This window comes from Marinoscillum sp. (assembly GCF_965229915.1).
Taxonomy (GTDB): domain Bacteria; phylum Bacteroidota; class Bacteroidia; order Cytophagales; family Cyclobacteriaceae; genus Marinoscillum.
In genome coordinates, this window is the sequence record NZ_CBDDJZ010000001.1 from 4713946 (window position 1) to 4829288 (window position 115343).

Consider the following 115343-nt stretch of genomic DNA (forward strand, 5'->3'; position numbering starts at 1 on the left):
CAAGAGGTTCTTGGGGCGACATGATCACGTTGCGCCTGGCTGCTACAGATATGCGCGGAACGTTGGATAAAATAGAAGGACTGTGGGATCGCTTCAATCCGAACCAACCTATCCGTACAGACTTCCTGGATCAGCGTTTTGAGGTGATGTATGAAGACGTGCAGCGGACACGAACCATCTTTTTGGTCTTTGCGGTGTTTGGCGTCATCGTGGCCTGCCTTGGTTTGTTTGGCTTGTCCGTTTATACCGTAGCTCTTCGCAACAAAGAAATGACCATTCGTAAGGTTTTGGGTGCCTCGGTGCAGTCCATCCTGCGTCTGTTGACTATCGATTACCTGAAGTTGGTAGTACTTTCCATGGTCATTGCCGTACCTGTAGCGTGGTACTTTGCCGATGAGTGGCTGGCAGGTTTTAGCTACCGCATCGAGACTTTTTGGGACACGTTTATTTATGGAGGTATCCTGCTGGTGGTAATTGCTCTGGGTGTGGTGAGCTTTCAGTCACTGAAAGCGGCCTTTAGCAATCCGTCTACGGGGTTGAGGAATGAATAGGAATGTTCATCCGCGTTTGCAACGCGGATGTTTAAAGCTTCAAGTTTCAAACTTCTCATCTTGCATTGTATTGCTGTGCTTTACTAGTCCTCGTTACAAACGAGGACTAGATCGAGTTCAATTTAAATCTAAAATGGTCTGTTTGATTCCTTCGATAACATCGGGTCGATTGCCAAAACCATTGTGGATACCACCTTCAATGGTAATGAGACGATCTTCAGCTTTGAAATGCTTCTGGAGTTTGAGGGAGGAACCGTAATAGATCAATCGATCAGCTGTGCCGTGAAAAATCGTGACAGGAACGGAGGTGTTCTGGATATGTGATGCATTGTCGAGATTGTATTTGAGCAATAAATCCGTGGGTAAATACTTCAATAGCCTGACCTGCTGCGAAAAAGTCAAATTCTTTGCCAGGTCTTTGATATTGTAATATGGTGAAATCAATAGGAGTTGCCGAGGATCCTTATTGGCTGCTACATAGCTGGCCAATCCCGAGCCCAGAGAAACACCAATCAAAACAATATCCTTTTCCTCATACCCTAACTCCAACAGCTGTTGATATCCAGCCATGGCGTCCAGATACATTTCTTCGTCATTGGCGTAAGCACCTTCACTTTTGCCATATCCTCTAATGTCCATGACGAAATAGTCAAAACCCAAACTGTCGTAGACAGCAGCTGCTTCATTTTGATTGGCAATGTTTCCTCCCGCTCCCTTAAAAGTAAAAACCACGCCTGATGAAGGTTGAATGGAGGATTTAAACAGGAGCGAACTAAGTGTGACATCTTCAGCAACCTTTAGGTTTATTTCTTGATAATCTGTAGCAAAATCATAAGTGTAGTCAGCATCGAGTTTGACTGGATTCATGAAAATAAATGACTCTTGATGGTTGTAAAACCAAATGCTAGCACCGATATAGCCTAAAAGCAACGTGATAACAAGGAAGGAGAATATGCGCATGATCCATTTTTTCATAATATGCTGATCTGGATGAAGATCAGAAAGTAGTAAATCCATTCCTGTCAGTCAAGGAAGTGCTGCTGAAAGAACATTTACTTCACCTACTTGCCGTCTTTGGTGTTATCACCAAAGACTTCTGCTAGACAAGATGCTTGTTTGAAATTATATAAAGACTCATCCGCGTTGGCAACGCGGATGTTTTTTACCGGTGTTCACTATTTGGCTAAATAAAACGGTTTTATGCCATCGAAAACTAGAGCGGGTTTTTCTATCTTGAAACAAAAGGACCTACTATGAACCTAATCAAGTATTTCACGATCATTCTGGTTATCGCTGTTTTTGTTAGCTGTGGAAAAAACTCAGACTCTTCGGTGGGGGTCAACAATACGATCAGCATCGATTTAGTAGATTCGAAAAGCAAGGATCAACTTGGGCTTAACATTATTGATTTAAAACCCATCCGTATGGATTCGGCCTTCAAAGGATTCTCGCAAAGGCTTCGGGTCAAGAAAATTGATGGATGGTATTTTGTCTTTGACCTGGAGTTTCAACAGCTATACTGCATCGACTCAGCTGGGAATTTTAAATATGACGTTGGTGGTCTGGGAAGCGGTCCAAATGAGCTCTCGGGAGTCCTTGATTTTACCTATTTAGATGGTCAGATTTCATTCTTGATCCAGGCAGGAGATCGGACGAAGATTGCTCAGTTTGATACGTTGGGTAATGAAATGTTTAGAGCCGAAATCGATTATCCTGTTAGTGCCTTTGAGCAGTTTGGGCACAATGAGTACCTTCTTTACACTGGCTGGAGCAACAAGGCTACGCCATATCGACTACACAAGTGGGACATTCAAACAGGAGAAGATACGCTCATTTTCCCGCACGATCATTCTGAGGAGAAAATGCCCATGGAGGCTTATTCCTTGATGAAAAATGACAAGGGAATTTTGTTTTTTGATCCGCTAACTCCTTTTGTCCACCAGATCAATTCTGGTTTAAGTATTAGTCCTTCGATTACTTTCGATTTGGGGAAATACCGATTGGATGATGACTATTGGGATTTGTCAGTAGATGAGGCTATTGAAGCATTGTTTGGTAATGGCTTTTATTCATGCACTTATTTTGTCCGCTCGGAAAACTACCTGGCAATGTTAGGCACATTCGTAGATGAAGGTGGAAGTGAACAGGAAAGAACCCTTTCTATCTACAATTATAAGAGCAATACCATTGCAACACGAGTGCTACAACCTGGTACACTCGATGAGTTGGCTTTGAATGTGTTCAGTGTGGAGGATAAGCAAATGATTTCTCTTGGAGACGGCTATGTTCTGAGACAGGTGGATGAAGGTGCGGATCTATTGGAGAGGTATAAGGTATCCGGTGATGATTATTATTTGGTTTATGCAGAAGTTGGGATGTAAGTCTATAGGTTGGACCATGATGCTATGCCTCTATTTCACAATCAGCATGTCCGGTTGTTCGGAGTCCCGAAAAGTCTATTTACCAAGAGATTTGGAGCTTTTAACTGTAAGTGATAGTACTTATACTACAGATCCGTTTGCTTGCTCCTGTAAAGTGGTCGCTTATTTTAAAGTGACTAAATACGACTTGTATATCAGTAAGTACATTCCTTACATGAAACAGTATCCAAACGTCTCGTTCATCTTCTATCTATCCGGAGATGGAAAAGAACAGATGCAAGAGATAATGCAAACTACTGAGTTTAAACATCCTGTGTTTTTGGATCCTGAAAAGTCTTATATCAAAGTCAATAAGCGCCTACAGCAACCACCTGGACAGTCTGAACTGGCGTTTATTGGATATGTCATCTCAGATAAGTTCATAGAGGTGACTAATCCTAACATGAATGATTTTAGCAAGTTGATCAAGCGGTGTGCCGATTGAATGAACTTCTCCAATGCTCTTTACCAAAGAGGATGAACTAGGTGGTTTTAATCGTCGGACCACTGGGAGTGGTCTGACGACTATATTGAATGACCTACTCCAGATTCACCTTTTCATACTTCGGGTATTTGACCTCATAGCTCAGCTGCAGCCCTTTTTGCTGCTGCGGTTGCAGCATAAGCTCCCAGGTTACTTCACCTGTTTTCTCATTTAATGATCCACCGGAAAGCTGCTCGGGTGAGACAGATATTTCGCTGATGGCTGCTACCGGTATCTGATCGAATAGCGTCAACTTGATCTGCTGAGATTTCTTGTTTCGGGCAATGATCTTAAATCCACGACTTTCGATTTTGTTGCCACCGATGGTTCTTCGTTTAGAGTATTCATCGACTTTTTCCCGACCAATGACAATGCTTTTGTCTCTTCCCAGGGAGATGTTGAGCGTATCATCCAGAGATCTGGCATCCAGAATGGAACGACCGACATAGGTATCTTCAAAGTACAGATTGGCTTCACCTTCCAGCAAATTGTACTGATCCCAGTTGATGATGCGGGCGATGAGGAAGGCATCTTTGTCTAGTTTCGGTACGGCATAGTATTCATACACGGTTTCTATTTCGTAGCTGTTGAGGTCGACGGATAGTTTATCACCGTTCGACTTGATGGAGTAGGGCTCATCCACCTCAAACTCCACGGTGGTTTGATTTTCTATCGTTCTGGTGGTAATGATGTCTGCCTCACGTTTGAGACTACTGGTACCACGAATGGTGATACCGGAAGTTCTACCCTGGAGGGCATTGGCACTTGCGTAACCTGTGACCACCACTTCCTGTAACTGTTGAACATCAGGTTCCAATCTTGTATTGATCGTTGTGGAGGTGATTGGCAATTCTTTGGAGGCATAGCCAATGAAAGAGACGCTTAGGTGTGTGGCACCATTTGGCAAGGTAAGGGAGTAGTACCCATCCAGGTCGGTAACTGTCCCAACGGTGGTTCCTTTGACAATCACGTTCACACCTGGCAATGGTTCGCCTGTTTCATCCAGTATCCTTCCGGACACGTTGCGCACGGCACTAGATAATGTTCCATAAGTAGTACGATTGAGAATGGTATTGCGCGCATAGTTTAAGTACCAGGTTTCCAGTTCGGGCGCCACACCACTTTGGTTGGGATTGCCGTTGGATAGTTTAAGTCTTGCATTCTCCCAGTTAACTCCGGTGTTTTGATATACGTCGGCTTTGTAGGTGAGCTCCAGTGGTTTTTCTACGGTGGACACTCGCACATCGTATTTTGGAAACCAACCCGTATTGGCTACCAGGTAAGTGATCTGAAACGTTCCCAATGTTCGAGCAGGAGCATCTATCCGCACATCAATTTCACCAGTAGGTAGGTCTTCTTTTCCCTGCACAGCCGCTATTTCCTTTTCGATTTGGTCTTTCTGCTGATGGAGTTCCCGGATCTGCCGATTGACTTTAATTTCTTCCGCTTTGATGGCGGTAAGCTCCTGATCATAAAAGACAATGGCTTGCTTGATTTGTGTAAGCGATGCGCCGGCCGTTTCTCCACCGAGGTTTTTGTTTTCATCCAGCAGACTCTGCTTCTCCGCGAGGACCTGAAGCCTGGAGCTGGCGGTGGATAGCTGGTATTCCAGTGATTCAATTTCGTCCAGAAGGCTGTCAATTTTTACATCCTTTTTCAGTTTGCTCAGGTAGTTGAGTTGGTGGTTGACGGAGAGAACGGTGAAGTCTCCCGTTGCTTTTACCTGGATGCTCTTTTCATCAATATAAGGAGAGAGCGATTTGATCTTGAGAAGTGATTTACCAGGAGGAATGTTGAGCGTTCCGGTGCGAGTGATGAGTCCACCCTCTACATAGACAGTAACTTCTGTGATGGATGTTTTCAGTTCACGTTCGGTGAAGGGCTGGGGAAATGCCTGTTGAGCCAGGAAAAGGGTTAGTAGAGTTAGGAATTTCATATGCTTTTTTAGTAGAGATGCGAGGCACCGTGAAATTCCATAAATGGGAATGAGAATTTTTTTGGAAAGTATCTTATCTCTCATCCGCGTTTGCAACGCGGATGTTTAAACTTCAAGTTTTCAATTGGTTAATCGGCATTGTAAATGCTGTGCTTTACTAGTCCTCGTTACAAACGAGGACTAGAGGAGGGAAAAGCGAGGTTTTCACTTATTCATTTGCTTCTTCTGGCTAAGAGTTTTCTTAAAAATCTCACCCAAAAATTCCATTTGGTTATTTTTTGAGGTTTTTGGAAGATGTTTTCTAATTTATCAAATCCGTCTTCTACTAACGCATTGTGAAGAGAGCGAATACCCAAAAGCCACAGGAGGGTTCCTTTTCCAGTAGTCTGCATGTCAATGGTATGCTTTATTTCAGTAGTCGTTTTTGTCAACGTCTGGATTTCGAACTTGTGAATTCCATGGAATCCATTAGGTTTTGAAAACCTAAATTGAATGATTTCTTGCGGATCGTATAGTTCTACTTCATACTTGATGGGCCCATGTCCCCCTTGGGCGCCTACTTTAATTCCTTGTTTAAATAGCATGGGTGGCCATTTTTCTATTGGCCAAATTCGATCGTTCTCAGTAGAAAGTGTTGCTAAAACATTGGCAACCTTGTTTTTTGGTTGACTGACTATTCTTTTATGGATGTTTAGAACTTTCATATTTCATATAGCCCGAAGATTATAGCCTTAAGTGATCATCGGTAAGCCGCTGATAATAAAAGTAGCGAATCTAACACCCACTACAGCAGCATTTACTTCATATTTTGTTGTTCTTGTAACCAACTGATATATGCTTGTTTCTTATACTCCAACCAGTCTTACCGATAGTTGGAGTTGTCAATTATCCATTGAAATCTGGAAAATGGCCGAAGAGAAAGATAACCGGATAAAAACGTTTTTGTGACTGATAATCACTGGGTAGAAAATAAGAGGCACCAAGGTGTTAGGTCGTCGGGCCATCTAGTGCGGTCTGACGCCTACTCCAAAAAACCCGATGACACACTCAGTTCCATCACCTCACTGGTCACCGGATGCTGAAACTTCAGGTAAGCGGCATGAAGGTACAGCCGCTTATCTCGTTTACCATATAGATCATCTCCTACAATAGGGGTACCCAAACCAGAAGCGTGTGCTGCATGGACTCTCAGCTGGTGCGTCCGTCCCGTGATGGGGTAGAAGTGAACCAGTGTTTGGCCATTCACTTCTTTGATTTTATGCCATTTGGTAATGGCCTTCTTCCCATGTTCACAGCAGACGAGCTGCTGTGGACGGTTGTCCAGATCTACGCGTAGCGGTAGGTTGATCTCTCCTGAATCTTTGTCCAGTAAGCCATCCAGTACCGCCTCGTAGCGTTTGGTGACAGAGCGTTTGAGGAACTGTGCCTGAAGCTGCTGGTGTACGTTTTTGGTTTTGGCTACCAGTAGCAACCCAGAGGTAGACATGTCCAGTCTATGGACTAGTAATGGCCCGGTTGCTCCAGGGTAGCGCGCTTCCATCCGCGTATACACCGAGTCGAATACATTTTTACCTGGGATGCTTAGGAATTCCGCGGGCTTGTTGACGACTAGCAAGTGCTCGTCTTCATATACGACTGGCAGGTCTCCGATTTGTGTAGGGTTGCTGAGCATAGGGTTTTTCTCCACATCCAATCCTTGAAGCATGTGCCCAAGAATAGGCTCGCACTTACTCCGGCAAGCCGGATAGAACTGGCCATGGGTCCGTACCTCCGATTGGGGTGAAGCTCCCCACCAAAACTCGCCCATCGCGATGGGAGTGAGCTCGTGCTGATAGGCAAAGTGTAGCAACCTGGGAGCAGCGCATTCTCCCGCACCCGCCGGAGGGATGGGCAGCTCCTTCTCACTAAAAATTGACAGTAGGCTTCGCGATTCTCCTCTGGCATCCAGAAAGCTATAATCGCTGAACAAACGCTCTTGTAACCGGGCTGATTTTTGCTTTCGTTTTTCTTTGAGTTGTTTGATTGTGTCAGTGAGCTTTTTCACCTGATCTTCTGCAGCTTGAAGGTGATGCTTCCAGTACTTTTTGCAGTCTTTGAGTGTGAGTTGCTCCCGCATGCTTGCCTCAGACAGTTCTTTATCGAGTTTAGCAAATTCCTCTTCGGTCAGGTTGGCTTGTGCTTCTTGTCGTTTTTGTTTGCGCTGGGCTTTGCCCGATTTGATTTCGTCTTTAAGCTTTGCAATGTCTACGTCAGATTGTTTTTTTTGACTTGCCAGGAAGGTTCTAGCTTCTTTTAGTTGATCCGAGTTTTCGAGTTGCTCGATTTGTCGATTTAGGGTATTCAGTTCGTTTTCTCCTGCTATGAAATAGCCCTGAGCATCTAGCAGGTCGAATACTGGTGGAACAAACCCTTGGTGATGGTTGCTATCGGCAATTTTGCCAGAAAAGGCCGCCAAAAACCCCAAATGACCTTGATGGTCTTTGATTACCAGCACACCAAACATCTTACCAACAGCTGTGGATTCATCATTCCCATCCAGGCCGAAATTGTGACCGAAATCTCTTTTAGAAAGTTCTCGTTGCAGTTGCTCTGCGGCCATTTGGACCAACAGATGCGGCTCATAATAGAAAGGGAAGGTAAACTGCTCCGGCAACTCAATCTCCTCCACAGAGGCTTCAAACCGATGGATGTAGGGTTTCGGGTCCATTTATCCTGGCAAAGTTGGGGAATAAGTTGAATGTTTGAGGTTTTATGTTCTGAGTTTTGGGTTTTAAGTCATGGTTTGAAGTTTTAGGTTCTAGATTCTAAGTTTACTTCAACACCACCTTCTCCCCATTATTCGCACTGCGGATAGCTGCATCGAGGATTTCCATCACCACCATGTTGTTTTCTAGTGCGGAAAGATCCGTTGGCCGGACTGCTACATCACCACGAACCACAGCAGCAAAGTAGGAGAACGGATCATCAAGTGGAGCAGAGCGTTCTTCTAGCTCATAAGCCTCTTCATTGAAACCATCGTATCCTTCGCTGATCCGAACTCGAAGATCGTGTCTGTTATCCGCATAGACCACTCCAGTGAGACCGTAGATTTCCATGTCTTTCCGACCAATGGGCCAGTTCCACGAACCATGGATCACCACCACAGATTGCGCATATTCTAGCAGAATAATGGCTTCATCATCTACTTCTGGATTGTTCTCTGGTTGCAGCTGGGTAGTAATGGCGGTCACACTTTTTGGACGTTTGCCATCCATGAGCCAGGTAGCCAGATTGGCTCCATAGCAGCCAAAATCAATGACAGCTCCACCTCCATTTTCTTTAGGGTCTGTGAGCCAGTCCAGGAATTCACTATTGATCCCGATCTTCTTAGGTCCCTTGTGTCCATCGCGAACTACGATCTTCCGTATATCGCCAATGGTGTTTTCCTTCTTCACCAATTTATAGGCCTTGTGATTGGTCGGATACCAGGTGGTCTCATAGTTGGTCAGCAGATGGATGTTGTGCCTGTTCGCCAAATCAGCCATTTTACGTGCATGCTCCAGGTTAACGGCAAGTGGCTTTTCCACCATCACATGGATTCCCAAAGGGGCACACTTTTCCACCACAGCCAGATGTTCATAGATAGTTCCAAACGCTGTGACTGCTTCGGGTTTTTTGGCTTGAATTAGCTCCTCCATGCTGTCAAAGACCAGATCCATGGAGTAGCCTTGTTGGTCTGCATAGCGCTGTGCTAGTTCCTTGTTGGTCTCTACTATTCCCACGATTTCAATGTCTCCGCGTTCCTCACTGCCAAAGATCCAGTGCACGTGCGTGTGGGTCAATCCGATTACGCCGACTCGGAGGGGTTGGTGCTTAGCAAACACGTTCGTGGACAAGAAGAGCATCAAAAAGAGGTAACTATGGATTCTGTAGACTTTCATGGTGTATGGCTTCACGATTTCATGTGAAAGTTAGGTTAAAACCAATTTATTTGGAATTAAGGTAGGCTCTATTCAATACCCTCGTTTCAAATCCACTTCGTGCTTTAACGGCTCGCTTTTTTGTAGCCGGTTCCAGTTGTCTACAATCAGGTCGATAGCTCTGCCAGGATCGGTGATGGCCGCTATGTGTGGTGTGATGATCACCTCCGGCATGCGCCAAAAGGGGTGGTCCTGTGGTAGTGGTTCTTCACGAAAGACATCTAATAATGCACCAGAAAGGTGTTTTTCTTCTATAAGGCTGACCAAATCATTATCCACCAGATGGTGTCCACGACCTACATTGATCACAAAGGCACCTGGATTCAGTTGAGCCATCAGGTCTCGGTTGATCAGGTCTGTGGTCTCTGGTGTGAGCGGAAGCACACTCACCAGGATATCAGTGCCCTGAAGTGCTTCAGATAATCCCTCTTTACCGAAATAGGTGGCTACACCCTCCAGTTCCTTTTTAGATCTGGACCAGCCATTTACCCGTGTACCTAACTTCGCCAGTTGGGTAGCAATGTGTCCACCAATTGCCCCTAATCCTAGTATCGTTACGGTAGTATCACTCAGCCGTTTATAAGACTCAGGTTTCCATAGCTTGTTTACTGGTGGCTTGAGGTTCCTCAAATGTCCCAAAATTCCCCCCAGCACGTATTCGAAAATGTCGTGCGACAGGTGCTCGTCCACGAAGCGACAAAGACGCACACCACTGCCAAGCTGCTGGGTGTTGGTGATGTGATTAATTCCGGCACCAATGGATTGAATGAGCTGCAGGTTGGGCAATTGCTCCAACGAATGAGCTGGAGGTCTCCAACAGGCAGCCATTTGCACGGCTTCAGGGTGAGTGATTTCTGGATGAATTTCGATCGGAGTATCCGGTAGCCTTTTTGTTAGTGCTGCCGCCCAGCTATCAGAATCTTTTCCCTCGAAGAATATCGCGATACTCATACCTCAAAGTTGGTTGATCAGCGGACTACTACCAACTCTTTGGCCGTTCTTTACAGAAACTTCATTTGGAGAGACGCACCTTTTGGGATATCTACTTTATACAAGTTGCCTTCAGGTTTAGTTGACAAATGACGGTCGTTGATGTAAAGGTCGATTGTCTTTACTCCATCTGGCTTATGTACGATAAAAGTTCCACCACTTGCGGCCATGAGGGATGCTGAAGTAATCTGACCGTCAGACCACTTGGCTGAGACTACACCATTTCCACGCACTTTCAGTCCGTCAAATGATCCATTTTTGTAGGCTTCCGGTAAGGCAGGAAGGAACTCGATGTACCCTGCATGACTTTGCACTAACATTTCGGCAATGCCAGCCGTAATCCCAAAATTTCCATCAATCTGAAATGGAGGATGTGAATCGAACAAGTTGTCGTACATGGATTTGGCAAGCAACAAACGGATATGTTCTTTCGCCATTTCTGCATTTCCCAGCCGTGCACTCAGGTTGATCAACCATGCTCGACTCCAACCGGTACCTGCACCACCATTGGCTAGTCGATAATCGAGCGTTCTCTGAACGGCTTCAAAGAGCTCTGGGTGATCGGTTTTGTTGATGGCCGTACCAGGATGAAACTCATACAAGTGTGACATGTGGCGATGGCCGGGTTCGTTTTCTTCGTAAGGACGATCCCACTCGAGGATCCGGCCATCTTCACCTAGCACAAATCCCGGGCGTAGCTGAGGTAGCTGTTGCTCAATCGATTCTTTCAGTTCGTTATCAACCTCTAGCCATTCACAAGCAGCGAGGTAATTGGTAAACAACTCGTGAATGATCTGCTGATCCATGGCACTGCCCATGCAGGTGGCAGCTTGTCCACCGTCGGCCATCAGGAAGATGTTTTCTGGAGAAGTAGATGGAGCTGATACAAGGTACCCATCTCGTGGATCTTCGATCAGCCAGTCTGAATAGAATTGGGCCACCTCATGCATGGCCGGAAAGGCTCGCTTTTGCAAGAAGCTAGTATCCTGAGTGAACACTACATGCTGCCAGTAGTGCTGCATGAGCCAGCCTCCACCACCAACCGAGCAGCCCCAATAGGCTGTCGGAGCCCGGAGCCACGTAGGTGCCCAAAGATCCGTGGCGTGGGGTATGAAAGAGCCCCGCATCCCAAAGTTGGTCGAAGCGGTTTCATGACCATTGTCCACCAACCGGTCGATGTAGTCGAAAAGTGGCTGGTTGAGCTCATCGAGATTGGTCAGATTCGCCAGCCAGTAGTTCATCTGCAAGTTGATGTTGAGGTGGTAGTCACCATTCCAGGGAGCAGTAATGTGTGGATTCCATAGTCCCTGCAAATTGGCCGGGTTGGTTCCAGGTCTGGATGAAGCAATGAGTAGGTAGCGACCGTAATGGAATAGTGTTTGTTCCAACCCGACATCAGTAGCACCTTCCTTCACCAAAGCCAGACGCTTATCTGTAGGTAGTGAATCCGGAGACTGATGTACAATGTCCAATTGTACCCTGTTGAATAAAGATTGATGATCCTCAATATGTTCTGTGAGCAGTTCTGAGGTGTTTTTCTTTTTAATATTTTCCAGTTGTTGCCGGTTCATCGCTTCAAAGTCCTCGTGATAGTAATCACTATTGGTGACCAGCAGGATGCGAGCTTTGTGGACATTGTCCAGTTGCAGTTGTCCAGTTGCACTGCTGACTGTTCCGTCTTCTGCCTGGATCTGCACCACTGTTTCGAATTTTACACCTTCAGTGATGGGAAAAGGTTTGGACTGAAAGGCACCTCCATATTGTGTCACTTCACCCTGCATGGCAATAGTCTGATCATTAATAGTAATGGTTTGAACTGTGGGATGTTCTTCGTCCTCAGGTCTGGTGAGCTGTAGGGTTCCTGAGAGGCCATTGGGTGCTTCACTGATGATTTCCATCACGATCACTTCATCCAGATGGGATGCAAAGATTTTCTCAGTTACCTGATGGCCATTCGTTTGGTAGGATACCATAGCGATGGCAGATGCAAGATCAAGTTCGCGACGGTAATTGGTGATGTTTTCATGGTTCCAGTTGATGGTTAGATCGCCAAGTGTTTGATGCGAACGACCTACGGATTTGTTCGAAAACTTGTCGACAAACATGGAGTCAGCTTCCTGATTCTTGCCTGCTATCAAGAGTTCCCTGATTTTTTGTAAATCGTTGGGTCTTCCTTCTGGGTCTGTCCATTCGTCTGGGTCACCTGGCCACATAGAATCATCATTGAGTTGGAGATGTTCTGTTTGTGGATCTCCATAGATCATTGCACCAATTCGTCCATTGCCAACCGGCAGGGCTTCTTCCCAGATTTTTGCGGGTTGTTTGAACCAGAGCTTCTGGTTTATCAATTTTTGATCGGTGGAACTGACGCAGGATGCCAGGCATGTGATAACTATACTAAAGACAACTAAGTAGCGTGGTATTCGGATCATGTGTTGGGTTTTACTTCTTTCAAATATCGCCATTTATCCAGATCATTTGGGTAAACTATTCTTTTATAAGGGTCAAAAAATGTACTCGAAGTGTAATGGTTATAGTTGATCAAAAAAGGGCACTTTCCGCATTTCAGTATTGTTATCATGTTAAGTGTCGTTATGACCGATCAAGACAATGGTCGGTAGTTTATTGTAAGTCGTTTCGGACATTCTACTCACGTAAAATGCCTCTTTTTCCAGATAGCAAATGAAATCACGTCATGAAAGTCAATTTAAAAAACTACATGGAGGAAAGGGAGAAAAACCTCCATAAGCCAACCATTTCCGGACCTGTGTTGACCATCTCCAGGAGTTATGGATGTGACGAGCATCCCCTGGTAAACTCGCTGATCCTGCATCTCAATCAACTGCGAGATCATGGATTAAAAAAGCACACCTGGAGTTATATCAATCAGGAAGTCATAGAAGAAACAGCCAAGGCGCTCCATATGCAGCCATACGATGTAGAGGCACGTGTAATGGCCCATACTGAGAAGACCAACGACTGGCTCTCAGGTTTTAATTCCCGTAAAACCGTATCTGATAGCATCATTTTAGAAACCATCAAAGACATCATGGTCACTTTTGCGCGGAAGGGTAATGTAATCTTTGTAGGTCGGGGAGGTATGAATGTGCTTCGATCCATCCCTAATAGTCTCCATGTAAAAGTGAGTGCACCACGAGATTACAGAGTAGGGCAGGTAGTAAATCAGATGAAAATGAATCCGAGAGATGCCGAAGACATGATCAGGAGTATCGATAAGCAACGCAAAAACTGGAGGAACATCTAATGGAAAGATCCATGGATGAAAGCGATTTTGATCTGATTCTGAATATGGAGCGACTGAGTGTTCATGAAATGGTGGATCTCATCGTTCACTTCATGCGCCGCAAAGAATGGATTGGTTAGAGTTGGTCCAGGGTATTTCTTGAAATGGTCTTTTGCTTCTTGAATGCAGATGGAGTCATTCCTGTTTCTTTTTTGAACTGAGACGAAAGGTGAGCTACACTGCTATAGTCGAGCTGGTGGGCAATCTGTGATAGGTTGAGTTCGTCATAGTGCAGCAGTTCTTTTACCTTTTCAATTTTCTGAGAGGTGATGAATTTCTCGATGGTGACGCCCTCCACAGAGGAGAAGAGTCGGCTGAGTGAACCATACTCCTGGTGAATTTTCTCTGACAGGTAGGTTGAGAAGTTTACTTTGAGAGGTTCTTTCGAGTAATGCACCTGCTCAATGATTGCCGATTTGATTTGGGCTATAATTGCTGATTTGCCTCGATTGAGCAGTTCAAATCCTTGAGCCTCCAGGGTACTCTGAATTTTTTCAAGTTGCAGCTCATCAGGCATGGTGGTCACCTGCACCTCACCTAGTGATATGCGTTCGGGGGCAATGCCTGCCTGGTGGAAGGTTTCAGTCACGGCAGCAATGCATCGCGGACATACCATGTTTTTGATGTAGATCGTCTCCGCCATATTTCATCAACTCATTTGATAGGGTTTTGGTGCTAAGATAAGGAGGAAATCGAGTTGCAGAGGCTTTTGGAGTTGGTACTTCATAGATGGATTAGGTCTTCTGACACATATGAGGACCTATTTGTGTGCAAATCCAATACCTGATTGAGTTTGATCATCTTCCCTAAAAACCTATCTTGGAGCTGCAATTGATTTTTTCCAACAATGATGAAACACACCCTTCTATTTTTTGCCCTGGTTCTGGTAGGGCTATTTTGTGCCGCCCAGGAATATGTCGTCACTTCACCTGATGAACAGCTTGTCGTCCGGATCAACCTCTCAGAAAAGATCACCTGGTCAGTGTCGCTTGCTGAAGAGCAAGTGATTCCTCAAGCGGAGATAGGGGTGGATGGATCTCACAAAAGCATTGGAGCCAATGCACGATTACAAAGTGAGAGTCGAGAGACCTCCAAAGGCTACGTAGAGGTAGCCGTTCCACACAAAAATGCTCGAATAGCAGAAGAATATAATCAACTTACCCTGGAGTTTAAAGGAGGCTATTCCTTGCAGTTTCGGGTATTTGACGATGGTCTGGGGTATCGGTTCATTGATCAATCCAAGAAGGAAAGGCAGGTAGTAAATGAAGTGATGAAATTGGCGTTTCCTGCAGGAACTACCTCGAAATTTCCCGAAGAGGAGTCGATGTATTCTCACAACGAACGACTCTACCTGAATGAATCATTGGAAAATATTTCAGAAGATCGGTTTTGTAGTTTGCCCGTGTTATTTCAGACCAATGGTACCAGTGTATTGTTCACAGAAACAGCGCTTCACGATTATCCGGGCATGTTTCTGCAAGGAGGAGAGGGCACGATCATGGAAGCTGTCTATCCGAAATATGTGTTAGAAGCTATTCCAGATCCGCAGGGACCTGACCGCAACCAAAAACTTGTTCAACAAGCCGAATACATCGCACAGCTATCCGGACCTAAGGCATTACCCTGGCGAGTGTTTATCATTTCTAAAGATGACCGTGATTTGATAGCCAGTAATCTGACTTACTTGCTATCCGAACCCACCGTCATTTCCACTGACTGGATCAAACCGGGCAAGGTCGCCTGGGACTGGTACAATGCCAACAACCTCTATGGATTAGATTTCAAGTCAGGATTGAACACCGAGACCTACAAGTACTACATTGATTTTGCGGCTCAAAATGGGATTGAATATGTGATATTAGATGAGGGATGGACCAAAAGCACTACAGAGATACTGGACTTCAATCCTGAGATGGATGTGGCTGAGCTTATCGAGTATGGTAAGGGCAAAGGAGTGGAAATCATCTTATGGGTGCTTTGGAAACCACTGGATGATAACCTGGATGAGATTCTGGAAACTTATAAGAGCTGGGGAGCAGCTGGTATCAAGGTGGACTTCATGCAGCGTAATGATCAGTACATGGTGAGCTCCTATGAGCGTATCGCCAAAAAGGCAGCAGATTTGGAGCTGTTAGTGGATTTTCATGGAGCATTTAAGCCTTCTGGCCTCCGCAGAAAGTATCCGAACGTGATCAACTATGAAGGAGTAAAAGGAAGTGAGAATAATAAGTGGAGTGCCGACATCACCCCAGAACATAATGTGACTATTCCTTTTATCCGAATGGTGGCTGGACCGATGGACTACACGCCCGGAGCAATGGTCAACAAACACGAGATCAATTATAGCATCAGTTTTGAGCGGCCGATGAGTCTGGGAACCCGAGCGCATCAGGTGGCAATGTATGTAGTCTATGAAGCACCGCTGCAGATGCTGTGTGAGTCGCCCTCACGGTATTACGAAGAGCAGGAAACAGTCGATTTCATCACCCAAATCCCGACGGTGTGGGATGAAACAAAGGTGCTGGAGGGAAAGGTTGGTGATTACCTGGCTGTAGCACGCAGAAAAGGAGATGTCTGGTACATAGGAGCTATGACGGATTGGACCCAGCGTTCACTCGAAGTGGATTTAAGGTTCCTTTCTTCAGGAAGTTACACGGCTAATATTTTTAAGGACGGCATCAATGCAGATCGCTTTGCTGAGGATTATGCCATTGAACAAATTTCTGTCACTTCTGAAACAAAACTAGTGATCGATCTGGCCTCCGGAGGAGGATGGTCAGCAATCATTTCGCAGCAATAACCCTTCTTGACTATGTCTTTCCTGATTATCCTGGTTTGTATTTTGATTTTGGTTCTGCTCATCACCTGGGCCAAACTTAATCCCTTCTTAGCATTCGTAGTTGTTTCCATTTTGACGGGGGTTCTACTGGGCGTCCCACTCAGTGAAGTCACCGGTATTGTCGAAAAAGGAATCGGTGGAATGCTGGGAGGCCTGGTCATTGTGATCGTGTTGGGAGCCATGCTAGGGAAACTGGTTGCAGAAACTGGTGCTGCTCAGAAGATCACCAATGTGCTGATGAACACTTTTGGCGAGAAGCGTATCCAGTGGGCGCTGATGACCACTGGTTTTGTGGTGGGCATCCCGCTCTTTTATAATGTTGGGTTTGTGCTGTTGGTACCCTTGATTTTTTCGGTAGCTTATCAGTTTAAAATGAAGGCCGTTTTCATTGGGATACCTATGCTGGCAGCTTTGTCGGTTACTCATGGGTTTCTTCCACCGCACCCATCTCCAACAGCACTTGTGGGTCAGCTTTCGGCTGATATGGGCCTTACTCTGATCTATGGATTCTGTCTGGCAGTACCGGCTATTATTCTGGCAGGACCGATATTTACTCGATCCATTAAAAATATGGACTCCAAGCCGCTCAAAACCTTTGTTGCCGATTCGAAAGATGAATCCCAGCTGCCGGGAGGCTTCAATAGCTTCTTTTCGGCCTTGCTTCCAGTGGTCTTGCTTGCAGGTGCTGCCATTCTTCAGCTCTACTGGCAGCCATCAGGAACCATCGGAGAGGTGGTTGGCTTTGTGGGAAATCCATCTGTGGTGATGATCGTGGCTTTGGGTTATGCTACTTACTCCATTGGCCTGAAACAAGGCTATGACATGAAAGCAGTCATGGGTTTTTATACCGATGCAATCAAGGATATTTCCCCAATACTGTTGATTGTGGCTGGTGCTGGAGCTCTGAAGCAAGTATTTATTGCCAGTGGAGTGAGCACTGAACTGGTAGCAGGCTTGCAGGATTCCTCCATTCATCCGTTGGTGCTGGGCTGGCTGATTGCCGGAATCATTCGTGTAGCAATTGGGTCAGCGACTGTGGCGGGGTTAACCGCTGCTGGGATATTGGCTCCTGTGATGGGTCAGATTGGTGCCGATCCCAATTTGATGGTGCTATCAGTTGGAGCTGGAAGTTTACTTTTCTCACATGTGAATGACTCGGGATTTTGGATGTACAAAGAGTATTTCAATCTGAGCATTAAAGACACGATTAAAAGCTGGTCTGTGATGGAAACGATTGTCTCAGTGGTGGGGTTGGTCGGTGTATTGATTTTGGATTGGTTGATTTAAAACAGGGGAAGTCGATCTCAACTTCCCCATGCTTCACTTCTGTGTTCGCCTATTATTTTTTACAAGTTTTAATACCAAATGGTGTGTAAAGTGGGCAGAAACTGACCAGGCTGGTCAACACGAAAATTCCAGCAAGGACTAGTAGGATGATCCCTAGTGTACCTGTTATGGTGTTGGTAAAGTAGAGGCCAGCAACTACTGCGGCGATGATTATCCGAATCACCTTGTCCGCAGTTCCCATATTCTTTTTCATGATCTTCACAGTTTGTTTAAAGTCCTATAAAGGTAGCATTAGAGAGGTTCCCGTTGTGTGACTTTTGTTACAGAGTAGCTCAATCATTTTAGTCCGTTATTTAAGACAATCGATGCCTATTGCTTTTGGCGTTGTACTGTATTCTTGTAGAGAACAACTACCCTAAACCATGAGAATCTTCCTGTCAATTATTGCTCTATGCTGTTCAGTTCTGAGCTTACCTGCTCAGAGCGTTTCTCCCTTTATAGTGGTGGATCAGTTTGGCTACTTACCATCAGCTACTAAGATTGCCGTTATTCGAAATCCCATGCAGGGTTATGACGCTGATTTGGAATTTAATCCAGGATCAACCTATCAGGTCTTGGACGCTTCCACCAACGAGGTGGTCTACTCCGCGGCACCTGTCCAGTGGAATGGCGGCCAGATGGACAATTCATCGGGAGATCAGGTGTGGTTATTTGACTTTACGGAAGTGGCTACCGTGGGGAGCTATTACGTTCTCGATGAGTCCTCAGATGAACACTCGGCGGAGTTTATGATTTCCAGATCGGTCTATAATGAAGTGCTCAAACATGCAGTTCGCACATTCTTCTATCAGCGAGCTGGCTATGCCAAATCAGCTGAATATGCCGGAGAAGAGTGGGCTGATGGAGCCAGCCATCTTGGTCCTAATCAGGATGCCGAATGTCGTCGGTTTGACGCTAAAAATGATCCCAGCAGCGCTAGAGACCTGTCTGGTGGGTGGTATGATGCCGGAGATTACAACAAATACACCAACTGGACTGCCAACTATGTAGTCGATATGCTTCTGTCTTACATTGAAAGACCAGACGCCTGGGGCGATGATTATGGTCTGCCAGACTCAGGAAACGGTATTCCTGATTTGATAGATGAAGTGAAATGGGGGATTGCACACTTAAAACGGATGCAAGAAGAAGATGGTAGTGTGCTCAGTATCGTAGGATTGGCTCATGCAAGCCCACCATCCAAGGCTTCAGAGCCAAGTTTTTATGGGCCAGCTTCTACCTCAGCCACACTTAATACAGCGGCGGCTTTTGCCCTTGCAGCAAAAGTGTTTGGTCAGCTGAATATGGCTGAGGATGCTAATGAGCTGAGTACACGAGCACTTGATGCCTGGGAGTGGGCAGAAAGTAACCCGAATGTACTGTTTAGAAATAACGATAGCGAATATGGTTCTCAGGGTCTTGGAGCAGGGCAGCAAGAGGAAAGTGATTACCAAAGATCCATGTCCAAATTGGAAGCAGCTATTTATTTGTTTGATCTCACAGGGGAGAAGGACTTTCAGCAATATGTGGATGCACACTACCAGGATTGTCATCTCATTGCCTGGAACTATGCCTATCCTTTCGAGTCTTTCAATCAGGATATGCTGCTGTATTACGCCAACAGTTCCGAGGCATCCAGTTCCGTGTCAGAGCACATTTTAGAAGTGTATTCCAATCAAATACTCACGGGCAGCGATAACCTGCCAGCAATCAAACAAGTCCGGGATCCTTATGGGGCTTTCATTAAAGATTACACCTGGGGCAGTAACTCCATCAAATATCGTCAGGCCAATATGTTCATGAGTATGGCTGCTTACCATGAAGCCTCGCAGGAGGAATTGACTCAGGCGGCATCTGGATATATTCATTACCTTCATGGCGTTAACCCGTTTAATCTGGTCTATTTGTCCAATATGTACCGATTTGGTGCAGTGCACTCTGTCAATGAATTTTACCATTCCTGGTTTGCTGATGGAAGTACCAAATGGGATCGGGTAGGTGAGTCCATTTACGGCCCGGCACCAGGTTTTTTGGTGGGTGGACCCAATCCGAGTTATACTCTCGATAGCTGCTGTCCGGAAGGGTGTGGATCCTCTGCCAATAACTCCGTTTGTACATCGGAGGAGTTAGATCCACCTATGAACCAACCAGCTCAGAAGTCTTACAAGGATTTTAATACCAGTTGGCCGCTGAACTCCTGGTCAGTTACGGAAAACAGCAACAGCTATCAGCTAGCCTACACTCGGCTGTTATCCAAATTTGTCGATCTAAACTACGACTGCATGGGAGTGGAAGATGGCGATGCAGTGATAGATGCTTGTGGAAACTGTGCCGGAGGTACATCGGGTCTTACTCCAGTCAGTAACTCCTCAGACTGCCGGAGTACTTTAGGAATCGATGAGGGAACAGGAGTACTATACCCTAATCCAGCTAATGACCGACTGAATGTTCGCATGGACAATGGAGTTGTAGAAAAGGTCCTGTTCTACCACTTGTCTGGAGAGCTGGTGAAAAGCTATGAGCCAGTAGGTGATGAGATTGATTTGAAACCGCTACCGGCGGGCGTTTACCTGATTTCCATTATTTCTAAAAACCAAAAGATCTCCAGGAAGCTAGTCAAACAGTAAAGTTATCCAAACAGGTTTCTGGTGAAGACCATTTTGATACGCTGCTGGAAAGCGTCAATTACTTTGAAAATTTCCTTCAGGGTAACCACTTCAATCTTGGTGAGCGATTTTGGATTCACATAGTTGTGGGGTTCGTCATGATCATGGATGATCTGAGTGGATTGGTACCGGAGCCTCATTCCCATGAGGTAATAGTAGGATTGCATCAACTCATGAAAATCTGACTCACTAAAAACCTTTAGATCACGCAAAGCCTGAAGACGTTCTCCTGTATTGGTAGCGAGAATTTTGTTTTTGAGTGCATAGACTCGCACGAGATCTACTATTGGTGTCATGGCTCTTTTGATATTGAATACCTGCTGATCCCCTTTGGATATGGTGCGAATCCCTCTGAAGAAAGTGAGCGGTGGCTCGTACTGAAGTGCATTGCTGGTGAGTAATGAGAAAAAGTACTCACTTGGCTGATCCATTTTCTTCATGATGTGACTTTGGAGTTCCTGGACCAGATTCTCCTCGCCGAAGATGTATCTGCAGTCAAAAAACGTAGAGAAGTTCATCGCTGCTTCATGGTCTGGATTCGAGATCCATTCGTCATAGTTGCGCTTCCAGTGGGAGAGCGAGTGCGTCCATTTGGGGTTTTTGGCCATGAGTCCTCCCGTGCAGAAAGAGAAGCCGATGAAGTTGAGTCGTTCGGAAACCAGATCGGCAAAGTGCAAGAAGTATTTTCTTGTTTTCTCCCGAAATTCATTGGCCTTGTCTTCGTAAATAATCGCATTGTCCTGATCGGTTTTCAGGGTTTGCTCCTTGCGGCCTTCACTGCCCAGCGACATGAAGACGAATTTAGCTGGAGGCTCACCAATTTCCTTGATCACACCTTCTATCACCTTTTGAGCGATGGTGTCAGAGATGTTGGTGATCACCTGATTAACAATTTCTGATTTTACACCACGTGTCAAAAGTTGGTAAACGACTTCTGGCACTTGAGTCCATTTGCTTCGAAGCTCATCAATAGTCAAGGCGAGTCGTACGGACTGGATAAAAACGAACGGCGATTGTGCCTGATCAGAGAGAAGTTTGGTTCTGGACACCACACCAATATCCTGGCCGTTTTCTTGTACAATGACGTAGCGGATCATGTGATCAAACATCATGAGCACTGCTTCATAGATGTGCGCTTCTTGATCAATGCGAAAGATTGGTCCTTCCATGATGTCATGCACAGGTGTAGCTGAGTGCATCTGACCACCGATGATCTTATTGCGCATGATGATGTCAGTAACGTACCCGACCAACACCCCCTGGTTTTCTACGAAAAGGCAGCTCAGCTTGTGCTGCTCCATGATGCGTGCCGCATCATGGCAGGGGGTGTGACCAGCGCAGCTAATGATCGGTCTGGGACTGACGGTATTGAGTTTACGAACAAAATACCGATCAAAAGTCAGCGTCTCAAAATCGATGGAGGGATTGGACACCAGACCCTGGTACTGGTCATTGAGCATCTCCTTACCAAATGCTGACAGAAAATGCTGATAGAAGTCTTCATGATCTTTGCATAGCTGGCGGAATAGTTCCGGCGGTATGCGGTAGACTACTGTGTTTTTTTCTACCTCCACTGTTAGGAGGGATTTGCCTTTATTGAGAAGCGTTGAGAATGCCCCATAAGTAAGGCCAGCCGTGACCTTTTGCTTGGACCTCTTCTGGTTGTCAGAGGTAAGGATATAGGCTTCATAGGCACCCTGATAGACAATGTCAAGACCTTCTACGGTCGTTTTGTTTTGCTGGTAGAGCTGATCACGCTGCCCATAGTGGATCTCTCTTATCTGAGATTCCAGAGATTCCAATTGTCCTTCGGGAAGTTGATCGAAGGGCACAGTATTTTTTAGAAATGCTAGCTTTTCACTCATAACCAGAGGGTGATTAGTCCAATTAAAATGAAAACAAGTACGGGCAGACCACAACCAGCCTTTGGTTTTGGTTGCTCTATCCTAAAAAATAATTTTTGTGACCTGATTCGATGGGTGGTTAGTTCGTCTTTACGCAAAAGCTCGAAAAAACACCTGGCAGTTGCCTGTGCATCGCTGCTGGCATTATGCGTGTCAGTCAATTGTTCACCAAACAAGCTCTGGTAGAGTTCTTCCAGTTTCGGATAGGACTGATTCGGAAATCTGGTGTATTCTGAAGTCGCTCGCATGGTACAAAAATGCTGGTATTTCGGCACGATGTTCTTCAATCCTGATCGGATAAATGCCACCTGAACCATCTTGCTATCAAACTCCACAAAATGACCAACGATCAGTGGTTTGTAATGCCGGAGATCACTGGCTAGCAGCTTCATGACCGATCGGCGATCCTTACCTCGGGCTTTCAGGCTTTCTCTGGTGATTCCGTGAATTTTGAATGAGGAGGATTCGATGTAAATCTCCTCTTCAAAGATGAAATGGTTCTCTTGCTTCACGAGCTCTCCATCGGCAGTGTATACCAGCCAGGCCAGTTGCAAGACGAATGGCCAGTTCTCCAGTTCTCGAACAGGCGCATTCAAAGAATCAGGAATTCCAGAGGTTTCCGTGTCGAGAAAGAGGAGATGTTTGTTCATCGTAGTTAAGTTAACGCAAGTAATACACAATTGCATAGGAATAAACCATCACAGTAGACTGCAATGCAATATTCAGCTACTAGATAGTCTGGATGTTCAATCCGGCTAGTCTTCACTGCGTCTAGTCATTTAATAAAGACAAATGGATGATTCTGTAAAGTTCATCTTAGTTTAGCGAAATGAAGAGTGTGGAAGTGACAGTAGGAGGGCTGATCTTTGATTCCAAAGATCGAATCCTTTTGTGTAAATCGGCAAAGTGGAATAATCAATGGGTTATTCCGGGAGGTCATGTGGAATATGGAGAGACTTTGGAAAACGCATTAGTTCGAGAGATAAAAGAAGAAACGGGTTTGAGTGTGAGTGATTTGAGACTTGCTAGTATGCAGGAAAGTATCGAAGAGGAGAGTTTTCATCAACCAAGACACATGTTGTATGTGGATTTTTTCTGTAAGACAGCTTCGAATAACGTCATACTCAACAATGAAGCAGATGAGTTTGCCTGGGTGTCTTTGGATCAAGTAATGGATTATGACCTTGGAGGCTTTCTTCCGCAATTGTTTGATCAACTGGTCAATAAAAAGACTCAGCATGAATACCCGATTTATTACGGATATTCACACTAAGTACTTGGTATGATTACCATTCGGTATGAAAAATTCCTTCCCGATCCACTCGCTCATAAGTGTGTGACCCAAAGTGATCACGCTGAGCTTGAATCAGGTTTAACGGTAGTCTGCCCGATCTAAATGAGTCGAAATAGCTCAACGCTGAAGACAATCCAGCCACTGGAATCCCACTACCTACAGCAAACTGTACGACGATTCTGGCATCACCTTCGATGGTTTTAAGTGTCTTCACAAAATCCTCGTCAAGCATCAGGTTGTGCAAATCCGGATTTCGATCATAGGCTTTGCGAATATCTTCCAAAAGAGCCGCTCGAATGATGCAGCCACCTCTCCAGATTTTAGCGATGGTCTCCAGGTTCAGATTGTATTGGTATTCTTTATCGGCAGCAGCCAACTGCGACATTCCCTGAGCATAGGTGACAATAAAGGCAAAGTATAGGGCATTTTCGAGTGTTTTGGCGTCTGGTTTGTCCTGTCCAATGGACGGAGTATGATATACTCTGTCAGCCTCCACCCGATAGTCCTTCATGGAGGAAATCTCCCGCATGGTCACGGCTGAGTCAATGGTAGGTACTGGAATGCCAAGATCCATGGCGTTTTGTGACGTCCATTTTCCGGTTCCTTTTTGCTTGGCTTTGTCCAGGATAACGTCTACCAGGTCTTTGCCAGTGAGGTCGTCTTTTTTCTTGAAAATCTCTGAGGTAATCTCCACGAGGAAGGATTGCAACACCCCTTTGTTCCACCCAGTGAATAGATCAGCGAGTTTTTGGTTGCTGTAACCATTGCCTGTTTTGGCTACATCATAGATCTCAGAGATAAGTTGCATTAAACCATATTCAATGCCATTATGGACCATTTTCACGTAGTTTCCTGCAGAGCCACGTCCCATGTAAGCCACACAAGGCTCACCATTCACTTTGGCGGAAGCGGCTTCAAAAATGGTACGCACATGATCATAGGCAGATTCACTACCACCAGGCATGATGCTCGGTCCTCTTCGGGCGCCTTTTGCGCCTCCTGATACTCCGGCGCCAAAGAAGTTCATTCCCTTTTCTTCCAGATAAGCAATGCGTCGCTCAGTATCTTCAAAGAATGAATTGCCTCCATCTATGATGATATCGCCTTTGTCCAGGTGTGGTAGCAACGTTTCAATCACCGCATCTACAGGCTTACCGGCAGGCACCAGCAGCATGATCTTACGAGGGGTTTTCAGTGCACCAACAAAAGTGGCTGCATCGGTGGTGCCGTTTACTTTTACCTGGGAACCTTCCTCTTTCAGGGCAGCAACTTTGTCTTCGTCTGTATCCAGACCCATGGACGAAAATCCATGGTCTGCCACATTCAAAATGAAATTTCTTCCCATTACTCCTAAACCTACTAGACCAAAGTCGTGTTGTTCTGCCATTATGATATAATTTTAGCTTTAAATTAATGAGACCTGATAAGTTGGGGTAATGGTCAGGTCCTTTTGGCTACGTTGTTTCGAGGCATGAAATTAATGCTTCCAATTCGATAATTGAAGTAATGATAAAAAATGATAATCAGATTCTGGTAATATTTGGTGCTTCTGGAGACCTCACGGCCCGTAAGCTTATTCCAGCAATCTACAATTTGTTCAAGAAAGACTACCTACCAAAAAAGTATGCGATAGTAGGTGTAGGACGTACTCCTTATGATGACGAGGAGTTTCGGGATAAGGCCGTACTGAACAATCCGCATATCAAACGTGAAGAAGGTAAGTCTGTGGAGGATTTTGCTAAGTTGGTACACTACCACGCATTGGATACTTCCAAAAAAGAGGACTATCCAGGGCTGTCTGATCGCTTGCATTCCATTGATGACGAGTTTGGCACCAATTGTAACGTGATTTTTTACTTATCTGTGCCGCCAAGCTTGTACGGAGTTATTCCAAAGCATCTGGCATTTGCCGGACTCAATAAAGAAAAAACAGGTTGGACCCGATTGATTATTGAGAAGCCTTTTGGGTATGATCTCCAATCTGCTAAGGAGCTCAACAAGACCTTGCTGGAAGACTACCGTGAAGACCAGATCTATAGAATCGATCACTACCTGGGTAAGGAGACGGTACAGAACTTATTGGTGACCCGATTCTCCAATAGTATTTTCGAACCACTTTGGAACCGTAATTACATCCATCGGGTGGAGATCACGTCTGCTGAGTCAGTAGGAGTGGAGAAGCGTGGTGGCTACTATGATGGCTCTGGTGCACTGAGAGATATGGTCCAGAATCACTTGCTGCAGTTGATTGGGCTAGTAGCAATGGAGCCGCCTGTAAAGTCAGATGCCGACAGCATTCGCAATGAAAAGCTGAAGGTGTTTCAGTCATTAAGGCCCATGACTACCGAAGATGTGAAGCAAAATGTGATCCGCGGACAGTACCTGTCCAGTAAGATCAAAGGTGAAGAAGTGAAAGGTTACCGTGAAGAGGAAGGTGTAAACCCTGAATCCAGGACAGAGACTTTTGTGGCTCTTAAGTTTTTCATTGACAACTGGAGATGGTCTGGTGTTCCTTTTTACATTCGATCGGGCAAAAAACTGCCGACCCGAGTATCCGAGGTAGTTATCCATTTCAAACCGAATCATCACCGGATATTCAGCCAAAGCCAGAAGGTGAACTCTCAGAACATGCTGGTGATGCGGATTCAGCCAGATGAAGGGATCCTGCTGAAATTTGGCATGAAAGTACCTGGACAAGGTTTTGAGGTTAAGAATGTAAACATGGACTTTTTGTATTCTGATCTCACTGATGCTTATGTGCCAGATGCCTATGAGCGATTGATCCTTGATTGCATGCAGGGCGATGCTACGCTGTATGCGCGTGGAGATAGTGTTGAGTCGGCATGGGAGTTTATCGATCCTATACTGAAAGCCTGGAAGGATGATCACTCCATTCCGATCTATGGATATCCGGCTGGGACCTGGGGTCCAGAAAACGTGGACGAATTGATAGAGGGCGAACATATGATGTGGCGCTATCCGTGTAAAAATCTTGCTGAAGACGGAATTTTCTGTGAACTATGACCAAAGAAGAATTCAAAATATTTGATACACCACAGCGGACAGCTGAGGCATTTGGAGATTATTTAATGGATCAGGCTGCAGGGAAGTCGTCCTTTCATGTGGTGCTCTCTGGTGGATCAACTCCTAAGATTTTGTTTGATTACCTGGCACAAAAGTATGCACAGAGTGATCTGTGGAAAAACATCCATTTCTACTGGGGTGATGAGCGCTGTGTGCCACCTACAGATGATCAGAGCAATTATAAAATGACCAAAGAGCGGTTGTTTGATCATGTGGATATTCCTGCGGCTAATATTCACCGGATTTTGGGAGAAGAAGACCCTCAGGAGGAAGCTAAGCGCTACGAGCAAGAAATCACAAATCATGTTCCTGTGATGAATGATCAACCTATTTTTGATTTGATCATTCTGGGAATGGGAGAAGACGGGCACACGGCTTCAATCTTCCCGCATCAGCTGGAGTTGTTGGATGATGAGCGCATCTGTGCGGTAGCAAAACATCCGGAGTCTGGTCAGCTCCGAGTCACCCTTAATGGACCAGCCATCAATGCGGCCAGCGAGGTTGTCTTTCTGGTGACTGGTGCTGGTAAAAAAGCAAAAATCAACGAAATCTATCATCAATCGGGAGATTGGAAATCTTATCCTGCAGCACATATCAGACCTGTTGGTCGATTATTTTGGTATGTTGATGCTGCTGCTGTGGAAGGAATCATTTGATTTTAGGTACCTTTCGCCCTCATCAACTTGCAATTAGGTATGACCACCAGGTGGTGGTCTTTGACTGTCCTAAAAATATTCTTCATGAGATATTTAGGTTACATATTCCTATTGCTCTTGTCCTTCAATGGATACAGTCAGTCATCTATCATCGATGACTTACGCGATCAGCTCAAAGGCCCTTTGAGTGATAGTGCTCAGGTAATGGCAAAAACTCAACTGGCACGAGAGTTAATTTACATTGACAATTCGGAAGCCTACCTTCTCGCACAAGAAGCTATCAGTCTAGCCAATGAAAAAGGACTGGAGCTGGAGGGAGCATATGCCCTGCGCATACTTGGTGCGGTCATGCGTGAGTATGGATTTTATCTGAAAGGATCCGAAATCCTACTGGACGCAAAAGCTATTTTCGAGCAGTACGGAGATGAGTTGGGAGTGGCCAACTGCTACCTGTCGTTGGCAAATTTCTACAATTACCTGTCCGATCATGACCTGGCAGTCACCACAGAGTTAAAGGCTATACAGATCTTTGAAAAATTACAAGCATCGGAGCGCTTGGGGGTGATCTACAATAATATTGGCCGGTCTTACAATGATCTGGGTAAATACGACTCAGCGGCATTTTACACTAGAGCTTCGATAGCTGTAAATGAATCCTTAAATAACCAGCCGTTGCTGCAGAGCAACTACCGGAACCTTGGCTTGATTTACATCAAAACCAGAAAATTTGACTCTGCTAAAGAGTCTTTTGACAAAGTCATCAAATTGCATAATGAGCTCGGCAACTATTCCAATAAATGGGCTGCGGCAGAAGCTTATCTTGGACTCGCTAAAGTTTACATGCAGCAAAATGGAAGTAGGGAGCAGGTAGAAAGTAATATCAACACTGCGCGTGATCTGTGTGTGACTCACGGATACCTGGATATACTTAAAAATGTGATCCAGACATCTTTCGAGTATAACCAGTCCATCAATAACTATGAGAACATTGACTTGTTGTGGAAAACCTATCAGAACTTAACCGATTCACTGCTTCAGGTAGAGCGTGAAAACAAAAGATACATAGTGGATTGGTATGAGGAGCGAATTCAGCAAGAATCGGAGATTGCCGATTTTACCTTGAAGCTCGGGCGTCAGAAGGTTCAGATTGTTGCATTGATTGTGTTGGTACTTTTGATTGGAATCTCTCTTGCGTTGTTTGTTTTCACTAATCGCAGAGTCAGAAAAGTCAATAGACTTTTGAGTCATCAGAAAAAGGAACTAGAGAAGCTAAACCAAACCAAAAGCAAGTTATTCTCTATAGTCGCTCACGATTTTATCAGTCCACTTTCCAACGTCTACTCCTTTTCCAGACTGCTGGCTGAGGAACGCCAGATGGACGAATCAGATAAAAAGTTGATCATCAAAGAACTGAACCAATCGGTAGAGAGCACTATCAGTCTGACCAAAAACCTGCTGACCTGGGCTCGAAACCAGCTGGAAGGCGAAGTGCATAATCCCATTCAGGTGGAAGTTTGCAAACTGTTACAAACGGTGCTGAAGTCAATACAAAGTCAAGCATCGGCCAAACAAGTGAAAGTAGAGATCCAGTGCCCTGGTGAACTGGAAATCTATGCCGACCCTGCACAACTGGAGGTAGTATTTAGAAATCTGATATCCAATGCGATCAAATTCAGCCACCCTGAGCAATCCATCAATATTCAGGTAACCACCGCAGAAGGCAGAGTGAAAATCCTGTTTGAAGATAAGGGTATTGGCATGAGCGATGAGGTACAAAGTCAACTCTTCCAGATCAATGAGTATTCGGATGTACGTGGTACCGCAGGAGAGAAGGGCACAGGACTTGGACTGATCATCTGTAGGGAGTTTGTAGAGAAGAACAATGGGGACATTTTGGTCAATAGCCACGAAGGCAAAGGAACTGCCATTCAGCTGTCATTCCCATCCAAATAGCTCCGAATATCCTTGATTTGATCCCCTCACAAGATTTCATCAGTTGACCAACTGGCGCATCTGTTTTTATACTGAATTAAACCAAACTAAAACTGATGAAAAAGAAATTATTTTTTGCAGCCATTGCCACAATGGTATGTTGGAGTATGTATGCACAGCTTCAGAGTTTGCCTCCTAGTGGTGCCAATCAACAAAGTGTTGTCAAACAGCACATTGGTGGTGTTGCCTGGGTAAAGATAAGTTACGGTAGTCCAGATGTAGCAGGTAGAGAGGGTCAGATATGGGGTCAGCTAGTACCTTACGGCAAGGCCAACCTTGGTTTTGGAGCCAGCACAGATGAGAATCCATCCCCATGGCGTGCGGGCGCCAATGAGAACACTGTTTTTGAGACTTCTCATGATATGCTGGTCCAGGGAGAGCTTTTACCGGCAGGTCGCTATGGTTTTTTTGTAGAGCCAAAGGAATCTGGGGATTGGGATATAATCTTCAGTAGTGAAGCCGATGCCTGGGGTAGTTTTTTCTACCAGCCGGAAGATGAGGTATTGCGAGTCCAGGCAACTCCTCAGGACCTGAATGAATCAGTAGAATATCTGACTTATGACTTTACCAATCGCAAGGACGATCAGACTACTGTCAACCTGGAATGGGAAAAGAAGAGATTGCCATTTACCGTGATGGTAAAAGATGCCAACGCACAAACGCTGAGTGCTTTACGAAGTGAGCTAAAGGATTCACCTGGTTTTACTTATACCAACTGGGTAGCTGCTGCGACCTGGGCATCAGGTGCCGGGTATCACGATGAGGCGATCAACTGGGCGGAAAATGCCATTTCCTTGCCGTTCATTGGTCAGCGAGATTTCTCTACGTTATCTACCAAAGCAATGGTGCTTCGCAATGCAGGGAAGGCGGAGGAAGCCAATAGCATCATGGATGAGGCGATCAACATGCCAGGAGCACCAGCATTTCAAGTTCATGCCTACGGGCGACAGCTCATTGCAGCCGGACAAAGTAAAAAGGCGCTTGAGGTTTTTCAGATCAATCACAAGAACAATGACGGTGCCTGGCCGACCAATTATGGACTTGCCAGGGGGTACTCCGCAGTAGGAGATTACAAAAAAGCTATCAAGTATTTGGAAATAGCTCTTACTAAAGTACCGGCAAACGATACCATGAATCCACCAATCATCCGGGCCAACCTGGACAAACTGAAAAAAGGCGAAGACATCAACTAAAGGTTTAAAGCCCCTGGAACTATTCAGGGGTTTTCTTTTTCAGAATATCTTTGTGGCAATCATGCAGCTTGACCAATGCCTGTATCAATCATCAGTCATCAGGATAAACAAATAATCCTGATAGACTACAAACCCTGTAAGAACAAAGAGGAAATGATCGCCACAGCGCGGGAAGCAGCCTCACTCTTTAAGCAGCAACCGGGCAAGGTACTGGCGGTGAGTGATTTCACTGGCACTTATGGAAGTGAGGAGTATATGAATGAAGTCAAAAAATTGAGTGTAGAAGTCTTCAGAGCCAAAACTGAAAAAGCCGCCGCTATTGGAATCACTGGTATCAAAAAAGTCTTGCTCAAAAGCTTCAATGCCTTTTCAGTTAACAAACTCAAGCCATTCGATACAATGGAAGACGCTTTGGATTACCTGGTCAGCTAGTCTACCTTATCAAATATTCTTTGGCCGTTTCTTCGTCATCAAAAGGTCGCATGGCCCCACCTAGTATTCTGTTATAGCCAAGTAAGAGCACCTTCTTTGCGCCCGTAATTCCCACAATAGCCGCTTTGGTTGGTATATGCTTGGTGTCTTTGCCAAGCTGCCGGATGTAGTTGGTAAATCTAGTTGTAGCAAACGCATCCGATATATTGATCAATCGCAAATGCGCCTTGTTTTCTGATAGTAGCAACTCTTTGAGCGTGGTTGCGGTATGGAGCATCTGGTCCTCGCTCTCTCCGCGATAGTCTACATAAATGATCTCTTTTCCTTTGTAAACAATTTTTTTTACTGACATAGTTAATGACTGGTGAATGATGGAGTTGTATGTAAAAATCGTCCGAAACTAATGACATTCTATTAGAAATTCAACAACTAATTAGCCCAAAAAAGTAATGCAAGCTCTTAGAATCTAACATCGATTAATGCATTATGCCAAGATTAATTTTGGTTATATTCATCTGGTGAGATTAGGTGTTCAGCGGGGTATTTAGTATATTCATCTATTAATCAGCCACTTATGTCTAAAAATGAACTCTACACCGCTAATAGCCACACTTTTACTGATATGTTCCACAGCTTTTGGTCAGACTACACGGTTTGTCAGTACTACCGGTACTGACACTGGAGACTGCTCGGATTCGGGTTCTCCCTGCCAAACGATCAACTTTGCCATTGCACAAGCCACTGATGGTGATGTAGTAAAACTTGGTGCGGGCACATATGCCAGCGCTACCGTTGACAAACGTATTACTCTTCGAGGGAAAGGGTATCAGACCTCCGTTTCCGGCTTGTCTATTTCCGCACCTCTATCGGGCTCGTCCTATGTTTATGTACGTGATTTGACAGTGTCAGGAGGTAGTGTCGGGATTGCCATAGCGACTTCATTCGTTCACCTGGATAGTTTGGATGTTTCAGGTCACAGTAGTCGCAATATCAACGTGGATGCATCAGGAAGTATCTCGGATTTGATCATTGAGAAATGTAAGCTCAACAATGGAGGTACGGGACTGTGGATAGATGAAACAACTTCTCTCGATGGGCTCACAATGACAGGAACTGAGCTGAACGGCAATGAATTTGGCTTCTATAGCCAGCTGGGTAACAGCACGTCCAATACGATGTTAGAGAATGTGGTTATTCGGAATTGCACTTTTAATCACAATGACCGAAAGGGGATTTACTGTGAAAAACTATCGGATGCAGTGATGGAAAATATCTCGGTCATAGGCAGTGGAGTAGACCCCACATATGCGTTCAACAATGGCATAGATATCAATCTCAAATGGCAAGCCTACAGCAATATTGAAATCCGCAATTCCAGGGTACTGGGGTGTGGTGATTTAGGTCCAAATAACTCGGGCACTAGTCCAGAAAACAGGCGCTCCACGGCTATTGCCATAAAAGCCAGAACGGATGCTGGATCTTACAACAGCGACCCTGCTTCTTTGTCTAATGTGACTTTGGATGGAGTAATCATTGATGGATTGGCTACAGATTTGAGATTTGGTGAGATGGGCAAACTGGACAACACTGGTATCGATATGTCCACTGTCACTGTAACAAATTGCTCGTTGGCAAGTGATGACATAGCAGGATTACTCAATGAAGAAATCACGAATACTTTGACCGTTAGTCATAATTATTGGGGAGGAGGTACACCCAGTCCTGGAACTGACTTATTCACTATAACTGGTTCCAACATCGCTCAATCAAATGAGTTGGCTAATCTAATTGTCGATGAGTCTAACAATGCCTACGCTGATTTTGCCAGTGCCTTAGCTGGTGTAGCGGCTTCTGGTACCATCAAAAACATTCCTCAAGGCTTGATAACTGGGACCACTACCATCAATAAGAACGTGACACTAAGTGTGCCAGGAGCTGGACTGCTGGACAGTACCAATAGCCTGGTCTCTTTTGCCGACTTAATGGTCTCAGGAGGTGTGCTCACACTGATGGGAGATGTGGAGGTTACGGGCACACTCACACTCGAGGATGATGTCATATTAGGAGATTATACTGGGTCTGCTGGGTCAGTCATTGTAAATAGTGGCGGCTCCATTCAGGATGGAGTGGCTATGGCGGCTGATGGCACCACAGTCACAGTAGCCAGCGGGACTTTTTCAGAAAATAGCATTTACATAGACAGATCCATCAGCCTGAATGGTGCCAATGCAGGGACCGCCGCAAGTGGCTCGCGTAGTGCCGAAACGATCATCGAACCTTCCAGCAGTAGTAATGGGTTGTTTCTGGATACGGACAATGTAGCCATTGATGGATTTGAGCTTGGTCAGAGTAATCTACTCACTGGGGTTGTCTCAGATGGATTTACCGATATTACAATCACCAATTCCATCATCAATACTGACTCCATTGGGATCTATATCAATGATGCGACCACAGGTGCCATCACGATTTCACAGAATCAGATTAACACTAGTGGTTTTGTGGGTCCCAGTCTTTCAGGTCTTACTTCGGGGATTTCATTAAGCGGGCTGACTTCTTCAGTAGACGTGGATGTTAATGACAATGCCGTCGATGGCGGCACCTATGGGCTATTGGTTTTCGATTGTGCGAGTTCCGCTCCGCTGAGCGTATCCAATCTGGAGGTGACCAATTTGATACAAGGGGTTTTGGTTTCAGCTACCAATGGTACATATGAGCAGCCTAACTCACTGACCATAGATGGACTCAATGCCACTGCTTTTGATGAACCAGGAGGAGGAATTACCAACATTCCTCAAACAGGGGTCTACATATACACCAATGGCAGTGCCACCCTCTCAGATGTTCAAGACGTAACCATTACTAACTCTGCCATCAGCGGTACCGGTAGTACCACTTCGGACTATGCAGGGATCATTTGTGGAGACTTTTCGGGAGTTCTTGGTGGCACCATTCAGGATATTACTATATCAGGAACTACCGTGGAGAACAACCTGAACAGAGGTATCTATGTAAGAGGACGAAATACAACGGCAAGCCTGAGTGATGTCACATTCACTGAAAATGGTGCTGATCCCACGGGCTCTGGTGGTAACCCAGGATTTCACTTGGTGGTAAGAAATGACGCGGTAGTGGATGTGACCAATAGCGTGTTTACTAATCCAACTAGTCAGACCTCCGATCAGTTTGATGGATTGAGTTTACAGACAGGTAGTACCTTGACTATTACCAATTCACGATTCAACCAGAATGGAAATGGTTCTCTGGCAACAACATCTGGGATTGATCTCTCAGGGAACTACCTTGGGTCGACAGATGAAGCTGATCTTAGTACCTGGATCAATGCGGGATGTGATTACACTCCATATCTTGGTAGTGGCACTGATTCAGATCCCGGAACAGATGGTTTTCAGGGAGATTTTGGTAATCTCTATGTGACCAACCTGGGGAGTCAAACTGGATCTACTGAGCGAGTGCAGGAGGCCCATGATCTGGCTGATATAAGTGGAACTGTCAGTCTCAACCTGGATGACTTTTCAGAATCATTGACTGTAAGTAAAAATCTCACACTGTCGCCACTGTCCAACTCCTCCGATACAGTTTCACTGGATAATTTGACCATGAACGGTTCTTCTATTAGTCTGACCTTGGATGCAAACCTTAGGATCTCGTCCTCAATCACCTTTACAGATGGTACTATTGATGTGACTAACGGAGCTTTGATTCTGGCTCCAGCGGTGCCTGATCCAGTGGAGAGTAGCAGTTCCAGACTCATGGGAAGCATGGTACTGGAACCTAGAACTATTGGTACTGGATCACTGGATATACTTGGAGTATCCATAAGTGTTGGGGGTGATGATATGGGTATGATCAGCATTTCCAGAGAGACTGGTCCAGGTGCCGTAGTTACGAGCGGAGTGAACAATTCCATTGCTGTGCAATGGCAGATAGATGTCGATACAGAACCGGCCGCTGGCAGAGATGTGGGGTTCACCTGGTTGTCAGATTTTGATAATGGACTGGACGTGTCCAATCTGCAGCTGTTCAAGAATAGTGGCTCTGGCTGGTTAGATATAGATGATCCACAGGATGTTTCTAGCAGTGATCCCAGGGTATTTGCTCCTATTACCACCACCACCTTCTCCTCATGGACGATGGCTGAGGGAGGAACCGTTTTGCCAATTGAGCTATTGTATTTTAAAGCTAAGAAAACAGCGGGAATCGTAGCGTTGGAATGGGCTACTGCCAGTGAAAGAAATACTTCCCATTTCGAACTGGAGCGCAAGCTTGATGGTGGAGAATTTGTGTCGATTGCGGAGGTAGAAGCAGTTGGAGAGTCGAAAACCAAGCAAGTATACACTTGTCAAGACCGATACAGTTTTTTGGATGATGAAGCCTTTTATCGATTAAAAAGCGTGGACTTTGATGGCTTTACTGAGATTTTTGATGCTATTCGTGTGGGGGACTTCATATCGTCTCAGGTCGTGAAGCTCTATCCTAACCCAACCTCAGACTATGTTGTGGTGCGCCAGAGATCTTATGATCAGTATGCCGTGATTTCAATGGCTGGAAAGCAGGTAATTGGAGGGGTGTTAAATGAAGAACGAATTGACCTTAGAAGCTTACCAGCAGGAAATTACATCATTCGACTGTCAGGAAAAGACGTTGGTGACTTTACTACCGTATTGGTCAAAGAGTAGCGTAAAGATCATCGAAGCTATCTACACTGTGGAAAGTTACTCCTAGAGTCTCCAATAGGTTTTTGACGTCAGGTTTTGCATTGCCTACACTTACGTAGTGCATGTCTAGTGTGTCTTGTTCCAGAAAATCCCTGAAATACTTTTTGCGTTCGATAAGGAGCCAGCGAAGAAACGTCTCATGCGCTCCATATCCGAAACCCACGATGATTATGGGCAGTTCAAACCAGATATCCAGCCATGTGTCAGATACTTGTCTACGGTTTTGGTTTCGCCTGAGGTGTTGATAACGAACTTTGGATATGCTGCGGGCTCGCTCCACACTACCCATGTAATCAGTTAGCCCCAGACGAATGCTGTCCTTGTAGCGCACATCTCCGTGGATCTTCCAGATACCAAAGCCACTGGTTGGGTGGTTCAGTTTGTTCGTTGCATAATAAGATTTCCATGGATAAAACCTGGTAAAACCTTTGGTAGAGGTATGATGTAGCTGGGCGTGTATGGAATCCTCAAAAGCCGTATCAAAGTTAGTTGTCAACACAGGAGAATCAGTTTCCCTTGCGAGCTGCATCAAGGCCCGATGCGTGGATAGGTCAGAAGATTTTTTTAGTGCGAGTTGTTTAACAATCCTTGGTTTGATGGCCAGGTGATCTTTGGCAGTGAGCTCTACCAGGTCATACACTTCGGTATAGGACAAACCTTTCAGGGCAAATGCTACATTCTTGTCACCGGCAGCTCTCAGCAGATTGGTCCATGAGGGCATGATCTGGCTGTAGAGATTTGGTCCATTTCCAATTAAGAAAGCAGCCTTTCTATACTTGCTTCTGAGTGCTGATAGGATTTTCATTAAGGCTAAAATTAAGAATACCTGTCAGTTATCCTTTTTCAGTTGAAAGATTATTTGTGAAGAATCATTGAGTATGGGTCTTTTAGGATAGAAGAACCTGGGAGGATTTTGAAGGGTTCTAAGGGATTTGATGAGACCCTTTGATGGATTGCTAGAGAGTATGCTGACTCCCTGTGGTCCCTGGATAAACTGGTAGTAGTTATCGGTGCTATTCATGGTAGTGACGTACCCTGATAAGTACATTACAGTCGACAGCTTGGTATTACGAATGGTTGTTTGTTCCTCTTGGGTGGGTTGAACATTATTTTTGATCAATTCTTCTTTAAATCGCTCTTCTGATGGGATTGAGCCAATCTGTACTTCGTTCAGATAGTGAGTAGCAGGAGTTAAGTACACGATGAGCGTATCATTTTGTACTTCACTTGATGTGATTTTAGTAGTGTAATAATTGACATGGGTGGTGATTAACGTGTCATATGAACCAAGCAGCATTTTGAATCTACCTTCCATGGTGGTGATAGTGCCTCTTTGCTTCGTGTACACATGTGCGAACGGGATGGGTTCATGGGTTGTAGCATCCAACAGTTGCCCGATCACCGTTTTAGGATCTTGCGGGAAAGAAGTACTGCAGATGACTACCCACATGAATAGAAAATGTGCAAGCATGATCAAACCTAGTGAAGTGGAGACTAGAACTACTGTTGATTCATTCTTTTTAACGTTTTGATGGCTCGTTTGGCATTTTTTAACCTGGTTGAGTTTCAATAAACAGAATAAAAAAGCGCTACACGAGCGCTTTTTCATTCACATAATGGAGTTGGAAATGGATCATCTGAACACCATTTTCATAATCTACTCGATGGCACTGTGTCAACTCCAAACCTTCACAGCATCCGTCAAACAAATGAATTCCAGTTCCCAAAAGAATGGGGTTTTGTTTCAAGATGAGCTCGTCTATCAGGTGATTCCTCATAAGAAACCTGGCCAGTTGACCTCCACCACATAAATAGATAGGAGATCCTATTTCGTTTTTGAGATCCTGCACGGTATTTAGCAACTCATGAGTCCGCACCACTTTTACCTGCTCGTGACAATCATCAAAATGAAGTGTGTCAGAGACAATGTAATGTTTCATGTGAGGGTAAGCCGGCTGACCAGGCTTTAACCCAAATTGATAACCGTATTCATAGGTGTTTCTTCCCATGATGGTGGTGTCATAGTCCTTGAGTTGGTTGAGATAGTCAGTGACATGCTCACCAGAGTTCAAAAAACCGTCAGTACTTCCATTAGGATGAGCTATGAAGCCGTCGAGTGAGGTGGCTACATGATATATGATTGATCGCATTGATTCGATAGTTAAATGAAAAAATAGATAGGAGGGACAAACCCTGATTGGAGGTGTCTAATACACTCATGATTTCGAGAAGTTAGATTTAATAAATAGTAAGAAGTATCAGGATCAATAAGACCCTGCACCATTCAGTTGCCTGAAGAAAGTGAAGCTAATCTGGAGTAGAGCACTCCGTTCCGAATGTGGATTAAAGAATCATTTGGTAAATATAATAATTCTTGTTGATTGATCATTTCTTCTCATTTTCAGCTATTCTAAACTTCACAATCCTCTGGATAAGCGCTTTAGGCAGAGGTTCGCTAAGTGGAAACTGAACACTGCCTTTGGCGCCTTTGTAAGCAGACAACTCCTTAGCAAATACCTGAATACCTGATGGGGCAGGATAGAAGCCAATGTGATTTTTGAAGCCACCGTAGTGTACCAGATTTTTACCCTTGAGTTTGAATGTAGGAATCCCGTAATTGATGACTTCATCGCAATCCGGTGCTACCTCCTTGATGATCTGATGTATTTCTAGCAGTTTTTCCTGAACTGGTGGTTCAAAACCCTTGATGTATTCGTCGATCGTTTTCATGAGCTTCATTTCATTTGATTAAATTAATCAAAGTTATTTATCCGAAAGGTGCGATGCTGTCCGTAAAAACGACGTTCTGAAGAGGTGAATACGACAAACGACTTTCATAAGTGGATCTAGAGCAAGCAATCAAACTCATACAATTTAAGACCGTAAACCCAATACAGCATTGGGCTGACCTGGGATGTGGTGCGGGTACTTTTACCTATGCGCTGGCTACCTTGCTTCGACCTGGGAGTACGATTTACGCAGTAGATCGTGAGATCCACCTCATGACCAATCCATATGATGAGGTGACTATCTCATTTATTGAAATGGATTTTGTCAATAATCTACATCGATTGCCAGATCTACATGGAATACTAATGGCCAATTCTTTGCATTTCGTTGAAAGTAAAAAGTCCTTCTTGCAGTCGGTAAAAAAGAAGTTGGTACTAGGTGACCCACGTTTACTGGTAGTGGAATATGAGACGAATCAGTCAAATCCCTGGGTACCATATCCCATCAGGTTTAAAGAGCTGAAGGCACTAATGACCGAAATAGGCGCAAAAGAGGTGCATCGTATAGGTGAAGTACCTTCCAGATACCATGGTACGATGTATGCTGCTATGGTTCGGTTTTAACTCACCAGTTCGATCCGTATTCCTACACCGAGCATTTTTTCACCATTGACCCACAAGGCTTTGCACGAGATGTCGGTCTGATTGACTATGGCGGGCTTTACTTTTTCTGCCAGTTCAGCTTTCAAAAAACCAATCTGCCGTCTGTTTTTGGACAATACTTTGATGGCATTTTCGTCAAACTCATTTTCTGGGTCCAGTTCCAGGTACAATGGGTCATCTTCCTGCACCTCCTGAGCGATGATGTCTTGTCGCAGGGTACCATCAGCATTGGCGTGCGAAACACCTACTACTTTGGACTCGTAGACAAATGCTGACGGTATGCGAATGATTTTAGCCATTTTCGTCTTTTTTCAGCTTGAGATGAAGAGGTGAGATCTCATCTCCCCAGTAGATGGTTCTGTGTGGGAAAGGGATCTCAATGCCACTTTGATCGAATGCAATCTTCAGCCTTTTGTTAAACTCACGACCAACCACCCATTGCTGGATAGGGTAGGTTTTGATACGTGCTTTGATGACCACCGCACTATCACCAAACTTGTCGAGCCCGAAGATCTCAATGGGTTCCAGTATTTTCTCCTCAAACTCTTCATCGGCTTGCAGCTTACTTCCTACATCTTTGATGATTTCGATCACACGATCTACATTTTCTTTGTAGGCCACCCCAATGTCAAATACCATAGCGGACCAGTCTTTGGTCATATTAGCCAGAGTGTTGATTTTGCCGGTTTGGAAAGTGTGTACTACTCCGGACAGGTCCCGCAAAGTGACCGTTCTTAAGTTGATGCCTTCTACCAACCCGCCAGTACCGTTGATCTGTACCACATCACCTGTTCGTATGCGGTTTTCTAGCAAGAGAAAGAACCCTGATATACCATCTCGTACCAACTCCTGCGCACCAAAGCCTACCGCCAGACCGACTATACCTGCACCGGCTAGAATTGGTGCTATGTCCATACCCAATTGCTTGAGGAAAATCAGTATAAATACCGCCCATAGGGCAATGATGATTGTTCCCCTGGTGATGTTGATTAAAGTGGTTGCTCTTTTCTCTTTCTCTACCTGGTTCTCCTCGTCGCTGTGTACTGAAGCGATGATCACTTTTCTCAATCTGCGCAAGATCACTTTCATCAACCAAAGTGCCATAAAAAAGGTCAGGATGATCAATAGTAATCCAGGTACTGTTTCTATGGCCCAGTTGGTAGCTTTACTAAACAGTGTAGCGTAGAAATCCTCGTTGAATAATTCTTTCATAAGTACAAGTTAACTGACGATTTGATTAGTAATTATATAAAATCTTGAAAGGATGGTTTGAAGATTCATGTGCGTACACTGGATTTAGTTTAGGTTTTTCATAAATTTAGAATGAGTTAAATCCATATTTTATGAAAAAGACATTTTTTACTGGTTGTATTGTTGTGATACTATTTTTTGCCTCTAATGAGGCCTTGGCTCAACGCGAGGGACCCGAAAAGACTCGGGTGCTGCTGGTGGATGATTCCACTCAGGTGCTTTCATATCCAATGGACGTAATGGGTATCATTACGAACAAATGTTTGGGTTGTCATTCTCCCAATGCACGAGGAGATAAGTCTAAAGAGGCTTTGCAGTGGGTACTACTGCAGAATATGACCGGAGCTGATCTGGTGGCTAAGCTGGATGAGGTAGTGGAAGTGCTGGAAGAGGGAGAGATGCCCCCGGCTAAAATGATCGAGAAGTATCCTCAGATGAAGCTTAGTGAGGCAGAAGTTGCCTTGCTGAAAGAATGGGCTGAGAGTTCACTAAATTCGGCGATGGGTGAATAAGATAGTGACAATAATCGTGGGGGTACTGGTGCTGGTTCTGATCATTCTACAAGTGATGGGGCCTTCCAGGCCGGAAGTGCTGGAGGACACTCCTGATGACCTGCTGCTCACGGAGGAGATTCCAGATCAGATTGCGTTCACACTAAAGACAGCATGCTATGACTGTCACTCCATGAAAACGAAGTATCCCTGGTATGGTTATGTAGCTCCTATTTCCTGGTTTTTGATTGATCACATAGCCGAGGGGCGAGAAGAGCTGAACTTCTCCTACTGGCGGCAACTGACTAAACGTGAAAAATTACGTGCGCTAAAGGACATACAGGAAGAGGTAGAGGAAGGTGAGATGCCATTAGAGTCCTATGTAGTCGTGCATTCCGAAGCAGAACTAACAGACGATCAGCGCAAGGAGTTGGTAGCCTGGGCCAAAGGACTGGCCAACGAGGTATTGAAATAAAAAAGGAGGCGCTGACCTCCTTTTTTATTAATTCTCTTCCGGATCGTAATTGGGTGTGATCATGATGTGCGCTCGATGTGTACCCGGATCCATGATCCAAGGTGCTCCGGGCACTGGTGGTGCTTTGGGCAAACCGGTCGATTCGGGAGTGGCATATGGGATATAAACCACAAACCTGAGTTTTGTGTTGATCGGTTCATTAGTAGCATCCAGATCCCCTGAGAGCACATACAGCGTCGCCTTATCGGGCATTGGTAGTGTGCCATCACTTACTTCCTTTTCTCTTTGATCGAAAACTTCCTTAAATCCTAATCCAGCAGCTTTTAGCTCTCTGCCACGTTTCATGAATGGCTCCAGAGATTGGTGATATGCCGCTACACTAAAGCTTCCTTTGGTTGGGTCATCTGCCAGGCAAATCATGTCATTGGTGCCCTCTCGTAACACAGTGAGGTCGCCATTGGTGTCATACCCCAGGACTTTTGCACCATCTCGCAGGTCTTCTGCTAATGGTAATACGGCTGTTCTGATTTGCCATTCTGCACTTGGAATCTGAGCAGTAAGGTTGTTACTCAAACCAACAGCAATTAGTAGTGTAAGGATAATTCTCATAACGTTTTGGGCTTTTATCAATACTTAAATGTACTAAATGCCAGAAGGAATACAGGTACGAGCCTATTTTTTGCGAAAGCTTACGATAGCAAAGGCAATCCAAAATGCATAAAATAGTTTGTTTAAAAGTGTAAGGAATAGGTAAATAATCTTGCCAGAGTTACTGGTAGGTATCAGGATGCTATCACCAATTACTATGGTCCATGAACAAGTCATCAAACTATCCCAGAAGTTTGTGAGAAACACCTGAGTACTCATTGATTCAGCCATTGAAAGTGCAATGGCTGAAATGAGTATTAATAGCACCCACAGCAGTACCGCGTTCAACCAGAGTGGGAGGTTTTTGTTGGCTATGATCATCAATTAAAGATAGCGCATTTTATCTTATTTAAGTCCAAACAGTAACCTCACGTATTTGATCCTTCTGATGAGTTCATAGCTCAAAAAACAGCCTGCAAATGTGATTAATGTGAGCAGTACCAGTTGGAGCTCTGGCGCAATGGTAGTTTTGAACAACACCACTGACCCAAGACACAAAAAGATCATATGCAGGATGTAAATAGGGTAGGCTCCTTTACTCAAATAGTCAAGGACCTTTCCGGGCTTATCCAGGTAAAGTCGACCAAAAGAAAGTATGGAGAAGATCCATAGATTCGATTCGAGAGACATGAGTGGTCCTGGAGACTTGAGCTGGTAAGTAGTCAGTCTGAATACATACAGGCTAATCGCACCAATCAGAAAGAGGAATCTCCATTTGGTGAGCCTTTTCCAGAAAGGTTCGCCTGCCACAATGAAGAAATACCCAAATAGGAATGCTACCATACCAATGAAGAAGCCATGCCAGGTCTGGGCGTATAGTTCAAATATGGCTGGTTTTACCAGCAGGACTTCTCCGATCATAGCCAGGATGGTAACCAATAGACCCCATTCTGAGCTGAAAACCTTTTTTAATCCTTTTGAAAATTGGTTGTCCTGTGTCGACCAATACATAATCGGCCAAAGCAAGAGCACATAGGCGAAGATGTTGCCAAGAAACCATAGATGCCCTGCATGAGGTACATAGCTAAGTGGCAAGTCATAGTAGTATTGGAAAAAGTACAGGTGGATAGGGACAATTGCGATCATGCCAAATAGAAACGGCAATAGTATTCGTTTACCTCGTTCCAGCAGTAGTGCTTTGATCGTACGTTTTCTCAGTGCAAAGGCTACTCCCATACCAGACACGAAAAACAGGAATGGTATTCTCCAGATATTTAGTAGCGTCATGGCAGGCCAGATTCCCTGGAGGGGTTCATCACTCTGGATGAACCCGATCATCATACCCCATGGCTGAAAAGCAATTCCTATGTGGTATATCAGCAACAATCCGATTGCAATTACACGGAGCCAGTCTATGTCATATCTTCTTTCCATGATCTTACTGTAGTAAAGCGGCTACTTCAGGTCTCTTAGCTTCTATTTGTGCCAGATCCATTGAGAATCCCATAGGGCTGAGTTGTTTTTCCATCATCACATAGATGCCTTTCACATCTTCAAACGGACCTTGTATTGAGGCCAAAGGAGTCGCTCCATATTTATTGGTGATGGTCTTGTCAGCTCCATTGGCCAGCAGCAACTGGACGATCTCCTTTTCACAGAAGAAAGCAGCAGTGTGGAGAGCGGTTGATCCTTCATTATTTTTGAAGTTGACCTGCACACCTGCGTCCAGAAGAGCTTTGACGATATCTTCATTTCCAAATAATGAGGCTGTGATTAGCGGACTCGAACCACCAAATGGATCGGGTTCGTTAAGGTTAGAACCAGCGGCTATGTGCTGTTTTACTACTTCGAGATTTCCAGCTATTACCGCACCATGAATGTCTTGCTGTGGTTTCTGTGATTCGCTGGAGTTACTGGCACTCGGCTGACTGTTACAGCTGGTAAGAGTCCAGGTGAGAGTGGCTAATAGTACTGTTAATACACTGTTTTTAAATAATTGAGTTTTCATCAGTTTTAAAATTTTGGTTTTACTTTGTTTTAGTTGATACAAAGTTGAAAAACCCTGTTTAGGTGCAGTTAACAGCTATGCGGCGAAAAGCATCAAGTTTCAATCAGCATTATCAATTATGACTAATGAGTATAAATTATGACGCAAAAGCGTACATTTGATCAGAATTGAGCCTGAAGTTTACATGGAAAGTGAGTTTTTAAATCGTGTGAAAAAGACCACATTGGAGCATCTCTCCGATGAGCAATTTGGGGTATCTGAGTTGGCAGACGAGGTGGGGATGAGCCGATCAAATCTACTCCGCAAGATCAAGTCCGAAACGTCACTTTCCGCTAGTCAGTTTATTCGCAATATTCGCTTAGAGGAGTCTCGAGAATTTTTACAAAAAGGCGATCTGAACATTTCAGAGATTGCAAGGAAAGTGGGCTTTGGGAGTACTTCTTATTACATCAAGTGTTTTAGAGAAGCCTACGGTCATTCACCCGGATCTGCTCCCAATCAGGAACCGGTTGAGAAGTCCTCATCCAATTCTTTCCGATCCTGGATCCTGGTAGGTGTCGTCATTGTAGTGATAGGAGCCAGTTTGGTGCTGTGGCTGACTTCTCGGACAGCTGAACCATCCAGGCCTGCTGAGAAGAGCATAGCCGTGTTACCTTTTAAAAACGACAGTCCTGATTCTTCCAATATTTACCTGATCAATGGACTGATGGAAAACACGCTGAATAATCTGCAGAAGATCAAGAATCTTAGGGTGGTTAGTCGTACCTCAGTAGAGCCCTATAGAAACACAGCCAAAACTGTCCCAGAGATAGCACAGGAACTGCCAGTTAATTACCTGGTAGAAGGGAGTGGTCAAAAAGTAGGTAAACAGATTCAGCTGAACATTCAGCTAATCGAAACAGCCACTGATAAGCGGATCTGGTCACAGCAATACAACCGGGAGGTAGAGGATATTTTTCAGTTGCAACAGGAAGTAGCCAACAGCATCGTTTCGGAAATAAAAGTGATGATCACGCCGGAGGAACAGTTGAGAATAGAAGCGATACCTACTAAGAATCTGGAGGCGTATGACTTGTTCCTGAAAGGACGAGAAGAGATCAGTGTGCAAAGCACCGAGGGATTGGTACAGGGGATTTCTTACTTCAAACAGGCTGTGGAGTTGGATGAGGAGTTTGGTGTAGCTTACGCATATCTGGCTGTGTGTTATTACTACATGGACTACTTCAAAAAAGACAAAGAATATACTGATCAGATAAGTGATTTTTCGGATAAGGCTCTGCTTTATGCTTCAGAGTCACCTACCAGCATGATCGCGCGGGGTTTGTATAACATGCATTTGGAGCAGTATGACGAAGCAGAGAAGTATTTTTTAAAGGCTTATGAATTTGCACCGGGCTCTGCTGATATAGTCAATCGGCTGTCGGATTTCTACACGAGTTATCGTCCTAATACGGAAAAGTACCTGGAGTTTGCTCTTCGGGGCCTTAGACTCTCCACAAACACATCCGATTCGGTTACTACTAGCTATCTATACCTGCACCTTAGCAATGCACTGATCCAAACGGGATTTGTAGATGAAGCACTCAATGCCATCAATCAAAGTTTGGATTACTTTCCTGAGAATCCATATGCCTATTTAAGAGCTTACATCCTCTACGTTAAAAATCAGGACCTGATTCAAACACAGAACATACTGATCCATGAGTTTGAAAAGGATACTACAAGACTGGATATCCTGCAGGAAATAGGTAAGATCTACTATTATGATCATCAGTTTGATAAGGCGTATGAGGTTTATCATAGATTTGTCAATTTGCGACAAACATTAGGTCTCGATGTTTATCATTACGAGCATCTGAAAATTGGAGATTCCTTTATCAGAAATGGGCGTAAAGAGGAAGGACTAGCTCTGATCAAGAGCTTCAAAGAATACGCAGAGCAAGATAAGTCCAGGTACAAAGACGGAAATCTAGCCGCGTATTATGCTTACCACCAGCAACTTGATAGTTCACGCTTCTACATGGAGCGTTTCTCCAGTGTAGATAACTTTCCCTATTGGGTGCTGTTGTTCATTGAGAAAGATCCGGTCATGGCTCCAATAGTGAACAAAGTCTGGTTCCAACAAGTATTGCTCACCATGAAGAATCGGTTCTGGAAAAATCATGATCGAATAAAGAAGCAGCTCGAAAGGGAAAACCTACTCTAACACGTTTTCTATTCGCTATCTCTATTACTTCACGTTCGTTGTGAACAACATCTCACTTGACTGGTTTAAGTCATACAACCAGTGGCAAAATGTCATCTACCTTCAGCTAGATTAACACCGTTTATTCGGCTAAATTATATGAGCGAAGGTTGCGCTCACTTTGATAAGAATAACTTATTGACTGATAAATGCAATAAATTAATATTATTCTAAACTTGTAATAAACAACTTAAACTTGATCAAAAAATGGGAGATAATTCAAATCACAATGGTTCCGGCGACATTACTAAGTGTCCCTTCCTCAGTGGTCCACTAAAAGTGTCAGCAGGGCAAGGAACAACTAACCTGGACTGGTGGCCAAACATGTTAAAATTGGATATCCTGCGTCAGCATTCCAATCTGGCCAATCCAATGGATGAAGATTTCGATTATGCAGAAGAGTTTAAGTCATTGGATCTTGAAGCTGTCAAAAAGGACCTTCATGAGTTGATGACTGATTCTAAAGATTGGTGGCCTGCAGATTATGGTCACTATGGTCCATTTTTTATTAGAATGGCTTGGCATGCTGCAGGTACGTATCGTATGACTGATGGCCGTGGTGGTGGAGGTACAGGTGCTCAGCGCTTCCCCCCACTCAACAGTTGGCCTGATAACGCTAATCTGGACAAAGCAAGATTGCTGCTGTGGCCAATCAAACAAAAGTATGGGCGAAAATTGTCCTGGGCGGATCTATATATTCTGACAGGTAATGTGGCACTAGAATCCATGGGTTTCAAAACTTTTGGATTTGGTGGAGGTCGAGAGGACATCTATGAGTCAGAAAAAGATATTTATTGGGGCTCTGAAAATGAAATGCTTGGCGTAAACCGGTACACTGGTGAAAGAGAACTTGAAAATCCTCTTGCGGCATCACATATGGGACTTATCTACGTGAATCCGGAAGGTCCTGATGCCAATCCAGATCCAGCGGCTGCCGCTCACGATATTCGGGAGACATTTGGCCGAATGGCAATGAACGATTATGAGACTGTGGCGCTGATCGCTGGAGGTCACACTTTCGGTAAGACACACGGTGCGGTGAATGATGGTGAATACCTGGAAGCCGAGCCAGCGGGAGCACCTATCGAACAAATGGGTCTTGGCTGGAAAAGTAAGTACAAATCGGGTAAAGCTGGTGACACTTCTACTTCCGGTCTGGAAGGTGGATGGACGAGAACTCCCGCCAAATGGAGTCACGATTACCTGGAGTTCCTATTCAAATATGAGTGGGAGAAATACAAGGGACCAGGAGGTAAATGGCAGTGGAAAGCTGTGAATGCAGAAGAAGTAGTGCCTGATGCTCACGATCCAAATAAGAAGCATTTGCCATTTATGTTGACTACCGATATTTCCTTAAAGGTAGATCCGGCCTATGAGAAAATCTCAAGACATTTCCTCCAAAATCCGGATGAGTTTGCTGATGCATTTGCTAAGGCGTGGTTTAAGCTTACTCACAGGGATATGGGACCCAAAGCTAGATATCTGGGGCCTGAAGTGCCAAAAGATGACCTGCTATGGCAGGACCCAATCCCAGAAGTATCGCACCCGTTAGTTGATGATAAGGATATTGACAGCCTAAAATCCAAAATATTGGGTTCAGGTTTATCTGTTTCCGAATTGATAGCTACGGCTTGGGCTTCTGCTTCTACGTTTAGAGGGTCAGACATGCGTGGTGGTGCAAATGGTGCCAGAGTACGTTTAGAGCCTCAGGTAAACTGGGAAGTCAATAATCCTAAGCAACTGGGCAAAGTACTGGATCAATATGTGGCTATCCAGAAAGAATTCAATAGTGCCGGTGTAGGAGGAAAGCAAGTTTCTCTTGCAGACCTGATTGTTCTTGGTGGAGTGGCAGCAGTAGAGAAGGCTGCCAAAGATGCAGGGGTGAATATTAAAGTACCTTTCACACCTGGTAGAGCAGATGCAACTCAAGAGCAGACCGATGTAGCGTCATTTGAAGTAATGGAGCCGGCAGCTGACGGTTTCCGAAACTATAAGAACGACAAGCACATGGCGAAAGCTGAAGATCTGCTAGTGGACAAAGCACAATTGCTAACGCTCACAGCTCCTGAAATGGCTGTGTTAGTGGGAGGTATGCGTGTGCTCGAAGCAAACTGGGATGGTTCGAAACATGGTGTGCTCACCAAGAGTCCAGGAAAATTAACGAATGATTTCTTTGTGAATCTTTTGGATTATAACACTGAGTGGAAGGCGACATCCGATAATGCTGAGACGTTTGTAGGCAATGATCGAAGCACAGGTTCTACTAAATGGACCGCTACTCGTGCCGACTTGATCTTTGGTCACAATGCAGAGCTACGAGCTATCTCCGAAGTGTATGGCGGAGGCGATGCGCAGGAGAAATTCGTGAAAGATTTCGTGAAAGCATGGACTAAAGTGATGAACCTGGATCGGTTTGATCTGAAATAAGCGAGAATAGATTGTACCATAGTTTAAAGGTGACTTCATGAGGAGTCACCTTTTTTGTTATATTTTCTCTAGAAGAACAGGTTCATTGAATTGTGTGATGATCTGATTGAAATAGTACTTTATACGTGAGTACTCATTGGAGTTGTAAATCGCCTTCTTAAAGTTGTATGTTCCTTCTATTAGGAGCGTGTTACCATCTAAAGAGTATCGAAGGTTAATTTTTGCCAAGTCATTATCGATTTCTAATGGTTTAGGTATCTCAGAAACTCTATATCCATTAGGGATTTCCAGCTTGGTGTTGAATTGATCTTCCCATGGGTAGATGAAATCGACTGGATAGTTTCTTTTGTCTTTGGTTAATGAGTTTTTTGATATTGGTAAATTCAGAAATGGTTTGAAAATGATGCTTTCACCTAATTTTTCCGTTTCATATTCACTTGTTAAAAAGATCGAATACGGGCGAATATGATCATCATAATTCATAGTCCTTGATCTATTGACTTTACCCACGCGATCATCGTAAAAATCACTGATCGACTTTTCATCATCCTCAAAGTTGTTTTTTAGTCTTAATGATTGGTATTCCGTTGCTTGAATGGATAGCTGGACCAATAGGTCTTTAGTAATCGTGTCTACTGACAAGACCAGCGACTTGATCTCAGTAGATGATATGTTATTTTCCAATGAAATCCACTGTGGGCTTTCTGAATCCTTTACCATCAGTCCTTTTTCATTAAAACATCGCAGTGGCAGACGGTTGTAAGGTAGCATGTTTTCTGTGGCATCTGCCAATAACTGAAAATCACTATCTATCATAGCGATCACGTAATTGGTGTAATGATCAAATGGATAATCGTTGGCTATTTTCCCATGATTTCTTGTGCTCAAGATCACAGGATATGATCGAATACCTGCTTCTTCAAGCATGCCAAGAAGAAAAAGGTTTATGTCTGCTGCATTGCCTTTTTTATTCTTATAGAAATCCTTTGGTGACTGAGAAGCGTATTTAGAATTGAAACCATCCCATTCAAAATTATTCTTTACATAATCAATGATCAGCTTGGTGTTTTCCATTGGAGATTGACCAAGAGTGAGTTCCTCACTTAATATTTTCTTGGCAATGCGCGAGCTTCCTTTTTGATACTTACCAAAGCTCTCGTGTTTAATCAGTGATTCATTCAATGCTGGCCATGTAGAAATGATTTCGCGAGTTCCTCCTCTTGGGCTATGAAATTTAGACAGCTGAAAATCCATTTTGATGATATAATCATTGACAGATGTAATGAAGGATTCATCCTCAAAGGCAGGAACGTCTTTCATCACGTAGGTGTGGATATAATCTTGAAACTCAAACCCACCGGTATTTTGTCCATAAGCCCCAGAACTAGGCGTGCCCCAGGTTCTGTTCTTCTTTGAAATCTCTGAGTGCTGATAGTCGAATCTACTGATACCTTGAACTGAAAAAATGTACTCATAAAACGGAATCATACTTACCTGATATTCACTATAAATAGTTGGTATTCGATTCTGAAATGTCCAGTCCGGAAGGTTGAAGTGGAATGGGGTTTCTAGTTCATATTGCACTTCAAGAACAGAGCCATTTTGCACATCTGGAAAGACAAATTTCTTTCTGAACCAATTTTTACTGATTTGCTCCTCATAGATCATGGATGGGTCCACGACCTTTCGATGTATACGGCCGTTTTCTAAAGTATAAGTATAGGCGTCTATTGATTTGATTGTTTCTGTTCTTCCATAACCATCTACATAAAAAGGGATTTCGAATTCAGAATACTCACTAGCCGATTTGTCAAATATCTTGATACGCTTGTGCCTTCTAAATCTGATGTCGTATCCATTTTCTGTATCAAAAAAAATCGATTCTCCCTTATCATATAAGATAACGGCTTTGGCCTCAGGGTCTTTTTCGTAGGATTCCATAGTCATTTCCTCCATGGAAATATTTCCAAATACCAACTGGGTAGTCTGAGCTAATGCTGAGGGTAAGATGCTGAATAAGTAGAGACCGATTAGATAAATTCTCATTGAATAATGTATGCTATAGTTTTTTGAAAATTAATTACCTGATTAATGAAGGAGTGGAATGAGTGATAGTCTTTGATGTCAATTTCACCCGAATGAATCAGGAAATGTTCTTTGGTGGTATAAGAATTACCATTTTGCTCTACAGAAAATGAATACCTCCCGAAATCACTCTCAATCAGTGTCTCATCTGGTAGCTGGATTCGGTCAAAGCTAGTTGGATCCAATTCATACTTGCTCTCATTTATCCTATTGATGGGATAGCTAAACTGAACATTGAGCGTTCGTTTTTCTGGCCCTTCAAAATCAGGAATACTTACACGAATGGGGTTGATAACACGCATTTTACCAATATTTCTGGCCGTGTAAGAGGTTGTTCCAGATAGTTGTAATTTTAACTTTACACTGTCTCTGTGGAAATCTCTCAAGGTCCATTCAGCTGCTTTTAATTCTTTTAGATGACTTTCTACTTTAAGTTTTTCCAGCAGCTCTTCTTGTTTGATATTGGCCAGATAGTATCTAAAGTCTTCCATTTTATCACCCTGCCATTGAAAATCCACTGAGACACGAAATGAACGATCATCCATCTCCTCAAAAACATATTTATTGAATTCGAGGACATCTTCTGGATTAAGCTCTGGTGTTTTAAAAAGTTGACTTTTAGCACCATTCACAACCAGAGCTTGTCTGTTTTGAGTGAAGGTGCCTAGGTACCCAAAGGGTAGTGTGTTTGACGTATTTTCCAGCCAGATTGTGTCGTTTTCAAGAGGTATTTGCAATATTACATGATTGAATTGTTGGCTTGGATGAGATGTGATGATTGATTCAATACTTTTGCCAGCACGAATGTCTACATAATTGGAAGAGATACCCGCACTTTTGAGGAGAGCTTTCATATATGTGGTGAGGGCTTTACAGTCCCCATATTTGTTTTTGCATACATAAGAAGCAGGGTAACTTTGAAGTCCACCTACATCAATTGCCACGTTCACATAAGATGTTTCGTCCTGGAGGTGGTGATAAAGTGTTCTAATGATTTCTCTTTCATCCTCCATGCCACTGATCAGCTCGACAATCCTGTTCGATTCATATAAGGTGAGTTCATCTAACCCGCTATTTAGCTCTTCTACCCATTGACCATATGACGCCCAGCTATTAGACACTCCAGACACACCATAGATAAAGCTGTTTGGTACGATGGAAACGAGTGGGATCAGTTCTCTAAGTTGAGGTGAATAGATCTCTGTGGGTGGGGTAGAATAGTTTTGGTAAGACCAGGAAAATGACTTTGTATCCTCTGTTAATGACTCAGATCTCTTAAACCTTTCCGAGTTCTGATGAATGTTTATTTCATAGTCCTTTGGTGTGGTTAATTTCAGACTACTTTGAAGAGTGGTGACATTCGTTCTAACCAAAGGAGTCCACCAACAAGCATATACAAATTCAGTCTCTTCTAGGGTATAAGAGTAGGCAATTTGGTAAGGATAGGAATTCCAATACAGATCAAATTCACTAATCAGATCATCCTGGTAAAAGGTACTGTAGGATAGGTTGCTTCTGGTTTCAATTTCCTTCTTTTTAATTTTTCTAACTACGTTACCGGAGGCATCGATAATCTGCGCATAATGGATATCTAGTTTTTGATTTGGGCTGTGAGCTATTTCTACCTCTGAAAGCCAATTAGATTCTTTACTATTGATTTGAATCAAGTAGGTAACCTCTGTTGTTTTTTGTCCCTTTTCATCTATGATGACATGCGTATCGTAATTCAGTATCTGACCGAAAGATGGTAAGCCAACAAGGTTACCGATCATTAGAAGCAGTGCTAGTCGAATGTTAATCATTAAATCTATACTTGGAGGTTTTGGCGGCCTCATTCGGGCTAAAAGTAACTAAAAATTGTATATCACGATTCTATTTTTACAATTTGCTCTGGTTGGAGAAGTTTTGACCTATATTACCTCCATTACTACGTAAATTCAAAAATGACCAGTATAGGTTTACTTCCTCAACCAGTCGTTTTTAGAAAGCTCCTCACTCTTTTGCCCGCCAACAAACTCAAATGAGATGGACTTGAGGCCGTCATTATTGTTTGCAGGAATTAGGACATTGAAGTGGAGATGCTCAATATCTGTTTGACCGGTTTTGCCTGACAGTCCTATGGGTTGCCCGCGATTCACATAATCTCCTACGTTGACAAAGCTTCCGTCTTTGGTCAGATGTACAAACTGAGTAAATAAACCAGAATTGGGATCGTAAACTGTAAGGTAATTTCCAAAAGGTTTCCATTGATCTCCTTTGCCTCCGTACTCATACGCCTCAACAACACCGACTATAAAACCACTGGTAGCAGCACAAATCGTGTCATTTGTTTTGAGATTAAAATCAACGGCATACCGGGACCAACTTGAATTGTGAGTATAGTTGGAGTTGTTTCCCTGGATCACACGATATTCCTTTCCTTCAGTAAAGGGCAGGTCCACTGGAATGGGATTGGTTGCTTTTTTGAGACTCCCAAGACGAGAAGCAAATTGAATTTCACTCCGAACAGGGCTTGTTGTCTGGAAGTGTAGAAGCGTATCTGATACTCCTTCTAGCTCTACAGGATTGATTTTGTTGAATACGGCCTGTAGGTCCTTATCAGGTGTTTGTATCCATACCCTTAGAGGGCATTGGAGAGGATTGCCAAGCTCAATGGACAGGTGATCGTTATCCACCGCATAAGCATGCTGGTAGGTATACTGAGCATGATGCTTAGTGGGAAGCTGTACGGACTGGCAACCAACTAAAGTGACAAGAAATAACTGACAAATCAGGGATTTCATTGCTACTCATCTACTCCAGCTATAACATGGTCCACTTCTTTCATGAGTTTATCCAGAGCAGCCAGATATTGCTCCTGACTAAGATCCTCCTGGTTGGATAAGTTATCTATTTCATCAACCAGCTGTGATTCTATTGCCTGCTGAATGGAGTCCTCGGTTCTATCGGAGTTGTGGAGCATGAGCGCATTTTTAATGTGCAGTTGCGCATATTTTAGTGCGGAGCGGGATTCATCCAGCTTGTCTGAAGTGGAGTATTTTTGGGCTACTTCCAGCTCAGCACGGGCCAGGTTGCTCAAGGCATACTCAAATGCTTTCAAGAGCTCTGCAGAAGGTATGGAGTCACGAATAATTCGCTTATGCACAGCCTCCAGTTTTTGGATGGTTTGCTCCAATCGCTCGAAGCTTTTATCATCCACATCGGTTTCCAGTTTCCAAATGGCCTGAATGGCTTGCTCTATGCTATTAGCACTCTTATCATGACGCTGCTCGTCCTCATAGTCTTTTGCTTCCAGTAAATAGTCATCTGGTTTGGCAGCAGGACTATTGATGGTGGGATGTTGCTCCACACTAAGATCTTCCTGATGCCAGAAATATAACATGCTATAAAAACCACCAATGGCTAGAATGATGATGATGTATCTCTTTTTCATGTAGGGGCAATTTACGTCAAAAATCAACTTTTATGGTAAGGTTAAATGCCTTATTTGAGCACATGCTATGCTATATGAGTCTAACCAGTTTTTCGGAGTAAAATGTTCACTTTATTCGCCTATTACCCCTAGGTGAGTATTTTTAAAGTGGTCAGGATATTTTAGTCCATATCCGAATATTCTGTCCATACTCGCATGTCCGAAAAGGATGATGCCTATCAAGGCCACCCAGTCATTACCGATCCAATATCCCAAAAGAAGTACAATTACTGCCAGCCCTTTATGATGAAAAAGGTTATAGGTCAGCGCACCGATCCTGGCGCCAAAGGCATATCCGATCATGCCGATATCAGGCAAAAGGATAAATGCTGGAAAATACCACCAGGCAAAATCTAAACGGGTAAATAGATATATCGATAGCCCAAATAACGCGAGCTCTTCCAGTTTGAGAGTTGTTTTCATAATCTAAGGGTACCTTATCTTCGTGAAGATACAACAACATAGCAATCTGCAAGAATTGTTGCTTATCTCTTGATTATCTTGATTCTCGTTGATTCCTTTTGATTGGTCATAATTAAAAGGTATTGACCGCTTTTTAAGTTTTCTATATTGATAGAATAGTTTGAGTCTACTTTGAGCTCATGCATTACTCCCTGCATATCAACTATTCGAAGCCTGTAATCTTTAATGGAATGATTGAACAAAAGTCTATCTGAAGTAGGATTTGGGTATAGCACGTAACTACCGATTTCGCTTACTCCTAAAACTTCAAGAATCTCAAATTCAAAATTAGCCGTAACAGGTAGATAGAACTGGTTTCCTTCTTGAGTAGCCGATATTACCACAGTGCCACTACCTATTATGCTTGCAGTTGTTCCATTCAGCTCAATTGGACCACTAATGAGTTCCAAAGCCACCGCCTCTCCTGATGTTGCCGTAATAAGTATTTCGAAGGACCCTGTTTCATAAGGGATGTCTGATTGATTTTCAAAGCTTAGAATCTGTTCTTCCTTATTAATGAAGAGTGAGTAGGTTCTCTCAAATGGGAAGTAATACTTATTACCCGCTTGAGAAGCTTGAATGACTACTTCACCCGTACCAGTAATAGTGAAAACATTATTATCTAAAATAACGGGTCCACTGATCAGACTAATTTCAACAGGTAAATCCGAGTTGGAAGTTAAAGAGACGGTAAATGATTCATCACTCACTAAGTAATCTTGTATACCAGTAGTAGATATTTCTTGAGAGTCAAGCAGAACAAATTCAGTAGATGCGAAATCTGATGTTAGATAATTGATGATTTGGTTATTTGGTGCATCGGTATTGTACTCAAATACTGAAAGGTAATAATCAGTAAGTGTATTTAATCCTGAGATATTGAACTCCGAGCCATCTCCTTGGTAAACTACATAGTTGTTGTTGCCCAAATCAGAGCCGATTCCGAAATTCGCGTTGGAGGCATAAAACGTTCCATCAACAGGATAGGCATCTACTTCAGATTCTGCTTTGATGATCACAATTCTGCCTGAGTTTTCGAGTTCATTCATCGTGATGGTCATCACATCATCTTCCTGTGAAATATCCAGTATTTCAGTTGTAGAAGAAGATGGCTCCACGACGGTATTATTTCGCACGATGTGAATAAACTCACCGCTCATACTGATTCTAATAAAGTCTGTCAGTTCATCCGAATCAATGTCTTGAGCAATAACATGATTTTGACCATATGGCTCCAAACCAGGATAAGACAATTCTAACCCTTCCTCTTTATTGAGGATAAAACTACTGACCAGATTGTCGAATTCATTTAGAAATAGGTCAATATCCCCGTCATTGTCAAAATCATTACTGATGATATCGACGATTTTGTAATTTCCATTAACGGAAAATGTTTCTGACGGAGAGAATCCTTCTGATATGCTATTTCTACGAAAGATCTTTACCTCAAAAATGAAATTGGTTTCGTTTAAAGTAGCAACTATCAACTCTTTAACTCCATCACTATCCAGATCAATGACTTCCAAAGAGGTGGCAAATTGATCGTCCTCGAGGACCACTGATTCTGGAGAGTTGAATCCACCGGCTTGGTTATTCAAAAAAATCTTCACTTCAGGCGCATTGTAAATAGAGACAATTAGATCGTCCCAGTCATCTCCGTTGATGTCTTGAATCTGGATGTCTTCAATGATGGAGTTGAATACTAAATTAGGATTTATGACTGTTGAATAATACTCATCATAGTTGTCGTCATTCCTTAAAAAGGCTATGTTGTAATCAAAGGCTGTTATTATCTCAAGAGTCCCATCTTTGTTAAAATCATTGAAATAGACATGTTGGTCGCTGGTGAGGTACTTATAAGGAGACGGGGGATTAAACGAGCGATCTTGTAGATTCAAATGCTTCTCAGATCCAACAAAACTTCCACTGGCTGATTTGTAAGTTGATATTATATCTACATAACCATCATTGTTTATGTCAAGCAGGTACCCAGAATTGGTGAATTCATGAGATTCATATACTTCATACTCAGAATCAAATCCATCTCTATTGCCATAAAACACATAAATGCCACCATTCACACTAAAGATGACTAAATCCTTGAACCCGTCATTATCCAAATCTCCAAGTTGACAGCTATTATTGGATGCAGGAACCGGTCTTAATCCGACTGTAGTGTAAACTTCGTTACTAGAGATTTGAGGGTAAAGCGGGAGAAAAACAATTTGATTCAAATTTAAACCCATACCAATTATATCTGGAATGCCGTCGCTATTGAAATCCGCAAAGCGAGGGTTTTCAAATTTTGGTATTTCAAAACTGATTTCCTCGGGCTCTTGAAAAGTACCATCACCATTACTGGTCAATAGTTCTAGGCTCGATTGTTTACAGCTTATTAGGATGTCTTTTCGACCATCGCTATTATAGTCATAAGGAACTATCGCGTACATATTGTATGAATTGTAGGTGTGGGTTAACTCATATATTTCACCCTGATCCACATGAACTTCTAGGGAGTTCTCAGGACTGTAAAGGACGAGATCCTGAATCCCATCCATATTGAAATCAGCTACTCCAAAAGTGGTGTTGCCTGCAGGTACTGATTTGTCAAGAGAAAAGGTGAAATCCAAATTTTTAAGAAGGTGTATTCTTGAATTGTTGAGGTCTAAGAAGACAATATCTTCATCCTGGTCTCCCTCAATGTCTACAATTTGAAAATCAAAGACACTTCCGATTTCATCAATGCCTTCCGTGAGATTCGTGCTAGAGCTAAAGCTTCCATCACCATTTCCCTGTACAAAATATATTTCGAACGAATCATTAAAAACAATATCAATGTCACCGTCACCATCGAGATCATTTAGGTGAACATAACGCGAATTAATCTCTGATAGCGTCCTTGAATGTTCTATGCCATCTGAAGTCCCTTCAAAGATCAAAATCTCACTATTGGTATTGATTACAAAGTCTGACTGTTCATCATTGTTGAGATCCATGGTATTAGAAAAACCAATGAGGCGTTGCTCGTGAGAATAAACAAGAAGCTCCTCTCCAAATCCATTATTCGTTCTGAGTAAAACGTATAGCTCGTTGTTCTGCAGATGCAGCAGGTCGTTGATGCCGTCTTTGTTATAGTCGTAACTGAGCGCGTAATCACTAAAATAGTTGTTTTGAGAATCTCCTGTGTAAAATGGATCTTCTTGGTTGAACGAAAGCTGCGCTGTGGTGATCAGTGCAGTACATGTTGAGATGAGTAGAAATAGTGCTTTTTTCATTATGAGCGTTAGGTGTTAAAGCAGCTAATATATCTCCGTTTTGTTATTTCAATACTTTTTATTGACAGAAATTTCTCAACATTTTTTTCTGCTTTAATTGGTAGAATATGAGCATCCAACTGTTTAGATAATCTCAGTAATATTAGGTTCTAATAAACCGCATCGTTTTGTCCTTTTATTTCATTTTGTAAGGAATTGACTAAAACACTTTGGGATCGTAATACATGTTTTTTGTTAGCAAATTGATTCTTAGGTGGATATTAGAATACTCACGTTTTTTTTGTAGAAACTCATCTCCTTTTCCAATGAAAATCGCTGTAAACCAAGTCTTCAATGAAAGTGAAATAGCTGCAAATTAGACAATTGCTAGATGCTTAGAGAGTTATTCGCTTACACCAGTGTTAATGAACTGACTGTTTTTTGATTCTCTGGCTAAAAAATCCTTCTCATGCTTTCGAAGTTCCAGTACTTCCAGTTTCATCTCCAGAAAGTGTTTTTGTAGATTCTCGTATGTGAGGATTTTGATGATTGTGAAATAGGTCCAAATCCCGAAGATTAGTGATAACCCGTATGGAATCAGGAATTTACCTGTTAGTCCTCTGAAAATACTCATAATGTCTTGCTGATAGGATGCTAAGTTTATGAGATGTAGTCGTATTCAAAGGCCATCCAATGTTATGATTGAATTAAATTAGATGAATTGATGACATTCGTCGGTTAAGAAAAAATTTGATTGAGATGGTGTTGTAAATGGTCAAAGTAATCCTCTGCGAGGTATTGGTAGGTGTACTTTTCACCATCAATGATCACTGGTTTATCACTGTGCTGGTCAAGTGACTGATCCAGTACATTGAGCAGCGAAAGATTCAGTGCATACCAGAGTTGGAGGGTTTCTTCCCATGATTGATTTTGATAGCCACGCACCGCCACCCACATCTCCTGGTCATACTTCTCTATGACGTAAGGTTCACTTGATTGCTGGAGATGCATGAATCGATAGTAATTATTAATGCAGGAATCACACAGATGACCTAGGATCTCCTTTTTACTCCATTTGTTGCTATTCAGTTTGAGGCTGACTTTCGATTCATCCAGCTTTTTCAGGTGATCATAAGCGTCATTAACCAGGGTGAAATATGCAATCATAAGAGGTCAGTTAGCGTAAATACCCCACACGAAGAAGGGTAGGAAAAGTTACAACTTTTGAGCCTTGCCAGTAGTGTAATAGCTTGGATTTTAAATCAGCTAGTCTACTAATTTTTTCTTCTTTGGACATTTTGCGAAAAGCAGACCAGGTCTGGAGGTACGCCATGCAGTGCTCAATAGACCATTCCGTACGGTATGAGAAAGCCGGTGTTGATAGTTCCTCGAAAGGAAAAGGAATGGACTGATAGTCGAGATCAATGTGTTTGCGCTCTGGTTCCCAAAAAGGCCCGAGTTGTGTATAAAACCGATCTATTGCTTCATCAATGAAGGGCTCAACTCTCAACAGCCCATAACCGGTAAGTACCACCAGGCCGCTTCGCTTTAAGACTCGCCGTACCTCATTATAGTAGGTGTCAAAATCAAACCAGTGCGCGGCTTGTGCTGCGATAACCATGTGGAAGGATTGATTCGGAAAATTGGTGTGTTCTGCACGCTGTTTGGTGTAGTGCACATTGGCATAGGTAGGAGCCATGTCCAATTGTGGCTGACTGATATCAGTAGCATGTATGAAATGGAAGTGAGGAGCAAGGAGCCGAGTCATTTGGCCACTGCCAGCGCCACATTCCCAGATGATAGCCGACTCTGGAACCAGCGTCCGGATATAGTTTATCAAATCAGTAGGATAAGACGGACGAAAGCTTGCATAATCTGAGGAGTCTTCTGAAAACAGGTCTTTCATTTGGCTTGTCTTCTCATGAAAAATAGCGTTCTATCTTCTGTTTGCTGCCATTCGTGATACACCTCAAATCCATAACGCTCGTAAACACGTCTATTTTTTTGGACGGAGGTTTCCAGATAAATCGGTAATTTCTTTTTTTCAGATAAGTCGAAAATTGCTTGTTTCAGCTCAAAAGCAGATCGTTTCTGTCTGCCAGCTTCTGAAGCACCGAAAAACCAGAAATACAGAAACGAGCCATCTTGCGGGCGGTACTTTTTGATGTATTGTTCTCGTTTCATAACCGAGGCTACATTCCTTAATCCTACGCAGTAGATCACTAAAAGTGCCTGATTCCAAAGATCCCTGAGACCTTCTTTTTTCAATCCATAAAAATAGCAGATGGCTACAGCCTTTCGGTCAGTTGATAGCCATACTCCCTCACGGACGATCGCTGTATCAAATGCGTATCGAGCAAGGGCTCGCAGACTTCCTGGTTTTCGTGGGTTGATCACTGAGACGACACTTGGGTTATCAGCAAATGACTCTTCGATGATCTTGACAACATGTGCCCGGTCTTCACGTTGTGCTAGGTGAACCATGTATGAAAATTGCTTCGTTTTCCGAATATATCCAACCATGGCTGGATGATATGTGTCTAACGTAGCAAATACTCAATACAGATTTCTATGATACGAATTCTTGCCTTAGTGCTTCTGTCATTTATGGGATGTGAGAAAGATTCTACTACCCCTTGCGTGGAAGCCCCTTTTGAAGCCTATGAATGGCTTTCAGACATGAGGGATGACCTGAAGAAATCTGACACTCCAGCATCCATTATACAATACACCTACAAGAATGAGTGTGTCTACCTGGTCAACGGCTGTGGGGGGTGCCCTGATGCCATGTCAATGGTTTACAATTCGGATGGAAAGGAGATTTGTAAGTTTGGAGGAATTGTAGGATTTAATACTTGTCCCGACTTCAGTGAGCAGGCAACAAATGAAAAAGTACTATATGAGCAATAATGAATTAGGTTGGTAATTTTTTAGACTGAAAGGACCGGTGATTACTCCCGGTCTTTTTTATTTCAGACAATGTAACAATCTAATGGGTGCAGGTCAAGACTTCATGCTCAGCGACTTGACATCAGCATAGAATAGAGGTACCTCTTAAGAATTGAGCGGTTATTTTTTTGTGAAGGAGGCCTGATATAAATCAGATTTTTTCATGAAACCCCTCATAAAAACACGCTCAGGAGCCACGTAATCTTGCTGTTACAATTATGAGTGTAATCATTATCTTAATCGGATTCAGCCTAGTAGTAGCCTCTGGTTTTCTCTTCGCATTCATCTGGGCTACCCGCAACGGGCAGTTTGAGGATGACTACACTCCCTCAGTGAGAATTCTATTCGATGACGAACCTAAACAATCTCAGAATGTCAACAGAGACAATGACTAAGAAAGAGAGCCAGTCGCCAGCAGCTGATGGCGCTCTTGACACCTTTTACTACGACAACTCAATCGTCAGACTTTTCCTGATTGCCACTACCATTTTTGGAGTGGTGGGTATGTCAGTAGGCTTGTTAGCGGCTTGTCAGTTTTTCTGGCCAGACCTCAACTTCGGAATTCAGTTCACCACATTTGGGCGGATAAGACCACTGCACACCAATGCAGTGATTTTTGCATTTGTGGGTAATGGTATTTTTGCCGGAGTTTATTATTCACTCCAGCGCCTGTGTAAGGCACGAATGTTTAGTGATCTACTAAGCAAAATCCACTTCTGGGGGTGGCAATTGATCATTCTTTCAGCAGCGATTACGTTACCATTGGGGTTGACTTCTGGTAAAGAGTATGCTGAGCTAGAGTGGCCTATTGACATTGCCATCGCTTTGATCTGGGTGGTTTTTGGTATCAACATGTTTGGGACTATTCTCAAAAGGAGAGAGCGACATTTGTATGTAGCTATCTGGTTTTTTATTGCCACTTTCGTGACGGTAGCCATGCTGCACATCGTGAACTCTTTCGAGTTGCCAATTTCATTTTTCAAAAGTTACTCATGGTACGCAGGTGTACAAGATGCGCTCGTACAGTGGTGGTACGGTCACAATGCTGTGGCATTCTTCCTCACCACTCCATACCTGGGGTTGATGTATTATTTCATCCCGAAAGCGGCCAACAGACCTGTATATTCATATCGACTATCGATTGTTCACTTCTGGGCATTGATCTTCATCTACATTTGGGCAGGACCTCACCACTTGTTGTATAATTCACTTCCAAACTGGGCTCAGTCCTTAGGAACTGTGTTTTCGGTCATGCTGATCGCTCCATCATGGGGTGGGATGCTCAACGGATTATTGACATTGAGAGGCGCTTGGGATCGAGTACGTGAAGATCCGATTCTAAAATTCATGGTGGTAGCAGTGACCTGTTATGGTATGTCCACCTTCGAAGGACCAATGTTGTCATTGAAAAACTTCAATGCCATAGCCCACTTTACTGACTGGATTGTGGCTCACGTACACGTGGGTGGCCTTGGCTGGAATGGGTTTCTAACATTTGCTATGTTGTATTACCTGATTCCACGGCTTTATGGTACACAATTATTTTCCAAAAAGCTCGCCAACTTCCATTTCTGGATTGGTACACTGGGAATCATCTTTTACGCATTACCAATGTATTGGGCTGGTTTCGTTCAAAGTTTGATGTGGAAGCAGTTTGCCCCAGAAGGAACCTTGGTTTACAGTAATTTCCTGGAAACAGTCACACAGATCCTGCCAATGTATCAACTAAGAGCATTTGGGGGTGCATTGTACCTGACAGGAGTATTGGTAATGGTTTATAACCTCATCAAAACAGCCGGTGCGGGAAGTTTCATCAAGGAAACCAAAGCAGAAGCCGCTCCTTTAGCCAAAGATTACAAACCAGCAGCATCAGAGCACTGGCACAGAAGAATATTCGAATGGAGACCAGTTAACCTATTGGTTTGGAGTTTAATAGCAGTGGCTATTGGAGGGGTGATTGAAATCGTTCCTACCTTCCTGGTGAAGTCCAATGTGCCGACTATTTCTAGTGTGGAACCTTACACTCCGCTGGAGCTCAACGGTCGAGATATCTATGTGCGAGAGGGTTGCTATACCTGTCACTCTCAGATGGTAAGGCCTTTCCGATCCGAAACTGAGCGATACGGTGAATATGCCAAAGCTGGGGAGTTTGTATACGATCACCCGTTCCAGTGGGGATCTAAGCGAACTGGTCCGGATCTATTGCGAGTGGGTGGTAAATATCCTCACAGCTGGCATTATTATCACATGCTTGATCCGACGAGTATGTCACCAGGATCGATCATGCCACCTTATCCATGGTTGTTTGAACAAAACTGGGATAAGGAAATGACCCCAGCAAAAATTGAGGCTATGCAGACTCTTGGTGTCCCTTATGCAGAAGATTATGCTGAACAAGCAGTGGCTGATGCCGAAGCGCAAGCTGCTCAGATTACAGCGGATCTTGAATCACAAGGTATCAAAGTAGTCCCTGAAAAAGAGATCGTAGCGCTGATTGCCTACCTGCAACGCCTCGGTACCGATATCAAAAAAGTGGACGCAGAAAACTAAGAAAGTCATGCTCAAATTCGTAAAACATCATATGGATACCATTGCGGGAATAGAAGTATTCCCGCTGATCTCCTTGGTTATATTCTTTGCTTTTTTCGTGGGATTGTTCATTTACATCGCTCGCGCTGATAAGAAGCAAATCAATGAAATCTCAAGAATTCCTTTAGACTCAAATGCTGACAATCATGAACTTACCTAAGATAATAACATCACTAATGGTACTGGCTTTGCCGGGATTAACCTTTGCTCAGGAAGGATCAGATGTAGGAGCTTTGTACGCCCAATATCAACTGGAAATTGTGGTGGGAGTGGCTGCAGTGGTGGCCACACTAGCTCTGGTAGCCCTGATAACGGCGCTTTATGCCATGAAGGCAATGGCCAGAGGAAGAGTGGCTGAGGAGGAGAGTTCGTTGATTTCTGTAAAACCGGGAGAAGAGGGTGTTGGATTCTGGAGACGTCTCTGGAACCGACTGAATGATTCAGTGCCGGTGGCACAAGAAGAGACCGTGCTAACAGATCACGCTTACGATGGCATTCGTGAGCTGGATAACCGACTACCTCCTTGGTGGCTTTGGGGATTTTACATCACAATCATCTTTGGAGTAGTATATCTGATCAACTATCACGTGCTGGATACTGGCAAGCTGCAAGAAGACGAATACCTAGCAGAAATGGAAAAAGCAGAAGCTGAAGTGCAGGCATATCTGGCCTCAATGGATAATCTGATTGATGAAAACTCGGTAACCTTCACAGGAGAGGAAGTAGATCTGCTGGCTGGCAAAGAACTGTTTATATCCAAGTGTGCTGCCTGCCATGGACAGAATGGAGAAGGTGGTGTTGGGCCGAACCTGACAGACAAGTATTGGCTGCACGGCGGTGATATCCAATCGATTTTCAAGACCGTGAAGTATGGTGTGCCATCTAAAGGTATGATCTCCTGGGAGTCACAACTGGTACCAAAAGAAATGCAGCAGGTTTCCAGTTACATCTACACACTGGAGGGCACAGACCCTGCTAATCAAAAAGAAGCTCAGGGAGAACTCTTTGAACGAGAGGAGGCATCTACAGAATCTGAGGAGTCAACAGAATCTGAGGAGTCAACAGAAGAAGATGGCCAGCTTATAGAGGCTGGCATGTAAACAACCTAAATAATGGAACCTACCATCACCGAAATTTATGATGAAAAAGAGGAGCAGTCATATCGTGATCATCTAGCAACTGTAGATGATACCGGAAAGCGGGTTTGGCTGTATCCCAAGAAACCAAGCGGTAGATTCACCAACTGGAGACAGTTGGTGAGTTACCTGCTTCTAGGTATTCTGCTTACAGGACCTTTCATCAAGATAGGTGGAGAGCCTTTGCTGCTCTTTGATATCGTGGATCGGCAGTTTGTCTTATTCGGGCAAGTATTTTGGCCTCAAGACTTTCATTTAGCAGTGATTGGGATGATTACTTCTGTAGTGTTTATCATCCTGTTTACTGTAGTATATGGTCGCATATTTTGTGGATGGATTTGTCCTCAGACCATTTTCATGGAGCACGTCTTTCGTCGAGTCGAATTCTGGATTGAAGGAGACTACATGAAACAGAAAAAACTGGATAAACAGGAATGGAACTCAGAGAAGATCTGGAAGAAATCTACTAAGCATACCATTTTCATACTGATCTCCGCGGTGATCATGCACACTTTTGTGGCCTATATCGTTGGTGTGGAAGATCTCTGGACTATGATTTCTAAAGGTCCAGCTGAAGAACCCTTTGCTTTTATTGCAATAGTGGTATTTACCGGATTGTTTTATGGGGTATTCAGCAAAATGCGTGAGCAAGTATGCACTACTATTTGCCCATACGGCCGTTTGCAGGGAGTGCTTCTGGACCGTCAGAGTATAGTGGTAGCTTATGATCATGTGCGTGGTGAAGAGCGTGGCAAGTTTCGCAAGGGTGAGGATCGAGAAGAAAAAGGACTTGGAGACTGCATAGACTGTCATCAATGTGTGTATGTATGTCCTACTGGTATAGATATCAGAAATGGTACACAGCTAGAGTGTGTCAACTGTACAGCTTGCATTGACGCATGTGATTCCATTATGGACAGGATTGGCAAACCTAGAGGGCTGGTTCGCTACGCTTCTGAGGAAAACATCGCCGATGGCAAAGCATGGAGGTTTACGGGTAGGATGAAGGGCTATACTGCGGTGTTGGTCGTGTTAGTCGGTGTGCTGGCTACCTTGCTGACTCTGCGGTCAGATGTGGAGACCACCATACTTAGAACTCCTGGAATGATGTATCAGGAGCGACCAGATGGTACCATCACCAATCTCTATCAACTAAAAATGGTGAACAAAACTACTGAGGACCTACCTATCGAGCTAAAGCTTGAAGAGAGTGAAGGCTCGTTGGAGATGGTAGGTGATAATCTGCTTTTGCAGAAACAAGGACTTGGAGAAGGGGCATTCTTCATAGTAATGGATCCGGACAATCTGGAGAAAATGAGTACTGATATTGAAATTGGAGTCTACTCTTCTGGAGAACTCATCGAAACAGTAAACACCAGGTTTTTAGGACCTGCAAAATAAGATATACCTCCGAGGCTCTGATCCGGGCTTTTAACTGCTGGTAGGTTCTCCCGGTAGCTTCGGAGGTTGCTTTGAAACTTTAAACAAATAGAAAACATGAAACTAAATTGGGGACATGGCATTGTGATCGCATTCGTGCTATTTTGCTCATTTGTGGTAACCATTGTGGTCAAGGCTTTTCAGGAAGACTTTGACCTGGTATCTGAAACCTACTATCAAGACGAGTTGGCCTATCAAGACCGAATAGATAGTAAAACAAACTTAAAGGAATCCGGGGAAAGGCTGGCTTTCAGCCAGAATGATTCACAGGTAGTGGTCACATTCCCAGAATCATTTCAGGCCGCTAGCGGGAAGGTGAAGTTTTACTACCCATCCAAAGCTCTATTTGATAAGGAATATGAGATCAGTCTGACTGGAAATCAGCAGAGCTTCGATAAATCTGAGCTGGCTAAAGGCCGGTACAAAATCCAGGTCACCTGGGATATTAGCAACCAGCAGTATTATCAGGAAAAAGAATTCTTTGTGAAGTGATCAGCGCATTTCTAATCGGACTGTTTGGGAGCTTACACTGTGTGGGTATGTGTGGACCGCTGATGCTTTCTTTCACACCAGGTAGGGGCCAGGGAGCTAGGGGTTCATTTGTGCTTTATCATCTGGGCAGAGTGTTGGTTTATGCCACACTCGGAATTCTGTTTGGGGCTTTGAGCAGCTCCATTGCCTTTTTCTCCTTCCAACGGTACTTTTCATTGATTCTGGGGTTGTTGGTGATTGCCATTTTTGCTTTCCCCAAAATTCGCAATCGATTTGAAGGCTGGTACTATCATTCCAGTCTCTACCAATCCATCAAAACACTTTTGACCAGGCAGTTCAGCAGGAAATCCCGATGGTTCTTTTCTGGAGCATTGAATGGTTTTCTGCCTTGTGGGCTGGTGTATCTGGCGGCTGCAGGTGCTATGATGTCTCATTCAGTGCTAGATGGGATGCTTTATATGCTTTTGTTTGGATTAGGTACTATACCGCTGCTGGCCGTGCTAAAATTTGGTGTAAGCACTTCTCAGCGGCTTACACGCTCTTTCAATAACCTGACGACACCCATTGCGCTAGTTGCTGGGTTGATCATGGTTTTACGTGGATTTTTGATAACAGAGCCAGACATCAATCAGTTGATTCAAGCTCAAATCATGAATGTGGTTTCGGCTTGCGGATTCTAATTTGTAATGTAGTCGAAATGTTGTTTATTGCTTTATGCAAAAACATCTCCTGCTCGTTTTCTTTTCTTTATTGGTTCTTATTTGCTATTCGCAACCTGGCACAGAGGTTTATTTAATGGATCTAACTGAGGTTTCTGGGTTGAATGTCAATAATCCCAGAAACATTTCTCAAAATCCTGGGTATGATAACCAACCATCGTTTACCAATGACGGGTACCTGCTTTACACTTCCTTTCGTGAAGGGAATATGGACATTGTCAAGTACAGTATGGAGACAGGAGAAAAAACCTACTGGACGTCCACCAAATCAGGTGAGTACTCACCCATCCAAATGCCATCTGGAGAATCCTTCAGCACCATCACTTTGGAAGAGAATGGTCGACAATTGCTCTGGGCATATAGTCTCAGTCAGCGAGGTGAGGGAGAAATACTCATTCCGTACCTGAAAATAGGCTATCATGTTTGGCGCAATGAAAATGAATTGTTTGCCTTTGTGCTAGGACCTCACCCTACGCTGCAATGGATAGATCTGGACCAAACTCGTGCTGAAGTGATTACCGATGATATAGGCAGATCGCTACACATTATTCCCGGGACGAGCAGTTTATCTTACATCAAGAAGCTGGAAGAATCCTGGATGGTGAGGCAGTACCTGCCTGAGCAAGACTCCACTATAGACCTCACTGTTGCTCAGCCAGAGTCAGAAGATATGTGCTGGTACGATGAGGATACTTTTCTGATGGGCAAGGGCTCAGCGCTCTACTCATGGAATAGAGAGGAGGGCTGGCAGATGATTTCGGATTTGAGCAAATGGAACCTGTCAGGAATCACGCGGATGGCTGTGAGTCCTGATCAAAAGTGGTTGGCAATAGTTGTGGATGAGCCTGCTGACTAATACTTACAGTAAGGCCGCTCCAAACACACCTGCACTATCACCTAGTTTCGGTTTAATGATTGGTGTGGTGAAAGTTGGGTTGAACACGTTCTGACGAACAGCTTCTATCCCTTTCGTATAGAGTACGTCCAGATTACTGACACCACCACCCAATACCACCACGTCCGGATCCAGTGTATTGATGACGTTAGAGAGACCAATACCAAAAAAGTGAATTAGGCGATCAATCGTTTGGGTAGCCACAGGATCTGAACCAGTCTGATAGTCAGCATAAATATCCTTAAGGGAGCGTTTGTTGCCAGTTTGGTCAAAATAATAGCGTTCCAGAGATGGTCCGGCAATGATTGTCTCTGTGCAACCAGTTTTACCACAATAACATGGCCCTCCGCTTTTGTCGAGCAGGGTATGTCCCCATTCACCAGCAATGCCATGTCTGCCATTCAGTGCCCGTCCGTTCACCACAATACCACCACCGCACCCGGTTCCCATTATTACACCAAAGACCACCTTGGCATCAGGATACTGCTCGGATACAGCACCCATATTGGCTTCTGCCAAAGCAAAACAGTTTGCATCATTGGCGATCTTAATTGGGATGCCAAGTGCTTTTTCCAGCTCTTTGTGAAATGGTTGATTGTTGATTGCCTGGGAATTGCTTCCCTTCAAAAGATCTGTTGACGGATCTACAGAACCTGGCGTTCCTATGCCTAGTTGTTTGGGCTTTTCACCGACTTCTTTGGAAAGAATATCAATCAGCTTCTCAATCTGCGAAATGATATGCATCATGCCTTTGGCAGCCTCTGTCGGGATTCTCTCCCTTACCAAAACCATATGATTTTCGTTCAGAACCACTCCTTCTATTTTAGTGCCGCCAAGATCAATTCCCCAATGCATGTTTTATGTTTTAATCAGTTTCAGATAGCCAATTTAGCCCAATTTTGTAAATAGTGAAATGGAATTGGGTAATCCTTAAGAAGTGCTCAAATGATTTGGAAAGACTGATTTCATGGAGGTTCACATTTACTTAACATGTGATTATTCCTGTTCATCGTATGAATCCTACCAATCAACGATTAATAGTGTGTGAATAGGAGAAACTTTTTCATCTTTGACTTGAGTTTTTTCATAGTGGAGTTCGCTTACCTTTCGGGATTAGGTTAGGTTCAAAACATTGAAAGGTAAGCTGAAGCGTTCCCAGGAGTGGGAACGCTTTTTTTGTGCCCAATTCACTTCATGAAATTACCGGTTGATGTGATTCATTTTTGTAGATTATAGAAGACTTGGGTAATTTCCTTCATCACTTGAAACAGCCTAATGGATTCCACTCCCAAGCAATCAATCTTTTCCAGACCAGGTACCATCAGCTTCATCACAGCTCTGATACTAGGGTTAATCGGTGCAAACACCACTTATCTGAGCTATCAGGTTTCTGAAGAGTCGCGCCAGGTGGAACTCAATAATTACGTCAACATACTGGAGTCTAATCTTGAACAATTTTTGAGTAAAAGCACTTCCGCAGCACTAATGCTGGCATTTACCATTGACGATCATGGTAAACCTGTGGGGTTTGATTCGGTGTCCAATCAGCTTCTGAGCAGCAATCAATTTGATGTACTAGAGCTATTACCCGATGGAGTTATTCAGTATGTATACCCCGTAGCGGGTAATGAGTCAGTCATAGGCTACAATATTCTGGCTGATAGTACCAGGAGTAAAGAAGCGCTCAGAGCTATGGAGCTGAAGCAGATGTATTTTGCAGGCCCTATTACATTGCGCCAGGGAGGTGAAGCGATTCTTGGTAGGTTGCCTGTCTATATTCACAACCAGTTTTGGGGCTTTGCGGCAGTGATCACAAAAAAGGATAAATTCTTGCGCGCTTTGGGTGCTGATAAGCTACAGAACAAAGATCTGATGGTGCAGCTATCCAAGATCAACCCCAATACTGGTGAAGAAGAGTTCTTCATGGATCATTTGGATGATTTTCCTAATGATCAATCGATGATGAGTGTGATGCAAGAAGGAGACTGGAATATTTATGTTGGATTTCGCAACAGGTATGCTAGTTTGTACTCCGTCATACCTCTGGGGGTTTTGTCCATGTTGTTGGCCATAATTGGAGGTTTCTTTGTATTGGAAATTCTCAAAAAACCAACTGAGTTACGTAAGCAGCTAGACGAACACAATAAAGATTTACAGATAAGTGAGCGCAAATACCGTTTGTTTTTTGAGAATGCAGCTATTGGAGTAGCGCAGATTGATTCCCAAACAGGCCAGTTCATGAGTGTGAATCAACGACTATGTGAAATTTTGGGCTATACAAAGGACGAGTTGGAAAGAATGAAGTTCTCTGAAATCACACATCAGGATGATCTGGAGATGTCTAGAGAAACGCGTGTTCAGATTCTCAAGGGAGAAGTCCGTGAGTTCAAAATGGAAAAGCGCTATCTCTCAAAAAGAGGCACACCAGTGAATGTGAGTGTGAGCGTGACATCTCTTTGGAAGAAGGGTGAACAGCCGACTTCCGTTCTGGTCCTGGTGGAAGATGTTTCCTCCCAAAAGGACCTGGAACAGCGCGTTTTGGAAAGCTCAATCCAGGCGCAGGAGATTGAGAAGAATAAGATTGCTTCTGAAATTCATGATGGTATCGTGCAAGAGATGGTGGCTTGTAGCATTCACGCAGAAAGTCTGGAGGAAGTCCTCCAAGATCCGGAGCAGTTGCAAGACAGAATCAATGCCCTGGTCACTTTGATTAAAAAGATAACCAATGACACCAGATCTGTTTCTCATAATCTCTTAAGTGCTGATGTGAGTAATATGTCCTTGGTAGAGCTACTCACACGTCTGGAAACCCAACTCAAAAACCTTTCTTCTATTGACATCAGAATGGAAGTGCATCTTGTGCAGGAAGAGGATCTGTCTCATGACCTCAAAACCAATATCTATCGTGTGGTGCAAGAATTAACTACTAACATTATCAAGCATTCCAATGCCACTTTTGCCTCGATTACGGTAGAGGAAATCGGCGATGAGATTTTTGTGACGGTACGAGACAATGGTCAAGGAATGCAAGAAAAATCGACGATCGGTATTGGCACCTACACCATTCGAAACCGGATCAACAAAATTGGGGGGACGATTCAGTATCATCACCCCAATTCTGGTGGGTTGGAGGTAAGTTTCAGTGTGCCGATCAGTTGATTACTCGTCTTTTAATATTTCGGCGGGGTTGACCAGAGATGCTTTGATCGTCTGGAATCCCACACTTGCCACGGTGATTAGCAGTACGAGCACCGTAGGAATAATGACCATCAGCACGGAGATGCTGGTTCTATAGACGAATTCATCCAGCCATCCTGATATTAGATAAAATGCGATAGGAATAGCAATGATACTGGCTATACCAATCAGGAGAACAAATCGATTACCAATGGTGGTAGCAATGTTCAGCGCGGAAGCTCCTAGAACCTTTCGGATACCAATTTCCTTGCTCTTTGTCTCTATGATGAATCCAACCATACCAATAAGTCCCAAACAACCAATTAGAATGGCGATTCCGGTAAAGACTTTGATCATGGTACTTAAGCGCATTTCAGCTTGATATTGATCCATGAATCGATCATCCAGAAATTCATAGTCTATCGGGTTTTCAGGATCGAAGGTGTTCCAGGTCTCTTCCATAAAGGCCAAAGTTTCTGATACCTCTTCACTGCGTATCTGCAAACTCATCACGCGCATTCGATCGCCTTTTAACATGAGCATTGGGGTCAACGTAGAGTGCAACGATTCGAAATGAAAGTCTCTGGTTACACCCAGTATTCTTCCTGCTTTGAGTGTTTGATCATTGTACGCACCATAGGATAGCTTCTTCCCAATGATTTCCTGAGGGTCGTTGAAACCAAGTGCACGAGCTCCAGTTTCATTGATTAGGTAATAACCCACCGAGTCTTCCAGCATATCCTGATCAGAAGTGAAATTGGAGCCTGCTATCAGGTCAATTTCAAAAGTCTCCAGAAAATCTTCATCCACCCAGATGAAAGGTAGCCTGAAATTTAGTGTGGTGGTGCTATCTCCATAATTAAACCCGGCTCCCCAGCTATCCGCCAACCTTCCAGTTGGGATGCGAGAGGCGAATGTGAGCTTTTCGATATTAGGGTGGTTGAGCATTTCGTTTTTCAAGGCATCGAGCCTGTTGATGTTGCGGGTGAGGCTTACATTAACTATTTGATCCTTTTTGTATCCAGGGTCTGTGTTTTGAATGAAGTGCAGCTGCCCTTCTATTACGGTAAGAGAAAATATCAAAGCAATGGTCACTGCGTACTGGAAGGTAACCAGCCAGTTACGAAAGTTCCATTTGTTGCTGTTGATTGCCGCTTCACCTTTCAGTGCTCTGGTGAGCTCTATACGCGACAGGAATATTGATGGGTAGGAGCCTGAAAATATCGCCACCAAAACCAATAGAATTACGAGTGAGCCCACTATGTCTAGTTCGCTCAGAAGGTTTAGTTCAATGGATTTCTCCATAAAATCATTCAAATAGGGCAGGGCTAGTTCAGTAAAAAGTATCGCAAATGGTAGCGCTATGAGGTTGACTAAAAAGGCCTCAGTTAGGAATTGCTTCACCAGTGTGGATTTCATGGCTCCCAGTACTTTTCTTACCCCTACTTCTTTCATTCGTCTGGAGAAGTGTGAGGTAGCCAGGTTCATGTAATTGATGCATGCTACCACCAGCAGCAGGATCCCAACGATCCCGAAAATATAGACCTGATCGATGCTACCGTTTGTCTCTATTTCCCCTTCCAGGTGAGACTCCAGGTGAATGCTCTGGAGCGGTTGGAGTTCAAAATCATAAAAGTCTTTTGCATCTGCTCCGCCGGAGGTTTTTCCGACGTATTTATCAAAGAATTCGTCCTTTCGAGATTCGATACTTTCAGGATCAGTTCCTTCTTGAAGCAGCAGATAAGTGAGCCAGTTATAGTTGCCGGTCACATTATTCATAGCACTCTCACCAAACACCTGTTCAATGAATCTGATGGGAGCCAGGTATTCGAAGTGAAAATGCTGATGCTCTGGCATGTCTTTCATCACTCCAGACACGGTGAAAGGCGCTTTCATTCCATCCCTTTCTATGGACACCCTTCTACCAATAATGTCACTTTGTCCCCAGTCATTTCCAAATAATTTTATGGCGGCCGATTCAGAGATCACTAGTGATTGATCTGTACTAAAGGCAGTCCCTGGATCTCCCTGAATAAACGGAAACGTGAAAATGTCAAATACGTCTGGGTCGGTAAATACCACCTGTTCACTCGGGAATTTCTTGCCCTCTACCACCACATCAGGGAAGGCCCATGGCATAAAGCGAACGGCCTTTTTTACTTCCGAATAGTCGGCTTTCAAGCGTTCTGCATGTCCTGCTGATGCAAAGGCCCAATGTCGACTGAGAAGACCATCAGAATTGAGGTTTTTGATGGTGAGTCGATAAATCTGGTCGGCCTTTTCATGATGAGTGTCGTATTTCAGTTCGTCTTTAATGAACAAAGCAATTAATACAAACGCGGCAATACCAGTAGATAGGCCCAATACATTGATGAAGGTACCCAGTTTGTACCTCCAAAGATTTCTAAGCCCGATTTTAAAGTAGTTTTTGAACATGTTTATTTCCTTTTGAGTTGAGTCGATTGGTCGGAATCTCCGAATGATTCCCGTTCTAAAAAGTTTAAGGATCTGCCACCAGTACCAGAGCTTATGTGAAGCTTTTGGTGCATCGTCCAGCCGGTCATAGAATTCCTCTTCCAGATCTCCCTGGATGTCTTCCAGGTATTGTGGTTTACAAAATCCTTTCAGTACCCGGTTGGCAAGTTTTGGTGGGTGATTTATTGCCATGCAAACTTGAGTACTACATCTGGAATCGCATCCCAAAGCTGATTTCGGGTCTCTTTGGTATAGGCAAGTGCCTGCTTGCCAAGATCAGTAATCTCAAAGTAACGCTTGCGCTTACCACCTCGACGTGCCGTGGTTTCGCCAAATTCTGATCTCAGATAGTCTTTCTCTTCCATCCTTCTAAGTGCACTTTGCAAAGCACCCACACTCACACTTCGCTTGAGCCGTTCTTCAATTTCTTTCTTCACGGATACACCGTAAGCATCTCCATGTAGTATAGCCACAGTGAGGAGTACAATTTCTTCAAATTCGCCAAGTTGGAAGTCTTTCATTCTTTAATATTCCTAATTGTATATAAAATATTAATTTCCTAAACGTAGTTTATATCAAAGGGTTACTAATAGGAGAATAATCTGTCAATTGGAAGGGAGTAGTTGGATTTAAGTTAGATTTATAGCATATCAAATTGAAGTATTTTGATATAACACTGGAGCGCTTTGTCCGTTTTAAGGATAACGCTTTAATCAAAGCAATTTTTATTTTAAACAACTACAATATGAAAAAAGTACTTTTTACCCTATCCTTAACGCTGTTTGCACTAGTTACTTATTCCCAGGCCCGGCTCGAGCTTGGCTTAAAGGGAGGAATGAATTTCTCATCTATCAAAGCAGATGACGTGGAAGATGTGAATTTAGAATCTAAGACTGGCTACCATGCAGGTATTTATGGAATGATTAAGATAGCCAATATCGGTATTCAGCCAGAAGTCTTATATTCCAGAAAAGGAGCAACTGTGAAGGATTTCTCTGGATCGGCTCAGGAAGAATGGGATAATGAGTTCGTTTATTTGGATATCCCTGTAATTGCCAAGTTTTATCTGCCTCTTGGATTGAATCTACAGGCAGGACCACAGTTTGGGATGCTGCTGTCTGCAGAAAGTGATGGAGATGATGTGAAGGATGCCTATAAAAACTCGGATATTAGTGCAGCTCTGGGAGCTGGATGGGATGCGCCATTTGGACTTAGGCTGACTGCCAGATATCTTATTGGGTTAAATGACATAGATGATTCTGGTTTTGACCAGGAGCAGAAGAATAGGATGTTTCAGGTATCATTAGGATATAGCCTCATTAAATTAGGAAAATAAACCTCTCAAGCATAAAGGAAAAGCCATCCTGACAGAAACGTCAGGATGGCTTTTTTATAACCCAGTAGTTAGAAATAGCATAACCGCCACTGCTATTCCGAAAAATAAAATGATCAGGCGATATTGATTTTTCATGTTTATGTAACCATCAGAGTCTATCATACCCTTACTGAGGTCGGGTAAAAGCATAGTCACGCTCTACTTTAGCAATGCGGGTGATGTAATGAGCATACCAGTCTTTGATGCCATACTTCTGGGCAGCTAGATGTTCGGAGTTGGCCTTCCAGTTTTTGATTGATTCCAGGTCTTTCCAGTAGCTCACAGTAATCCCTATTTCCTGTCTGGCTGACTCAAAGCCCAGAAAACCTGGTTGTTGGCTTGCTAGTTTGACCATTTTGTCAGCCATTTTTTCATAGCCTGTTTGGTCTGCATTAGTTCTGATGTTAGAAAAGATCACAGCGTAATAAGGTGGTTTAGGAGTATTAGCTAGCATAAATTATTGATTGATCAGTAGGTAGAATCCAAGAATTCCAATCAGAAAACAAAGTGGTGTAAAGAACTTAGAGTCCTTTTCAGCGAAAAGGGTTCCTTTTATTCGTTTAAAGGCACCAACGTACTTGAAGTCACCAATTGCGCGCAGCAGAAAAATGGAAGGAATGCTCCATTGCGAACCAATCATCAGCCAGTAGGGCAATGTGAGATTGACAATCTCAATCTGTATGGAATAAAATACAGCAAAGTATAGTAGGGCAGTAGCCACTATCATCGTGTCGACCTTCTTAGGGTTTAAGACTCTTTTGCCTTCCTTATTGCATGGCAGTGCAGCTTCAAAGCCCCACTCTCCTCCGAAGAGCCAGTACCAGTGAATGCCTGAGAGAACGAGAAAAATGCCACTTAAAAGGATCGTTGGAAACAACATAACCAGGTATTTATGAGTGAAGTAAAATAAAAAACCCTTTCTGAGCAATTCAGAAAGGGCTTTACTTAATGAGATGAAATAAGAATTAACAAAATTCTTTAAAAACTTCTACCAGGTGATTGGCGATCATTTCTGCTGATCTTCCTTCAATGTGGTGTCTTTCTACCATGTGAACTAATTCACCATCTTTGAACAGTGCCACTGCTGGTGAAGATGGAGGAAACGGAAGAGTGTACTCTCTTGCCTTAGCAGTTGCTTCCATATCTACTCCAGCAAATACAGTTGCCAAATGATCTGGTTTTTTTGCACTTAGATTGAGTGCCGTTGTTACTCCTGGTCTTGCAGTACCAGCTGCACAACCACATACAGAATTGATCACAAGTAGGGTAGTTCCTTTGTGATCAGTAAGGTGGTCGATTACCTGATCCGCAGTTTTGAATTCTTCGAAGCCTGACTGAGTGAGCTCAGTTCGCATAGGGGCTACTAGTTCTTCTGGATACATATTATTTTAAATTACAAATGACAAAATTTCAAACTTCAAGTGGTCAGTGATAGTCAATCACTTTTCACCTCTTTTCTTAATAATTGTTGAAAATATCTTGAGTAGTTCGTCAGCTTCCTGAATCAAACCATTTTTTTCATTTTCTAAATCTTGACGGTTAAAACACTCAATCAGTCTTAACCAATATTTCGTTTCTTAAGCTTCTTTCCTTGAAATCTTTATTCTATGCAAAAAGTATTTGTCACTTAAAGATTCATTAGCTTCAATATAATTTGCACCAACCGATCCTGAAGACCTGACCACTTGCCTGGCATCTTCTCTATTGGCAATATCTTGCTCTATCTTTCTTGTAAACTCTCTAACCCTTTTTGCAAACAAATAAGTTCGTTCCTCTAAATCATATATCGGCGTTCACTTGTTATTTGTTTTTTTGATCCTTGGAGCTTAAACATTTACATAAACCCAAGTTCCAACTTAGCTTCCTCAGACATCATGTCGGTCGCATAAGGAGGGTCAAAAGTGACCTCTACAGTTACATCATTGACACTTTCAAGGGCCTTTACATTCATTTCGATCTCACCAGGAATCTCTTCAGCTGAAGGGCAAGCTGGTGAAGTCAATGTCATCAAGATATGCACATTGTTCACTGGGAAAATATTGATCTCATAGATCAGACCCAGTTCATATACATCCACCGGAATTTCCGGATCGTATACATTTTTGATCGCCCTGACGATTTCTTCTTTCAGAGCAAGATCATTGTTGGTTGTATTTTCTTCTGCCATGATTATGCGTCAGTTTGCGTTTTAGAACTTAAAGCCAAAGCATAGAGTTTCATTTGCTTGATCATCGCGGCAAAGCCGTTGGATCGCTGCGTACCGATAAATCGATTCATCCCAATGTTTTCTGGAAACGTGATCTCTGCATTCATAATGTCATCGGCAGACTCACCATCCAGCACTCGAACGAGCAAGCTTACCAGCCCTTTTGTGATGGCCGTATTGCTATCTGCTTCAAACCTGATATTACCAGAGTCCTCTGATGCCATCAACCATACTTTAGATTGGCAACCTTTCACGATCGAATCGTCTGTTTTATTGGACTCATCCATTTCTGGAAGTTGTTCGCCAAGTTCCATGATGTAGTTGATGGTCATCTCCATGTCTCCATCGAGCATGGAAAATTCCTCTACAATATCCTGTTGCTTTTCAGCTATACTCATTTTCTAAATTTCTTTACAATGTCAGTAAGTGCTTCTGCAAAAGTCTCTACTTCTTCGATTGTATTGTAAACAGCAAATGATGCTCTCACCGTTCCATCAATTTGGAAATGATCCATTAGTGGTTGGGTGCAGTGATGTCCTGTCCTTACGGCTATTCCCTTCGCATCCAGCCACATACCAAGGTCGAAAGGATGCACACCATCAATTAGGAAGGAAATGACACTAGCTTTGTTCTTTGCATTACCAATGGGTTGAAAACCATCAATTCCGAAGAGCAATTCTTTTCCCTTTTGAAGGAGTACTTGCTCCTGGCTATGGAGGAAATCAAAACCGATTTCGGTCATGAACTCTATTGCTGCCTTGAAAGCCACCACATCGGCAATATTGGGTGTCCCTGCCTCAAATTTGTAAGGAATGTCGTTGTAGGAAGTCCCATCAAAAGTCACCTCACGAATCATTTCACCACCACCTTGATAAGGGTCCATTTTTTCTAAAAGCTGTCGCTTTCCGTACAAGACACCTACACCTGTCGGGCCGTACATTTTATGTGCAGAGAAAGCCAACCAGTCACAGTTCAAAGCGCGCACATCTATCTGATGATGAGGAGCTGCTTGTGCAGCGTCTACCAGCACTTTAGCTCCGACCTCATGAGCCAATTGGATCATTTCAGGAACAGGATTGATCGTTCCTAAAGAATTAGAAATGTATACAGCTGAGACAATTTTCGTTCGCTCAGACAACAGCGACTCAAATTCATCGATGGAGATCTCGCCATTCGCGTTCACTGGAATCACTTTCAATTTGGCTCCGGTTTGCTCACAAACCATTTGCCACGGCACGATATTGCTATGATGCTCCATTCCAGTGATCAGTACTTCATCACCTTCCTTCAGGAACTTACGTCCATAGGATTGAGCGACCAGATTGATACCTTCACTGGTCCCTTTAGTGAAGATGATTTCTTCTACCTCGTTGGAATTGATGAACTGCTGTACCGCTTTTCTTGTCGCTTCAAACCCAGTTGTTGCTCGCTCCGCCAACGTATGAATTCCCCTGTGGATGTTGGCATTATCATTCTGATAATAATTCACCAACGCATCAATCACCACTTGCGGAGTTTGAGAAGTAGCCGCATTGTCAAAATAGATCAGCGGCTTTCCATTCACCTCCTGATTTAGAATGGGAAATTGCTTTCTAATCTCATTCACTGATATGTCAGTGGTGATACTCATTTCAGCTTGTTTAGAATAATTGCTTCTATTTCTTCTTTCACCAGGTCATTTTGTATCTCACCTAGTGCTTCGTTAGCTACGGCGTTAAGCAACAAAGCTTTGGCATTGGTTTTTTCAATTCCTCTGGATCTTAAATAAAAGATGGCCTCTTCATCTAGCTGGCCAGTAGTACATCCATGAGAACACTGCACATCATCAGCCCAAATCTCCAGTTGAGGTTTGGTATTGATTGTTGCGGCATCTGACAGCAAAATATTGTTGTTAGCCTGAAACGCATTCGTTTTCTGAGCATCAGGTCTTACATAGATCTTACCATTGAATACGCCTCTGGAGTTTTCATCCAGTATTCCTTTATACATCTCGTTGGAGTAGGAGTGAGGCTTCAAATGATCTACTGAAGTATTGTTGTCAACATGAGCTTTGCCGCTCAATTGATACAAGCCGTTCATGTGTCCTTCACAGTTCTCGGCATCTATGTTGATGTAGATGTTGTTTCTGATCACTGCTGCATTGAAAGAGAATGTATTGGTGTAAAATCGAGAGTCCTTACTTTGGTGTGCGTAGATTCCTTCCACAGCATACGAGTTGTTCTCATAATTCTGAAGTTTCGTGAACCTCACCTCGGCATTGGCCTCTACTACTGATTCTACAATGGCAATATTGAGTGTATTGTTAACTCCAGAGAAGAAAGTCTTTTCGTAAATCCGTGTTCTTGAACCAGAATCACCATACACGAATATACGTGGAAAGACCATCGCTTGGGCACTTGATCCATCAATGAACTGGTAGATATAGGTGTTTTTATTGTCAGCGTTTCTTTCAGACTTGATCACCAATCCCTGATTGAAATATGCCAGGTTCAACGCTGCAAATGGATCAATCTGAGCGCCATTGATCTTGCCTAAGTTCTCTTTGAGTTGAGGGATTTCATTTAAAGCCTGCTCGTCAAGAACTCTGATGGTAAGCTCCGATGAAGGGCTTACCACTTGAGAATAGTCCTCAATGAACAAGCCATTGATAAACACCAAGTGGTTCGCATCGGCATCATCATAAAACTTTGCTTCGTAATCACTCTTTGACAGAGAGGCACTGTTTTCAACCTCCGAAAGGTCAAAGTTCTTCTCTATGATTTTAGTGATTGGCGTGTATTTGTAAGCCTCACTTTTTCTGGCAGGTAACCCAAGCTTTTTGAAAGTATCGGCACCTTCTTGCTTGATTCCCTTTAAGGTGTTTTGATCAGCATAGTGTTGATCTAACCAGCCGTCAAAGTTAGCTATGAATTGGTCGTCTATTGTTAGTACTTCACTCATCGTCAATTACTTATAGTGCAGCTACCTCTTCTTTGATCCAGTCGTATCCTTTGTTCTCCAGCTCCAGAGCTAGGGATTTGTCACCAGATTTTACAATTTTACCTTGATACAATACGTGGACAAAATCAGGAACTATATAGTCTAATAATCTTTGGTAGTGAGTCACCACCATGGTGGCATTGTCAGGTCTTTTAAGCTTATTTACTCCATCTGCCACAATCTTCAATGCATCGATATCCAAACCTGAATCGGTCTCATCAAGTATGGATAATTTGGGCTCCAACATGGCCATTTGGAAGATTTCATTTCTCTTTTTCTCACCACCAGAGAACCCTTCGTTGAGTGCTCTGCTAAGCAATGATTGGTCTATATCCACCAACTTCATTTTCTCCTTCATTTCCTTAAGGAATGAAACAGCATCGAGCGCCTTTTGTCCTCTTGCTTCTCTCGTTTGATTTACAGCAGTCTTCAAAAAGTTGGTTGTAGATACACCAGGGATTTCCACTGGATATTGGAACGCCAGGAAAATGCCCTCGTGAGCTCGCTCTTCCGGCTCCAGCTCCAACAGATCTTTGCCTTCGAAGGTCACTGAGCCTGCTTCAATTTCATATTCTTCTCTACCGGCAAGTACGGAGGCCAAAGTACTTTTACCTGAACCATTTGGTCCCATGATGGCGTGTACTTCACCAGCTTTTACTTCCAGGTTGATACCTTTTAATATGTCCTTGCCTTCTACTGAGGCATGAAGATTCTCTATCTTTAACATGTTCTATTAAATGACTTTTTTCTTATCCAACACTGCCCTCTAGGGTAAGGGCTAACAACTTCTGAGCTTCCACAGCAAACTCCATCGGCAATTTGCTCATTACCTCCTTTGCAAATCCGTTCACAATCAATGCTACGGCACTTTCTTCATCGATACCTCGCTGCTGGCAGTAGAAGATTTGATCTTCACCAATCTTGGAGGTTGTTGCCTCATGCTCTACCTGAGCAGAATTATTCTCCACATCTATGTAGGGGAAGGTGTGTGCACCACATTTGTCACCCATCAATAATGAGTCACATTGTGAGAAATTACGAGCGTTTTCAGCACGCTTCATGATGTGCACCTGTCCACGGTAGCTATTTTGCGATTTACCAGCGGAGATACCTTTGGAGACGATTCGAGATTTGGTGTTTTTACCAATGTGAATCATCTTGGTACCTGTATCTGCTTGCTGGAAGTTGTTAGTAACTGCAACAGAGTAGAATTCACCTTGAGAATTATCGCCTTTCAAGATACAAGATGGATACTTCCAGGTGACTGCAGATCCAGTTTCTACCTGAGTCCAGCTAATTTTGGAGTTGTCTCCATCACAGATTCCACGCTTAGTCACAAAGTTGTAGATACCACCTTTACCATTTTTATCTCCTGGGTACCAGTTCTGAACTGTAGAGTACTTTACTTCAGCATCTTTTGCCGCATAAATCTCTACCACTGCAGCATGCAGCTGGTTTTCATCTCTTTGTGGAGCGGTGCATCCTTCCAGATAGGACACGTACGAACCTTCCTCAGCTACGATGAGCGTTCGCTCGAACTGACCTGTATTTGCAGCGTTAATCCGGAAATAAGTAGAAAGCTCCATTGGACATCTCACTCCCGCTGGTATGTAACAGAAGGAGCCGTCAGAGAAGACTGCCGAGTTCAATGCCGCAAAGTAATTGTCAGTAGATGGAACCACTGATCCCAAATACTTCTTCACCAACTCTGGATGTTCTTGCACTGCTTCACTGAAACTGCAGAAAATAATACCCAGTTCCGAAAGAGTCTCCTTAAAGGTCGTTGCAACAGATACAGAGTCTATAACAGCATCTACAGCTACTCCAGTAAGTCTTTTCTGTTCCGTTAGAGAAATACCAAGACGTTCGAAAGTTTTCAGTAACTCTGGATCTACTTCATCCAGACTTTTGGGCTTTTTCTCCTGCTTGGGAGCAGAATAGTATTTGACATCCTGATAGTCGATGGCCGGATATTTTACGTTAGGCCATCTTGGTTCTTTCATCTCAGTCCAGCGCTTGTAGGCTTTGAGACGCCACTCAAGGAGCCATTCCGGCTCCTCTTTTTTGGCTGAGATGAATCGAATGATATCTTCGTTGATCCCCTTCGGAGCTTCGTCAGCTTCAAAGTCTACAGACCAACCGTGTTCGTATTCTTTTGAGGTGAATTCCTCTAATATTTGATCGTCTTTGCTCATATAAGCTTTTGATTCTTACACTAGTGTTTAACAACTTACCGAGCAGTAAGTTTCGCAAAGTAAACACTTATTTATATCAGTTCTAAATAAGAATCCAATTAAAGCAACGATCTTACCTTATATAGGTATAAGTTCCGCTTATCAGAACTTCAAATGTCGATTCAAGCTCTCTTCCAGAGAGATGAATGTCTCCGTGCGTTCAATTCCTTCTACCTTCTGAATCTTGTCATGAAGCACATCTTTTAGGTGCTTGGTATCTCGGCAGTGAATCTTGATGAAAATGTTGTAGTTACCAGTGGTGTAATGCACTTTCACAATTTCTGGGATGTCCTTCAATTGCTCTACTACTGCGTCATATAAAGATGACTTCTGTAAATAGATCCCCATGAAGCAGGTAACGTCATATCCAAGTTTGGAATAATCCATCTGAAGAGTAGTGCCTCTAACCACACCCATCTCTTCGAGTTTTTTCATCCGTACGTGTACAGTACCACCTGAAACAAAGACCTTTTTAGCCACTTCCGTGTATGGAATTTTGGCGTCTTCCATCAATAAATTGAGGATTTTCAGGTCTACATTGTCAATTTCGTAATTTTTACTCATCTCAAAAAGTCCTATTTTCTAATAATGCAATATTATATATTCAATTTTAAATGACATCTAAATATTTACCAAATTTATTAAAATATTTTTAAAAATATATTCAGTATGTTAATTTTGAATCATCAAACAATCGCAAAGACGTTGCGAGCACATACTGTAAGGTGATGAAATTGGCAGACATGCCCTCCTGTCTCGGGGGTGGAGATAAGGGATAAATCTCGATCTCACGATAAATTACTCCGGTAATTTATCGTGACCAGAGACTAACTGCTCCGTGGAGGTTCGAATCCTTCCCTTACAGCCATCATTTTTGGGTTAATGTTGTTTATTGTCCAAAGGACTCCTTTGGAGAATCTGGTCGAGGTAGGGGTGCCTCGACCTTTTTCTTTTTATAGGCACCAGATCGTTAACTTGACAACTTTTTTATTTTTTGGTCCTGATCATATCGGATGAAGAATCAATTCTATATATCAATCTTTCATAATTTGTGATTCTACGGATCAATCCGAAAACCTGTGGTGTAATTGTATTTATTTGAGGACGGGCATTCGTTCATTTTAGGTTTTACAGGCGAAAATTGGATTAACGAATAAATGACTGTCTGAGCCTTGGATGTTCTCAATTGATAGTGCGCAAACGAAATGGCGAGTTTCTTTTATTCGCCAATTTTTGATTGGAAAAGCGTTAATAAATGAACGCAGCCCCGGGGCGCGCAGCCTAGATTTTTGCCGGTTCGCCGATGCGACTACTTTTCATCAATGGAAAAGTAGGAGGCCACTACCTTGAAACTCAGAGAAGGTTCAGTGCATTTAAGAGAAGAAAATTTCAACCCTGTCTCTCAAGTCAATCAGGCTTTAACTAATAAATATGTAAGTCGCCCCACAGAAAAATTGCTTGATCCCTTCTCAACTTTCTTAATAATTGTTTTTGTATTAGAAGAACTGCTCCGTGGAGGTTCTGCCGTAGGCATTCCTTCGGAAGAATCCTTCCCTTACAGCCATCATTTTTGGGTTAATGTTGTTTATTGTCCAAAGGACTCCTTTGGAGAATGCGACCGGCAAGGTCTGGTCGAGGCACCTGTGCCTGGCTACGCGCCCCGAACCTTTTTCTTTTATTGCCTTTTGCATTTTCAGGTTCATTTGGAAACACCCAGGTTTCTTGAACTCGACCTTCTCAACTTTCTTAATAATTGCTTTCGTATTAGAAGAACTGCTCTGTAGAGGTTCTGCCGTAGGCATTCCTTCGGAAGAAATCGATCGAAGGCAGGATGTGCGGCATGGAGGTGCGTAAGAGTAATCCTTCCCTTAGAGCCATCATTTTTGTGCATGTCTTGACAAACTTGCTTTGTCATGGTCTATGCTGTCAACTTTGTTCGTCAGCATTAATGTTGGTTATTGTCCAAAGGACTGCTTTGGAGAATGCGGTATGCTAGGTTTGGACGAGGTATGGCGCACGGCTAGTGGCGCACGGCTAGTGGTTGCATTAGCTACGCCCCGGAACAAGGCGTCCCCACTTTTTTATTTTAGATAGGTTTTCATATCTGTGCTCCAAGGTTCTGGTTCGGGATCCCGAATTTAGATCTCAGATTTTTCTCTTTTGTAGCGCATCTATGAATAATTATGAATATGACACTAAATAAGGCTAAGCATTTAACTTTCAATTCGATTATGCTCGTTGAACTGTGAAGTTAATTACGTTTCACATGCCATGTTAGGAAAAATCGCAATGTCAGTTCTTTTGTCACTTTTTTAGGTTTGAATTGTTGACTTATATTTAACTGAAAAATTCAAATTCCGAAAATGAGTAAGCAACCCTGGTTATCTACCTACCCCGAAGGAGTTCCTAAATCAATTGATGCAGATAAGTATTCGTCACTTGCCGAGCTGTTCATAGAATCGCGCTCCAAGTATGCTAACCGACCTGCCTATGAAAATATGGGCAAGGTGATCACCTTTGAGGAGTTGGGTGAGCTGTCTGATCGTTTTGCCTCCTATTTACAAAATGATCTGGGTTTAAAACCAGGAGATAAACTAGCGATTCAGCTTCCGAATGTTATCCAGAATCCTGTGGTGATGTATGGAGCTTTAAAAGCTGGTTTAGTAGTAGTGAATACCAACCCGCTCTACACACCATCAGAGATGCGCCATCAGTTCCGTGATTCTGGAGCTAAGGCAATAGTGATTTTGGCCAATTTCGCATCCAATCTGGAGGAAATCTTGAAGGAAACAGCTATTGATCACGTAATCATTACCGAACTCGGGGATATGATTGGAGGGATCAAGGGAGCGTTGGTCAACTTTGTGGTGAAGAAAATAAAGAAAATGGTGCCCAAGTATCATTTACCGGAAGCGATATCACTAAAGACGGTATTGAAGAACTCAAGAGCCGAGTCATTTAAGGCGCCTGAGATCGGTGCTGAGGATCTAGCTTTTCTTCAATACACTGGAGGAACCACTGGGGTTTCGAAAGGGGCGATGCTGACCCATCGAAACCTAATTGCGAATCTGCAGCAAATTGAGGCCTGGCTTGGCCAGACCAAAATGGAAGAAGGTCAGGAAATCTTCATAGCGGCGTTACCTCTTTATCACATTTTCGCCTTAAATGCACATGCATTACTCCCGGCTAAGCTTGGTGCTAAAAACGTACTCATTACCAACCCTCGTGATATGCCCGGTTTTGTGAAGGAACTTAAAAAGCATCCATTTACACTAATCACCGGTGTAAATACCCTCTTCAATGGACTGTTGAATACTCCTGGTTTTGCAGACCTGGATCATAGCACAATCAAGGTGGCACTTGCAGGTGGTATGGCCCTTCAGCGAGCTGTTTTTGATAAGTGGGAACGAACAACTGGAAAGCGAATAGCCGAGGCGTATGGTCTTACAGAAACATCCCCAGGACTTTGCATCAATCCCCTGGCCGAAGGCAACCGAGTGGGTACTATTGGCTTGCCATTGCCCGAAACGGATATCAAACTGCTAGATGATGAGGGAAATGAGGTAGCTGATGGTGAAAAGGGAGAGCTTTGTTGCAAAGGACCTCAGGTATTTAGTGGCTACTGGCAGCGGCAGGAAGAAACCCAAAACTGTATGATCAATGGTTATTTCAAAACGGGTGATATTGCTACAATGGATCCTGACGGGTATTTCAGAATTGTTGATCGTAAAAAAGAAATGATTTTGGTATCGGGATTCAATGTGTATCCCAATGAAGTGGAGGATGCCATAGCCTCACACCCAAAAGTACTTGAAGTAGGTGCGATCGGAGTGCCAGATGCCAAATCAACTGAGGCAGTGAAAGTATATATTGTCAAGAGTGACGAATCTCTCACCGAGCAGGAAATCTTTGATTACTGTAAGGAAAACCTCACCGGGTATAAACGTCCAAAGCATGTAGCGTTTACTGATGAACTTCCTAAATCCAATGTTGGGAAAATCTTAAGGAGAATCATCAAAGAGCAGGATGCTAAAGACAATACCTACGATTGATCAAATTTTGAGGATATCGGCTATTTGGTCAAAAGGGATCACTAATTCCGTTGGTCCCTTGGCATAGGCTGCTATTTCATAGCTATTGTAATAGAGCACCAGACCCTGTTGGGTCAACCCGATGGTTTCAGGCAATGCAAATTCATTGTTCTGAAAAGTAAACCCAAAGTCAGAAAATGATTGCTCTTCTGCAATATCGTAATGGGACCGAAAGGCTTGTTCGGCTATTTGTTTCAGCTTTTTTTCGTTTTTAACAATGTCTTTGAGCTCCAGCGGTTTTTTGCTTGACTCACTCAAAGTTAGGTATTCCACAAAGCTATTGGAATGTGCGCCTCCCGTATATCCAGATGTTTTAATAGCCAATGATACCACCTCTAAAGTGGCGTAAGTTTGTTCTGCTTCAATGTCCAGATTCCATGCAGTAGAACTCTCAGGGAAGTTTTCAATAAACTCCTGGTAGGACTGCAGAAACATGTCTACCAATTGGTCTAGGGATTCTGATCCGTCGGCCTCCATTATATAGTCTTCACTCAGGGTGGAAGTGATTTGCTCTACGATGATCTGATTGAAGCGCGGATAACCTTCGTATCGAGGATAGGTAATGGATACGGAAGTGCATGGCTCACTTGTACAGTTGGCCTTCTTGCTTACAGAAACTTGTTCCACTGCAAGGATTCCTTTTTCAGAAGTTACCACCGTCTGAGTGGACTCATCTACGGGTTGCTCTTGCTTGGATTGCTCCACGGAGCAGCTGTAAAAAAAGCATGCTAGAAAGGTGGTGAGGAGTAAATTCTGATTTCGGTTCATAGCGTATTTTCAAAGAAAAAGTGATTTTAAAAGGAGATTATTCCTTTTTTTTGCCCTTGATTATAAATCACAACGACTAAAATAAAATCAAATGTATATGAATTTCCGCTTTTGCCTGATTGCAGTGGTTCTCTTTTGCATGGCAAGTACTTTAAGTGCACAATCAGATACCACCTACTGGACATCTGGAGGTTTTGCGGCACTTACCTTCTCAAATGTCACACTTAGTGAGAGTTGGTCTGCTGGAGGGGTAGCCAGTATCTCTGTAAATGGTGCTACTGGTCTCTTTGCCAACTATGCAAAGGACAGAACTACCTGGGAAAGCTCTCTTGACCTTGGCTATGGGATGATTAATCAAGACAAACAAGGTTTTGAGAAATCCGATGATAAAATAAACCTGGTTACCAAGTACGGATATCAGATCAAGAAAGGTAACTCTAAGTGGTTTTTCAGTGGATTACTGGATTTCAGAACACAGTTTGCTGAAGGTACGGTGGTGGCCGCAGATGGTGTGTCAGATAGTACCATTTCCAATTTTATGGCTCCTGGTTACTTGACTGTTGGTCTTGGTGTTGACTACAAGCCAAACAAAAAGCTGTCATTTAACTACATACCGCTTACAGGTAAATTTACCTTTGTGAACGATCAGGTGCTGGCAGACAAAGGTGCCTACGGAGTAGATCCGGGTGAAAAGTTTAGAGCAGAGCTAGGTTCTTTTCTGAGAATCAAATACAAAGATGAAATAATCAAAAATGTGAACCTTGAATCCAGACTCGAGCTCTTTACCAATTACATTGAGAGCTTTGGTGTGATTGATGTAAACTGGCAAAACACGGTGGTTATGAAAATCAATAAAGTACTTTCTGCCAACTTGTTTACTCATTTACTGTATGATGAAGATATCAAAACAGGTGGTACGGAGAGTAACCCAGAGGCGGTTGTTCAATTCAAGAGTGTATTCGGAGTAGGTCTGGCTTATAACTTTGGTGCGCAAGCCGATAAGTAATTGTTTTATATACCGGTTACTTCTTCGTATATTTAGATAGTAAGATGTATGAAGAAGTATAACAAAGGAGCCTTTCACCATTGATGGTGGAAGGCTTTTCTATTTGGTCTCAATCACCATTGGTTGAGTTTTGATATGGATGTCTCGCTGAGGAAACGGTATTTCTACCTTGTGCTTTTTGAATTCTTTGAAGATCTCAAAATAGAGTTCCGATTTCAGAATTCTTGGTTTATCCGTATGCGTTGACGTCCACACGGCCAAGTAGAAATTCAGGGAACTGTCTCCATATTCATCAAATAAGACTGAGGGCTCTGGCTTCTTCAGTACATGTGGGTTTTTGTCTGCTACCTCCAATAGGATGGTTTTGATCTTTTCCGGGTCCTCATTGTAGCTTACTCCCACAGGAATCCTGAAGCGTATGTTGCGATCATTATGACTCCAGTTGATCACCCGGCTGGAGATGAACTCCGAGTTGGGTACGATGATGGAGATGTTGTCATTGGTTAGGATCTGAGTCGCTCTAAATGAAATACTCATCACATTGCCCTGTACATCACCCACATCTATTCGGTCTCCAACTTTGATGGGTTTTTCAAACAGAATAATCACTCCGGAGATGAAATTGTCTGTAATGTTTTGCAATCCAAATCCAATACCCACGCCAAGTGCCCCGGCAATAAGGGTAAGAGCACTCATGTCGATACCAGCTGTTTGGACTATGACAATGGAGCCAACAACGATGAACAAAAACTTTGTCACTGTGCCCACAGTTGCTCGAGCCCCAGGTTCCATAGATGTGTTAATCAGGATCCGATCAACCAGAAGTTTTTTCAGCCGCCGGGCGAGAAACGTGAGGATGACAAAAGAGATAAGTAGGTAAAGAATTTTGCCCAGACTGACGTCATTATCTCCCAGCTTAAATAGGGATTTGGTAAAAAGGTCATAGATACTCGTTACCAATTCTTTAAACTCAATCCATACTTCATTCACTGCTTCCATGGGTTTGAAGATAACTAATTATGGGATAAGTAATGAACTGTCACCATAGCTCAAGAAACGATAGTTCTGATCAAGAGCTTCTGAATATACCTTCTTCCAGTCATCACCCAGGAGGGCAGCTACCAGTAGTATCAAGGTAGAGCCCGGCTGATGAAAATTCGTGATCAGTCCATCACAAACCCTCAGTTCATAACCCGGGTAAATATAAATTTCAGTTTGACCAGAAATGATTTCTTGATTTGTGCGATCGAGATAGTCCAGTACGTTACTCAAGCTTTCTCTGCGTGTCAGTGTATTTTCGAATTGGTAGGCTGTTTCCTTGGTGATAAAGAATTCTGCGTTCTTGTTTTCGTGGAGGAGTTGACCAAACCAGTACAGACTCTCCATAGTGCGCATGCTGGTGGTACCCACTGGTATGATTGTGTCATGCTTTAATAGCTCTTCGATATTGCTTCGTTTCACCAGTACTTGTTCCCGATGCATTGGATGTTCTTTAATATCCGCTGACTTGATGGGCTGAAAGGTCCCTGCTGAAACATGAAGCGTCAGGAAATCTGTGTCTATCCCACGAGAAGTAAGTTCGTTGAGCACTTCATCCGTAAAGTGCAAACCTGCAGTGGGTGCTGCCACCGCGCCTTCATGTTTGGAGTAAACTGTTTGATAACGAGGTATATCTTCCTCAGTTGCTTCTCTCCCCAGGTAGGGTGGTAGAGGGATCTCGCCTACTTTGAGGAGGATTTCAGAGAAACTAAGGTCCGAGGACCAGCCAAACTCCACGGTGTCCTGGTTGATACGTCTGGCCACAAAAAGATCCTCCTCCAACTGCAGGTGCAGCTCTGAGTCGATTTTCCATTTTTTGGCGTTACCAATCATCACTTTCCACGTGGTAGATCGACTAGAGCTCATCACCTCTTCATGAACCCCAGAAGGTGCGATCGGCTCCAACAGGAAAATCTCGATGCGCGCGCCAGTCTCTTTTTGTAAGATCAGCCTGGCGGGTATGACCTTAGTGTCATTAAATACCAGCAAAGTTCCCGCTGATAACAGGTCAGGAATTTGGTGAAACTGGTAATGACTGATAGAGCCAGAACGGTAATGAAGAAGCTTCGAGTCAGATCTTTTTGCCAGAGGATATTTAGCTATTCTCGAATCTGGTAATTCGTAGGTAAAATCTTCAAGAAGTAATGTTTTTTGAGCCATACGGGTAATCTTGTCGCCTCAAAGAAAAACCAGAAACAGGAACTTTTGGGAATATTTTCGCCAAACGTGCGAAACCTTTGACTTATACCTTTATTTTAAGGCTATATGATCTTAGAGCACACCATTCGTTCACTTCAATTCAAGTTTCAGGCAGGCACCTCCAGAGGAGTCATGACGGAGCATCCGGTTTGTTTTATCAAAATATCACTGTTGGATCACCAGGAGTATGGGTTGGGTGAAGCTGCGCCACTACCAAAGCTAAGTGAAGAAACTCTGGATGAAGTACTAGCATTTCTACCTCGACTGCAGGAAATGATTAAATCCGTGGAACTGCCCAAAAGTACAGAGGAAGTGTACACGCTGTGTAGAAGGCTCGTCCCACAAGAACTACCAAGCCTGGTTTTTGCACTGGAAACAGCCCTGTTAGATCTCTTGTATGGAGGAAAAAGGCAACTATTCAACAATGAGTTTTTTCAGGAGAAAAAGGATATTCCTATCAATGGGTTGATCTGGATGGGTGATGCGGACTTCATGCGAGAGCAAGTGGATCGTAAGATTGCTGCAGGTTTTAAATGCATCAAACTAAAAGTAGGGGCTATAGATTTTGATGCTGAGCTGGACTTGATCCAGTACATCAGAGAAAAAGCGCCAAAGACCATTATCCGTGTAGATGCAAATGGCGGCTTTCCAAGTAATGAAGTATTTGCAAGATTGAGTGAATTGGAGAAGTACGATGTGCATTCCATTGAGCAACCCATCATGCCCGGACAACTGGAGGCCATGCAGCTAATCTGTAAGCGCTCACCTATCCCAATTGCCCTGGACGAGGAGCTCATCGGGTATCACGAAACGAGTAGGAGGTTAGAGCTACTCAAAATGATTCATCCACAGTTCATTATTTTGAAACCTACTTTAATTGGAGGACTTCAGGCGACTATGGATTGGATCAAGGTGGCGCAGAACCTGGGGATTGGCTGGTGGCTTACATCGGCTCTTGAAAGCAATATTGGACTCAATGCCATCGCTCAGTTTGCTGGTGAGTTTCCAGATAATGGGTACCAGGGGCTCGGTACAGGTCAGCTCTACAGTAACAATGTGGTGTCTCCGCTAGAAATCAACGGGGAGTTTCTGGGATATAATCAATCCGTCAATTGGGAAAAAGTTCTTTTTAATTGAGTGGTACTTCTACCATGATGCTCGTGCCCTTTCCAGGCTTGCTAGAGAGGTCAAATGTTCCGGAGATAGCATTTGCCCGGCTTTTCATGGAGGAGATTCCCAGTCCAGAGAAGTAAATGTCTTTTGATCTGGCATCAAATCCACATCCGTTATCATCAATACTGAGAATCAATGAGTTGTCATGCTTCATGAGTTGCACTTCCACCTCGGTGGCCTTGGCATATTTCATGATATTGTTGCTTGCCTCCTGACAAATACGGTATAGAGATGTAGCAATTGCATCGTTGATTGAGTCCTCAGGAATGTTGTGGTAGAAGCTAAACCGCGAGGACGTGGTGTCTGAAAGGTTGGCAAACATCTGATCCAATGTGTCGATCAAACCAAAATCAGAAATAGATTTCGGCATGATGCTGTGTGCAATCATTCGCGTTTCGGATACTCCGGCTTGCAATGTTTCTAGAGCTCTGGTAAAAAGTAGCTCAGACTTTTCATCCATTTCGCCATTCATTCGCACTAAAAATTCCTGGAATGAAAAGAGCGAAGAAACCAGCGTTTGCTGCACTCCATCATGAATCTCCCTGGAGATTCTGGTTCGCTCCGTATCTTCTGCTCTGAGAGTAGCAGATAGTAGCCGATCCTCAGCCTTTACCGTATCTGTAATGTCAGTCATAAATCCCTCAATATATACCTCTCCATCCATCGAGATGAAATTACCGCGCTCCCATACCCAGACATCTCTTCCGCTTTTATGACGCAGGCGATAGGTCACTTCATAAAAGTGATTGTCTTCTAGCGCTGATTCTATGGTTTCAAATAGACGTTTCAGATCGGCTGGATAAATGAGGTCTAAGTAGTTGATCGTTCCCTGAGGTTTGAATTCGTCCATCCGGTAGCCCGTCAAACCTTCTATTTGTTCACTGATAAAGTCGGCTTTGTCAGGCGAGTTTTTCGGGCATCTAAAAACGACTCCAGGTACACTTTCGATGATTTTTTGGAGGGACTGATTCGTATGTGCCAGGTCCAGTTCTTGAATTTTTTGTTCGGTGATGTCTTTCAACGTACCGATGATCTTAATTGGTTGCTGTTTTTCGTCTACATCAGCCGCTACATAAAAGAAGTCAAGGTATATCGTATGTCCATCCTTGTGCTGCATTCGGTAGAATCCTTTCTGGATTTCACCCAGTTGAAGCCGATCAGATTCATTTTTATATTTCATGGCCAAATGCATGTCCTCAGGATGCACCACTTTTTGGAGTAATTCAGTGAGGGTATCTGGCAGTTCTTTTCTGCTTTCGTATCCAAGACTATTGACCACAACATCGCTGGTGATGAAGAGATCTGATTGAGGTCTGTATTCGAATACGCCCATTTGGGAGCTTTTTAGCGCAAGGTCTAGCCTCAGTTGGTCTTCCTTCTCTTTACTAATATCAAACGCAATACCCGTAATGATGATGCTGCCTTTTACCTCTTGCACATCAATGCAATATTCCTTGATCCACACCCAGTGGTTTTGTTTATGTAAAATGCGGTACTCCCGGATGTATCGATCGTTTACTTTCCTGTCAGCGTTTTCGGCCAAAATTCTGTCATAATCATCGGGGTGAATTAGTTTAGACCAGAAGTCTATCTCCGTGGTTAACTCCTCCAAACTGTAACCAAGAATCTCTACCGTTTTTTGTGAAAAAACAGTCCTTTGCTTGAGGTGATGTTGTACTGATAGATGATCGCAGGAGCTACGTTTACAAAATCTCTGAACCTTTTTTCGCTTTCGGCCAATAGGAGCTGTGCATGCTTTTGCTCATTGATGTTCTGAATAATCCCAATAAGACCAGACTGACCAGACTGGTGTGTCGCTGCTATTTTTACCCATAGGTAGTCTTTTTGGTTGAAGGAGATTTTTGTTTCTAATGACAGCATCCCGGAGTGGGCCGCTGTATCAAAGGCTTGTTCCACACCCTGTTGCTCGGACGGGTGGATCATTTTGATGAATTCCTCCCATCTGGTAGGGAACGCTACATCAAACACACCCAAAAATTGATCTGCCTTTTCCATCCACGTGAATTCACAGGCATGGCTGTCATATTCCCATTCAGACATCTTAGCTATTTCGAATGCAGCGTGCAGTTTTTTTGTCTTTTCAACCAGAAGGTTGTTGCTTTTTTTAAGGGAGCTGATGTTTTTGGTAAAGCAGGCTATCCCGATGCATTGGCCGTTTTTGATAATTGGTTCCAGGTTGAGCATGGCATAGTCATCCTGCGTTTTGTCATCCCGGCTAAACTCGTACTGGACTTTCTCACCTTGCAATGCCCGGTTATAGAGATCCTCCCAGAAGGATAGGTAAGTAGAATCATACTCAGGAAATAGAACATGATCCCCCCGGGTTATTTTCCTTTTAATGTAGTTTTCTACATCTTCACGGAAGGCGCTATTGAAATTGAGAAGTTGCAGATCACTGTTGAGAACCCACATGGGTTCAGAAAAGAAATTGGCAAGATCCGAAAACCAAAGCTGGGGGTCTGGGTCGTGAAACAGTGATTCAAAAAAAAGAGCCCTGTAGTTGTTTACCGAGAGCTCTTCTGTCTTCACCAGATATGGAAAACCATCAATAAAATGACACAATTCTTCCGAAGGAATGCTATCCAAGCCCAAAAGGCCTTGAATGGTCTGTCCAGCAAAGTCTTGACCAAATAACTTGTTTACACTTTCATTGGCCAAAAGAATATCTCCTGATTCGGAGATAATCATTTTGCGACCAGGAGATTTTAAAAAAATTTCCTGATAGAGTGTTAACTCGTCAATGTTATGGATACGATTCACGGCAAGCTCATTTGACACATAATTTAGTGCATCAAGTTGAATTCAAAAGTCGCTCGGATTTATAAATTTCTAGGAAAACAACCTTATTATCCTATGTTATGTTCGATCGCATATACCACAAGACCGGCAATATTTTTACATCCCGTTTTTTCCAATAAATTTCGCTTGTGCGCATCGACAGTACGTACACTTATGAATAATTCGTCAGCGATTTCCTGATTAGAATATTCTTTGACAATAAGCTCCAGTACCTCTTTTTCACGGCGTGTCAGTGGTGTTTCTATGGACAGGCGTTGTTTTGTGGGTTTTTTCTTGCCCGTCATGTTGTCCATGATGATCTTGGTCACTTCACTGGAAAAGTAGTTTTCATTATTGAGGATCGTATCAATAGCTTTGAAAATCTCACTCTTATCAGCGTTTTTGAGGATGTAACCATTCACGCCAGCTGAGAGCATGTGCTTGATGTGTTGATTCTCGCTGATCATGGTCAGGGCCATTACCTTCTGATCTGGTTTGAAGGTTCTCAGTTCTTGAGTAAAACGAATTCCATCCATCTCAGGCATGCTTATGTCGGTGATGACCAGATCATATTCGTTTGATTCTAGCAGCTTCAAAGCTTCCTTTGCAGTAGACGCTTCATCTGCCACCACGTATTTTTCGTTTCCCTCGAAATACAGCTTCAGTCCATCTCGGATAATCTTATGATCATCTACGAGGAGGATCGTACTTTTTTCCATTACAGGTTCTTAATTTTTGTGTGTTCGCTAAAAGACAACCAATCAAATAATGATTTAGCCATCAATCCATAATACTGAAATTAATTAATAAATGGCAAATTTCCGACTAAAATATTGTCTAGTTTTCTGGTTGGAAAATTAAACAGAACAGCAAACAAACCAGTGCGTCTTTCTGTCTTTAGTTTGTAAGAAAAGTTAGCTCACTACAATGAAACGATACCTCCACCTAACAGGAATTCTACTCCTCATCTATTCTGCTTCATTTGCTCAAGTGCTATCGCCCTATACAAGTGGTAATATTGAGCAGAAGCTCAAAAAACTCAACACTCTGGGCACAGCACTCTATGTAGCCGCACATCCGGATGATGAAAACACACAGCTCATTGCCTACCTGGCTAATGGACGTCATTTTCGCACGGGTTATCTCGCAGCTACGCGAGGAGATGGCGGACAGAACCTCATCGGACCAGAGATTCGGGAGAAACTAGGTGTGATTCGTACCCAGGAGCTATTAGCTGCCAGAAGAACGGACAACGGGCAACAGTTTTTTTCACGAGCCAATGATTTTGGCTATTCCAAGGATCCAGATGAGACCTTTAACATTTGGGACAAAGAGAAAGTGCTGGCAGATTTTGTTTGGACTATTCGTAAGTTTCGTCCAGATGTATTAATTACTCGATTTTCGCTGCAGCCCGGAATCACTCATGGGCATCATACGGCCAGTGCAGTTTTGGCCATGGAAGCTTTTGAAGCGAGTGGGGACCCCAGCAGGTTTCCTGAGCAGCTTGCACATGTAGATGTCTGGCAGCCAAAGAAGATATTTTGGAATACAAGCCCCTGGTTTTTTAGAAATACTGGAGCCAAGTTTGATCCTGAAGAGTATGTGAAAGTAGATGTAGGTGAGTTTAACAGCTCCCTTGGGTATTCGTATACAGAAATAGCTGCTTTGAGCCGCTCGATGCACAAGAGTCAGGGTTTTGGTAATTCTGGATCCAGAGGTTCAGAATTCGAGTATTTTAAGCAATGGGGAGGCGAAAATACAGGAGACCTGTTTGGAGGTATTGATACCTCATGGAAGCGAGTGAAAGGGGCAGAAGGAGTGGCTAAGTCCTTGAAAATGGCCAGGGATACATACAGTACCTCAGATCCTTCAGAAGCTTTGAAAAATCTTTTGATTGCCAGACAACAGCTACTCACCCTTTCAGACCAGTTTTGGAAAGAAGTAAAACTCAAAGAACTTGAGGAGGTGATCCAACTAATATCAGGGACCTACCTGGCACTCAATGCCGTGAAACCAGCCTATATTCCTGGAGACTCCATCAAAATCAATCTGGAAGCAATCAATAGGAGTCCTTTCAACTTGTCATTCAATGCTATCAGGTTTTCTCTGAACAATGAGCGCTTTGTGTACAATATGGAAATGGAGGACAATCAATCCATAGAATTCACCTATGACTTAATCATTCCAGATGACATGTCTTATACCAACCCCTACTGGTTGGAGCAGCCCGGCACAGAGGGGATGTACCAGGTAGATGACCAGCTGCTAAGAGGACTTCCCGAAAACAATCCCGCTGTAATGGGATATGTGAGCCTGGGTATCGAAGATCAGGTATTTGAAGTGCCAGTCCCGGTACAGTATCGGCGTACAGACCCGGTAAAGGGAGAGGTGATCACCCCACTCATCATCAAGCCTGAGGCCATGATCAATTTGGATGCAAAAGCTTTGATTTTTTCGAATGCTGATCCCAAACCAATTAATGTGACACTAATTGCAGGAAGGGATAATCTGAGCGGAACCTTACAACTCGACGTACCAGATGGATGGACATCCAGTCCAGAGCAGTATGATTTTGAGGCCAGGAGAGAAGATGAGGAAATTCCGTTTGAGTTTTTGCTTACACCTCCGTCGAAAGCATCAGAGGGCATCATAAAGGTGAGCGCAAAAGTAAATGGTCAGGTTTACCAACGTGGACGGTCGGTCATAGACTATGATCACATCCCCAAACAAACCCTATTTCAGGAGGCTACCGCCAAAGTGGTGAAACTGGACGCACGTCACATCAATTCAAAAATAGGTTACATCATGGGTGCTGGAGACGATATGCCAGCTAACCTGGAGCAGGTTGGTTACCAGGTGACACAGCTGGACAAGGACCAGGTAGTTGCTACAGAACTAGCCGCTTACGATGCTGTGATCTTGGGTATCAGAGCCTTCAATACGCTTCCCTGGTTATCCTACAAAAATCAGGAGTTGTTTGACTATGTTAAAAATGGAGGTACAATGATCGTTCAGTACAATACCAGTCATCGGCTAGTCACCGAAGAAGTGGCTCCTTTTGATTTGAAGTTATCCAGAGATCGGGTCACTGTAGAAAACGCCCCAGTTGAGTTTCTGTCACCAAAGCACCGAGTGCTCAACCAGCCGAATCGCATTACTCAGGCAGATATGGAAGGCTGGGTACAGGAACGAGGCTTGTATTTTCCTAATGAATGGTCAGCAGATCTTCAGCCGATTCTAGGAATGAACGACCCAGGTGAAGAGCAAACGAAGGGAAGTTTGCTTGTGGGAAAATATGGTGAGGGCTATTACTGCTACACTGGTATTTCCTTCTTTAGAGAGTTGCCAGCAGGAGTGTCAGGTGCTTACCGATTGTTTATGAATATAATCGACCTGGGTAAGTCTGAAAACCCCTAAGATGCCATGACCGATACCACCAAAGACAACAGAGAACTCGATACACCGCCATACTTTAAAAGTTGGCGGTCCATTTATTGGCTTGTGGCTGGATTCCTGCTACTGATCATTGTGATGTTGTACTTCTTTAGCCAGGCCTACTGATGAATACGCTGGATATAGTGGTGCTATTTGGCACTCTCCTGGCGATAGTGGCTTACGGAGTGTATAAGACCAGGGGGTATAACAACATTCAAGGGTACCTGCTTGGCAATAATTCCATGAGCTGGGGTACCATTGGATTATCTGTGATGGCTACTCAGGCCAGTGCCATTACCTTCATATCCACACCTGGTCAGGGGTATGAAAGTGGAATGGGGTTTGTGCAGAACTACTTTGGTTTGCCAATCGCTTTGATCATTGTCTCAGCGGTTTTTATTCCAATATTTTACAAGCTAAAAGTTTACACCGCATACGAATACCTTGAGTCTCGGTTTGATTTGAAGACGCGGATGTTGGGAGCTTTTCTGTTTTTGATCCAAAGAGGATTGGCTGCTGGCATTACAATTTATGCGCCAGCCATTATCTTATCGAGTATACTGGAATGGGACCTCACCATGACCATCTTCATTACCGGTGGACTGGTGATTGTTTATACTGTCTCTGGTGGTACCAAAGCCGTCAGTATTACCCAAAAGCAGCAGATGGCAGTGATTATGATAGGAATGTTCGTGACATTCGGGATCATCATTGCTTACATTACTGATTACGTTTCATTTTCTAGCGCATTGAACATAGCCGGGAGTTTGGAAAAACTCAATGCTGTGGATCTGGACTTCAATGTAGAAAAGCGCTACACCCTTTGGTCAGGCCTGACTGGAGGCTTGTTTCTGGCATTGTCATACTTTGGTACCGATCAGTCACAGGTTCAGAGATACCTGGGTGGTAAAAACATTACCGAAAGCAGAATGGGACTGATGTTCAATGCAATATTGAAGATTCCGATGCAGTTCTTTATTCTGTTCACAGGAGTGATGGTATACATCTTTTTCATGTTTTACACTCCTCCTGTTCACTTTAAGGATGCCTCAGTTCAGCAACTCAAAGCGTCAGAATACGGAACGGAATACGAGGTGCTGGCGTCAGAGTATGAACTGGTACTGGAAGAGCGAAAAGCCGCTGCTATGCGCTATGCTGAGAATCCTACGGATGCAGGTGCTGCTGCCTTGCAACAAGCGGATAGCCGCTCTTTGGTTATTAGAGATGAAGTGAAGGGATTGCTGCTAAAAGTAGATCCTGAAATTGAAACAAAGGATTCTGATTACGTGTTTTTGACCTTTATCCTTACCTATCTCCCGCACGGATTAATCGGCTTGTTAATCGCTGTAATCTTTTCGGCTGCCATGTCTTCATCCTCTTCGGAGATTAACTCATTGTCTTCCACTACTACAGTGGATATTTACACCAGACTGCTCAAGAAAGAAGGCGCCACTAATGATGTGCTGGTATCAAAAGGATTGACCCTACTTTGGGGAGGAATTGCCATTTCATTCGCTATTCTGGCTAAGAATTCAGAGAATCTAATTGAAGCTGTCAATATTGTTGGGTCTGTGTTTTATGGAACTATTCTGGGGATTTTTCTGGTGGCTTTCTTTATGAAGCGGGTAGGAGGGAGTGCCGTGTTCTGGGCAGCATTAGTAGCACAAACTACGGTGATAGTCTTCCATTTCCTGACAGTGTACGAAGTGATTTCTTTGGGTTATCTATGGTACAACGCCATTGGCTGCCTGTTGACCATGCTGCTTAGCTGGATAATCCAACTCTTTAATAGGAACTAAACAACAAAGGCTCTGAAATTTCAGAGCCTTTGTTGTTATGAGTTTTTGTTGATTATTTCAGTGAATCGATCAAATCCTGATTTCTCTTCACATAACCAAAGTCACCATTTGGACTTGCTTTAGCCGTTTCCATAGACTGCTTGGCAGTCTCTATTGCTTCTTTCTTCTTACCCAAAGCTTTCAGAATCAATGCCTTGGTATGCACATTCCAAAACTGATTCGAGTTTTCTCCGATAGCAAGGTATTTGTTCATATACTCCAGCGCTTTTTCCAACTCCATGTTTTGAGAAAGGTAGAAGTTAGCAGCCTGTGAATACACAGCCGGGTTTACTTGAGTCTTCTGTGCAATATCCTTCATCACTTGCTCTTTGTAGTTTACTTCGATTGGAAGGTTCCACATCACATTGGCCCATGAAAACTGGATATTTGCTTTGGTATTGTCAGCGCTGATATCAGTGATCTGGAAAGTCATTCTTTCCACCACATTCATCGGCTGAGCTGGCTTTACTTTAGCTTTTACCACTGCTTTAGACTCATCGTAAGCGCTTTCGTTTCCTCCAATTGGTTCAGAAATAAGCATTACCTGCCACTCATCTTTACCAGGGATACTCACGATCTGGTATTCACCTGCTTTTACATCCTGACCAGCCACTTTTAAATCGGTACTGAAAGTAATCATACTTCCAGAGTTGGCGCCTGTTCTCCACACTTCACCAAATTGCTCCAGGAACTCGTCTCCCGAACCAAAGATTTTACGCCCCTTTACTCCTGGTCTGAAGTAGTCGATAGTCACATCAGTAAGTCCCACTTTGCTGTATACAGATCCTGCTGGGCTAGGCTGCGGGGTGTCAATCTGTGCCATTGCTGACCCAGTGACGAATAGAAGACATATTAAGGTTAGTTTTGCGATTTTACTCATCGTTTTAAATAGGTTTAGTTTATTTATTAATGTACGACCTTTCTTCTTACGAAAAACTACCACATTCGTTTTACGAGCGTGACGATGTGGTGCAAATTGCGCAAGACTTACTTGGTAAGTATTTGATAACAAACATAGATGGAATTATCACAGCAGCAAAGATTGTGGAGACGGAAGCCTATAATGGCCGATGCGATAAAGCCTGTCACACCTTTCTGAAACGTACTCGCCGGACAGAAGTGATGTACGGTCCGGGAGGTACTGCTTATGTATATCTCTGCTACGGGATTCATCACCTCTTTAATGTTGTTACTAATCAAGAAGGGCAAGCCGATGCGGTCTTGATACGGGGTGTGGAGCCGGTGATCAATGTAGATATCATGCAGGAGCGAAGAGGCTCCAAAATACCCAGAAAGAAGATTTCATCAGGTCCAGGCATGCTCAGTCAGGCCATGGGAATCTCCACTGCTCTCAATGGGATATCCTTAAATGGCGATCAAATTTGGCTTGCTAGCGTATCTGATTCTGAACCTTTTGAGATGGCTACTGATGTACGCATTGGTGTTGACTATGCTGAGGAGGATGCCCTGCTACCTTGGCGCTTTTATGTGAAGGATAATCCTTTTGTGAGTGTTAAATAACAATACTAAAACTAAGTGGATGTAGTTATAAAACAAAATCCCCAACCATTTCTGATTAGGGATTTAAGCATTCATACACTTGTTTAATTTTGTGACCGCTGGTTAAGGCCCCAACATGCCAAAAATAGGTCAACTGGTTTAAAAATAAAAAATATTAAAAAAAATCTTTGAATAATTATATAATGCTGAGATACGCCCTTCTACTTCTATCCATTCTTTATTATTACGTGTCTTATTCACAATTGCAATTTTTTAGTGATCCTGAGTCGTTGGACTCGTTAAACTCTGTGAAAGGCGAAAACTATATTTTCTTTGATTTTGACAATTCCAAAATCTATTTCACACGAGAGCGTCACCCAGGTAATGAAGCTGGAGTTCAGGATGTGGGTGATATCTGGACTTCAAATCTCATGGATACTACCTGGACCACACCGGAGCCATTTGACGTAAATGATCAGCACTTCACCTCGCCTCTGGGAACTACACCAGATGGACAGTATTTTCTATATAATTATGTGTGGTTTGATAAAGGGCTGTATTATGGAAAAGTAATGGCCAGAAGTTTGAATGGTCAGACTGTAGAGGTAAACGTACCATACTTCAAAAACCGCTCACCACTCCAAACTGGTGGTTTGTCGAGAGATGGTCGGTATATGCTGATGAGCCTGGAAAACAACCTGGGGTATGGCGTGGATGATTTATTCGTAAGCATACTAGATGCCAATGGAAAATGGTCTGCCCCAAAAAACCTTGGGATCACAGTGAATACTGAGTTTCAGGAGATCTCGCCATTTTTAGCTCCTGACAATAAGACCCTCTATTTTGCTAGTAATGGTAGGGGAGGTGCCGGAAGTTTTGACTTGTTTTATTCTACCCGGTTGGATGATACCTGGCAAAACTGGTCGGAACCAATCGCACTGGATCAAATCAATACATCAGGCTCTGAGACCAGTTTTGTATTCAGCAATGATTCCCAATATGCCTACTTTGTTTCCACTCAGAATAGCGATGGCTATGGAGATATCAAAAGAATTCGGATTGAGGCAGATTTTAAAGAGACCATTGATACTACGTCACAGTTGATGGTGGTTAAGGATCAAAAAGAGGAGCAATTTATTGCCTTTGAACTGATCGATAAGAATACAGGTGATCCAGTGAATGGCTCTGTAGTGATTCTGGGGAACGATGCGGATCGAGCTACCGCGTCAGAGGGTAAGTTGCTACTCAGCAGCATACTTGGTTCAGTGCGGCTGGAATTTAAGTCCGAAGGGTACTTCTCGACCAAAAGAAGTTATGACCTGGATACGCTGGTTACTGATTCCATTTATTCCGTGGCATTGGAACCACTGCAGGAAGGAAACGTGATCACATTGAATAATGTTTTATTCTATAGAGGTACGGCCAATTTTGTGGAAGGGTCAGAAGATGAGTTGGATTTGGTAGTGGAAATGATGAACGAAAACCCCGAAGTAAATATCTTCCTCAAAGGACACACTGATAATGTGGGAAATGCCATGCTCAACGTGGAATTGTCTCAGGAGCGGGTCTACGCAGTGACGGATTATCTAGTCTCTCAGGGAATAGCAAGTGACCGGATAGATGGCAAAGGTTTTGGAGGCGAACAACCAGTGGCAAGTAATGCATCAGAAGTTACTCGAAAACTCAATAGACGGGTAGAATTTGAAGTTAGAAAGGCTAATTAGTATCCTTCAGCAGAGTCATCTCCACGAGGGTCAGCACCTCCTTCGAGTTGCCCATCTGGCCGGACCAATATACAGTCAGTTCGGCCTATCTTATCAACTACCTGAAACTGGTACCCCTGTTCCTCTAATTCAGATTGGGTTTGATCAGAGATGGCAGATTCTTCCATTTTGATTTGATCTGGAAGCCACTGGTGATGAACTTTCTTACTCTCTACTGCAGCTTGCATAGACATATCGTAATCCACCAGATTCACTATAGTCTGAAATACCGAGGTGATAATGGTCGCTCCTCCAGGACTGCCGATTACTGCCTTTAACTGACCGTCCTTTTCCAGGATGGTAGGTGTCATAGAGCTAAGCATTCTTTTGCCCGGGGCAATGGAGTTGGCTTCTGCTCCAATCAAACCAAAGAAATTAGGCACTCCTGGTTTGGCACTGAAATCATCCATTTCGTTATTGAGGACAAAACCAGCACCTTTTACCCACACTTTGCAGCCATAGTTTAAGTTGAGAGTGGTCGTGATTGACACTGCATTGCCAAACTTATCTACTATGGAAAAATGGGTTGTTTGATCAGACTCATAAGGCACTTCTCCTCCTTGTATTTCCTTAGCTGGTGTGATAGAGGTGGTATTAATGCCGGCATACCTTTTTGAGTTGTACTCTTCTGATAGCAATGTCTCGATTGGTACTTCATAGAAATCCGGATCTCCAAGGTGTTTTGCTCGGTCAGCAAACACGCGTTTTTCTATCTCGGCCATGAGATGTACCGCATCAGTACTGTTATGATCATAATTGGCTAGTTGTACGAACTCAGCTCCTTTCAGCAGTTGCAGTACTGCCACACCACCACTAGAGGGCGGAGGCATGGTGATGACCTTGTGTCCTTTATAGGTGCCTACCAAAGGTGTACGCCAGGTAGCTTCGTAAGATTCCAGATCCTCTCTGGTGATCAGACCTCCGCCACGTTCCATTTCGTTAATGATCTGGCCAGCCACAATGCCCTTGTAAAAACCGTCTCTCCCGGAGTCTCTGACAAATGATAAGGTAGCAGCTAGCTGCACCTGAGTAACATAGTCTCCACCATTCCACCCTTCATCATTGATTACCCAGGGTTTCCAGTCATTGGCAGCTTTGAAGTCATCCTGTTTTTCGTTGAGCGCGGAGGCTTCATCCTGGGTGATGCGATGACCTTCATGTGCCAGTACAATTGCTGGTTGTAACAGTTGAGCCCATGGTAGAGATCCATAGCGCTCATGAAGTTGCCACATTCCTGCCACACTCCCCGGAACACCAGCAGCCAGATGACCCAGCGTACTTTTATCAGACACTACCTGACCACTGTCATTTTGATACATGGTGCGAGAGGCTGCCAGAGGAGCTCTTTCTCGGTAGTCCAGAGAATTGATGCTTCCATCATTTTCTCGGATCACTGCAAATCCACCACCCCCAATGTTACCTGCTCGGGGATAGACCACAGCAAGGGCGAATTGAGTTGCTATTGCAGCATCGTACGCATTACCACCTTGCTTCAGGATGGATAGACCAACCTTGGTAGCCAGAGGGTGAGCAGATACCACCATGGCACTGTCACCTAATACACCTACTTTTTGATCGGTGGGCGTGGGGCTGCAAGAATAAACCAGCCAACCCAGTACAAGGAGAAAGTTAATTTTGATGCTGCGCATTGATCTTTTTGGTTCGCTTCAGTGATTTGTACTTCTTGATCTTAACACGTTTTTTGCCTCTGTCTCGCTTGCTATCATAGGGTCTGAAGTGCTTGCGCGATTTGGTAATGGGTATTTTATAATAGGAGGCATGACAGCCAGAAAACAACTGTACGCTCAGGAGAAGAATGATCAAAGTGCCAAGAAAACGAAATCTGTGTCTCATATACTATGAAACGACAAACTAACCATTTTCTTGGCATAAGTCCGAATCAGACATCTGCAAATTGCGGGGAATTCGAATTTTTTGCAGGTTTGATCTCCACGGTAATTTGATTGTTAATGGCTGTTGCTTTGAAATCCTCAATTGTTTCCAGAATATCGTTATCCACAAAAATAGATTCCGTCTCATCAAAAATGACATGAGAACCTTCAGGCATGTTTCGAAGTGTTTTTCTTAAAAATGCCTTGTTTAGAAAACTGACATCTTTTTCTAAAGTAATGAGGTATTTATTATCTCCGCTCTCCTGCACAGTGATGGCCTGATGCAGATTACTCTTAATGACAAAATACAGTCCGACAACAATACCAACTGTGATTCCAATCAGAAGATCGGTCATGAGAATGGCAGCAATGGTGATAATGAAAGGCAAGAACTGGTCTTTTCCTTTGGCGTAAAGATCCTTAAAAAGTGCCGGTTTGGCCAGCTTATATCCTACTACCAAAAGAACTGCAGCAAGCGCTGCTTTGGGGATCATGTTCAGTACATCCGGGAAGAATACAACTGAAATGGCCAATAGAAATCCGTGAAATACCGCAGACACCTTGGTCTTACCTCCAGAACTAATATTGGCAGTACTTCGCACAATCACGGCAGTAATTGGCAGTCCACCGATTAGGCCTGATATCATGTTACCAATACCTTGAGCAGTTAATTCTCTATTGGCCGGGGCGATGCGCTTGTAAGGGTCAAGCTTGTCTACTGCATCCAGGCTCAGTAGTGTTTCCAAACTGGCAATGATGGCGATGGTAACAGCAGTGACATAGATCTCCGGATTGCCAAGTTGGGACCAATCAGGAAAGGTAAAGAAGCCTACGAATTCATCAATAGAATCACTTACTGGCAGAGATACCATGTGTTTCCCGGTCAGGAAATAATCTGAAAAATAGCTTTTATATAATACCGCGTTGGCTATCACACCCCAAATGACCGCTACTAAAGCACCGGGCAGCACACTCGTCCATCGTTGCTTCTTCATAATGGGCTGTTCCCAGAAAATCAGAATGATCAAAGCGATAATACTGATCATCAGCGCACCTGTGTCTATGTTTTGAAATGCAAGCGCAATTTCTGTAAATGTGTTTTGACCATCAGGCTGCAAAAAGCTCTCGTCACCTTCATAGTCCTGATCATCTCCAAGAGCGTGGGGTATCTGCTTCAGAATCAGGATTAAGCCAATGGCGGCTAGCATACCTTTGATCACAGAGGAAGGGAAAAAATGACCAATGATTCCGGCTTTTAATGCACCTAAAATAAACTGGATAATACCTGCGATGAAAACAGCTAGCAAGAAGGATTCGAAGGCTCCCAGGCTTTCAATTGAGTTGAGAACGATGACAGCCAGACCAGCTGCAGGACCACTGACGCTCAGCTGTGAGCCACTGATTAACCCAATGACCAAACCACCTACGATTCCAGCCAGTATCCCTGAAAACGCAGGAGCTCCTGAAGCCAGGGCGATACCCAGACATAAAGGAAGTGCCACCAAAGATACTACAAGGCCTGCAGGAAGGTCGTTCTTCAGGTTACTACCAAAATACTCTTTCATACTTTCTACGACTTTTACATAGACTATCCCCTTGATAATCAAAGAGAATCATCTTGAGATTAAAAAACTACGGCAATACAAATCTAGGGGATTTTCCATTCATTGGTAGGAAGCAGGTAGTGGGATCATCATGGTGCTATACTTAAAATCACTATAACTAACTGGTTATCAATTATTAGAATTGGAATAATTAAAGAGTTTTTTTAAGCTTTCCTTTCAATTTAGGCAACATTTCAATATATTCCGCCAACAAATGCCGAGAGGTATCATTTCAGAACCCAACCTGTTCATTCAATGAAATCAAACTTAGCTACCCAGGAAATTCCAAAAGGTTATAGAGTTTATAAAATCAAAGGGGTGGAACACCCAATTGTGGCACGAAAAGGCGGACCTACTGCCGATGCTGTTAAGAACAAGTCCAGCTACAAAGAGCTGAGAAATAACCAAAAGGAATTTGGAGTAGCTTCTATGATGGCTAAGGTTCTCCGCAATTCACTTTCTGAGGGCCTCACAGAGATCTGTGAAACGTATGTTTCGGGTCGGTTGACCGCTCAGTTTAGGAACATTGCCAAATACGAGGAGGGGCCAACTGGGACTCGTCCTTTATATGTGACTAAATATGGTCATAGCCTAAGCGGTTTTGAATTCAATACCACGGCTCCCTATGAGGAGATTTTTGGTGCCAAGTACTTTTTGAAATCTGGCAGTAGGAGAGGTCAGGTTATTTTGCACTTTCCTGCTTTTGTGCCTGAGGATACTTTTAAGACACCAAATGGTGCCACAAACTTTAAAATTAATGCCCGGTTGGTCGCTCTAAGCGACTACCATTTCGACCCTCAATTGAAAGCCTACCAGGCATTGAACAAGGACTTTCACGGTAAGTACGGTTCATATCAGAGTCCGATGCTCCCCATTTTGAAAATCCCTACCGAACCAATGACAGCTCATGTGTCTGTGGATCAGGTAGATGTACCTGAGAATACGGCTTTGTTCTTATTGATGGCGATCAGTTTTTACCATTATGAAAACGGTAAATTCCAACATCTCAATAAGGATAGTGGGATGACTATCAAGCAAGTGTACTAAACCAATCCTGAGTGGCCATGGTTATGTCTGTCACCATGGATCAATCAAACAAATATGCCAGAAGACTACAGGGAGACCCGGTAGGTGATCAGATGTTTCAATACTTGAAGCAGGAAAGTTCCACCTTTTCGGAGTTCATGACCTTGTCTTCAAACCAAGCCTTTTGGGACTACCTCACGAAACATCCGGAGCTAAAGCAACTGCTTGGTGAATCATTTTCACAAAAGGCGCATGATATCGAAGAATATAACAAAGGGGTCATTTTTTTCGAGCGTCATGTCAGCCCAGTTTTAACAGTGCTAGGGCTTTATTCTTTGCCATACTGCTACTGCGGAAGAAACGGGGCACGTGTGCTTGTTACATCCAACAAGATTATCCAGCAACCTGAGAAACGACTCGCGGAGACTGCTGAATTCGTGATGGATGTATGCGATCGACAAGGATTTGATCCAGAAGGAAAAGCCTATTTGGCTATAGCCAAAGTGCGTGCGATGCATGCAGCCGCGCGGTATTATGCCAAACGATCGATAAAAGATGAGGAGCCTGTGAACCAGGATGATATGTTGGCAACCCTGCTGTCCTTTTCGCTTATAGTCATACGAGGTTTGCGCAAAATGGGTGTTTCAGTGAGCAATAGTGAGGTAGAGGCATTTCTATACATGTGGAATGTGATAGGGCTGAAGTTGGGAATAGAGCAGGTGCACTTACCAAAGTCTATTCGAGAAGCCAGTCGATTGGAAAGAGACATCACCAAAAGAGAGTTTGCTGCAAGTGATGAGGGTGTGCGATTGACACAGTCTCTTCTGCACTTTCTCAATAGTCAAAAAGAACTTCTTAAGCTGGGTGTGAGTGCTGAAGACTTGATGAATTATTTTCTTGGATCGAATGCTCAGTTGCTGGGAATTGAGCCTGGCAAGGCTACTTACCAGGGTTTAGTGGATGTGGTGATCAAGACTTCCACCTTTATTCGTTCTTTCAGTGAAATCAGTTACTATTCTGTCAAAAAACAGATTTCCAAAGAGGTCAGTGCCTTGAATGCGGAACAATAATGCCTAAATCCGTATAAAGGTATTATGCCACGTTATTACTTGATAGTCGTTCTGCTCACATCAGTCTTTGTTGTAAATGCCCAGAGTAAATCAGATCAGGCGTCTGCCGCGTATGATTTAGCTTTGAAAAACTATCGCTCACGCAATTTAGAGGAGGCACTAACTCACATAGAAGCGGCTCTTGAGTTGTCTCAGCAGCCACAATATTACTATCTCAATGGATTGATCTTTGAGGCACAAGAGAAGGATCTCCGGGCAGTCTCTGCGTATGAGGCTACTTTAAAGTTAGATCCCAACTATCAGGAGGCATTGTTTCAAAAGGCACTGATCTACCTCAAATATGGAGATCCCAAGCAAGCCATTCGGGATTTTAATCTATTGATTGACATGGGCGTTTCATTCACACGTGGTGTATACTTTGAGTCCGATGCATATGGGAGCAAAGGCACCTCTCTTGCCACATTGGCCAATCTGGAAGGTAAATTTTACTACTATAGAGCACAGGCGAACTCCAAGCTTGGAGACTATGACGCAGCTCTGAAGGACTTTAATGTGTCGATAGAGCTAGACTCCGCTAGTGATTATTATATGGGTAGGGGACTGTTGTATCAGAAAATGAAAGAACCCCAACTGGCTATCAACGACTTTAGACGTGCAGTGATGCAGGATAGTACCAATCAGTTGGCATGGTATAATCTGGCTTTGGTCTATCCCGGCGTTGAATTACCTGAGGAGTTACTTGCTGACAATACGTTTAGCCCTACGCTGGGCTTGTTAGCATCTGAGGCAATGACCAATGGCAATTATCAGAAGGCAATTCGTTATTGGTCTCAGGCTTTGGAAACGGATAAAGAACCACTTCACTTCATCAATAGAGGTCGGGCATATGCCAAAATAAAGAAGTATGATCTGGCCAGACAGGATTTTCTCCAAGCCAGGAAACTGGATCCTGCGCACTTCGAGTGTTTGTACCTAATCGGCAACTCTTACTTCTTTGAGAAGCGTTTCGAACTGGCGGTGTCTTTTTACAATCAGTTTTTGACTGTAGATCCTAAAAATGCCATGGTTTGGTACAATGGTGCAATGAGTTATCTGGAAATGAAACAGAAGGAGGAGGCCTGTCATTATCTAAATCAAGCAAATAATCTAGGGATGGTCCAGGCTACCGAGATGATTGATAAACATTGCAGATAGTTTTATTATTTTTGGCTAATGACCAAAACACGCACCCCACTCAAAATAGATATGCACACGCATATCCTTCCTGAGAAGCTACCAAACTTCGCTGAGAAATTTGGCTATGGTGAGTTCATCAACTTGCTGCACCACAAAGACGGAGCAGCTTTGATGATGAAGGGAGATAAATTTTTTCGAGAGATTGAGTCCAATTGCTGGGATCCAGAGTTGCGTGTAAAGGATTATGAGAAGTTCCACACTAAAGTACAGGTTATATGTACTATACCAGTGATGTTTAGTTATTGGGCTGAGCCTAATGACTGTCTTTACTTATCCCAGTTTTTAAATGATCACATTGCCGAAGTAGTGGAGAATGACCCGCAGCATTACATCGGTCTGGGGACGGTGCCTATGCAAGACGTAGACCTTGCTATTCAGGAGTTGGAGCGACTCAAAAAACTGGGCATACCTGGAGTGCAGATTGGGTCTAACGTCAATCAGCATAATCTAAGTAAACCTCGTTTCTTTGAGTTTTTTGAGGCTTGTGAACGTCTAGGCATGGCTGTGTTGGTACATCCATGGGATATGATGGGCAAAGAACACATGGAGAAATACTGGTTGCCTTGGCTGGTGGGGATGCCTGCTGAAACAGCCCGTGCCATCAGTTCCATGATTTTTGGTGGAGTATTTGCTCGATACCCGAACCTGAGGGTGTGCTTTGCTCATGCCGGAGGTTCCTTCTTACCGACTATTGGCCGTTTGGAAAGAGGGTATGACTGCCGTCCTGATCTGGTAGCGGTGCACAATGATGTAAACCCGCGCGAGTACCTAGGTAAGTTTTGGGTAGACAGCATCACTCATGATCCGATGCTACTTGAGTACATTATTAAGTTGATCGGTTCCGACAAAATATGCCTGGGTTCGGATTATCCATTCCCTCTGGGTGATTTGGAGATAGGAAAATTTATTGAAGAAATGGATTTGCCAGAAGAGGACCTGGAAAACATCATGTATCGGTCAACACTGGATTGGCTTGGGTTCGGATCTAAAACTGAAGATCAGGCAATTAAACAGCTGCTTGATAAGAAATCCGATTAGTCTTAGCAAGCCTACATTCCTGTTAAAGTCACGACCGAGTTTTATCAAACTTCAAGGACCTAATTCTTTAGTTTTTTTAGCGGTTCGATAGTCATTGCTCCATTGACATAAAAAAAACAGGAGCTCAATGATTGAACTCCTGTTTAGAATTAGTTTCTTATTTACTTATTTGATGATAAGCTGAAACTGCTGCTTGGTGTCTGGTAATTCGATAATCACCTGGTACACTCCTGAGCTCATTTCTGAAACATCGATCGATTGTTCCTGATTACCAAAGCGGAGTACGTTTTGGTACATGGTGCGGCCTCCCATATCTATAATGGAGAGTTTCGCCTCAGGAATAATAATGTTTGATCTCAAGTTGATCTGATCAGTTGCTGGGTTTGGATAAACGGTCCAGCTAATTCCATCCTGCTCTTTTACCACATAGACCATTTTTGAGTATTCGAAGTATCCATCAAAATCTACTTCTTTCACTCTGTAATAATTGTATCCTTTGATCGCTTTGTTATGGCTAAATGAGTAGCTGTTAATGGCGTCTTTTTCATTGACAGCATCAGTATTGCCAATAACGTTAAAACTTCTGCCATCAAGCGAATGCTCTACTTCGAAATGGCTCACATTGATTTCGTTGGTTGTTTGCCATTCGATGGATACGTTTCCGTAGAGTTCTCTGGCTTGAATATCCAAGAAGTCCAAAGGAAGCGGCACATCATCACTATCCAGGTAATTCACTATTCCGTCAGAATCTCTATCTGGTGTACCTGATACTTGTGCGTAGAAGTTTCCATTCTGATCAGGATCAAATAGGTTGATCAAGCCATCGCCATCTTCATCGATGAAGTAAGGACTGTCTGCATCAAACAAGTTCAATGTACCATCCCCATCTGAGTCGTCTAGATAATCTGGAACGCCATTGGCAGGAGACAGGTCATTGGTTGGATACAGCGCAAAACCGCTGGTACTATTGGCGGCATTGTAAGCCGTGACTCTGTTGATGTAGGAATCCTCATAGTTCGTCGGGCCTGCTTCATAGTATGCTTCCTGATAGTCAGGAGTTAAGTCATTGTCTGAGTTAGAGTCTACATAGTTGGAGATGCCATCACTGTCTGTGTCAGGGTTTGCCAGGGCAGATCCGCCATTGTCACTATCGACCGAATTGCCAAGACCATCACCATCAGTATCTCCAAAGGAATCAAGTTTACCATCACCATTGTAGTCATTTCCTCCTGCTTCTAATAGGTCTGTTAGGCCGTCATTGTCACTATCCAGGTCCAAATAGTCAGGAATTCCATCAGAGTCTGTATCAGGTACCGTGAGTGGTGTTCCACCATCGTCCGTATCCACGGTGTTGTCCAGTCCATCTCCGTCGGTGTCCAGACCAGAGAGTCCCGGATCTGTACCTCCATTTCCTTCTGTTGAATCTGGAATGCCGTCATTGTCACTATCCAGGTCGAAGAAGTTAGGAATACCATCTCTATCAGCATCTACACGGTCATCTATGCCATCGCTATTTACGTCTACAAAATTGGCAGCATCACTATCACGATAGTTAAGCACTCCATCTCCATCATCATCATCAAAAGGATCATTGGCACCAGCATAAGTAGCGCCATTGAATTCATCTGCATCCGTGATTCCATCATTGTCACTATCTGGATCTACACCATCGATGATGCCATCGTCATCTGTGTCATTGGCATAGAGGTAATCAGGAGTTGCTCCACCACCTTGTGTTTTATCATTGTAGTAGAAGGAGTCACTGTTGGCATCTTCGCCAGTGGTGAGGATACCATCGGTATCATCATCTTCATCTCTCCAGTCGAGTACGCCATCTCCATCTGTATCTTGCAGGCTGGCTTTAGAGCCTAAAATATTGTTAACTCCAGACCCACTGAAACTATCAAAAAGCTTCTCCAGTCCATCTCCATCCTGATCCAGTCCATAGTTGGTCTCATCACTGAGATCACCATCCTGATCCAGATCCAGGTCGCTGAATCCGTTTTTGTTGGCATCAAAACCCTCGATAATATCTGGCACATTGTCATCATCACTGTCGGTGTCCAGATAATCAGGAGTGGTATCTCCATCGGTGTCAGTAGGGGTAATGGCGATTCCTCCATTGTCCGCATCATATACGTCTTTCCAACCATCTCCATCGGTATCTGCGCTAGTGATGGCAACATATGCTGCTGTAGTTTGCGCCTCTCTATTATCCGTGATGCCATCGCCATCTGAGTCGAGATCCAGGAAGTTAGGAAGGTTGTCTCCGTCCGTATCTATTGGAGAGGTGCTGTTATGATAGGTACCGTCTACTCTGATTTGTCCAGCTGTACGTGCTGTCAGAACTAATTCCAGATATCTGGCATCTGCATTCAACTGGTAGTAGAATATGTTCTCCACAGTTAAATAGGTATCCAGCGTAAAGTCCTGAGGATTGGAATATGGTCCTGTTTCAGAAGTAGATTGAGATACGGTGAGTGTTTTACTAGATGCATCACTTCTTATTTCCATAGATACAGCTACTACTGTACCGGATGTCAGGGTTGTTCCATAATCCAAAGTCACAATATCCGTATTTAGTGAATTGAATCGAGTACCACTTCCGTCAGGCAAGCCCACTGCCAATGCTGGATCGTCGACACCCGTGCCGCCACTAATGGCACTACTTGGACCTGCCGCCACTGAGGTACCCAAAATGATGTCATCATCTAAACCATTGTTATCTCCGCTATCATCGAAGCTATCGATCATTCCATCACCATCCACATCTGGTAGCCCAGCCTCCACGATATCAGCGATTCCGTCATTATCAGAATCAAGGTCAAGGAAGTTAGGAATACCATCTTTGTCTTGATCATATCGATCATCTATACCGTCAGAGTTGGTATCTGTGAAACCTGGTAAATCAGAGTCTAAGTAGTTATAGATATTATCTTGATCTAAATCACTGAGTGGAGCATATATTGAATTCACTACTTCATCTACATTGAGTAATCCATCATTATCAGCATCCAGGTCATTTTCATTGATTATTCCATCACCATCAAAGTCAGGTGAGTACAAATAATCTGGAACAATACCACCTCCCTGAGTGAAGTCGTCTGTCCAGTTCATGTTGCTATTGGCATCTTCCGCGCTCGTCAGTGTACCGTCACCGTCATCGTCATCGTCTCTGAAGTCATACAAGTTATCTTCATCTGTATCCGAAAGCACAGCAGATGAGCCACTTATGTTAGTAATGTTGGTCACAGATGTGGTGTTGTCAAATAGGTAGGAGATACCGTCTGAGTCATTGTCTGCCAAGTATCCAGTCTCGTCTGTGGGGTCATTGTCACCATCGGTATCCCAGTCACCAAATCCATCCAGATCAGAATCCCATGCTTCCACTACATCGTCTATGCCATCGTCATCAGAATCAGTATCCTGATAATCTGGAGTCGTATCACCATCAGAGTCGATTGGATCAAGGGCGTTGCCTGCAGAGATGTCTTCATCATAAACATCCAGGATACCATCGCCATCTGTATCACCAGCTGCAGGTGCCACGTAGGATGCGGATAATTGCGCCTCAATATTGTCTGGGATACCGTCTGCGTCAGCATCAAGATCCAGGTAATCTTCTAGTCCGTCGCTATCGGTATCTGGTGCAGAGGCAGCAGTACCTCCTGTACACGGCACCACGTAGGATAGTGTGTGTATGTTAACCGGGCGATTGGTTCCACTTTCTTCTTCGACGTTTATATACCGAGCGTATGATGTGAGCACATAGGAGAATGTTTCTGGTCCAGTTCCTGATCCCACACCTGTTGTTGCAGAATACAGTTGTAGGTTACTAAAAGTGGTACCATTAAATGACTGGGTAATGTTGGCTGTGGCATTGATTCCGGCGGCACCATCATTTAACGACAGAACTACCGTACTGCCAGTAGGCATAACAACACCAAGGTCAAAAGTGATATCATTTCCATTGGCAACTTGAGCAAAAGTGGTAGGGGTGTTTCCAGTAGCATTCGCTGGATTGGTGCCCCCATTATTGGTAAATGAGCTAGCATAAACAGTAGAGCCATCACAAGCATCATCATAGCTGTCATCCAAACCATTGCCATTAGCATCCGTCAGTCCACCGCCTTCATCCAGAGAGCCATCTTCATTGGCATCTGTTAGTCCTATCTCCAGAATATCTGCAATACCGTCATTATCACTGTCTCTATCTCTAAAGTCAGGAATACCGTCATAGTCCTGATCGAACTGATCAATCACCCCATCACTGTTGATATC

General features: G+C 43.5%; 101 protein-coding genes and 1 tRNA gene (2 of these 102 only partly in view). 44 read left to right on the forward strand and 58 right to left on the reverse strand.

Annotated elements, in window-relative coordinates; all coding sequences use genetic code 11:
* A protein-coding gene (locus ACO067_RS20130) for an FtsX-like permease family protein (protein WP_421877536.1) crosses the window boundary here: on the forward strand, positions 1–551 show its 3' end. The gene continues 2113 nt to the left of window position 1, outside the view; 551 of the gene's 2664 nt are visible here — the last part of the coding sequence; its start codon lies off the left edge, out of view; its stop codon occupies positions 549–551.
* A gap of 117 nt (positions 552–668) precedes the next feature.
* On the opposite strand, the gene ACO067_RS20135 is transcribed toward ACO067_RS20130, so the two are convergent.
* Positions 669–1568, reverse strand: coding sequence for an alpha/beta hydrolase (locus tag ACO067_RS20135; protein WP_421877538.1), 900 nt, complete (start codon positions 1566–1568; stop codon positions 669–671).
* Positions 1569–1804: 236 nt separating this feature from the next.
* On the opposite strand from ACO067_RS20135, the gene ACO067_RS20140 reads away from it, so the two are divergent.
* Positions 1805–2932 carry a 6-bladed beta-propeller gene (locus tag ACO067_RS20140; protein WP_421877540.1) on the forward strand — a complete coding sequence of 376 codons (1128 nt, stop codon included), beginning with the start codon at positions 1805–1807 and terminating at the stop codon, positions 2930–2932.
* Complete coding sequence (locus tag ACO067_RS20145) at positions 2913–3416, forward strand: hypothetical protein (protein ID WP_421877542.1); 504 nt, start codon at positions 2913–2915, stop codon at positions 3414–3416. The genes ACO067_RS20140 and ACO067_RS20145 overlap by 20 nt, the downstream gene beginning before the upstream one ends.
* Before the next feature lie 94 nt (positions 3417–3510).
* Here the strand turns inward: ACO067_RS20145 and ACO067_RS20150 are convergent, their stop codons facing one another.
* From ACO067_RS20150 to ACO067_RS20175, 6 genes are all read right to left on the reverse strand, one after another.
* Positions 3511–5391, reverse strand: a complete 1881-nt coding sequence (locus tag ACO067_RS20150; RefSeq protein WP_421877544.1) for a mucoidy inhibitor MuiA family protein — start codon at positions 5389–5391, stop codon at positions 3511–3513.
* A gap of 212 nt (positions 5392–5603) precedes the next feature.
* Entirely contained in the window at positions 5604–5975 is a 372-nt protein-coding gene (locus tag ACO067_RS20155) for a hypothetical protein (protein ID WP_421877546.1), read from the reverse strand.
* Positions 5976–6412: 437 nt separating this feature from the next.
* Positions 6413–8098, reverse strand: a complete 1686-nt coding sequence (locus ACO067_RS20160; protein ID WP_421877548.1) for a pseudouridine synthase — start codon at positions 8096–8098, stop codon at positions 6413–6415.
* Positions 8099–8201: 103 nt separating this feature from the next.
* Positions 8202–9311, reverse strand: a complete 1110-nt coding sequence (locus ACO067_RS20165; protein ID WP_421877550.1) for a Gfo/Idh/MocA family protein — start codon at positions 9309–9311, stop codon at positions 8202–8204.
* Positions 9312–9383: 72 nt separating this feature from the next.
* Complete coding sequence (locus tag ACO067_RS20170) at positions 9384–10301, reverse strand: 2-hydroxyacid dehydrogenase (protein WP_421877552.1); 918 nt, start codon at positions 10299–10301, stop codon at positions 9384–9386.
* A 50-nt stretch (positions 10302–10351) separates the two neighbouring features.
* Positions 10352–12772 carry a glycoside hydrolase family 95 protein gene (locus tag ACO067_RS20175; protein WP_421877554.1) on the reverse strand — a complete coding sequence of 807 codons (2421 nt, stop codon included), beginning with the start codon at positions 12770–12772 and terminating at the stop codon, positions 10352–10354.
* Between the two features lie 263 nt (positions 12773–13035).
* Between ACO067_RS20175 and ACO067_RS20180 the strand changes: the two genes are divergently transcribed.
* On the forward strand, positions 13036–13605 hold the full coding sequence (locus ACO067_RS20180) for an AAA family ATPase (RefSeq protein ID WP_421877556.1): 570 nt from the start codon (positions 13036–13038) through the stop codon (positions 13603–13605).
* Between the two features lie 115 nt (positions 13606–13720).
* On the opposite strand, the gene ACO067_RS20185 is transcribed toward ACO067_RS20180, so the two are convergent.
* Complete coding sequence (locus tag ACO067_RS20185; protein WP_421877558.1) at positions 13721–14287, reverse strand: AraC family transcriptional regulator; 567 nt, start codon at positions 14285–14287, stop codon at positions 13721–13723.
* A gap of 204 nt (positions 14288–14491) precedes the next feature.
* On the opposite strand from ACO067_RS20185, the gene ACO067_RS20190 reads away from it, so the two are divergent.
* The gene (locus ACO067_RS20190; RefSeq protein ID WP_421877560.1) at positions 14492–16444 is read left to right on the forward strand and encodes a glycoside hydrolase family 97 protein; all 1953 of its coding nucleotides are present in this window, start codon (positions 14492–14494) and stop codon (positions 16442–16444) included.
* A gap of 12 nt (positions 16445–16456) precedes the next feature.
* On the forward strand, positions 16457–17770 hold the full coding sequence (locus ACO067_RS20195; RefSeq protein ID WP_421877562.1) for a gluconate:H+ symporter: 1314 nt from the start codon (positions 16457–16459) through the stop codon (positions 17768–17770).
* 52 nt (positions 17771–17822) lie between these two features.
* Here the strand turns inward: ACO067_RS20195 and ACO067_RS20200 are convergent, their stop codons facing one another.
* A complete protein-coding gene (locus tag ACO067_RS20200) occupies positions 17823–18023 on the reverse strand; it encodes a YgaP family membrane protein (protein ID WP_421877564.1) in 201 nt (66 codons plus the stop codon).
* Between the two features lie 169 nt (positions 18024–18192).
* Here ACO067_RS20200 and ACO067_RS20205 point away from each other — a divergent pair, with 169 nt between their 5' ends.
* Positions 18193–20436 carry a glycoside hydrolase family 9 protein gene (locus tag ACO067_RS20205; protein ID WP_421877566.1) on the forward strand — a complete coding sequence of 748 codons (2244 nt, stop codon included), beginning with the start codon at positions 18193–18195 and terminating at the stop codon, positions 20434–20436.
* Between the two features lie 2 nt (positions 20437–20438).
* Here ACO067_RS20205 and ACO067_RS20210 read toward each other — a convergent pair whose 3' ends face one another.
* A complete protein-coding gene (locus ACO067_RS20210) occupies positions 20439–22340 on the reverse strand; it encodes a DUF294 nucleotidyltransferase-like domain-containing protein (protein WP_421877568.1) in 1902 nt (633 codons plus the stop codon).
* A complete protein-coding gene (locus ACO067_RS20215; protein ID WP_421877570.1) occupies positions 22337–23029 on the reverse strand; it encodes an exonuclease domain-containing protein in 693 nt (230 codons plus the stop codon). Before ACO067_RS20215 ends, ACO067_RS20210 begins: the two co-directional genes overlap by 4 nt.
* Before the next feature lie 179 nt (positions 23030–23208).
* Here ACO067_RS20215 and ACO067_RS20220 point away from each other — a divergent pair, with 179 nt between their 5' ends.
* Positions 23209–23652, forward strand: coding sequence for an NUDIX domain-containing protein (locus ACO067_RS20220; protein ID WP_421877572.1), 444 nt, complete (start codon positions 23209–23211; stop codon positions 23650–23652).
* 13 nt (positions 23653–23665) lie between these two features.
* On the opposite strand, the gene gndA is transcribed toward ACO067_RS20220, so the two are convergent.
* The gene (gene gndA, locus ACO067_RS20225) at positions 23666–25060 is read right to left on the reverse strand and encodes an NADP-dependent phosphogluconate dehydrogenase (protein ID WP_421877574.1); all 1395 of its coding nucleotides are present in this window, start codon (positions 25058–25060) and stop codon (positions 23666–23668) included.
* Positions 25061–25179: 119 nt separating this feature from the next.
* Between gndA and zwf the strand changes: the two genes are divergently transcribed.
* The 5 genes from zwf (at position 25180) to ACO067_RS20250 (ending at position 31030) form a co-directional block, all read left to right on the forward strand.
* The gene (gene zwf, locus ACO067_RS20230; RefSeq protein ID WP_421877576.1) at positions 25180–26697 is read left to right on the forward strand and encodes a glucose-6-phosphate dehydrogenase; all 1518 of its coding nucleotides are present in this window, start codon (positions 25180–25182) and stop codon (positions 26695–26697) included.
* Positions 26694–27413, forward strand: a complete 720-nt coding sequence (pgl, locus tag ACO067_RS20235; protein WP_421877578.1) for a 6-phosphogluconolactonase — start codon at positions 26694–26696, stop codon at positions 27411–27413. The genes zwf and pgl overlap by 4 nt, the downstream gene beginning before the upstream one ends.
* A gap of 84 nt (positions 27414–27497) precedes the next feature.
* The gene (locus ACO067_RS20240; RefSeq protein ID WP_421877580.1) at positions 27498–29366 is read left to right on the forward strand and encodes a tetratricopeptide repeat-containing sensor histidine kinase; all 1869 of its coding nucleotides are present in this window, start codon (positions 27498–27500) and stop codon (positions 29364–29366) included.
* 95 nt (positions 29367–29461) lie between these two features.
* Entirely contained in the window at positions 29462–30598 is a 1137-nt protein-coding gene (locus ACO067_RS20245; RefSeq protein WP_421877582.1) for a DUF2911 domain-containing protein, read from the forward strand.
* Positions 30599–30673: 75 nt separating this feature from the next.
* Positions 30674–31030: a hypothetical protein gene (locus ACO067_RS20250; RefSeq protein ID WP_421877584.1), complete on the forward strand. Its 357-nt coding sequence runs from the start codon at positions 30674–30676 to the stop codon at positions 31028–31030.
* Between the two features lies 1 nt (position 31031).
* Here the strand turns inward: ACO067_RS20250 and ACO067_RS20255 are convergent, their stop codons facing one another.
* Positions 31032–31382: a hypothetical protein gene (locus ACO067_RS20255; RefSeq protein WP_421877586.1), complete on the reverse strand. Its 351-nt coding sequence runs from the start codon at positions 31380–31382 to the stop codon at positions 31032–31034.
* Between the two features lie 232 nt (positions 31383–31614).
* On the opposite strand from ACO067_RS20255, the gene ACO067_RS20260 reads away from it, so the two are divergent.
* Positions 31615–35730, forward strand: a complete 4116-nt coding sequence (locus ACO067_RS20260) for a T9SS type A sorting domain-containing protein (RefSeq protein WP_421877588.1) — start codon at positions 31615–31617, stop codon at positions 35728–35730.
* On the opposite strand, the gene ACO067_RS20265 is transcribed toward ACO067_RS20260, so the two are convergent.
* The 4 genes from ACO067_RS20265 to ACO067_RS20280 form a co-directional block, all read right to left on the reverse strand.
* Positions 35720–36574 (reverse strand): SIR2 family protein, encoded by an 855-nt coding sequence (locus tag ACO067_RS20265; RefSeq protein ID WP_421877590.1) that lies wholly within the window; start codon positions 36572–36574, stop codon positions 35720–35722. The genes ACO067_RS20260 and ACO067_RS20265 overlap by 11 nt on opposite strands.
* Before the next feature lie 24 nt (positions 36575–36598).
* Positions 36599–37240 carry a carboxypeptidase-like regulatory domain-containing protein gene (locus ACO067_RS20270; protein ID WP_421877592.1) on the reverse strand — a complete coding sequence of 214 codons (642 nt, stop codon included), beginning with the start codon at positions 37238–37240 and terminating at the stop codon, positions 36599–36601.
* Between the two features lie 118 nt (positions 37241–37358).
* Positions 37359–37919 (reverse strand): dihydrofolate reductase family protein, encoded by a 561-nt coding sequence (locus tag ACO067_RS20275; RefSeq protein WP_421877594.1) that lies wholly within the window; start codon positions 37917–37919, stop codon positions 37359–37361.
* A gap of 235 nt (positions 37920–38154) precedes the next feature.
* Positions 38155–38499, reverse strand: a complete 345-nt coding sequence (locus ACO067_RS20280; RefSeq protein ID WP_421877596.1) for an iron chaperone — start codon at positions 38497–38499, stop codon at positions 38155–38157.
* Positions 38500–38609: 110 nt separating this feature from the next.
* On the opposite strand from ACO067_RS20280, the gene ACO067_RS20285 reads away from it, so the two are divergent.
* Complete coding sequence (locus ACO067_RS20285; protein WP_421877598.1) at positions 38610–39122, forward strand: class I SAM-dependent methyltransferase; 513 nt, start codon at positions 38610–38612, stop codon at positions 39120–39122.
* On the opposite strand, the gene ACO067_RS20290 is transcribed toward ACO067_RS20285, so the two are convergent.
* Both ACO067_RS20290 and ACO067_RS20295 read right to left on the reverse strand, forming a co-directional pair.
* A complete protein-coding gene (locus tag ACO067_RS20290; RefSeq protein WP_421877600.1) occupies positions 39119–39460 on the reverse strand; it encodes an HIRAN domain-containing protein in 342 nt (113 codons plus the stop codon). The two genes, ACO067_RS20285 and ACO067_RS20290, sit on opposite strands and share 4 nt — an antisense overlap.
* On the reverse strand, positions 39453–40373 hold the full coding sequence (locus ACO067_RS20295) for a mechanosensitive ion channel family protein (protein ID WP_421877602.1): 921 nt from the start codon (positions 40371–40373) through the stop codon (positions 39453–39455). Before ACO067_RS20295 ends, ACO067_RS20290 begins: the two co-directional genes overlap by 8 nt.
* A 131-nt stretch (positions 40374–40504) precedes the next feature.
* On the opposite strand from ACO067_RS20295, the gene ACO067_RS20300 reads away from it, so the two are divergent.
* Complete coding sequence (locus ACO067_RS20300) at positions 40505–40924, forward strand: heme-binding domain-containing protein (RefSeq protein ID WP_421877604.1); 420 nt, start codon at positions 40505–40507, stop codon at positions 40922–40924.
* Positions 40917–41378 carry a heme-binding domain-containing protein gene (locus ACO067_RS20305; protein WP_421877606.1) on the forward strand — a complete coding sequence of 154 codons (462 nt, stop codon included), beginning with the start codon at positions 40917–40919 and terminating at the stop codon, positions 41376–41378. The genes ACO067_RS20300 and ACO067_RS20305 overlap by 8 nt, the downstream gene beginning before the upstream one ends.
* Positions 41379–41405: 27 nt before the next feature.
* Here the strand turns inward: ACO067_RS20305 and ACO067_RS20310 are convergent, their stop codons facing one another.
* The 4 genes from ACO067_RS20310 to ACO067_RS20325 form a co-directional block, all read right to left on the reverse strand.
* The gene (locus ACO067_RS20310; RefSeq protein ID WP_421877608.1) at positions 41406–41987 is read right to left on the reverse strand and encodes a hypothetical protein; all 582 of its coding nucleotides are present in this window, start codon (positions 41985–41987) and stop codon (positions 41406–41408) included.
* A gap of 63 nt (positions 41988–42050) precedes the next feature.
* Entirely contained in the window at positions 42051–42347 is a 297-nt protein-coding gene (locus ACO067_RS20315) for a hypothetical protein (RefSeq protein WP_421877610.1), read from the reverse strand.
* A 24-nt stretch (positions 42348–42371) separates the two neighbouring features.
* A complete protein-coding gene (locus tag ACO067_RS20320; RefSeq protein WP_421877612.1) occupies positions 42372–43400 on the reverse strand; it encodes an acyltransferase family protein in 1029 nt (342 codons plus the stop codon).
* 4 nt (positions 43401–43404) lie between these two features.
* Positions 43405–43974 (reverse strand): ankyrin repeat domain-containing protein, encoded by a 570-nt coding sequence (locus ACO067_RS20325; RefSeq protein ID WP_421877614.1) that lies wholly within the window; start codon positions 43972–43974, stop codon positions 43405–43407.
* 157 nt (positions 43975–44131) lie between these two features.
* Between ACO067_RS20325 and ACO067_RS20330 the strand changes: the two genes are divergently transcribed.
* Together ACO067_RS20330 and katG are read left to right on the forward strand one after the other, a co-directional pair.
* On the forward strand, positions 44132–46180 hold the full coding sequence (locus ACO067_RS20330) for a helix-turn-helix domain-containing protein (protein WP_421877616.1): 2049 nt from the start codon (positions 44132–44134) through the stop codon (positions 46178–46180).
* 246 nt (positions 46181–46426) lie between these two features.
* Positions 46427–48646 carry a catalase/peroxidase HPI gene (gene katG, locus ACO067_RS20335; RefSeq protein WP_421877618.1) on the forward strand — a complete coding sequence of 740 codons (2220 nt, stop codon included), beginning with the start codon at positions 46427–46429 and terminating at the stop codon, positions 48644–48646.
* Positions 48647–48703: 57 nt separating this feature from the next.
* On the opposite strand, the gene ACO067_RS20340 is transcribed toward katG, so the two are convergent.
* The 10 genes from ACO067_RS20340 to ACO067_RS20385 form a co-directional block, all read right to left on the reverse strand.
* A complete protein-coding gene (locus tag ACO067_RS20340; RefSeq protein WP_421877620.1) occupies positions 48704–50692 on the reverse strand; it encodes a DUF3857 domain-containing protein in 1989 nt (662 codons plus the stop codon).
* Positions 50689–52533, reverse strand: a complete 1845-nt coding sequence (locus tag ACO067_RS20345) for a DUF3857 domain-containing protein (RefSeq protein WP_421877622.1) — start codon at positions 52531–52533, stop codon at positions 50689–50691. Before ACO067_RS20345 ends, ACO067_RS20340 begins: the two co-directional genes overlap by 4 nt.
* 156 nt (positions 52534–52689) lie before the next feature.
* A complete protein-coding gene (locus ACO067_RS20350) occupies positions 52690–53514 on the reverse strand; it encodes a M23 family metallopeptidase (protein ID WP_421877624.1) in 825 nt (274 codons plus the stop codon).
* A gap of 2 nt (positions 53515–53516) precedes the next feature.
* Positions 53517–54164: a hypothetical protein gene (locus tag ACO067_RS20355; RefSeq protein WP_421877626.1), complete on the reverse strand. Its 648-nt coding sequence runs from the start codon at positions 54162–54164 to the stop codon at positions 53517–53519.
* Positions 54165–54275: 111 nt separating this feature from the next.
* Entirely contained in the window at positions 54276–54626 is a 351-nt protein-coding gene (locus ACO067_RS20360) for a DUF4260 domain-containing protein (protein WP_421877628.1), read from the reverse strand.
* A gap of 62 nt (positions 54627–54688) precedes the next feature.
* Positions 54689–57940 carry a T9SS type A sorting domain-containing protein gene (locus ACO067_RS20365; protein WP_421877630.1) on the reverse strand — a complete coding sequence of 1084 codons (3252 nt, stop codon included), beginning with the start codon at positions 57938–57940 and terminating at the stop codon, positions 54689–54691.
* A 382-nt stretch (positions 57941–58322) separates the two neighbouring features.
* Positions 58323–58553, reverse strand: coding sequence for a hypothetical protein (locus ACO067_RS20370; protein ID WP_421877632.1), 231 nt, complete (start codon positions 58551–58553; stop codon positions 58323–58325).
* A gap of 104 nt (positions 58554–58657) precedes the next feature.
* Positions 58658–59086, reverse strand: a complete 429-nt coding sequence (locus tag ACO067_RS20375; RefSeq protein WP_421877634.1) for a DinB family protein — start codon at positions 59084–59086, stop codon at positions 58658–58660.
* A 10-nt stretch (positions 59087–59096) separates the two neighbouring features.
* Positions 59097–59825, reverse strand: coding sequence for a class I SAM-dependent methyltransferase (locus ACO067_RS20380; RefSeq protein ID WP_421877636.1), 729 nt, complete (start codon positions 59823–59825; stop codon positions 59097–59099).
* Positions 59822–60403 (reverse strand): hypothetical protein, encoded by a 582-nt coding sequence (locus ACO067_RS20385; protein ID WP_421877638.1) that lies wholly within the window; start codon positions 60401–60403, stop codon positions 59822–59824. The genes ACO067_RS20380 and ACO067_RS20385 overlap by 4 nt, the downstream gene beginning before the upstream one ends.
* An 87-nt stretch (positions 60404–60490) precedes the next feature.
* Here ACO067_RS20385 and ACO067_RS20390 point away from each other — a divergent pair, with 87 nt between their 5' ends.
* From ACO067_RS20390 to ACO067_RS20430, 9 genes are all read left to right on the forward strand, one after another.
* Entirely contained in the window at positions 60491–60829 is a 339-nt protein-coding gene (locus tag ACO067_RS20390; RefSeq protein ID WP_421877640.1) for a DUF6970 domain-containing protein, read from the forward strand.
* 257 nt (positions 60830–61086) lie between these two features.
* On the forward strand, positions 61087–61263 hold the full coding sequence (ccoS, locus tag ACO067_RS20395) for a cbb3-type cytochrome oxidase assembly protein CcoS (protein ID WP_421877642.1): 177 nt from the start codon (positions 61087–61089) through the stop codon (positions 61261–61263).
* Positions 61241–63418, forward strand: a complete 2178-nt coding sequence (ccoN, locus tag ACO067_RS20400) for a cytochrome-c oxidase, cbb3-type subunit I (RefSeq protein WP_421877644.1) — start codon at positions 61241–61243, stop codon at positions 63416–63418. The genes ccoS and ccoN overlap by 23 nt, the downstream gene beginning before the upstream one ends.
* Positions 63419–63425: 7 nt before the next feature.
* A complete protein-coding gene (locus ACO067_RS20405) occupies positions 63426–63617 on the forward strand; it encodes a CcoQ/FixQ family Cbb3-type cytochrome c oxidase assembly chaperone (protein WP_421877646.1) in 192 nt (63 codons plus the stop codon).
* Entirely contained in the window at positions 63604–64557 is a 954-nt protein-coding gene (locus ACO067_RS20410) for a cbb3-type cytochrome c oxidase N-terminal domain-containing protein (protein ID WP_421877648.1), read from the forward strand. The genes ACO067_RS20405 and ACO067_RS20410 overlap by 14 nt, the downstream gene beginning before the upstream one ends.
* A gap of 12 nt (positions 64558–64569) precedes the next feature.
* The gene (gene ccoG, locus ACO067_RS20415; protein WP_421877650.1) at positions 64570–65994 is read left to right on the forward strand and encodes a cytochrome c oxidase accessory protein CcoG; all 1425 of its coding nucleotides are present in this window, start codon (positions 64570–64572) and stop codon (positions 65992–65994) included.
* A 96-nt stretch (positions 65995–66090) separates the two neighbouring features.
* Complete coding sequence (locus ACO067_RS20420) at positions 66091–66525, forward strand: FixH family protein (RefSeq protein ID WP_421877652.1); 435 nt, start codon at positions 66091–66093, stop codon at positions 66523–66525.
* Positions 66522–67205, forward strand: coding sequence for a sulfite exporter TauE/SafE family protein (locus tag ACO067_RS20425; protein WP_421877654.1), 684 nt, complete (start codon positions 66522–66524; stop codon positions 67203–67205). Before ACO067_RS20420 ends, ACO067_RS20425 begins: the two co-directional genes overlap by 4 nt.
* Positions 67206–67320: 115 nt before the next feature.
* Positions 67321–68100, forward strand: a complete 780-nt coding sequence (locus ACO067_RS20430) for a TolB family protein (RefSeq protein WP_421877656.1) — start codon at positions 67321–67323, stop codon at positions 68098–68100.
* A 3-nt stretch (positions 68101–68103) separates the two neighbouring features.
* Here ACO067_RS20430 and ACO067_RS20435 read toward each other — a convergent pair whose 3' ends face one another.
* Positions 68104–68994, reverse strand: a complete 891-nt coding sequence (locus ACO067_RS20435; protein WP_421877658.1) for an ROK family protein — start codon at positions 68992–68994, stop codon at positions 68104–68106.
* Positions 68995–69414: 420 nt separating this feature from the next.
* Between ACO067_RS20435 and ACO067_RS20440 the strand changes: the two genes are divergently transcribed.
* On the forward strand, positions 69415–71298 hold the full coding sequence (locus tag ACO067_RS20440) for a PAS domain S-box protein (protein WP_421877660.1): 1884 nt from the start codon (positions 69415–69417) through the stop codon (positions 71296–71298).
* Here ACO067_RS20440 and ACO067_RS20445 read toward each other — a convergent pair whose 3' ends face one another.
* Together ACO067_RS20445 and ACO067_RS20450 are read right to left on the reverse strand one after the other, a co-directional pair.
* On the reverse strand, positions 71299–73983 hold the full coding sequence (locus ACO067_RS20445) for an ABC transporter permease (RefSeq protein ID WP_421877662.1): 2685 nt from the start codon (positions 73981–73983) through the stop codon (positions 71299–71301). It abuts the gene before it with no gap.
* Complete coding sequence (locus ACO067_RS20450; protein ID WP_421877664.1) at positions 73974–74312, reverse strand: PadR family transcriptional regulator; 339 nt, start codon at positions 74310–74312, stop codon at positions 73974–73976. Before ACO067_RS20450 ends, ACO067_RS20445 begins: the two co-directional genes overlap by 10 nt.
* Positions 74313–74536: 224 nt before the next feature.
* Here ACO067_RS20450 and ACO067_RS20455 point away from each other — a divergent pair, with 224 nt between their 5' ends.
* Positions 74537–75127: a porin family protein gene (locus ACO067_RS20455; RefSeq protein ID WP_421877666.1), complete on the forward strand. Its 591-nt coding sequence runs from the start codon at positions 74537–74539 to the stop codon at positions 75125–75127.
* A gap of 166 nt (positions 75128–75293) precedes the next feature.
* On the opposite strand, the gene ACO067_RS20460 is transcribed toward ACO067_RS20455, so the two are convergent.
* The 11 genes from ACO067_RS20460 to ACO067_RS20510 form a co-directional block, all read right to left on the reverse strand.
* On the reverse strand, positions 75294–75620 hold the full coding sequence (locus ACO067_RS20460) for an antibiotic biosynthesis monooxygenase family protein (protein ID WP_421877668.1): 327 nt from the start codon (positions 75618–75620) through the stop codon (positions 75294–75296).
* Between the two features lie 3 nt (positions 75621–75623).
* Positions 75624–76046 carry a DUF3995 domain-containing protein gene (locus ACO067_RS20465; RefSeq protein ID WP_421877670.1) on the reverse strand — a complete coding sequence of 141 codons (423 nt, stop codon included), beginning with the start codon at positions 76044–76046 and terminating at the stop codon, positions 75624–75626.
* A gap of 85 nt (positions 76047–76131) precedes the next feature.
* A complete protein-coding gene (locus ACO067_RS20470) occupies positions 76132–76548 on the reverse strand; it encodes a BrxA/BrxB family bacilliredoxin (RefSeq protein WP_421877672.1) in 417 nt (138 codons plus the stop codon).
* Between the two features lie 195 nt (positions 76549–76743).
* Positions 76744–76926, reverse strand: coding sequence for a four helix bundle protein (locus ACO067_RS20475; protein ID WP_421877674.1), 183 nt, complete (start codon positions 76924–76926; stop codon positions 76744–76746).
* Positions 76927–77000: 74 nt separating this feature from the next.
* Positions 77001–77333, reverse strand: coding sequence for an iron-sulfur cluster assembly protein (locus tag ACO067_RS20480; protein WP_421877676.1), 333 nt, complete (start codon positions 77331–77333; stop codon positions 77001–77003).
* A gap of 2 nt (positions 77334–77335) precedes the next feature.
* Positions 77336–77770, reverse strand: a complete 435-nt coding sequence (locus ACO067_RS20485; RefSeq protein WP_421877678.1) for a SufE family protein — start codon at positions 77768–77770, stop codon at positions 77336–77338.
* Positions 77767–79002, reverse strand: coding sequence for an aminotransferase class V-fold PLP-dependent enzyme (locus tag ACO067_RS20490; protein ID WP_421877680.1), 1236 nt, complete (start codon positions 79000–79002; stop codon positions 77767–77769). Before ACO067_RS20490 ends, ACO067_RS20485 begins: the two co-directional genes overlap by 4 nt.
* Complete coding sequence (sufD, locus tag ACO067_RS20495; protein WP_421877682.1) at positions 78999–80312, reverse strand: Fe-S cluster assembly protein SufD; 1314 nt, start codon at positions 80310–80312, stop codon at positions 78999–79001. The genes ACO067_RS20490 and sufD overlap by 4 nt, the downstream gene beginning before the upstream one ends.
* Positions 80313–80322: 10 nt before the next feature.
* Positions 80323–81078, reverse strand: coding sequence for a Fe-S cluster assembly ATPase SufC (gene sufC, locus ACO067_RS20500; RefSeq protein WP_421877684.1), 756 nt, complete (start codon positions 81076–81078; stop codon positions 80323–80325).
* A gap of 22 nt (positions 81079–81100) precedes the next feature.
* Positions 81101–82546 (reverse strand): Fe-S cluster assembly protein SufB, encoded by a 1446-nt coding sequence (gene sufB, locus ACO067_RS20505; protein ID WP_421877686.1) that lies wholly within the window; start codon positions 82544–82546, stop codon positions 81101–81103.
* Between the two features lie 141 nt (positions 82547–82687).
* Positions 82688–83149: an Lrp/AsnC ligand binding domain-containing protein gene (locus ACO067_RS20510; protein ID WP_421877688.1), complete on the reverse strand. Its 462-nt coding sequence runs from the start codon at positions 83147–83149 to the stop codon at positions 82688–82690.
* A 155-nt stretch (positions 83150–83304) separates the two neighbouring features.
* On the opposite strand from ACO067_RS20510, the gene ACO067_RS20515 reads away from it, so the two are divergent.
* From ACO067_RS20515 to ACO067_RS20525, 3 genes are all read left to right on the forward strand, one after another.
* Positions 83305–83453: transfer RNA gene (locus tag ACO067_RS20515), tRNA-Asp, on the forward strand.
* A gap of 478 nt (positions 83454–83931) precedes the next feature.
* Positions 83932–84369, forward strand: a complete 438-nt coding sequence (locus ACO067_RS20520; protein ID WP_421877690.1) for a hypothetical protein — start codon at positions 83932–83934, stop codon at positions 84367–84369.
* A 579-nt stretch (positions 84370–84948) separates the two neighbouring features.
* Positions 84949–86637, forward strand: coding sequence for an AMP-binding protein (locus ACO067_RS20525; RefSeq protein ID WP_421877692.1), 1689 nt, complete (start codon positions 84949–84951; stop codon positions 86635–86637).
* On the opposite strand, the gene ACO067_RS20530 is transcribed toward ACO067_RS20525, so the two are convergent.
* Positions 86638–87444 (reverse strand): DUF3298 domain-containing protein, encoded by an 807-nt coding sequence (locus ACO067_RS20530; protein ID WP_421877694.1) that lies wholly within the window; start codon positions 87442–87444, stop codon positions 86638–86640.
* Between the two features lie 97 nt (positions 87445–87541).
* On the opposite strand from ACO067_RS20530, the gene ACO067_RS20535 reads away from it, so the two are divergent.
* Positions 87542–88450, forward strand: coding sequence for a DUF3078 domain-containing protein (locus tag ACO067_RS20535; RefSeq protein WP_421877696.1), 909 nt, complete (start codon positions 87542–87544; stop codon positions 88448–88450).
* Between the two features lie 99 nt (positions 88451–88549).
* On the opposite strand, the gene ACO067_RS20540 is transcribed toward ACO067_RS20535, so the two are convergent.
* Positions 88550–89449, reverse strand: coding sequence for a mechanosensitive ion channel family protein (locus ACO067_RS20540; protein WP_421877698.1), 900 nt, complete (start codon positions 89447–89449; stop codon positions 88550–88552).
* Between the two features lie 18 nt (positions 89450–89467).
* A complete protein-coding gene (locus ACO067_RS20545) occupies positions 89468–90649 on the reverse strand; it encodes an S-adenosylmethionine:tRNA ribosyltransferase-isomerase (protein ID WP_421877700.1) in 1182 nt (393 codons plus the stop codon).
* Positions 90650–90754: 105 nt separating this feature from the next.
* Between ACO067_RS20545 and ACO067_RS20550 the strand changes: the two genes are divergently transcribed.
* Positions 90755–91825 carry an o-succinylbenzoate synthase gene (locus ACO067_RS20550; protein ID WP_421877702.1) on the forward strand — a complete coding sequence of 357 codons (1071 nt, stop codon included), beginning with the start codon at positions 90755–90757 and terminating at the stop codon, positions 91823–91825.
* Here the strand turns inward: ACO067_RS20550 and ACO067_RS20555 are convergent.
* The 3 genes from ACO067_RS20555 to ACO067_RS20565 all read right to left on the reverse strand — a co-directional run bounded on the left by ACO067_RS20555 (position 91818) and on the right by ACO067_RS20565 (position 95379).
* Positions 91818–93473 carry a PAS domain-containing protein gene (locus ACO067_RS20555; RefSeq protein ID WP_421877704.1) on the reverse strand — a complete coding sequence of 552 codons (1656 nt, stop codon included), beginning with the start codon at positions 93471–93473 and terminating at the stop codon, positions 91818–91820. The genes ACO067_RS20550 and ACO067_RS20555 overlap by 8 nt on opposite strands.
* 17 nt (positions 93474–93490) lie before the next feature.
* Positions 93491–94642 carry a hypothetical protein gene (locus tag ACO067_RS20560; protein WP_421877706.1) on the reverse strand — a complete coding sequence of 384 codons (1152 nt, stop codon included), beginning with the start codon at positions 94640–94642 and terminating at the stop codon, positions 93491–93493.
* 86 nt (positions 94643–94728) lie between these two features.
* Positions 94729–95379 carry a response regulator transcription factor gene (locus ACO067_RS20565; protein WP_421877708.1) on the reverse strand — a complete coding sequence of 217 codons (651 nt, stop codon included), beginning with the start codon at positions 95377–95379 and terminating at the stop codon, positions 94729–94731.
* A gap of 208 nt (positions 95380–95587) precedes the next feature.
* Here ACO067_RS20565 and ACO067_RS20570 point away from each other — a divergent pair, with 208 nt between their 5' ends.
* The 3 genes from ACO067_RS20570 to ACO067_RS20580 are packed head-to-tail and all read left to right on the forward strand — an operon-like array spanning position 95588 to position 99894.
* Positions 95588–98077: a PIG-L family deacetylase gene (locus tag ACO067_RS20570; RefSeq protein WP_421877710.1), complete on the forward strand. Its 2490-nt coding sequence runs from the start codon at positions 95588–95590 to the stop codon at positions 98075–98077.
* A gap of 6 nt (positions 98078–98083) precedes the next feature.
* Entirely contained in the window at positions 98084–98221 is a 138-nt protein-coding gene (locus tag ACO067_RS20575; RefSeq protein WP_421877712.1) for a hypothetical protein, read from the forward strand.
* Complete coding sequence (locus tag ACO067_RS20580) at positions 98221–99894, forward strand: sodium:solute symporter (RefSeq protein WP_421877714.1); 1674 nt, start codon at positions 98221–98223, stop codon at positions 99892–99894. The genes ACO067_RS20575 and ACO067_RS20580 overlap by 1 nt, the downstream gene beginning before the upstream one ends.
* Before the next feature lie 52 nt (positions 99895–99946).
* Here ACO067_RS20580 and ACO067_RS20585 read toward each other — a convergent pair whose 3' ends face one another.
* Positions 99947–100813, reverse strand: coding sequence for a DUF2911 domain-containing protein (locus ACO067_RS20585; protein ID WP_421877716.1), 867 nt, complete (start codon positions 100811–100813; stop codon positions 99947–99949).
* 29 nt (positions 100814–100842) lie between these two features.
* Between ACO067_RS20585 and ACO067_RS20590 the strand changes: the two genes are divergently transcribed.
* Complete coding sequence (locus ACO067_RS20590) at positions 100843–101454, forward strand: DNA-3-methyladenine glycosylase (RefSeq protein ID WP_421877718.1); 612 nt, start codon at positions 100843–100845, stop codon at positions 101452–101454.
* 182 nt (positions 101455–101636) lie between these two features.
* On the forward strand, positions 101637–103157 hold the full coding sequence (locus tag ACO067_RS20595) for an OmpA family protein (RefSeq protein ID WP_421877720.1): 1521 nt from the start codon (positions 101637–101639) through the stop codon (positions 103155–103157).
* Here ACO067_RS20595 and ggt read toward each other — a convergent pair.
* Genes ggt through ACO067_RS20610 form a run of 3 tightly spaced genes read right to left on the reverse strand, consistent with a single transcriptional unit; the run spans position 103154 to position 106653 of the window.
* Positions 103154–104845 (reverse strand): gamma-glutamyltransferase, encoded by a 1692-nt coding sequence (gene ggt / locus ACO067_RS20600; protein ID WP_421877722.1) that lies wholly within the window; start codon positions 104843–104845, stop codon positions 103154–103156. The genes ACO067_RS20595 and ggt overlap by 4 nt on opposite strands.
* Complete coding sequence (locus ACO067_RS20605; RefSeq protein ID WP_421877724.1) at positions 104826–105050, reverse strand: hypothetical protein; 225 nt, start codon at positions 105048–105050, stop codon at positions 104826–104828. Before ACO067_RS20605 ends, ggt begins: the two co-directional genes overlap by 20 nt.
* Before the next feature lie 46 nt (positions 105051–105096).
* Positions 105097–106653, reverse strand: a complete 1557-nt coding sequence (locus ACO067_RS20610) for a SulP family inorganic anion transporter (RefSeq protein ID WP_421877726.1) — start codon at positions 106651–106653, stop codon at positions 105097–105099.
* 294 nt (positions 106654–106947) lie between these two features.
* On the opposite strand from ACO067_RS20610, the gene ACO067_RS20615 reads away from it, so the two are divergent.
* The 4 genes from ACO067_RS20615 to ACO067_RS20630 are packed head-to-tail and all read left to right on the forward strand — an operon-like array spanning position 106948 to position 111062.
* Positions 106948–107739 (forward strand): hypothetical protein, encoded by a 792-nt coding sequence (locus tag ACO067_RS20615; RefSeq protein WP_421877728.1) that lies wholly within the window; start codon positions 106948–106950, stop codon positions 107737–107739.
* 17 nt (positions 107740–107756) lie between these two features.
* Positions 107757–108788, forward strand: coding sequence for an oxygenase MpaB family protein (locus tag ACO067_RS20620; protein WP_421877730.1), 1032 nt, complete (start codon positions 107757–107759; stop codon positions 108786–108788).
* 24 nt (positions 108789–108812) lie between these two features.
* Complete coding sequence (locus ACO067_RS20625) at positions 108813–109982, forward strand: tetratricopeptide repeat protein (RefSeq protein ID WP_421877732.1); 1170 nt, start codon at positions 108813–108815, stop codon at positions 109980–109982.
* An 18-nt stretch (positions 109983–110000) separates the two neighbouring features.
* Complete coding sequence (locus ACO067_RS20630) at positions 110001–111062, forward strand: amidohydrolase family protein (protein ID WP_421877734.1); 1062 nt, start codon at positions 110001–110003, stop codon at positions 111060–111062.
* A 165-nt stretch (positions 111063–111227) separates the two neighbouring features.
* On the opposite strand, the gene ACO067_RS20635 is transcribed toward ACO067_RS20630, so the two are convergent.
* Positions 111228–115343, reverse strand: the end of a protein-coding gene (locus ACO067_RS20635; protein WP_421877736.1) for a T9SS type A sorting domain-containing protein. The gene runs 6996 nt beyond the window's last position; only the last 4116 of its 11112 coding nucleotides appear in the window; its start codon lies off the right edge, out of view; it ends in the stop codon at positions 111228–111230.

Coding starts and splice junctions, on each gene's coding strand:
- ACO067_RS20410 (WP_421877648.1), top strand. CDS start 63,604: ATGAACTTACCTAAGATAATAACATCACTAATGGTACTGGCTTTGCCG.
- ACO067_RS20135 (WP_421877538.1), bottom strand. CDS start 1,568: ATGGATTTACTACTTTCTGATCTTCATCCAGATCAGCATATTATGAAA.
- ACO067_RS20545 (WP_421877700.1), bottom strand. CDS start 90,649: ATGGCTCAAAAAACATTACTTCTTGAAGATTTTACCTACGAATTACCA.
- ACO067_RS20200 (WP_421877564.1), bottom strand. CDS start 18,023: ATGAAAAAGAATATGGGAACTGCGGACAAGGTGATTCGGATAATCATC.
- ACO067_RS20365 (WP_421877630.1), bottom strand. CDS start 57,940: ATGAAAAAAGCACTATTTCTACTCATCTCAACATGTACTGCACTGATC.
- ACO067_RS20205 (WP_421877566.1), top strand. CDS start 18,193: ATGAGAATCTTCCTGTCAATTATTGCTCTATGCTGTTCAGTTCTGAGC.
- ACO067_RS20310 (WP_421877608.1), bottom strand. CDS start 41,987: ATGAGAATTATCCTTACACTACTAATTGCTGTTGGTTTGAGTAACAAC.
- ACO067_RS20180 (WP_421877556.1), top strand. CDS start 13,036: ATGAAAGTCAATTTAAAAAACTACATGGAGGAAAGGGAGAAAAACCTC.
- katG (WP_421877618.1), top strand. CDS start 46,427: ATGGGAGATAATTCAAATCACAATGGTTCCGGCGACATTACTAAGTGT.
- ACO067_RS20295 (WP_421877602.1), bottom strand. CDS start 40,373: ATGAAAGAATTATTCAACGAGGATTTCTACGCTACACTGTTTAGTAAA.
- ACO067_RS20320 (WP_421877612.1), bottom strand. CDS start 43,400: ATGGAAAGAAGATATGACATAGACTGGCTCCGTGTAATTGCAATCGGA.
- sufD (WP_421877682.1), bottom strand. CDS start 80,312: ATGAGTGAAGTACTAACAATAGACGACCAATTCATAGCTAACTTTGAC.
- ACO067_RS20550 (WP_421877702.1), top strand. CDS start 90,755: ATGATCTTAGAGCACACCATTCGTTCACTTCAATTCAAGTTTCAGGCA.
- ACO067_RS20265 (WP_421877590.1), bottom strand. CDS start 36,574: ATGAAAATCCTATCAGCACTCAGAAGCAAGTATAGAAAGGCTGCTTTC.
- ACO067_RS20380 (WP_421877636.1), bottom strand. CDS start 59,825: ATGAAAGACCTGTTTTCAGAAGACTCCTCAGATTATGCAAGCTTTCGT.
- ACO067_RS20385 (WP_421877638.1), bottom strand. CDS start 60,403: ATGGTTCACCTAGCACAACGTGAAGACCGGGCACATGTTGTCAAGATC.
- sufC (WP_421877684.1), bottom strand. CDS start 81,078: ATGTTAAAGATAGAGAATCTTCATGCCTCAGTAGAAGGCAAGGACATA.
- ACO067_RS20185 (WP_421877558.1), bottom strand. CDS start 14,287: ATGGCGGAGACGATCTACATCAAAAACATGGTATGTCCGCGATGCATT.
- ACO067_RS20430 (WP_421877656.1), top strand. CDS start 67,321: ATGGATCTAACTGAGGTTTCTGGGTTGAATGTCAATAATCCCAGAAAC.
- ACO067_RS20405 (WP_421877646.1), top strand. CDS start 63,426: ATGCTCAAATTCGTAAAACATCATATGGATACCATTGCGGGAATAGAA.
- ACO067_RS20340 (WP_421877620.1), bottom strand. CDS start 50,692: ATGAGAATTTATCTAATCGGTCTCTACTTATTCAGCATCTTACCCTCA.
- ACO067_RS20275 (WP_421877594.1), bottom strand. CDS start 37,919: ATGCGATCAATCATATATCATGTAGCCACCTCACTCGACGGCTTCATA.
- ACO067_RS20595 (WP_421877720.1), top strand. CDS start 101,637: ATGCTGAGATACGCCCTTCTACTTCTATCCATTCTTTATTATTACGTG.
- ACO067_RS20240 (WP_421877580.1), top strand. CDS start 27,498: ATGAGATATTTAGGTTACATATTCCTATTGCTCTTGTCCTTCAATGGA.
- ACO067_RS20190 (WP_421877560.1), top strand. CDS start 14,492: ATGATGAAACACACCCTTCTATTTTTTGCCCTGGTTCTGGTAGGGCTA.
- ACO067_RS20250 (WP_421877584.1), top strand. CDS start 30,674: ATGCCTGTATCAATCATCAGTCATCAGGATAAACAAATAATCCTGATA.
- ACO067_RS20570 (WP_421877710.1), top strand. CDS start 95,588: ATGAAACGATACCTCCACCTAACAGGAATTCTACTCCTCATCTATTCT.
- ACO067_RS20625 (WP_421877732.1), top strand. CDS start 108,813: ATGCCACGTTATTACTTGATAGTCGTTCTGCTCACATCAGTCTTTGTT.
- gndA (WP_421877574.1), bottom strand. CDS start 25,060: ATGGCAGAACAACACGACTTTGGTCTAGTAGGTTTAGGAGTAATGGGA.
- ccoG (WP_421877650.1), top strand. CDS start 64,570: ATGGAACCTACCATCACCGAAATTTATGATGAAAAAGAGGAGCAGTCA.
- ACO067_RS20455 (WP_421877666.1), top strand. CDS start 74,537: ATGAAAAAAGTACTTTTTACCCTATCCTTAACGCTGTTTGCACTAGTT.
- ACO067_RS20565 (WP_421877708.1), bottom strand. CDS start 95,379: ATGGAAAAAAGTACGATCCTCCTCGTAGATGATCATAAGATTATCCGA.
- ACO067_RS20375 (WP_421877634.1), bottom strand. CDS start 59,086: ATGATTGCATATTTCACCCTGGTTAATGACGCTTATGATCACCTGAAA.
- pgl (WP_421877578.1), top strand. CDS start 26,694: ATGACCAAAGAAGAATTCAAAATATTTGATACACCACAGCGGACAGCT.
- ACO067_RS20460 (WP_421877668.1), bottom strand. CDS start 75,620: ATGCTAGCTAATACTCCTAAACCACCTTATTACGCTGTGATCTTTTCT.
- ACO067_RS20140 (WP_421877540.1), top strand. CDS start 1,805: ATGAACCTAATCAAGTATTTCACGATCATTCTGGTTATCGCTGTTTTT.
- ACO067_RS20470 (WP_421877672.1), bottom strand. CDS start 76,548: ATGTATCCAGAAGAACTAGTAGCCCCTATGCGAACTGAGCTCACTCAG.
- ACO067_RS20580 (WP_421877714.1), top strand. CDS start 98,221: ATGAATACGCTGGATATAGTGGTGCTATTTGGCACTCTCCTGGCGATA.
- ACO067_RS20210 (WP_421877568.1), bottom strand. CDS start 22,340: ATGAGTGAAAAGCTAGCATTTCTAAAAAATACTGTGCCCTTCGATCAA.
- ACO067_RS20350 (WP_421877624.1), bottom strand. CDS start 53,514: ATGAAATCCCTGATTTGTCAGTTATTTCTTGTCACTTTAGTTGGTTGC.
- ACO067_RS20300 (WP_421877604.1), top strand. CDS start 40,505: ATGAAAAAGACATTTTTTACTGGTTGTATTGTTGTGATACTATTTTTT.
- ACO067_RS20480 (WP_421877676.1), bottom strand. CDS start 77,333: ATGGCAGAAGAAAATACAACCAACAATGATCTTGCTCTGAAAGAAGAA.
- ACO067_RS20445 (WP_421877662.1), bottom strand. CDS start 73,983: ATGGCAATAAATCACCCACCAAAACTTGCCAACCGGGTACTGAAAGGA.
- ACO067_RS20490 (WP_421877680.1), bottom strand. CDS start 79,002: ATGAGTATCACCACTGACATATCAGTGAATGAGATTAGAAAGCAATTT.
- ACO067_RS20605 (WP_421877724.1), bottom strand. CDS start 105,050: ATGAGACACAGATTTCGTTTTCTTGGCACTTTGATCATTCTTCTCCTG.
- ACO067_RS20585 (WP_421877716.1), bottom strand. CDS start 100,813: ATGAGTAAAATCGCAAAACTAACCTTAATATGTCTTCTATTCGTCACT.
- ACO067_RS20220 (WP_421877572.1), top strand. CDS start 23,209: ATGAAGAGTGTGGAAGTGACAGTAGGAGGGCTGATCTTTGATTCCAAA.
- ACO067_RS20590 (WP_421877718.1), top strand. CDS start 100,843: ATGTACGACCTTTCTTCTTACGAAAAACTACCACATTCGTTTTACGAG.
- ccoN (WP_421877644.1), top strand. CDS start 61,241: ATGTCAACAGAGACAATGACTAAGAAAGAGAGCCAGTCGCCAGCAGCT.
- ACO067_RS20610 (WP_421877726.1), bottom strand. CDS start 106,653: ATGAAAGAGTATTTTGGTAGTAACCTGAAGAACGACCTTCCTGCAGGC.
- sufB (WP_421877686.1), bottom strand. CDS start 82,546: ATGAGCAAAGACGATCAAATATTAGAGGAATTCACCTCAAAAGAATAC.
- ACO067_RS20485 (WP_421877678.1), bottom strand. CDS start 77,770: ATGAGTATAGCTGAAAAGCAACAGGATATTGTAGAGGAATTTTCCATG.
- ACO067_RS20510 (WP_421877688.1), bottom strand. CDS start 83,149: ATGAGTAAAAATTACGAAATTGACAATGTAGACCTGAAAATCCTCAAT.
- ACO067_RS20355 (WP_421877626.1), bottom strand. CDS start 54,164: ATGAAAAAGAGATACATCATCATCATTCTAGCCATTGGTGGTTTTTAT.
- ACO067_RS20370 (WP_421877632.1), bottom strand. CDS start 58,553: ATGAGTATTTTCAGAGGACTAACAGGTAAATTCCTGATTCCATACGGG.
- ACO067_RS20155 (WP_421877546.1), bottom strand. CDS start 5,975: ATGCTATTTAAACAAGGAATTAAAGTAGGCGCCCAAGGGGGACATGGG.
- ACO067_RS20450 (WP_421877664.1), bottom strand. CDS start 74,312: ATGAAAGACTTCCAACTTGGCGAATTTGAAGAAATTGTACTCCTCACT.
- ACO067_RS20260 (WP_421877588.1), top strand. CDS start 31,615: ATGAACTCTACACCGCTAATAGCCACACTTTTACTGATATGTTCCACA.
- ACO067_RS20530 (WP_421877694.1), bottom strand. CDS start 87,444: ATGAACCGAAATCAGAATTTACTCCTCACCACCTTTCTAGCATGCTTT.
- ACO067_RS20440 (WP_421877660.1), top strand. CDS start 69,415: ATGGATTCCACTCCCAAGCAATCAATCTTTTCCAGACCAGGTACCATC.
- ACO067_RS20280 (WP_421877596.1), bottom strand. CDS start 38,499: ATGAAAACGATCGACGAATACATCAAGGGTTTTGAACCACCAGTTCAG.
- ACO067_RS20525 (WP_421877692.1), top strand. CDS start 84,949: ATGAGTAAGCAACCCTGGTTATCTACCTACCCCGAAGGAGTTCCTAAA.
- ACO067_RS20575 (WP_421877712.1), top strand. CDS start 98,084: ATGACCGATACCACCAAAGACAACAGAGAACTCGATACACCGCCATAC.
- ccoS (WP_421877642.1), top strand. CDS start 61,087: ATGAGTGTAATCATTATCTTAATCGGATTCAGCCTAGTAGTAGCCTCT.
- ACO067_RS20615 (WP_421877728.1), top strand. CDS start 106,948: ATGAAATCAAACTTAGCTACCCAGGAAATTCCAAAAGGTTATAGAGTT.
- ACO067_RS20270 (WP_421877592.1), bottom strand. CDS start 37,240: ATGCTTGCACATTTTCTATTCATGTGGGTAGTCATCTGCAGTACTTCT.
- ACO067_RS20630 (WP_421877734.1), top strand. CDS start 110,001: ATGACCAAAACACGCACCCCACTCAAAATAGATATGCACACGCATATC.
- ACO067_RS20420 (WP_421877652.1), top strand. CDS start 66,091: ATGAAACTAAATTGGGGACATGGCATTGTGATCGCATTCGTGCTATTT.
- ACO067_RS20145 (WP_421877542.1), top strand. CDS start 2,913: ATGCAGAAGTTGGGATGTAAGTCTATAGGTTGGACCATGATGCTATGC.
- ACO067_RS20360 (WP_421877628.1), bottom strand. CDS start 54,626: ATGAAAACAACTCTCAAACTGGAAGAGCTCGCGTTATTTGGGCTATCG.
- ACO067_RS20325 (WP_421877614.1), bottom strand. CDS start 43,974: ATGAAAACTCAATTATTTAAAAACAGTGTATTAACAGTACTATTAGCC.
- ACO067_RS20535 (WP_421877696.1), top strand. CDS start 87,542: ATGAATTTCCGCTTTTGCCTGATTGCAGTGGTTCTCTTTTGCATGGCA.
- ACO067_RS20435 (WP_421877658.1), bottom strand. CDS start 68,994: ATGCATTGGGGAATTGATCTTGGCGGCACTAAAATAGAAGGAGTGGTT.
- ACO067_RS20255 (WP_421877586.1), bottom strand. CDS start 31,382: ATGTCAGTAAAAAAAATTGTTTACAAAGGAAAAGAGATCATTTATGTA.
- ACO067_RS20175 (WP_421877554.1), bottom strand. CDS start 12,772: ATGATCCGAATACCACGCTACTTAGTTGTCTTTAGTATAGTTATCACA.
- ACO067_RS20390 (WP_421877640.1), top strand. CDS start 60,491: ATGATACGAATTCTTGCCTTAGTGCTTCTGTCATTTATGGGATGTGAG.
- ACO067_RS20315 (WP_421877610.1), bottom strand. CDS start 42,347: ATGATCATAGCCAACAAAAACCTCCCACTCTGGTTGAACGCGGTACTG.
- zwf (WP_421877576.1), top strand. CDS start 25,180: ATGATAAAAAATGATAATCAGATTCTGGTAATATTTGGTGCTTCTGGA.
- ACO067_RS20165 (WP_421877550.1), bottom strand. CDS start 9,311: ATGAAAGTCTACAGAATCCATAGTTACCTCTTTTTGATGCTCTTCTTG.
- ACO067_RS20160 (WP_421877548.1), bottom strand. CDS start 8,098: ATGGACCCGAAACCCTACATCCATCGGTTTGAAGCCTCTGTGGAGGAG.
- ACO067_RS20245 (WP_421877582.1), top strand. CDS start 29,462: ATGAAAAAGAAATTATTTTTTGCAGCCATTGCCACAATGGTATGTTGG.
- ACO067_RS20195 (WP_421877562.1), top strand. CDS start 16,457: ATGTCTTTCCTGATTATCCTGGTTTGTATTTTGATTTTGGTTCTGCTC.
- ACO067_RS20150 (WP_421877544.1), bottom strand. CDS start 5,391: ATGAAATTCCTAACTCTACTAACCCTTTTCCTGGCTCAACAGGCATTT.
- ACO067_RS20290 (WP_421877600.1), bottom strand. CDS start 39,460: ATGGCTAAAATCATTCGCATACCGTCAGCATTTGTCTACGAGTCCAAA.
- ACO067_RS20620 (WP_421877730.1), top strand. CDS start 107,757: ATGGTTATGTCTGTCACCATGGATCAATCAAACAAATATGCCAGAAGA.
- ACO067_RS20540 (WP_421877698.1), bottom strand. CDS start 89,449: ATGGAAGCAGTGAATGAAGTATGGATTGAGTTTAAAGAATTGGTAACG.
- ACO067_RS20170 (WP_421877552.1), bottom strand. CDS start 10,301: ATGAGTATCGCGATATTCTTCGAGGGAAAAGATTCTGATAGCTGGGCG.
- ACO067_RS20465 (WP_421877670.1), bottom strand. CDS start 76,046: ATGTTGTTTCCAACGATCCTTTTAAGTGGCATTTTTCTCGTTCTCTCA.
- ACO067_RS20345 (WP_421877622.1), bottom strand. CDS start 52,533: ATGATTAACATTCGACTAGCACTGCTTCTAATGATCGGTAACCTTGTT.
- ggt (WP_421877722.1), bottom strand. CDS start 104,845: ATGCGCAGCATCAAAATTAACTTTCTCCTTGTACTGGGTTGGCTGGTT.
- ACO067_RS20215 (WP_421877570.1), bottom strand. CDS start 23,029: ATGAACAAACATCTCCTCTTTCTCGACACGGAAACCTCTGGAATTCCT.